This window comes from Psychromonas sp. SA13A, from assembly GCF_011378715.1.
Classification (GTDB): domain Bacteria; phylum Pseudomonadota; class Gammaproteobacteria; order Enterobacterales; family Psychromonadaceae; genus Psychromonas.
On the sequence record NZ_WTKU01000001.1, the window covers coordinates 461,372 to 576,714 of the forward strand.

Annotated in this window: 96 protein-coding genes, 3 tRNA genes, 1 pseudogene and 1 CRISPR repeat array (2 of these 101 running past the window's edge); of the genes and pseudogenes, 38 read left to right on the forward strand and 62 right to left on the reverse strand. The window is 37.0% G+C overall.

The genetic code is table 11. The annotated features are described in order from the left end of the window. The 4 genes in view from GQR44_RS01990 to GQR44_RS02005 are tightly spaced (each overlapping or abutting the next) and all read right to left on the reverse strand, a layout consistent with a single transcriptional unit that may run on beyond the window. A protein-coding gene (locus GQR44_RS01990) for a Na+/H+ antiporter subunit E (protein WP_166368691.1) crosses the window boundary here: on the reverse strand, positions 1-159 show its start. It extends 342 nt beyond the left edge of the window; the window shows 159 of its 501 coding nt (coding positions 1-159); it begins with the start codon at positions 157-159; its stop codon lies beyond the left edge, outside the window. Further along, positions 159-1,670, reverse strand: coding sequence for a monovalent cation/H+ antiporter subunit D (locus GQR44_RS01995; RefSeq protein ID WP_166368693.1), 1,512 nt, complete (start codon positions 1,668-1,670; stop codon positions 159-161). Before GQR44_RS01995 ends, GQR44_RS01990 begins: the two co-directional genes overlap by 1 nt. Beyond that, a complete protein-coding gene (locus tag GQR44_RS02000) occupies positions 1,670-2,020 on the reverse strand; it encodes a Na+/H+ antiporter subunit C (protein WP_166368695.1) in 351 nt (116 codons plus the stop codon). The genes GQR44_RS01995 and GQR44_RS02000 overlap by 1 nt, the downstream gene beginning before the upstream one ends. Continuing rightward, the gene (locus GQR44_RS02005) at positions 2,020-4,815 is read right to left on the reverse strand and encodes a monovalent cation/H+ antiporter subunit A (RefSeq protein WP_166368697.1); all 2,796 of its coding nucleotides are present in this window, start codon (positions 4,813-4,815) and stop codon (positions 2,020-2,022) included. The genes GQR44_RS02000 and GQR44_RS02005 overlap by 1 nt, the downstream gene beginning before the upstream one ends. A 1,022-nt stretch (positions 4,816-5,837) precedes the next feature. Here GQR44_RS02005 and GQR44_RS02010 point away from each other — a divergent pair. Together GQR44_RS02010 and GQR44_RS02015 are read left to right on the forward strand one after the other, a co-directional pair. After that, a complete protein-coding gene (locus GQR44_RS02010; RefSeq protein ID WP_166368699.1) occupies positions 5,838-6,251 on the forward strand; it encodes a YkvA family protein in 414 nt (137 codons plus the stop codon). Positions 6,252-6,261: 10 nt separating this feature from the next. Continuing rightward, positions 6,262-6,627 (forward strand): hypothetical protein, encoded by a 366-nt coding sequence (locus GQR44_RS02015; RefSeq protein ID WP_166368701.1) that lies wholly within the window; start codon positions 6,262-6,264, stop codon positions 6,625-6,627. A 32-nt stretch (positions 6,628-6,659) separates the two neighbouring features. On the opposite strand, the gene csm6 is transcribed toward GQR44_RS02015, so the two are convergent. The 8 genes from csm6 to GQR44_RS02055 all read right to left on the reverse strand — a co-directional run bounded on the left by csm6 (position 6,660) and on the right by GQR44_RS02055 (position 16,737). Beyond that, positions 6,660-7,862, reverse strand: coding sequence for a CRISPR-associated ring nuclease Csm6 (csm6, locus tag GQR44_RS02020; protein WP_166368703.1), 1,203 nt, complete (start codon positions 7,860-7,862; stop codon positions 6,660-6,662). 105 nt (positions 7,863-7,967) lie between these two features. Then, positions 7,968-8,852, reverse strand: a complete 885-nt coding sequence (gene cas6, locus GQR44_RS20015) for a CRISPR system precrRNA processing endoribonuclease RAMP protein Cas6 (RefSeq protein ID WP_166368705.1) — start codon at positions 8,850-8,852, stop codon at positions 7,968-7,970. Next, positions 8,852-11,020 carry a TIGR03986 family CRISPR-associated RAMP protein gene (locus tag GQR44_RS02030; protein WP_166368707.1) on the reverse strand — a complete coding sequence of 723 codons (2,169 nt, stop codon included), beginning with the start codon at positions 11,018-11,020 and terminating at the stop codon, positions 8,852-8,854. Before GQR44_RS02030 ends, cas6 begins: the two co-directional genes overlap by 1 nt. Then, complete coding sequence (locus tag GQR44_RS02035) at positions 11,020-11,523, reverse strand: hypothetical protein (protein ID WP_166368709.1); 504 nt, start codon at positions 11,521-11,523, stop codon at positions 11,020-11,022. The genes GQR44_RS02030 and GQR44_RS02035 overlap by 1 nt, the downstream gene beginning before the upstream one ends. Continuing rightward, entirely contained in the window at positions 11,520-12,926 is a 1,407-nt protein-coding gene (locus tag GQR44_RS02040) for an RAMP superfamily CRISPR-associated protein (protein ID WP_166368711.1), read from the reverse strand. The genes GQR44_RS02035 and GQR44_RS02040 overlap by 4 nt, the downstream gene beginning before the upstream one ends. Continuing rightward, a complete protein-coding gene (locus GQR44_RS02045) occupies positions 12,919-14,478 on the reverse strand; it encodes a hypothetical protein (RefSeq protein ID WP_166368713.1) in 1,560 nt (519 codons plus the stop codon). The genes GQR44_RS02040 and GQR44_RS02045 overlap by 8 nt, the downstream gene beginning before the upstream one ends. After that, positions 14,478-15,050 (reverse strand): RAMP superfamily CRISPR-associated protein, encoded by a 573-nt coding sequence (locus tag GQR44_RS02050; RefSeq protein ID WP_166368715.1) that lies wholly within the window; start codon positions 15,048-15,050, stop codon positions 14,478-14,480. Before GQR44_RS02050 ends, GQR44_RS02045 begins: the two co-directional genes overlap by 1 nt. After that, positions 15,043-16,737 (reverse strand): hypothetical protein, encoded by a 1,695-nt coding sequence (locus tag GQR44_RS02055; protein WP_166368717.1) that lies wholly within the window; start codon positions 16,735-16,737, stop codon positions 15,043-15,045. Before GQR44_RS02055 ends, GQR44_RS02050 begins: the two co-directional genes overlap by 8 nt. Before the next feature lie 186 nt (positions 16,738-16,923). On the opposite strand from GQR44_RS02055, the gene cas1 reads away from it, so the two are divergent. Next, the gene (cas1, locus tag GQR44_RS02060) at positions 16,924-17,829 is read left to right on the forward strand and encodes a CRISPR-associated endonuclease Cas1 (protein ID WP_166368719.1); all 906 of its coding nucleotides are present in this window, start codon (positions 16,924-16,926) and stop codon (positions 17,827-17,829) included. Continuing rightward, a complete protein-coding gene (locus GQR44_RS02065; protein WP_166368721.1) occupies positions 17,819-18,121 on the forward strand; it encodes a CRISPR-associated endonuclease Cas2 in 303 nt (100 codons plus the stop codon). Before cas1 ends, GQR44_RS02065 begins: the two co-directional genes overlap by 11 nt. A 175-nt stretch (positions 18,122-18,296) precedes the next feature. Next, positions 18,297-19,342: direct repeats of the CRISPR family, unit length 38 nt; unit sequence ATCAACCTAAAGAACGCCCTGAACTAAGGGATTAAGAC. A 153-nt stretch (positions 19,343-19,495) separates the two neighbouring features. Here the strand turns inward: GQR44_RS02065 and GQR44_RS02070 are convergent. The 5 genes from GQR44_RS02070 to GQR44_RS02090 all read right to left on the reverse strand — a co-directional run bounded on the left by GQR44_RS02070 (position 19,496) and on the right by GQR44_RS02090 (position 26,601). Next, positions 19,496-21,211 (reverse strand): radical SAM protein, encoded by a 1,716-nt coding sequence (locus GQR44_RS02070; protein ID WP_166368723.1) that lies wholly within the window; start codon positions 21,209-21,211, stop codon positions 19,496-19,498. Between the two features lie 275 nt (positions 21,212-21,486). After that, the gene (locus tag GQR44_RS02075) at positions 21,487-22,494 is read right to left on the reverse strand and encodes a GTPase (protein ID WP_166368725.1); all 1,008 of its coding nucleotides are present in this window, start codon (positions 22,492-22,494) and stop codon (positions 21,487-21,489) included. 52 nt (positions 22,495-22,546) lie between these two features. After that, positions 22,547-23,518: a GTPase gene (locus GQR44_RS02080; RefSeq protein ID WP_166368727.1), complete on the reverse strand. Its 972-nt coding sequence runs from the start codon at positions 23,516-23,518 to the stop codon at positions 22,547-22,549. 37 nt (positions 23,519-23,555) lie between these two features. Beyond that, entirely contained in the window at positions 23,556-24,266 is a 711-nt protein-coding gene (locus GQR44_RS02085) for a GTPase (RefSeq protein WP_166368729.1), read from the reverse strand. A gap of 1,174 nt (positions 24,267-25,440) precedes the next feature. Beyond that, positions 25,441-26,601 (reverse strand): DUF1887 family CARF protein, encoded by a 1,161-nt coding sequence (locus GQR44_RS02090; protein ID WP_166368731.1) that lies wholly within the window; start codon positions 26,599-26,601, stop codon positions 25,441-25,443. An 857-nt stretch (positions 26,602-27,458) separates the two neighbouring features. Between GQR44_RS02090 and GQR44_RS02095 the strand changes: the two genes are divergently transcribed. Next, entirely contained in the window at positions 27,459-28,673 is a 1,215-nt protein-coding gene (locus GQR44_RS02095; protein WP_166368733.1) for an anaerobic sulfatase maturase, read from the forward strand. Positions 28,674-28,806: 133 nt separating this feature from the next. Continuing rightward, on the forward strand, positions 28,807-29,718 hold the full coding sequence (locus GQR44_RS02100; protein ID WP_166368734.1) for a LysR family transcriptional regulator: 912 nt from the start codon (positions 28,807-28,809) through the stop codon (positions 29,716-29,718). Positions 29,719-30,008: 290 nt separating this feature from the next. Here the strand turns inward: GQR44_RS02100 and GQR44_RS02105 are convergent, their stop codons facing one another. The 11 genes from GQR44_RS02105 to GQR44_RS19600 all read right to left on the reverse strand — a co-directional run bounded on the left by GQR44_RS02105 (position 30,009) and on the right by GQR44_RS19600 (position 44,082). Then, positions 30,009-31,304, reverse strand: a complete 1,296-nt coding sequence (locus tag GQR44_RS02105) for a hypothetical protein (protein ID WP_166368736.1) — start codon at positions 31,302-31,304, stop codon at positions 30,009-30,011. A gap of 99 nt (positions 31,305-31,403) precedes the next feature. Continuing rightward, the gene (locus tag GQR44_RS02110; protein ID WP_166368738.1) at positions 31,404-32,483 is read right to left on the reverse strand and encodes a carbohydrate porin; all 1,080 of its coding nucleotides are present in this window, start codon (positions 32,481-32,483) and stop codon (positions 31,404-31,406) included. Positions 32,484-33,387: 904 nt separating this feature from the next. Next, positions 33,388-35,169: a right-handed parallel beta-helix repeat-containing protein gene (locus GQR44_RS02115; protein WP_166368740.1), complete on the reverse strand. Its 1,782-nt coding sequence runs from the start codon at positions 35,167-35,169 to the stop codon at positions 33,388-33,390. Between the two features lie 246 nt (positions 35,170-35,415). Beyond that, positions 35,416-37,149, reverse strand: coding sequence for a solute:sodium symporter family transporter (locus tag GQR44_RS02120; protein WP_166368742.1), 1,734 nt, complete (start codon positions 37,147-37,149; stop codon positions 35,416-35,418). A gap of 14 nt (positions 37,150-37,163) precedes the next feature. After that, complete coding sequence (locus GQR44_RS02125; protein WP_166368744.1) at positions 37,164-38,627, reverse strand: sulfatase-like hydrolase/transferase; 1,464 nt, start codon at positions 38,625-38,627, stop codon at positions 37,164-37,166. A gap of 881 nt (positions 38,628-39,508) precedes the next feature. Next, positions 39,509-40,216: a M15 family metallopeptidase gene (locus GQR44_RS02130; RefSeq protein ID WP_166368746.1), complete on the reverse strand. Its 708-nt coding sequence runs from the start codon at positions 40,214-40,216 to the stop codon at positions 39,509-39,511. Beyond that, complete coding sequence (locus tag GQR44_RS02135; RefSeq protein WP_166368748.1) at positions 40,216-41,493, reverse strand: TRAP transporter large permease; 1,278 nt, start codon at positions 41,491-41,493, stop codon at positions 40,216-40,218. The genes GQR44_RS02130 and GQR44_RS02135 overlap by 1 nt, the downstream gene beginning before the upstream one ends. Positions 41,494-41,499: 6 nt before the next feature. Then, positions 41,500-41,955 carry a TRAP transporter small permease subunit gene (locus GQR44_RS02140; protein ID WP_166368750.1) on the reverse strand — a complete coding sequence of 152 codons (456 nt, stop codon included), beginning with the start codon at positions 41,953-41,955 and terminating at the stop codon, positions 41,500-41,502. A 63-nt stretch (positions 41,956-42,018) separates the two neighbouring features. Continuing rightward, positions 42,019-43,029: a TRAP transporter substrate-binding protein DctP gene (gene dctP / locus GQR44_RS02145; RefSeq protein WP_166368752.1), complete on the reverse strand. Its 1,011-nt coding sequence runs from the start codon at positions 43,027-43,029 to the stop codon at positions 42,019-42,021. Between the two features lie 85 nt (positions 43,030-43,114). Beyond that, positions 43,115-43,831, reverse strand: a complete 717-nt coding sequence (locus GQR44_RS02150; protein WP_346774313.1) for a LysR substrate-binding domain-containing protein — start codon at positions 43,829-43,831, stop codon at positions 43,115-43,117. Then, on the reverse strand, positions 43,804-44,082 hold the full coding sequence (locus GQR44_RS19600; RefSeq protein ID WP_205962931.1) for a LysR family transcriptional regulator: 279 nt from the start codon (positions 44,080-44,082) through the stop codon (positions 43,804-43,806). The genes GQR44_RS02150 and GQR44_RS19600 overlap by 28 nt, the downstream gene beginning before the upstream one ends. A 239-nt stretch (positions 44,083-44,321) precedes the next feature. Here GQR44_RS19600 and GQR44_RS02155 point away from each other — a divergent pair, with 239 nt between their 5' ends. After that, complete coding sequence (locus tag GQR44_RS02155; RefSeq protein ID WP_166368754.1) at positions 44,322-44,465, forward strand: hypothetical protein; 144 nt, start codon at positions 44,322-44,324, stop codon at positions 44,463-44,465. Positions 44,466-44,615: 150 nt separating this feature from the next. Here GQR44_RS02155 and GQR44_RS02160 read toward each other — a convergent pair. The 5 genes from GQR44_RS02160 to murB all read right to left on the reverse strand — a co-directional run bounded on the left by GQR44_RS02160 (position 44,616) and on the right by murB (position 47,093). Next, positions 44,616-44,690 (reverse strand) — tRNA-Gly (locus GQR44_RS02160). Positions 44,691-44,780: 90 nt separating this feature from the next. Further along, positions 44,781-44,864: transfer RNA gene (locus GQR44_RS02165), tRNA-Tyr, on the reverse strand. A gap of 10 nt (positions 44,865-44,874) precedes the next feature. Further along, positions 44,875-44,950: transfer RNA gene (locus GQR44_RS02170), tRNA-Thr, on the reverse strand. Positions 44,951-45,067: 117 nt separating this feature from the next. Continuing rightward, on the reverse strand, positions 45,068-46,039 hold the full coding sequence (gene birA, locus GQR44_RS02175) for a bifunctional biotin--[acetyl-CoA-carboxylase] ligase/biotin operon repressor BirA (protein WP_166368756.1): 972 nt from the start codon (positions 46,037-46,039) through the stop codon (positions 45,068-45,070). Further along, positions 46,032-47,093: a UDP-N-acetylmuramate dehydrogenase gene (murB, locus tag GQR44_RS02180; protein ID WP_166368758.1), complete on the reverse strand. Its 1,062-nt coding sequence runs from the start codon at positions 47,091-47,093 to the stop codon at positions 46,032-46,034. The genes birA and murB overlap by 8 nt, the downstream gene beginning before the upstream one ends. A 145-nt stretch (positions 47,094-47,238) precedes the next feature. Here murB and GQR44_RS02185 point away from each other — a divergent pair, with 145 nt between their 5' ends. Beyond that, positions 47,239-47,682: a GNAT family N-acetyltransferase gene (locus GQR44_RS02185; protein ID WP_166368760.1), complete on the forward strand. Its 444-nt coding sequence runs from the start codon at positions 47,239-47,241 to the stop codon at positions 47,680-47,682. Here GQR44_RS02185 and msrB read toward each other — a convergent pair. Beyond that, positions 47,649-48,062: pseudogene (msrB, locus tag GQR44_RS02190) on the reverse strand (peptide-methionine (R)-S-oxide reductase MsrB); the annotation flags it as partial. The gene GQR44_RS02185 and the pseudogene msrB sit on opposite strands and share 34 nt — an antisense overlap. A gap of 435 nt (positions 48,063-48,497) precedes the next feature. On the opposite strand from msrB, the gene leuA reads away from it, so the two are divergent. Together leuA and GQR44_RS02200 are read left to right on the forward strand one after the other, a co-directional pair. Next, the gene (gene leuA, locus GQR44_RS02195; protein WP_166368764.1) at positions 48,498-50,048 is read left to right on the forward strand and encodes a 2-isopropylmalate synthase; all 1,551 of its coding nucleotides are present in this window, start codon (positions 48,498-48,500) and stop codon (positions 50,046-50,048) included. Between the two features lie 66 nt (positions 50,049-50,114). Next, a complete protein-coding gene (locus tag GQR44_RS02200) occupies positions 50,115-50,744 on the forward strand; it encodes an MBL fold metallo-hydrolase (protein ID WP_166368766.1) in 630 nt (209 codons plus the stop codon). 85 nt (positions 50,745-50,829) lie between these two features. Here GQR44_RS02200 and GQR44_RS02205 read toward each other — a convergent pair whose 3' ends face one another. Next, entirely contained in the window at positions 50,830-52,038 is a 1,209-nt protein-coding gene (locus tag GQR44_RS02205; RefSeq protein WP_166368768.1) for a DUF945 family protein, read from the reverse strand. A gap of 306 nt (positions 52,039-52,344) precedes the next feature. Here GQR44_RS02205 and cobO point away from each other — a divergent pair, with 306 nt between their 5' ends. Next, positions 52,345-52,953 (forward strand): cob(I)yrinic acid a,c-diamide adenosyltransferase, encoded by a 609-nt coding sequence (gene cobO, locus GQR44_RS02210; RefSeq protein ID WP_166368770.1) that lies wholly within the window; start codon positions 52,345-52,347, stop codon positions 52,951-52,953. Positions 52,954-53,051: 98 nt separating this feature from the next. Here the strand turns inward: cobO and prlC are convergent, their stop codons facing one another. Next, positions 53,052-55,103, reverse strand: a complete 2,052-nt coding sequence (gene prlC / locus GQR44_RS02215) for an oligopeptidase A (RefSeq protein ID WP_166368772.1) — start codon at positions 55,101-55,103, stop codon at positions 53,052-53,054. Between the two features lie 205 nt (positions 55,104-55,308). On the opposite strand from prlC, the gene GQR44_RS02220 reads away from it, so the two are divergent. Further along, complete coding sequence (locus GQR44_RS02220) at positions 55,309-57,297, forward strand: ATP-binding protein (protein ID WP_166368774.1); 1,989 nt, start codon at positions 55,309-55,311, stop codon at positions 57,295-57,297. Between the two features lie 132 nt (positions 57,298-57,429). Here GQR44_RS02220 and yihA read toward each other — a convergent pair whose 3' ends face one another. Next, positions 57,430-58,128, reverse strand: a complete 699-nt coding sequence (gene yihA, locus GQR44_RS02225; protein WP_346774308.1) for a ribosome biogenesis GTP-binding protein YihA/YsxC — start codon at positions 58,126-58,128, stop codon at positions 57,430-57,432. Positions 58,129-58,257: 129 nt separating this feature from the next. Between yihA and GQR44_RS02230 the strand changes: the two genes are divergently transcribed. The 5 genes from GQR44_RS02230 to GQR44_RS02250 all read left to right on the forward strand — a co-directional run bounded on the left by GQR44_RS02230 (position 58,258) and on the right by GQR44_RS02250 (position 62,814). Beyond that, positions 58,258-58,860 (forward strand): c-type cytochrome, encoded by a 603-nt coding sequence (locus GQR44_RS02230; RefSeq protein WP_166368776.1) that lies wholly within the window; start codon positions 58,258-58,260, stop codon positions 58,858-58,860. Positions 58,861-59,058: 198 nt separating this feature from the next. Further along, positions 59,059-59,631, forward strand: coding sequence for a Der GTPase-activating protein YihI (gene yihI, locus GQR44_RS02235; RefSeq protein WP_166368778.1), 573 nt, complete (start codon positions 59,059-59,061; stop codon positions 59,629-59,631). 12 nt (positions 59,632-59,643) lie between these two features. Then, positions 59,644-60,126, forward strand: a complete 483-nt coding sequence (locus GQR44_RS02240) for a DUF2489 domain-containing protein (RefSeq protein ID WP_166368780.1) — start codon at positions 59,644-59,646, stop codon at positions 60,124-60,126. Between the two features lie 200 nt (positions 60,127-60,326). Beyond that, a complete protein-coding gene (gene hemN, locus GQR44_RS02245; protein ID WP_205962932.1) occupies positions 60,327-61,694 on the forward strand; it encodes an oxygen-independent coproporphyrinogen III oxidase in 1,368 nt (455 codons plus the stop codon). Further along, positions 61,684-62,814, forward strand: a complete 1,131-nt coding sequence (locus GQR44_RS02250) for an anhydro-N-acetylmuramic acid kinase (RefSeq protein WP_346774309.1) — start codon at positions 61,684-61,686, stop codon at positions 62,812-62,814. Before hemN ends, GQR44_RS02250 begins: the two co-directional genes overlap by 11 nt. A 223-nt stretch (positions 62,815-63,037) precedes the next feature. Here the strand turns inward: GQR44_RS02250 and GQR44_RS02255 are convergent, their stop codons facing one another. Next, the gene (locus GQR44_RS02255) at positions 63,038-63,283 is read right to left on the reverse strand and encodes a DUF3624 family protein (protein WP_166368784.1); all 246 of its coding nucleotides are present in this window, start codon (positions 63,281-63,283) and stop codon (positions 63,038-63,040) included. Positions 63,284-63,464: 181 nt separating this feature from the next. On the opposite strand from GQR44_RS02255, the gene nfo reads away from it, so the two are divergent. From nfo to GQR44_RS02270, 3 genes are all read left to right on the forward strand, one after another. Further along, positions 63,465-64,313, forward strand: coding sequence for a deoxyribonuclease IV (gene nfo / locus GQR44_RS02260; protein WP_166368786.1), 849 nt, complete (start codon positions 63,465-63,467; stop codon positions 64,311-64,313). 90 nt (positions 64,314-64,403) lie between these two features. Next, complete coding sequence (locus GQR44_RS02265) at positions 64,404-66,527, forward strand: RelA/SpoT family protein (RefSeq protein ID WP_166369013.1); 2,124 nt, start codon at positions 64,404-64,406, stop codon at positions 66,525-66,527. Positions 66,528-66,639: 112 nt separating this feature from the next. Next, positions 66,640-67,074 carry an META domain-containing protein gene (locus GQR44_RS02270; RefSeq protein WP_166368788.1) on the forward strand — a complete coding sequence of 145 codons (435 nt, stop codon included), beginning with the start codon at positions 66,640-66,642 and terminating at the stop codon, positions 67,072-67,074. Positions 67,075-67,155: 81 nt separating this feature from the next. Here GQR44_RS02270 and GQR44_RS02275 read toward each other — a convergent pair whose 3' ends face one another. Further along, positions 67,156-68,829: a DUF2813 domain-containing protein gene (locus GQR44_RS02275; RefSeq protein ID WP_166368790.1), complete on the reverse strand. Its 1,674-nt coding sequence runs from the start codon at positions 68,827-68,829 to the stop codon at positions 67,156-67,158. 402 nt (positions 68,830-69,231) lie between these two features. Between GQR44_RS02275 and GQR44_RS02280 the strand changes: the two genes are divergently transcribed. Beyond that, complete coding sequence (locus GQR44_RS02280) at positions 69,232-69,585, forward strand: hypothetical protein (protein ID WP_166368792.1); 354 nt, start codon at positions 69,232-69,234, stop codon at positions 69,583-69,585. 400 nt (positions 69,586-69,985) lie between these two features. Beyond that, on the forward strand, positions 69,986-70,951 hold the full coding sequence (locus GQR44_RS02285; RefSeq protein WP_166368794.1) for a metal-dependent hydrolase: 966 nt from the start codon (positions 69,986-69,988) through the stop codon (positions 70,949-70,951). 67 nt (positions 70,952-71,018) lie between these two features. Here GQR44_RS02285 and recQ read toward each other — a convergent pair whose 3' ends face one another. From recQ to plsB, 5 genes are all read right to left on the reverse strand, one after another. Next, the gene (gene recQ / locus GQR44_RS02290) at positions 71,019-72,833 is read right to left on the reverse strand and encodes a DNA helicase RecQ (protein WP_205962935.1); all 1,815 of its coding nucleotides are present in this window, start codon (positions 72,831-72,833) and stop codon (positions 71,019-71,021) included. A 96-nt stretch (positions 72,834-72,929) separates the two neighbouring features. Further along, positions 72,930-73,505, reverse strand: a complete 576-nt coding sequence (gene hemG / locus GQR44_RS02295) for a menaquinone-dependent protoporphyrinogen IX dehydrogenase (protein WP_166368796.1) — start codon at positions 73,503-73,505, stop codon at positions 72,930-72,932. Between the two features lie 3 nt (positions 73,506-73,508). Beyond that, complete coding sequence (locus tag GQR44_RS02300; protein ID WP_166368798.1) at positions 73,509-74,966, reverse strand: TrkH family potassium uptake protein; 1,458 nt, start codon at positions 74,964-74,966, stop codon at positions 73,509-73,511. A 12-nt stretch (positions 74,967-74,978) separates the two neighbouring features. Next, positions 74,979-75,611 (reverse strand): YigZ family protein, encoded by a 633-nt coding sequence (locus GQR44_RS02305; RefSeq protein WP_166368800.1) that lies wholly within the window; start codon positions 75,609-75,611, stop codon positions 74,979-74,981. Positions 75,612-75,787: 176 nt separating this feature from the next. Continuing rightward, entirely contained in the window at positions 75,788-78,097 is a 2,310-nt protein-coding gene (plsB, locus tag GQR44_RS02310) for a glycerol-3-phosphate 1-O-acyltransferase PlsB (RefSeq protein WP_166368802.1), read from the reverse strand. Between the two features lie 188 nt (positions 78,098-78,285). On the opposite strand from plsB, the gene GQR44_RS02315 reads away from it, so the two are divergent. The 4 genes from GQR44_RS02315 to GQR44_RS02330 all read left to right on the forward strand — a co-directional run bounded on the left by GQR44_RS02315 (position 78,286) and on the right by GQR44_RS02330 (position 82,739). Further along, a complete protein-coding gene (locus GQR44_RS02315) occupies positions 78,286-78,642 on the forward strand; it encodes a diacylglycerol kinase (RefSeq protein ID WP_166368804.1) in 357 nt (118 codons plus the stop codon). Positions 78,643-78,668: 26 nt separating this feature from the next. Then, positions 78,669-80,069, forward strand: coding sequence for a replicative DNA helicase (dnaB, locus tag GQR44_RS02320; protein WP_166368806.1), 1,401 nt, complete (start codon positions 78,669-78,671; stop codon positions 80,067-80,069). Positions 80,070-80,181: 112 nt separating this feature from the next. Continuing rightward, entirely contained in the window at positions 80,182-81,246 is a 1,065-nt protein-coding gene (gene menC / locus GQR44_RS02325) for an o-succinylbenzoate synthase (protein ID WP_166368808.1), read from the forward strand. Next, on the forward strand, positions 81,234-82,739 hold the full coding sequence (locus GQR44_RS02330) for an AMP-binding protein (RefSeq protein WP_166368810.1): 1,506 nt from the start codon (positions 81,234-81,236) through the stop codon (positions 82,737-82,739). Before menC ends, GQR44_RS02330 begins: the two co-directional genes overlap by 13 nt. Here GQR44_RS02330 and GQR44_RS02335 read toward each other — a convergent pair. Next, entirely contained in the window at positions 82,731-85,001 is a 2,271-nt protein-coding gene (locus tag GQR44_RS02335; RefSeq protein ID WP_166368812.1) for a sensor domain-containing diguanylate cyclase, read from the reverse strand. The genes GQR44_RS02330 and GQR44_RS02335 overlap by 9 nt on opposite strands. 322 nt (positions 85,002-85,323) lie before the next feature. Between GQR44_RS02335 and lpxL the strand changes: the two genes are divergently transcribed. Then, the gene (gene lpxL, locus GQR44_RS02340) at positions 85,324-86,247 is read left to right on the forward strand and encodes an LpxL/LpxP family Kdo(2)-lipid IV(A) lauroyl/palmitoleoyl acyltransferase (protein ID WP_166368814.1); all 924 of its coding nucleotides are present in this window, start codon (positions 85,324-85,326) and stop codon (positions 86,245-86,247) included. A gap of 163 nt (positions 86,248-86,410) precedes the next feature. Here the strand turns inward: lpxL and glnE are convergent, their stop codons facing one another. Then, positions 86,411-89,260 carry a bifunctional [glutamate--ammonia ligase]-adenylyl-L-tyrosine phosphorylase/[glutamate--ammonia-ligase] adenylyltransferase gene (gene glnE / locus GQR44_RS02345; protein ID WP_166368816.1) on the reverse strand — a complete coding sequence of 950 codons (2,850 nt, stop codon included), beginning with the start codon at positions 89,258-89,260 and terminating at the stop codon, positions 86,411-86,413. 453 nt (positions 89,261-89,713) lie between these two features. Between glnE and GQR44_RS02350 the strand changes: the two genes are divergently transcribed. The 4 genes from GQR44_RS02350 (at position 89,714) to GQR44_RS02365 (ending at position 91,937) form a co-directional block, all read left to right on the forward strand. Continuing rightward, positions 89,714-90,127, forward strand: a complete 414-nt coding sequence (locus GQR44_RS02350) for a YjfI family protein (RefSeq protein WP_166368818.1) — start codon at positions 89,714-89,716, stop codon at positions 90,125-90,127. Positions 90,128-90,141: 14 nt separating this feature from the next. Next, the gene (locus GQR44_RS02355; RefSeq protein WP_166368820.1) at positions 90,142-90,825 is read left to right on the forward strand and encodes a PspA/IM30 family protein; all 684 of its coding nucleotides are present in this window, start codon (positions 90,142-90,144) and stop codon (positions 90,823-90,825) included. Between the two features lie 120 nt (positions 90,826-90,945). Further along, positions 90,946-91,593: a hypothetical protein gene (locus GQR44_RS02360; RefSeq protein ID WP_166368822.1), complete on the forward strand. Its 648-nt coding sequence runs from the start codon at positions 90,946-90,948 to the stop codon at positions 91,591-91,593. A gap of 2 nt (positions 91,594-91,595) precedes the next feature. Further along, positions 91,596-91,937, forward strand: coding sequence for a hypothetical protein (locus tag GQR44_RS02365; RefSeq protein ID WP_166368824.1), 342 nt, complete (start codon positions 91,596-91,598; stop codon positions 91,935-91,937). A 171-nt stretch (positions 91,938-92,108) separates the two neighbouring features. Here the strand turns inward: GQR44_RS02365 and GQR44_RS02370 are convergent, their stop codons facing one another. Then, positions 92,109-93,254: a methyl-accepting chemotaxis protein gene (locus tag GQR44_RS02370; protein WP_166368826.1), complete on the reverse strand. Its 1,146-nt coding sequence runs from the start codon at positions 93,252-93,254 to the stop codon at positions 92,109-92,111. 317 nt (positions 93,255-93,571) lie between these two features. Then, a complete protein-coding gene (locus GQR44_RS02375) occupies positions 93,572-95,083 on the reverse strand; it encodes a CYTH and CHAD domain-containing protein (protein WP_166368828.1) in 1,512 nt (503 codons plus the stop codon). A gap of 179 nt (positions 95,084-95,262) precedes the next feature. Here GQR44_RS02375 and GQR44_RS02380 point away from each other — a divergent pair, with 179 nt between their 5' ends. The 3 genes from GQR44_RS02380 (at position 95,263) to GQR44_RS02390 (ending at position 97,946) form a co-directional block, all read left to right on the forward strand. Then, positions 95,263-95,943 (forward strand): TIGR00153 family protein, encoded by a 681-nt coding sequence (locus tag GQR44_RS02380; protein WP_166368830.1) that lies wholly within the window; start codon positions 95,263-95,265, stop codon positions 95,941-95,943. Positions 95,944-95,958: 15 nt separating this feature from the next. Then, the gene (locus GQR44_RS02385; RefSeq protein WP_166368832.1) at positions 95,959-97,224 is read left to right on the forward strand and encodes an inorganic phosphate transporter; all 1,266 of its coding nucleotides are present in this window, start codon (positions 95,959-95,961) and stop codon (positions 97,222-97,224) included. Between the two features lie 122 nt (positions 97,225-97,346). Continuing rightward, entirely contained in the window at positions 97,347-97,946 is a 600-nt protein-coding gene (locus GQR44_RS02390; RefSeq protein WP_166368834.1) for a TIGR04211 family SH3 domain-containing protein, read from the forward strand. Between the two features lie 201 nt (positions 97,947-98,147). Here GQR44_RS02390 and GQR44_RS02395 read toward each other — a convergent pair whose 3' ends face one another. Both GQR44_RS02395 and GQR44_RS19945 read right to left on the reverse strand, forming a co-directional pair. Beyond that, positions 98,148-98,942 carry a general secretion pathway protein GspB gene (locus GQR44_RS02395; RefSeq protein ID WP_166368836.1) on the reverse strand — a complete coding sequence of 265 codons (795 nt, stop codon included), beginning with the start codon at positions 98,940-98,942 and terminating at the stop codon, positions 98,148-98,150. A 7-nt stretch (positions 98,943-98,949) separates the two neighbouring features. Next, on the reverse strand, positions 98,950-100,662 hold the full coding sequence (locus GQR44_RS19945; RefSeq protein WP_166368838.1) for an ExeA family protein: 1,713 nt from the start codon (positions 100,660-100,662) through the stop codon (positions 98,950-98,952). 258 nt (positions 100,663-100,920) lie between these two features. Here GQR44_RS19945 and GQR44_RS02405 point away from each other — a divergent pair, with 258 nt between their 5' ends. Next, entirely contained in the window at positions 100,921-102,150 is a 1,230-nt protein-coding gene (locus GQR44_RS02405; RefSeq protein ID WP_166368840.1) for a multifunctional CCA addition/repair protein, read from the forward strand. An 88-nt stretch (positions 102,151-102,238) separates the two neighbouring features. Here the strand turns inward: GQR44_RS02405 and GQR44_RS02410 are convergent, their stop codons facing one another. Genes GQR44_RS02410 through folB form a run of 3 tightly spaced genes read right to left on the reverse strand, consistent with a single transcriptional unit; the run spans position 102,239 to position 103,912 of the window. Beyond that, entirely contained in the window at positions 102,239-103,036 is a 798-nt protein-coding gene (locus tag GQR44_RS02410) for an undecaprenyl-diphosphate phosphatase (protein ID WP_166368842.1), read from the reverse strand. Between the two features lie 34 nt (positions 103,037-103,070). Beyond that, entirely contained in the window at positions 103,071-103,559 is a 489-nt protein-coding gene (gene folK / locus GQR44_RS02415) for a 2-amino-4-hydroxy-6-hydroxymethyldihydropteridine diphosphokinase (RefSeq protein WP_166368844.1), read from the reverse strand. Then, positions 103,559-103,912, reverse strand: coding sequence for a dihydroneopterin aldolase (gene folB, locus GQR44_RS02420; protein ID WP_166368846.1), 354 nt, complete (start codon positions 103,910-103,912; stop codon positions 103,559-103,561). Before folB ends, folK begins: the two co-directional genes overlap by 1 nt. Before the next feature lie 169 nt (positions 103,913-104,081). Between folB and plsY the strand changes: the two genes are divergently transcribed. The 3 genes from plsY (at position 104,082) to gloA (ending at position 105,712) form a co-directional block, all read left to right on the forward strand. Beyond that, positions 104,082-104,678 carry a glycerol-3-phosphate 1-O-acyltransferase PlsY gene (plsY, locus tag GQR44_RS02425; RefSeq protein ID WP_166368848.1) on the forward strand — a complete coding sequence of 199 codons (597 nt, stop codon included), beginning with the start codon at positions 104,082-104,084 and terminating at the stop codon, positions 104,676-104,678. A 104-nt stretch (positions 104,679-104,782) separates the two neighbouring features. Further along, positions 104,783-105,211 (forward strand): cytochrome c5 family protein, encoded by a 429-nt coding sequence (locus tag GQR44_RS02430; RefSeq protein ID WP_166368850.1) that lies wholly within the window; start codon positions 104,783-104,785, stop codon positions 105,209-105,211. Positions 105,212-105,295: 84 nt separating this feature from the next. Continuing rightward, positions 105,296-105,712: a lactoylglutathione lyase gene (gloA, locus tag GQR44_RS02435; protein ID WP_166368852.1), complete on the forward strand. Its 417-nt coding sequence runs from the start codon at positions 105,296-105,298 to the stop codon at positions 105,710-105,712. Between the two features lie 91 nt (positions 105,713-105,803). On the opposite strand, the gene trpS is transcribed toward gloA, so the two are convergent. The 9 genes from trpS to GQR44_RS02480 form a co-directional block, all read right to left on the reverse strand. Continuing rightward, positions 105,804-106,805: a tryptophan--tRNA ligase gene (gene trpS, locus GQR44_RS02440; RefSeq protein WP_166368854.1), complete on the reverse strand. Its 1,002-nt coding sequence runs from the start codon at positions 106,803-106,805 to the stop codon at positions 105,804-105,806. Between the two features lie 21 nt (positions 106,806-106,826). After that, positions 106,827-107,498, reverse strand: a complete 672-nt coding sequence (locus tag GQR44_RS02445) for a phosphoglycolate phosphatase (protein ID WP_166368856.1) — start codon at positions 107,496-107,498, stop codon at positions 106,827-106,829. 12 nt (positions 107,499-107,510) lie between these two features. Further along, positions 107,511-108,182 carry a ribulose-phosphate 3-epimerase gene (rpe, locus tag GQR44_RS02450; protein WP_166368858.1) on the reverse strand — a complete coding sequence of 224 codons (672 nt, stop codon included), beginning with the start codon at positions 108,180-108,182 and terminating at the stop codon, positions 107,511-107,513. 124 nt (positions 108,183-108,306) lie between these two features. Beyond that, on the reverse strand, positions 108,307-109,125 hold the full coding sequence (locus tag GQR44_RS02455) for a Dam family site-specific DNA-(adenine-N6)-methyltransferase (protein ID WP_166368860.1): 819 nt from the start codon (positions 109,123-109,125) through the stop codon (positions 108,307-108,309). Next, complete coding sequence (locus GQR44_RS02460; protein ID WP_166368862.1) at positions 109,118-111,049, reverse strand: AAA family ATPase; 1,932 nt, start codon at positions 111,047-111,049, stop codon at positions 109,118-109,120. The genes GQR44_RS02455 and GQR44_RS02460 overlap by 8 nt, the downstream gene beginning before the upstream one ends. 6 nt (positions 111,050-111,055) lie before the next feature. After that, positions 111,056-112,126, reverse strand: coding sequence for a 3-dehydroquinate synthase (gene aroB, locus GQR44_RS02465; protein ID WP_166368864.1), 1,071 nt, complete (start codon positions 112,124-112,126; stop codon positions 111,056-111,058). Beyond that, on the reverse strand, positions 112,126-112,641 hold the full coding sequence (gene aroK / locus GQR44_RS02470; protein ID WP_166368866.1) for a shikimate kinase AroK: 516 nt from the start codon (positions 112,639-112,641) through the stop codon (positions 112,126-112,128). Before aroK ends, aroB begins: the two co-directional genes overlap by 1 nt. A gap of 153 nt (positions 112,642-112,794) precedes the next feature. Then, on the reverse strand, positions 112,795-114,933 hold the full coding sequence (gene pilQ, locus GQR44_RS02475) for a type IV pilus secretin PilQ (RefSeq protein WP_166368868.1): 2,139 nt from the start codon (positions 114,931-114,933) through the stop codon (positions 112,795-112,797). A 26-nt stretch (positions 114,934-114,959) separates the two neighbouring features. Continuing rightward, positions 114,960-115,343 carry the 3' portion of a pilus assembly protein PilP gene (locus GQR44_RS02480; protein ID WP_166368870.1) on the reverse strand. Its footprint extends 135 nt past the window's final position, so only the last 384 of its 519 coding nucleotides appear in the window; its start codon lies beyond the right edge, outside the window — the gene reads right to left on this strand; it ends in the stop codon at positions 114,960-114,962.

Below are 115,343 nucleotides of genomic sequence, written 5' to 3' on the forward strand. Positions count from 1 at the left end.
CTCATTGAGAGGTGCGACAATCCAAGGAATAACAATCGCAAATACCGCACCTAACACCATATGACCACGACTAAAGTCATGTAAAATTTGCCACACCAACCATAATAATACGCTGTGGTAAGGCGTAGGAAACCAAACAAATTTACGTAATTTATCCATTATTTAGCGACCTCATTAAGTTGTTGTAAACTTAAACCTGCTTTAAGTTGCTCTGCAGCCAATTGTGTATAGTCGCTTACTGGTCCTCCAAAAATAACCATCAAAGGCAGTAACGCAACCAATATACCAATGGCCAAATACTGAATAGGATGCCCTTTTAGTGCACTGGTGTTTTCACCACTGGTTCGCCAAAATAGTGAAGTACCAGCCCGTGATAAGGCGATCAAAGCGATTAGCCCTCCCCCTAGTATGAGAGGGAAAACCCACATTGCTTCACTTGCTTTGGTAACTGATTGCAAAATCAATGCTTTACCAACAAAACCAGATAATGGTGGCATACCAATTAAACCGATTGCCAATAACACAAAGATAAAGCCTAAAACACCTGCCTGTGGCATTGCTCTAGCAGCAACAAAACGGTCTTCCGCTTGGCCACGTTGTTGTTGAATTAAACCTGTGAGCAAGAACATAGCAGCACAAGCAACAGTACTATGTAGCAAGTAATAAATCCCTGCTGAAGTAGCCTGTACCGTATTCAAACTGATGGTCACCAATAAAGTGCCAACGGATACAATGACCAAGTTACTACAAAGTACCCGCAAACTTTGACTAGCTAGTACCGCAATCGTACCAACAGCAATGGTTAATAATGCAATCGGCCATAACCAGGGTAAGGCGATATTCGCGAGTTCACCGGCTTGGTCACCAAACATCACACCATGTACCCGCCAAATACTGTAAATACCAACTTTAGTCATAATGGCAAATAGCGCAGCGACTGGCGTACTTGTCGTCGAGTAAGCTTTTGGTAGCCAAAAATGCAAGGGAAGCATCGCTGCTTTCAAACCAAAAACAGCCAATAACAATAAGGCACCAGACTTAGCGATCAGTAATTCGTTGTTTGAGAGTAATGGAATTCTATCAGCCATATCAGCAAAGTTAAGGGTACCTAAAGTGCCGTATAAAGTGCCTAATGCAAACAAAAATAGTGATGATCCAATTAAATTAAGGAATACATAATGGATGTTCGCCTGTATCCGTTGCTTTCCTCCTCCGTGGATCATCAGAGAGTATGAGGCTATTAACAACACTTCGAAAAATACAAATAAGTTAAATGCATCACCGGTTAAAAATGCACCATTAATACCCATTAATTGGAACATAATAAGAGGGTGAAAAAAGGCACCTGTTTTATCTTCTCCGGCACTTGCATATAGCGTTATTGATAAGCCTAAAATAGCACTTAAACACACCATTAATACCGAGAATAGATCAGCAACTAATACAATACCAAAAGGCGCGGACCAATCACCAAGTGCATATACTTGAATACCTTGCTGCTCAACCTTGAATAGTAATGAGAAGGCAACCACGACCAGAAAAACATTGGCGGTGATGCTCAGTACACGTTGTCGGCTTAAGGAGTTGCTTAAGCTTGGAAAAAGCAGAGTAACAGCCACAAAAAAAGGTATTAACACTGGGAATATAACTAAATGGTCAAACAAACTCATTAGGATTTTTCCTCAGATAGGGGATCAAAAGGCTCTATTCCATCTACGTGATCACTACCTAAGTCAGCGCGTCCTCGCATCGCTAAAATCACCGCAAAAGCGGTCATAGCAAATCCAATAACGATCGCCGTCAGTACTAACGCCTGCGGTAACGGATCGGCGTAATTTTCACTGCTGTTAAGTACCGCGGGTGCGCCTATGGTTAATCCACCACTGGCAAATAGAAATAAGTTAACAGCGTAAGACAATAAAGTAAGCCCAATAACTAAAGTAAAAGTGTGTCCACGTAGCATTAAAAATATGCCACATGCACTCATGAAGCCGACACAAACTGCGTAGACTAATTCCATTATCTTTCTCCTACTGTGAGTCGTTCTTTAGTCGTTAACTTGCCTAAGCTCGCTAATATAAGCAATGTCGCACCGATAACAGTGAAATAAACCCCGAGGTCAAACATCAATGCACTCGCAAGCTCAAATTTACCTATCCAAGGTAAGGAAACATATTCAAACCAAGAGGTTAAGAATGGTCGTTCAACAAACCAACTACCTAAACCAGTGAATCCAGCGATCGCTAATCCAATAGCGATCATATAGTGATAACTGATACTCACCCTTTTAGCCATCCAATCAACACCGTGTGCAAGGTATTGTTGAATTAACGCAATGGAAGTAATCAAACCGGCAATAAAACCACCACCAGGCAAGTTGTGCCCGCGCATAAATATATAAGCAGATATGAGCAAAAATAGGGGTAACAAGCTTTGTGAAACGACCAATAATAATACTGGATATTTCTCTTTAGCCCATAGTCGGCCATCGTAATCTTTAGTGCGCATTGATAAACGCATGCGAGCAATCACCTTATGAATACCCAATGCTGCAATCCCCAATACCGTTATTTCACCAAAGGTATCAAAGCCACGGAAATCAACCAGAATAACGTTCACTACATTGGTTCCACCGCCGCCTGCTTTTGCATTAGCCAAGAAGAACGCAGAAATACTATCCAAAGGATGGGTCATTAAAGCAAAACAAATACTACCAATAATACAACCTATTAATGATGCGATGGTCAAGTCACGCACAAAATGGCTAGGTCGACTTTTACTAGTTGGCGTTTGCTGAGGGAAAAAGTACAGCGCTAGTAATAACAAAATCACCGTTACAATTTCTACCGATAGCTGAGTAAGGGCTAAGTCGGGAGCAGAGAAATAAGCGAAGGTTATCGATACCACCAAACCAACTAGCGACAACATGAGTAAAGCGATGAGACGATAATGACTCCAAATTAAGGTTGCAAGTGAACCTGCAATGATCAATATGGCAGCAACCATCACGGCACCATTTATTGGCGTGCCAGGCATACTTCCTCTCGTTGTGTCGAGGTCAAACAAAGGCGGTGCGATCAGTAATAAAGCAAAGAAGCAGAGACAAAAAGCATAGCGTTGTAAAGAACCGTTCTCCAATTTAATGGTTATTTTTTGCGCCCACGTTACACAGGCTTGAATACACCCTTCAAATACCAATTTTGCATCAATATCTGGGAACATACCTGCAAATTTGAATAAATGTTTACGATTCAAATAAATCGCCACGCCACCAACAATAGCCAACGCACTCATTAGCAATGGAAGATTAAATCCATGCCAAATAGCAAGACTATATTCAGGTAGCGCATGGTTAAGCACCGCCAAAGAAGTACTTTCTAGTAACGGGCCAATAGTATAGTTAGGAAAAATACCGACCAACAAACAAATAGTCACTAAAATTTCCACGGGAACACGCATATAACGCGGTGGCTCGTGAGGGGTTTTAGTTAAACCTTTCGGCTCACCGTTAAAGAACACATCATGAATAAAACGCAGTGAATAAGCGACAGAGAAAGCACCAGCAATTGTCGCTAATACAGGGATTAACCAAGACATAGCACCTAAAATGCTTTGCTCTAAGGTTTCAGTAAAGAACATTTCTTTAGACAAAAAACCATTGAGCAGCGGCACACCCGCCATCGAGGCAGATGCAACCATCGCTAACGTCGCGGTAATAGGCATGTATTTCCATAATCCATTAAGTTTACGCATATCTCGTGAGCCAGATTCATGGTCAATAATACCTGCAGCCATAAATAATGATGCTTTAAAAACAGCATGATTCATGATGTGAAATATCGCAGCAATCGCAGCTAATTCAGTATTCAAACCGAGTAGCAATACGATTAAACCAAGGTGACTAATGGTCGAATAAGCTAACAGCCCTTTTAAATCATGTTTAAATAATGCGGTATAAGCCCCTAATAACAAAGTTAATAGACCAGTTAAAGAAACCACAACAAACCACATCTCCGTACCAGCTAATACTGGATAGAAACGTGCTAATAAGAAAATACCTGCTTTTACCATGGTCGCCGAGTGTAAGTAAGCACTTACAGGTGTAGGTGCAGCCATGGCATGAGGTAACCAAAAATGAAACGGAAATTGCGCAGATTTAGTAAAAGCACCAATTAAAAATAAACTTAGAATTGCAATATAATAAGGGCTTTGTTTTACCAATTCAGCACTGTTGAGGACGACGTCTAATTCGTAACTGCCAACGACTTGACCTAATAGGATAATCCCCGCCAACAACGCTAAACCACCAGCACCAGTGATCGTAAGAGCCATTCTAGCCCCTTTACGCGCATCGCTATTGTGTGACCAAAAACCAATCAACAAGAACGAGCTGATACTGGTCAATTCCCAATAAAGCCAGAGTTGCAGCATGTTATTTGACATAACAATGCCGAGCATGGCAGTCATAAACATGATCAAATAGCAGTAAAAACGCCCCATATGATCTTTTTCAGACAAATAGTAACGCGCATATAAAATGACCAGTAAACCAATACCTAAAATCAATATACTGAACAATGCAGCTAAACCATCGAGCCGAAACGATAACGATAAACCTAATTGGGGGATCCAATCAACACTCTTGCTAAAAGACTCTCCAGCAAATATCGCTGGCAAATCAAGAAGAATCAAACCAAGGGCAAGCGCTGGTAACAACGCAGTTGCCAGCGTACATGCGCTGCGACTCAGTTTATTGGTTAGTAAGGGGACGATAATCCCTAACATGGGTAAAAATGGCACCCAGAAATAATGCATTTAAGCGAAGCTCCGTTAACTAAGTAGTTGGTATTTTCGAACCACGATAGTGATTATTTGGATAAAAATCAATGTCTTATTATGTCTATATTTATTAAACCATTGATTTTAATATACTTATAATTTCACACTCAAGTTGCAATTCAAATAGTGTTTTTTTCTACGCTGATTATTTAGGTTTAGCTGAGACTTACTTTGTGTCTATAAAATTGTAATAAAGCCTATTTATTACCTAGGCAATTAAAGTAAAACAGTACTATTTGAATTACCACTAAAGTTAAAACTCATCATATTGAATATTTATTCAATATGAATATTCTTATCTAGCTTAGCTTACCATTCAATTAAATATACCAATAATAGTATTGGTTTTGAAATACTAGCGTTGTTAGGTAGTTGCAATAATATAGTTTTACGTAGTTGATATGTAATGACACTTAATTTTTGGGATTGTACTTCATGGCAGTTTCTTGAGGTTGGTAACGAATAGGCTCCATCGACATCTTATCTAAAGGTCATAAGTGACGGTATTGTTAGATTACTATTGACGATTAAAGCTATAACCTCAATCTAAACTCTAGTCACAATCAACCCGCATCCATTATTTTTGGCTGCAGAGCAATTTACCAGCATCCCATCAAACCTTAAGTGAGTTTTCACCTTCTTCTTTCAATAAGCATTTAAAGAAGCACATTGCTATTTCTTTAATTGTTTCGTTTCTGAACCAGAAAATATATTTCACCATCATCTAATCAACGCTAACCAAAAATAGTGTAGTCACCGATTTATATTGATGAAAACACCTAAATAATAACCCTGCGATATTACTAACTGACAGTTCCGCAGCACATAAAAATAAGTAACTACCTCTTAACTACTTAACAAATTTGTCATAAGAGAGAAAATACTATTAAAGCCTTACACTGTAATCATCGTCAGGCACCACCATACAACAGTAAAGCGGCATGACATTAAAATAAAAATGCGAAAAAATACAATAATATTTAAAAAGGAAGTATGCGATGACATTTTCAAATAAAAAAAGACAATCTACACAAAATAAATTTGAGCAAACTGCCCGAGATATCAATAGTGAAGACATTGAAAAAGCTGCACGTAATGGTGATAAAAAGCTGCAAGAATTGTACGAAAAATCCCCCGGTGCACTTATAAAACTATGGAATGATCTAAAACTCATGGTCCGCTTACTCAAAGACTATAGCGCAGGAACTTACACTGATGTCCCTTGGAAAGTAATGGCGTCAATCACTGCAGCCATCATTTATTTTGTATCACCTATTGATGTGATCCCTGATTTTATTCCCTTTGCAGGCTACATAGATGATGCTTATGTTATTAAATTGGCACTTGATTTTGCTCGTGATGATGTCTCTCGCTATAGAGCCTGGAGATCAATTAATCAACAATCTATTTAGGAGAAATTAAATGAAGAACACAAAAAGTGTACATACTATCATCCATGCTGCAGCGTCATCGGCAGCATGTGTTGGTGCTGGACTAGCACAGTTACCAGGGGCGGACATGCCGGTGATTGCAGGTATTCAAACGACCATGATTATTACAATAGCAAATAAATTTGGGGCTGAGTTATCTGAAGCAGCGGCCATGGATATGCTATTGACTGCAACAGCAAGCTATGGCGGTCGAGCATTATCACAGTACTTAGTTGGTTGGATCCCCGGTTGGGGAAACTCTATTAATGCGAGTACAGCTTTCGCATTAACAGAGGCTGTCGGGTGGGCAGCTGAACATCACTTTTCAAGCAATGATAAGCAATATAGCTCAACATAAAATTGGGGTTGAGCAACCGTCAAATGTATAAATTATTCGCTAAAAATAATTTGATCAGGATTCAGTTGAAGACCTAAATGCCCATTTTTGGTACGAGTACGAAACCCTTCTTCTGACATTTCTTTTTTAACGATACTAATTTCACAAAAAGTAATGCTTTTTCCTACCGCTATTTTCTTCAATTCACCTGAAATATCAAGTAACATACGGCTAACAATCGTATTAGATAAGCCTTTCTTTTCTATCGAATCAAAGCACTTTTTATTTACTTTATAACCCGCATTATCTTCTAACTCTTCTTTAATATCATCAAACCTATCAAAAGGTTTATCACCATTTAAATTTGTGCCAGAAATCTTTGAAAGCTCAAGAAACAAAGGATCATCCATTTTAAAATCAGTAATATCCTGACGGCTATAAATAGGCTCATCTTTACACGTCCTAGCGATGATTCGGTAAAAAGCGATCGTTTCAATAGGTAGGTTTAACTCAGTGCCATTTAGCAATACTCGGTAATCACGAGTAAATTCTAATACGTTTTCATTCGGTGTAAAAGACAATTGGTAAGCTTTAAGAATATCGCGGTAAGTTGCTTCTTGCGTTAGCATACCACCATCATTTTTAAGCGAATTATTTAATCTTAAAAAAGGAATTTTAGCGAGTTCAACAATGGCATCTTTTGCATCAAGAGAGATCTCTTCGCCAGTATTCCAGTTTTTAGAAGCAACAAAAGGGCTGGGCGTTTTAGTCGGAAACCAAAAATTAGCAGATTCAAATTCCGGCGCTACTAAAACGTGGCTCAATGTATCGCATGGTCGAGCAAATATAGAAAAGATATACCCCATATAAAAAGACATACTCTTACGCCCACCGGCAATGGAAGCATGAATAGCAGTATCATCATCTTTCACTAAAGTACGAACTGTTTGCGTTATTTGATCCGCCATTGATTCTTGATCATGTTTATTACGAATATCATTTAATTCATTCCCCTGTAAGTCTTTAACAATTTGAATATCTGTTGTTAATAGTGTCGGGATCGGTAAAGCATAATGCTCACAAAGCTCAGTTATTTTTTCATGCACCTTTAGTCTTTTAATTTCATTCGCGCCATGTAATGTTGTGAACACAATTATCCTTGAAGGAAAATTTTTATCCTTCAAGGCAAATAAGGTTTCAGTCACCACTTGAGGTGAGGAGCCTAGTACGGTCATTAATGTTGTTTTAACTGTCATATTGTTCTCATTATATTTTTAACAAATTTGTTAAAAGGTCAGATGGTCTCATTTGCAATATAATCCGCACCACAATGAGACGGTCACGGATGACTGCTCGCCAAATCACTGAATTAACTTATATTTCCCTAAACCAAAAGTCGTTTTTCCACCAATATGTAATTGTTCACCGATAAGTAACAAAGGTAATGACTCCGTGATTTCTCCACAAAAGCTGAATTGCCCTTTTAACCCACCAAAAGGAAGGTTTTTTTGTTCTTTTAATGAATAACGTTGCCAGTCTTCAAAATAACAATGAGCTGTACTTTTAAACCCACCTAATAGAGGTAGTTGTTGATTAACTTGCTCAAGCAAAGGTGAATCATCAACGACCCAAAAGCGACTTAATAAAATTAATCGTCGTTGAATTTGACGAAGGAAGAACTCAAGGGGTGGCGCATTACTTTTAACGATTCTACCTTGATGTTTCATACGTAAAGGCGTTATTAACTGTAATGCTATTTCATGGTTAATAGAGAGCTCGCGCGAACTATCAAGCTGCATCGAAATAGCATCGAATAACGTGTAGGTATGAATGCCTGTTTGCTGATTGGTTGGTAGCACAGAGCTCATACTTAATACTGAGAATGGTGTTCTATTTTTACCGAACCCCATCCTTTCACCCATTTTTAACGCAATAAATAAAGAATCAACAAGCTCAATAGCACTACCAAAAAGCGTTATCTCAAAATCAAACACTTCGTGCTGATGCCAATCCGTTTTATGATCAGCGTTTGGTGTAATAATATAAGGTTTGGGTTGTTGATTATCGTGCTCACCATAACAAATAAAAAATGCCTGCTCATCAGCCTGTTTAAGTGCATGACCAAACCAACCATGCAACATAGACCCTTTAAATGCAGGTAACACAGTATCTTTGTGAAATTGAATATAAACACGCAATTTCAGTAAAGAAAACTGTTGGGAGAGTTGTTGTAAAGGTGAATGCACTAGCATTGTCCCTCAAGATACTTAATTGCTTTTTCAACATCCTTGTCTGATAAGTTAATATTTTTATAAACTGATAATAAATATTTAGCTTCTTCATTTGTTAATGTTAACGCCTTAATATCTTTTAGAATATTGCGTAATTCTTTAATCTTATTTTTCTTTTCCGTGCCATTTAATTTATCTTGATCACTTTCGATAAACTCCAAAAATAATTTAGATTTTTCATAAAGACTCATATCGGAATTAGAAACATTAGCCTTTTCTTTTGCAAGCTTATCTTTAAGTGCTCTTTTTTCAAAGATCTCAAGATAAGTTTCTTGCAACGCTTTTTCATTGTTATGCCAAGTACTTTCTGAATCAAATAACTGTTTTAAACGACCCTTTCCAAAAGAAGGTGAACCGATAGGCTCATACTTACTTTCAACATCATTCAATGATTCATCATTATGGTCATTAATGGTAAGTGAATCTTTCGAATTTTTAACTACCTGAAAATCTTTTAATTTCATATATTCGAAATGATTTACATCACTAATACTCGTATCCGATAACTCTAATAAGTGATTAATTTGAACAGAAGTCTTCCAGCCATTTACTTTGTAATATACTTTTTCCATATGAGATTCAAAAGTATCAATATAAGTGTTTACCTTAGCCGTTGAAATGCCTTTTATTTTAATATTATTATCAGTAATTGAAAATTGAACAGCACCTGCACCAAGCGGTTTACCGTGACCTAACGAATGGCAATTGAATGAAGACCCACCTAACGTCAACGCCCATAATAGAGCTGAAAGTTCTTCTTGTTTTAAATTATGAAAGAATATTTTCCCAGAGAACTCACTACCCGCTTCAAGTAGTTCAAGTTTACTTTTAACTTTATTGGACTTGATCTCACTACTATCATTTTCTTTAAAATCCCTTTTTATCGGGTAGCGCTTCCAACCTGATAAAACAGAATTATCATTATTATAATCATTATAAGATTCAGGATCATTTTGTTGGATATAACCACCTAAGAAGGTTGCTTTAGGAGAAGATAAAATAACAGGAGCAGACGTTAAGTTATGCTCACAAGAATCTAAAGTTGCGTCTGAAAAAATAACACGACTTTTAAGACTCAATGCTTTTTCACGTAACGTACCGAACATTAATTCAGCCATATCAAAATAAGCATCCGCTGAATGGGCTTTATTTTGGTTATCCGCTAAATCCTTTGTACCATTTTTATAACTTACCCTTGGCATTCTTGCAAAACCTAACGAATGAACCTCAGAGCCTTTTTTCAATGCAAAAACCGGAATACCATGCTCTCGGTGTTCATTGTCTTGTAAATATTGAACCTGATCGGTTTCTTTACCTCTGATTTCGCAAGTCATGCTTCGGTGATTATTAAATAAATGCTGAACTTGGGCATCAACGTTAGAAGATTTAACACTGCGTTTATTATAAAAAAAGTAACTGAATTCATAATCAGATGCTTTTCCTTGCCCTTTTATACGTTCATTTGTGAACACACAGTGTCCACTCGTTGTACCTTGGTTAAAATCATCAGCCCAGCAATTTTTCTGCACACCTTTTGGGGCAGAGATATTTGCTTTAAATTCATTAGAAAGTTTGATCTTTTCATATTTTTCAATGGCCGTATCACTATTTCTAATATCTTTTTCCAAGACTTGATTCAACGTTTTATGCGATAACTTACAAAAATCAGATTCAGTAAACTCCCAGACTTTCTTGATTTTATTATATTTAATCCAGCCAGCCTGTACTTTGTTCTTTCCTATGACTTCTGTGAGGTAATGGCTTCGTGAAGAGATATCCCGAAACGAAAAGTGGCTATCATCAATTGCATTAAATTTACCGAAGCTAGCAATCTCTAACACACTACGTACCATGCCTTTTAAACTAGAGCCTGGAATAATAGGTTTGCCAGATGGGTCTCTCGCCCACTTGACCACTGAAATACCTTGTGCATCTTTTTCTTGCTCTGCACCAACACATAAAGGCGTTTTATTATTAAGGGTATATTCGATGGCACCTGACAACCCTTCTTCAAAAGGATGATCATGGCTCACTAAATGCGCCCAATCTGGCATATAAACCCACTTTGAAAGTGGGACAAAATGATAAGGTGCGTGTACTTGATCCTGTGTATCGTATGACATTATGCTCGCTCCTTCTCATTTGAAAATCCCACAAACTGTTGTGTTAATGGTAGCCAACGGCCTTTTTGGTCGCCTTCTTGTGATTGTCTCCACCAACAACGATATACAGCACAGGTAAATTCATTTTTTAAACTTTGACGTAACATCACTTTCTGTTCCGAAAAAGCAGTGATATCATCTGTGTCAGCATGACTCATCAACGTGACTTGAAAAAGATCTGCGCCAATCAACTTAACTTTTAAACTATTGTTGTTGTGTGCCCATTCACCTTCAATCAGGTCTTTTCGCGTAGGCTCCTCAGTACTCATCTCAACTTGGTCACGGTACATTACCCAACCTTCGGCAGGTGTGAACCCCTTAATTTTTTGAAGCATGTGTTCAGTGTTTAACTGCTCAGATAAAATATTAATACTCGCATTTGTTAACTTAGGTAACGCATTGCCTAACAACCTTGGATCATCTTGGCTGTGTACTTGTAATCTATTATAATTTTCTAAACTCATGCTTTAACCTCTTTTGTTAAATCACCTAAACCATCGATCCAAATGCCTTTTTCATTTTGCATCACCAAACTTGTGCCACGACCACTACCGGCCCCCATCGGCAATAAACCCAACTTAAGGTCATCTAACGTTTCTGCTAGTGCTTGTATTAAGGTTTCTGAAATACCTGCTCGGTTATCTAACCATAATTTCAGCGTAAACTCGGGTTGATATAATAGCTCTTCACTGTAAAGCGCACCGCTACGAACACCACCAGTAAAACGGTCAATACTATTATGTGTACGGATAATGGTATCTTTATAAATCAGTTCGCAATCATCAACTACTAACTTACCAGCAACGCTCTTATCATGATCATCATCAGCAAAACCAAACAGTTCGCTTAATTGTTCAGGGCGAGATTCCCATGTTTCATGATCTTCATCAGCAATCGTTTCAGCCCATTGTTGAGTCAGTTTTCGAAAATGGAAAGCAACACGATGCGCTAATATACCTTTCACGCTACTGCCACAAAGCACAGCTTGCTTTTCTTTAACAGATGCCTTTGAAGCAGCCCAAGTAATAACGGGCTCGCTATAACTCATAATATTGACATTATGCTCTGTTACTTTATTTCCCAATAACTCACTCCCCGCACCACAACGCCAATTGTCTAATGCTTTCAACGGTAAACTCATTGCGATTAAATGTTGTTTATTTGAAGGCAGTTTTATATTTTCGGTCGGTGCCGATATATTATTTAGCGCTTTTTGTAATGCATAGCCTTCTGCAGGGCCTTTAGCCAAATCAAAACATAACAGCTCACTTGCAACGATCTTAATTGCCCCTAATCCATTACGAGTACTTGCACCAAAGGCAAAGGCACGACTTTGCCAACAGGCTAATAACGCATCAAATTCACTTTCATCAACAAACTGATCATCAAACTGAACATTGATACTAAAACGACAGCCTTTAGGTAATAATAACAGATCAAATTTTGCCGTATCTTTAGCAACACCCCGGTCATTTAATGCAACTCGTTCACGGTGGTGTGGTCTCGCTTGTAATAAAAAAGAAAGCAAAGGATCTTTTTGTAAATCCTGTTGTGTTTTAATACCAACGACTGGCTTGTTTTGACTATCATGAAGTAAACCATTTGAAATTTTTAATGCAGATCGTTGTTGCATCGTTCCAAACCAAGCAGCACGAGCGTGATCACTTCCAAAAATATCTAATGCTTCTGCAACACTCGCCCAAACACCAGCAATACTAGTAGCAGGGATAGTTGGTAAACCATTATTATCACGCGCAAGTTGGGCGTCAAAAGCCGTTTCTCTATCGCCAGTATTAATCGCCATCGGGCTCTGAGTTTCAACCACAAGACGTACAAGATAACGTTTATTAATTGATGTTTTACTCATGGTTATCTCCTGGTGTTAATCCCAACTCGTCAACCATTTTATATAACCCTTTGTACGTTGATAAATCATAACGATTTAACTTTTCGAGTAACTCACGCATTTCAGTAACATTTAAGCCACTTAACAGATCTTTGGTGAATGCAGAAAAATCAGTATTGGTCTGTGCGCCACTCCAACTAATACCCCAGCCTAATTGATCATTGTCTGGCTTACAGATTGCATTTTTACCTTCAAAGACAGCTGCAGCCCATTTATTTTCTTTAGTGCGAATAAGTGTGCTTATTCTACGCCACTGGCTACTTGACGGACCCGCTTCATGACTATTCAAAATATTGTTATAACGACGCGCATCTTGGTAAGCTTGGACTATTTGCTTGAGCAATGAATTAACGCACTGTTTACGAACAATCGATTTTTTATCTTCACTCACTTTTTCTTTAACCCATGAAAGCAAAGCAGATGTTGTCGCAACCTCGCCTTTTTTGTCTACACCAGCTTTAATAATCACAGGGTTAAATAGCAGCTCACCATTAGATAATGAAGATTTAAACGCCCAAGCCGGATTAACACTGACCCAACCTAAACCTTGTTGCTTATTAAGCCCAATACCAGCTTCATTCAATGTATTTATTACAGCTTGGTCGACTTTTTGGTCCAAGTCATAAACTAAAACGGACCCTTTGCTAATTAAAACCTGCTCACTGTCCAAGCCACCTCGTTTTTGATTAAAACGACTACAACTTGTACTGCGAATATAGCTTTTCTGTTTATTCAAGTTGCCACTTAACAACGGATTAATACTTTGTAGCGTCGGTGTAAAAGTAGGGTTACCAAGATCATCCAAACATTCGCAATCACTCAAGCACCATATTACTAGCGTATTTTCATTATTGGTTGGTTCAGCAATCGTTGGTGAGTTAATCACATCAACGTGCACGCGTCCAAACTCACTATGACGAGAACGGCCAATATTTATGCCATTATTTAACGTTGTTTTTAACGTATCAAGTAACACATCATCTTCACAATCAATCCACCCTAAAAAGGTTTGTGCAGGTTGAATATATGAATAACTAAATAATTGGCTTTCTTTAGCGCCACCAGTTTGATTATTAATCGCCGTTTTAGTCGTTAACCCTTGTTTAACGACGGCCGATTGCGCATCACTATTAATATAACCATCGCGACATTGTTTATATTGCACACCCTCTTGGCGCTCAAAAGACACACTGGCATGGTTGCTTATTTCATTGGCGTTATATTTTCCCGTTGAATCTAGCGCATTTTTACCTTTTAAAAAATGCCAACTAGCCGGCACCGGTAAAGCAAGCTGATTATTCACCAATGGGTAACAATGACTAAATACACATTCACCCGTATGGAATAACGTCCAACTATCTTGTTCACTTAACGCGACATAATGCTTACTGGCCAATGCACCTAATATCGCGCTACCTGGTATATAATCTAAACACGCATCATTATTTTCAGAACTATTGTTTTCACTGACGATAATGGGGTCAATCGTTTTTAACGTATAATATAAACGCATTAAGAATCTCCCTTAACCTGACAAGAAACAGAAACAGCACCTAAACCGCGATGACGCTTTGCACCGCATTCAGTCACTAACGTCAATGCACCTTCTAACCACTGTTGAAACTCAGGAAAGTCACCATTTACGGTTAATTCTGCGCGTAATTTCATTGGCACAACCACTTCAATACTTCTTAACGCACCTTTTTTAGCCACTCCACTTTTTTTATCGATCGCAGTGGACTGCAAAATACGGAAAAGATGCTTAATAGCCCCTTTATTTTCCAAAAAATAATCCGTTTCTGATTCACTTAATTGAGCACTACTTATTTGAATACAGCCTTGCGAGTATTCGCCTTCATTTTCATAACCAAAAAGATCGCTAAGCACATTGCTATCAGCAAACCAAGCATTGTTAATTGCAGTATCAAACGCTTGACGTAATAACCCTTTAATACTTTTACCCGGTAAATAAGGTAGCTGTAGATGATTTTTTAATGCCAGTGCATCCGCATAAGCACCGCCTTCTTCGCCGCTCCCGATATGCCAATCGCTTTTAATATCAAAGATTAAAATATACTTATTCATTATTATCACCTTCATCTGCAATCACCGGCTGGAAATGGTCAACAATTAATAGGTCGTTAATAATACAATTCAACACACCATTTTCTTCGCTATACCACCCTTCAATAGCATCAGCCTTTAATAATGCTTGTATAGCATCACTCAAATGACTCATCGCGTTATGGTCAGAAGCCAAAGACTTAACACGATTAAACATCGCTTGCGCTTCATCTAAATCACCTTGAGAAAGTAACGTCGCCATTTGTCGCCATTTAGCCGGAGTCATTGCCTTATGTTTACTGATGTCATCTAAACGCTTCAGGTTATTGGCATAAACCTCTTCAACAAAATAAGCACTTTTACCCATAGTAATATGTTTATTATTATCTAAAGCAAATACTTGAGATTGCTCAAAAGCCTGATCAAACGAAGAGGAAATCGCATTTGATATACGATAAAAAGCGAGTGCAGCTGGCCCAACTTCTGTCTCCGATTTCGTTATACTTTTAGTGAGCTTTTTAGCATGTGCACATAAATCTTCAACCAAGCTCAAGCTATTTATAAACGGGTGCCCGGCTTTGTTATACAAAATGCCACCGCTTGCCGTTAAATAAGGTTTCATGCCACTTGCTTTTAAATGTTGATCGTAAATAGGCGCTAACGCTTTTTCAGAAGCGACTTTAAACTCTTTGCAAAATATTTGGCTAAACGTTAAGGCTAAATCGGCACGACATAACAAAGTAACATCATCCCCTCCTAATACAATGGGACGCATCGGTAAGTATTTTTTATTACCTTCACTTTTAATGGTATAAGTTGCATTATCGACAATCCACTGCGTCGCTGTTTGTGCAGCTTCAATGGTTGCTTTATTTAAAGCATCAGAAAACTGTCTGAAAGCATGTTGATAAATATTGTCATCTACCCCTTTTAATGCATCTTTAAGTCCCATTAACAAAATGCCTAACCCGTTGCCATCAATATGAATTAATGCAATATCACGTGTTGCTACCAAGTTTGTGGCTTTAGCATCAGCATGTGTTTGAAACTCTTTTTCAATATCAACCGGGTAATGGATTTCGCCTCTTAATTCAGGAGGAGTAAACCTATCTTGTAATGCCGCATTATCTTTCATCTCCAACGCTTTATAAGCTTGGCGATGATGCTCAGTATCAAGGTCTACACTATCTTCATTCATGGATGCTTGAAAGGCGAGTTTAGAAAGAGGGACAGCGACCTTGCCTGAACGTTGATAACGCGCGCTAATAGCACTTGCAAAAGGAAATTTAATAGTAGGGTTATTTCGGTCAGTCGCCAGCTGTTGGTGAGCTAAATCTAATGCAACTGGTAACTTATCTGCATGTGTTAACGCATCAGTAAATTCAAGGGAAGGGAAAAGCTGTTGTAAGGTTAATGTCCATAATGAACGTAACTTAAGGAGCGGTGTTTCGCTTTGACAATAACAATAAAAAGCCCCCCCTTTACAACGTAAAAAATGAATACTATTTTCATCATTTTTAGTTTTATCGAGCGCCAACAAATCAGAATCAAGACCAGCATTTAACAACACTTGGTTTAATACACTCTCTTTTTCAGAGTCGATCAAATTATCTAATCGCTCACTTGCAGCAATCACATCCTTTAATTTACCAGATCGAAAAAGGTATTGTTGAATAGACTTCGCTTCAAACAAATAACAGTAAATCATTGTTTCCCCTATTGTTGTTAAAAAACATGAGATAAATCATAATAAAGTAAATATTTATAAATATCATTTAATTAACTAATTATAGATACATTTATTTTGATTTTTTTGAAACAAATTTGTCAAAGTTCAAGCAACTACAAAATATTTTATGATGGTTCCAGTCAAAAACGTCAACTGGAGATAAATATGAGTGCATTAGTCATCATGGAAAAAGAAACAAGGTTATTTTTACGGGAAGGTCAAATATGTTACAAGGCAATCTCAGATACTAGCCGGTTATTGCCTTGGAAAGGTATTACACACTTAGTGATCGGCAAAGGTGTAGACATATCAACTCAACTTATATTACGCCTGGCAGAAAAAGGTATTTCTTTACTTATTCATGGCACAAAAAATAATGAGCTAGCTTCACTTGTCCCTTTAAGAACACCGACATCCCCAATAAAATTACAACAATACCAAGTATTTTCAGACCAACATTGCTGCCATCGATTATCGATTATGTTATTAAAAGTGAGAGCTAATATGCAATTTAATAATTTACGAAAACTACAACTGCCAGTTAGTGGGGATAGGGTCAAAGAGCGAGAGCAACTACAGACAACCCCAAATCTAATGCTACAAGAAGCCAAAATAAGCAAACAATATTGGCAACAACTAACCACTATTTTGCAACCATGGGGCTTTACAGGGCGTATACGCAGACCACCAACAGATCCAATTAATGCTTTACTTTCATTAACTTCAGTAATGGTTGATGGCTTGTATAATCATTCACTACTTATACAAGGTTTAGATTTAGGCTTAGGATTTCATCACCAAACGGGTTACCGAAGACAGAGTTTGATTTGCGATTTAAAAGAGCTTTCGCGTGCAGATTTAGAATATTGGGTTATATCGATATTCTTAAATAAGCAACTCACTCAGGCACATTTTGAAAACAACAACGAAGGGTGCCGACTCAATAAAGAAGGGCAAGTACTTTTTTATAAAGCTTGGTATGCTTTTGCTGAACAACATAAAAAACATGTCGATTATGTCTGTAAATTGGCTAAAAAAGTCATATTAAGGGAGGTTAAGCATGCTAAATAACAAACCAATATGGCTTATTAGTTATGATATAAGTTGTGCTAAGCGGCTAAAAAAAGTACATAGAATATGCAGTAGTGAGGGCTGGGCACTGCAAAAATCACTTTTTCTATTTTGCATTAACAAAGCAGAACGTTTATTAATATGTGCAAAACTTAACGAAATTATCGACCTCTCCGAGGATCGCCTTTTGTGTATTCCATTTTCACCGACTGATGGTAGTTTTCACCAAGGTAAGCAAGAAAAATGGTTATTAATCCATTCAGATCCTCGTTTGGAAGGCTATATTCTTTAAACAAAGCATAATCTAGGCCAAATAAAAAAAGAGTAATATAAGCAACTGATGTTAAAGTAAAGCATAATTATTGGCTGCTATATTGCTTAATTGATAGAAAAACATAAGTGACTAGGTCTACTTTTTAACGTATTATTTAATTTATATAAATCAATATGTTGTAGTTTCATGCTCTATCAACCTAAAGAACGCCCTGAACTAAGGGATTAAGACCCTATGAATAAAAGTCGACCTATGGGCTCTATTTCAATCAACCTAAAGAACGCCCTGAACTAAGGGATTAAGACCTCCGTCTCTGTTGGCTATAGTACTATGGTTAGATCAACCTAAAGAACGCCCTGAACTAAGGGATTAAGACTTGGAAAGGTGGTTGCCAGATTGAGATGCTACGATCAACCTAAAGAACGCCCTGAACTAAGGGATTAAGACCTTGACAGGTGGCGCGTTAAACTCTATTGCATTCATCAACCTAAAGAACGCCCTGAACTAAGGGATTAAGACGCTTCCTCGGCACTGGATGTGAGGGGGCTGTAGAATCAACCTAAAGAACGCCCTGAACTAAGGGATTAAGACGGCATTGTGTATTGCGCATCTCCCTCGTAATTGTATCAACCTAAAGAACGCCCTGAACTAAGGGATTAAGACGAAGCCACTTGGTACGAGGTAACTTCAGCCTTATATCAACCTAAAGAACGCCCTGAACTAAGGGATTAAGACGAACTCGGCACCTGGGAAAGCCTCTTTAAGTGCACATCAACCTAAAGAACGCCCTGAACTAAGGGATTAAGACTTAGGAGACTTCGCTTGTAACTTACGGTATTCTTATCAACCTAAAGAACGCCCTGAACTAAGGGATTAAGACAACAATTGAAAAGACGCTTCACCGACAATATCAATCAACCTAAAGAACGCCCTGAACTAAGGGATTAAGACCTCATCAAAAAACTCACTATCACGGCTACACCAATCAACCTAAAGAACGCCCTGAACTAAGGGATTAAGACCCAAGTATTGCGTTCATTAAATCCTTGTTCACCTATCAACCTAAAGAACGCCCTGAACTAAGGGATTAAGACATAGAACTGAAGTGTCTATATGGTGTATATTCATAGATCAACCTAAAGAACGCCCTGAACTAAGGGATTAAGACATTACCTGTATTTCGAACGTGCGCACCAAATACATCAACCTAAAGAACGCGCTGCTCTAAGGCGGTTAAGGCTTATGTTTTTCAATGAATGATTCTGATAGTCGAGGGCAAAAACTGAACAATGCCCTAAGTAAAGGGCATAAATAAGGGGGCAAATAAAATATACAACAAAAATATACAACAAAACTATACAACAATAGGTTGTAGCTATTTCTGCAATATAATCATTTATTGGTGTGCGACGATAATAAGTTATAAATGGAGGTTGTAAGTGGCTTTACACTAAGTGATAGCTCTTGAAGTGGTGATTCTGTTCTTAATAAACATAACCCTGTATCTTCATTATGACTAATAGCATAGGCGATATCTTTACTCTTATAATATTCAATATCCCAGGTATATATTGCTTGTTGCGTAAAACCTTGGTTTTGCATAGAGGTAAGGTAATGCGGAATATCTTTTATCACACGTCCTTCATCTAAAAACTCAGTTTGATGTGCACCGTTAGCTAAAATGGTCATTTTTTGTGAGATAGCTAAAGCGGACTCATCGTAGCTGTTTTTAGCAAGTTTTCGATATTCATTTTCAGGTTGCTGAGGATGGAAAAAGTAAGTTTCAGTGAATTTTCTGACTCTTTCAAGCTGCCCATTCAACAATCTCTTTCCACGTTCCACTTGTTCTTTGTTAAGTAGATAATAATAGGCCGTTTCGTGTTTTTTACTATTATGCTCTTGGATAAGGATTGGACTATTATCTTGAAAGTACTCAGCCATTTTATCGATATATTTATCACCTTCCATGATATTGGTTGCCAGGTTATCAGCTGATAATGTTTCAAAGTGTTCTGGGTGAAGAAAGCAAGGAAACTGTTTCATTTCAGCAGTGAAGGTAACACCTCTGTTTAATAAACAAACATTGCAACCTCGCGCACAAGGACAATGTTGCAACTCAACCTCTAAATGACTGTTTTTATATTGATACACATCCTTTTTTTGGTTTTGCCATAATAATGTTAATTCATTATGTAAACTGCTTTTAACAGCTCCTAATGTGTAAAAATAGGGGTAAAAATCTTTTAAAGCTTCTGTAATTAATAACTCTAAAAATTTTACTGATGTGGCTCCACTTTGTTCTGCATAATGTAAAATAGCATCAAGTGAGTTTTTGGAGGTATTAATGTCTTTCAAAAGTACAATATTAAGTTTAAAGGGTATGCTTGCCTTTTCAATCATGGTTATTTTCGATTTTATTTTATCTAATAAATCGTCGCTTCCAAATTGTTGTTTTTTCTTGCGATGTACTATTTCAAGGTATTCATCATCTAACAAACTATGTAGCGATAAGTTAAAGCGCACTAAACTTGGAAAATTTGATAACCTATCAATAATATGTTGATTGATTCTTTCGCCATTAGTGACAATTGTGATCTCAGGAAGGTAATTGATTTTCTCCATATAGTCTAAGCACGCGCTAATCCCCTTCCAATTTAAAAGAGGCTCCCCCCCTGTAAAGGTAAAATCATCGTATCCGAGATCTGCAAGCTGCTTTATAACGTCGAAAAACTGTTGATGCTGCCCTTTTTCTCGACGAACCTCCATTTCCATACCTTCTTCATGACAAAAAAAACAATGGTAGTTACATTTTTCAGTGATCGAAAATCGAACGGCTTTACGATAAGTTATCTTTTTATGATAATGATCTGATGCATGATAGTAGTTTAATTTTAATAGGCGTTTTATCGTTGAATCACAAGCTGACGCTAAAAAGTATAGCTTTATGTTTGTGATATTTTGTTCTGCAAGTGCAAGTTCTAATTTAACTAAAGCAGGCAAAATATCAGCGGTCGATTTCTGTATCTGTAGTATCGCGGTGTTTGATTCAATCTTTAATTGATAATAAACCCCCATAAACGGTGAGTCGTAGAATGCATCTTTTAACATGGGTAAGGCCTTTGAATTAAATGAAGTGCAGGAGATTATCATTGTGATGACATCGAAAAAGCAATTAAAGCACCTATTAAGGAGTAATTCAGGCTAAAGTTAACATTTATTTTTATATCATCATCTTTTAGGGTGTTATTATCCAATGAGCCTATTGTCAAAATGTATTGCTTCAAAAGGATGAAGCATTACCGAAGGCTCTTATCTACTCGTTTTTATATAAAATAAGCAAAATATATTGCGCCACTTAGCCTTCAATTAAATAAAGCTCTTATTTAAAGACCAAAAAGATTAGCAATGCCACTTACCAAACTTCGCCCTGTAGAAGCAATAGATTTGCCAATATTGACAACTGCATTAAAGGTACTCACAACAGTATTGCTAACAATATCAACCGCTGCACTTGAAATGTCACTAACTACTGCCATTAATGATTCTGCCATCGATTTTTTAGTTTCGTTAGTGTAGTCCTTTAAATCGTCATTGGTAGCGTAAAGACTGTCATCTGTTGTCATATTGTCTGCTATTTTATAACGCTTGTTTGCCGGTATGTTTTGCACAATAAAGTGAAGCAATTTGGCAAGGTTGTAAGGGTTTTGCTTTTCTAATTCATCTTGGTAGCCAGCGCAATAATAAATAGGTTCAATATCTACGCCAGTATTTTCTTTAATACGAACTTGTGTTGATTTTACTTTTGCTTCTAGCTGCTCAATTAATGCCTTTGTCGGGCGATTTAATTGGTGATCCCATCCTTTTCCGTTCATTGCCATGTCTGCTTGGTTAATAGCAATTAAAATACGACAATCATTATTCCCTATATTAGGAATAATAATTTTCTCCAATAATCGGTAAGTTGTTCCATAGTCTCTACTGCCACCATCAAGCAATACAAGCACTAAATCTATTTTACAGTGTCCTTCCTCATCGGTTTCATTAAGTAGTTTACTTATGCCCTGAGCGTGGCGAATATCCTCATTGATACCATCCCCAAAACCAGGACTATCCAATATTACTAAGTTATCTAGTGTATATTGCTGAATGTCCATTGTTTCTGGCATGCTACTCATTCCAACGGTCGCAACATCGGTTTCAAATAAAGCGTTGATAGTAGAGCTTTTACCTGACCCTGTTGCACCAGTGATTAACAAATTAACTTCTTTTTTTTCCATTTTTATAATGTTGTTTAAAATGGTTTTTTTATCTAATTCATTAATAGCATCTAACGACATTAACTTTTCTTTTAACGTCTTTAATAAATTCTCTTTTTTCGATGACTTTTTCATTCACACACTCCAAATAACGATTAATAAAATAATATTTTTTGTTGTATTAACATTAAGAAAACAATCCGAAAAAACCACCTATCACGCCACCAATCACACTACCGGCAACCTCGCCTGCAAAGCCAAAACGTCTACCTATACGCCCTCCCAACTGCGAACCTTGTTGAACGCCATTAAGTACTTGCCCGAACATATTCTTACTGATTTTTTCTTGATATTTCTTATCTTCTTCACGCTCTCCCCACATTTCTTGCTCTGGGTTACTTTCAAGTATGACAGTGGCTGCTTTGTTTTTAGGCGTATGTTTAATAATAAAATAAAGCAATTTTGATAGGTTGTAAGGTTGCAGTCTATCGCTCTCTTCTTGGTAACCGGCACTGTAATAAATAGGCTCAATATCAACACCCGTTGACTGGTTAATACGGGACTGTGTTGAGATCACTTTTTGATCCAAAAAGTCAATTAATGCTGGAGTTGGTTGGTTCATTTCACTGTCCCAACCACGCCCTTTTTTCGCTTGATCAGCTTGATTAATAGCCACTAGAATACGATCTTTTCGTTGCTTACCAAGGTACGGTATAAGCACTTTGGTTAATAACTCATAGCTAGTGCCGTAGTCTTTTTGACTACCATCTAAAATAAGCAAAACCATGTCGATTAAGGCTTCACCATTTTCATCGGTTTGTTGTAAAAGATCGATTATCTTCTGACTATGGCGTTTGTCATTTTCGATACCATCTCCAAGGCCAGGGCTATCCCAAATAGTTAAACCACCAAGAATATATTTATCAATATCCATGGTTTCAGGATCAACGCCCATCCCTACCCGAGTGACTTGTTTTCCAAACAATGCATTAATAGTGGAGCTTTTACCTGAACCTGTTACACCTGTGATCAACATATTCACTTTTTGGTTACGCATTTTTTGGATGTTTTTTAACATTTGAATTTTATCTGCTTCATGCAATGATGCATTTTCACGGATCTGTTTTTCAATCTCATTTAATTTATTAACATCATTCATATTTAAACTCTCTTAATTTATTATTTTTAATCGCTATTTATGCAATATGAAGCATTAAGTTCCGACGTACTTCTGGCATGGCATTGATGATGGCATCCATAAAAACATCAAGGTTAAAACCTTTATCAGCCGAGTAAAAAATAGGACGCTTTACCTCGATACCACAGGCCGATTTAATACGAGATTGGATAGAACAAGCCTGCTCTTCTAAAAATTCATGGAGAGATGAAGTGGGCTCCCCTTTAGTGTCATCCCAGCCTCGGCCTTTTTTAGCAACATCTGCTTTATTAATCGCAATCACTACTCTTTCCGGTTCGATATTTGCTAAAATAACGTCATTAATAAGCTGATAAGTGCTTCCCATATCACGATTGCTACCTTCTATTACGATCACAACCATGTCGATGAAGCCATATGTATTACCTTGCATTGGATATGTTTTATGCAATAATTCTATTAATTTTTTACTATGCTTTTTATCTGACTCAATACCATCTCCGAGACCAGGAGTGTCCCAAAACCGTAATTCACCATGAAGTTTGTAGTGATCTAAAGTCATGGTCATAGGGTCACAACCGTATCCAACTTTAGCGATTTTTTTGTGGAATAAAGCGTTTAATGAGGTTGATTTACCTGCTCCCGTTACACCTGTAAACATTACATCTAATGGACGAAACCCTGCTTTATTAAGGTTTAATCTCATCTCTTCGATACGATAATCAATGCTATTAAAATGTTGTTTATTCATAATTTAATTCCTTAATAAAACACAATAGTTACCAGTAAAAAGATTGCCTCACCTGTATACTTCTAAGTTTTTGATAGGTAAAACGAGTTAAATGACGATTAATCGTCGAGTAACCATTTAACAATTAATAATGCAAACATGTTCATATCCTTGTTGATTCGATGCTTTATAAAATTGGCGGTTAAAGTAATATTTAACGCTCTCTGCTTTGTTGTTATTTAATATACTGATTTTTTGTATTTATGATGCCGACACAAATTTGTCTAACACCAGTTAACTGCTGACGATTCATCATCGAGTAGCTATTTAGTAATTAATAACGTGATCATGTTCCTCCCCTTGTTTATTAGATAATTTGTTAAATAATTATTTTATGTGTTCTGCTTTATTGGTATCTAAAAGGCTGTTTTTTATATCCTGATACGAATAAAAATTTACTTGAAAAAACTTACAAATCGTTAATGCACAAAAATAGTGTTTTATTTTATTGTTGTTCTTTGTAGCTTATTTAATTTTTTTAATGAGGATAGATAAGAGCTAAAACTTGCTGGATAAGATAAAAAAGAGGAGCTTGGATCAATATTAAGCGGCACTGAAATTAGAATAAGATCATTATTTTGGTTCACTCCTTTAGAATATAAATATCAAAGACATTCAATGTTTTCCAGCTAACTTTCTGACTTTTAAATCAACATGGCTTTATAATATTTGATATCTATATTTAGTAATAAAAAAGTGATATTTAACTTTAAATAAATACGCCTAATGTAACTATAATCATCCTAAAGCGAATAGAGGCATTACAGCTAAAGCGCATGTTTTTAACCTTTTAGGTTGGCTAATAAACCAAGACAGCAGCAGCTTTATTGGTTATCAATACTGAGAATGGGATAGACTTTTAGGTCTATAGACAGAAGAGTAATAATCTAAAGTGCAGTACGACTTTAACGCCTTTCTATTATTCACTTGAATAATAATTATCACTATATTAAACAAAATAAACTGACTTCAAAAAATATTGAAATCAGTAAAGTTTAAACGAGAAAAATAAGTTCAAAAAAGCTAAATAGTAGCTAGATATAAGATAGCGATGGTTGTATAGGCCGCATTCTCAAATTTACTTAGCGGCATAATTTAACTTTTACACAAAGATAAATAATATTGTTTTACAAGGTTAATCGCCCTGAATAATTTTACGTACTCGGTCTTCCATTGCCTTAATATCATTATGATGATCAACTATATCTATATTAAGTAATCTAGCCCGATCTTTATCTCGAATATCAATATCACGGTAGCTCATGATAATTCCTTTAGCTCTAATACCACCTAACGAGTTTAATAGGGTGCCTAATTTATAGACAGCTTCATCGGCTCGACCATTTTTACCTGATATGTTTGCTGTTTTGCACTCGAATAAATACAATCGATTATTCAGTAAGAAAGCCACATCAATTTCATTTTTTATCTCTTTTTGTGTTTTTTCAGTCGGTTTAACAATTAAGCTGGTAATAATTTTACCTTTACCGTCAAAATACTGCTTATTAATCCCCTGTAATAGAGTGCAAACATACAACTCATACCAACCACCATTAGCAAAAAAGCGTGCTTCTTCAGATTTGAAACGAACCTTTTCTGCTAAGAGCTCTATCAATCCAACGCGATCTAGGTCATCAAGCAAACTACCGACGGGATGATTCTCATCTTTTTCTTTCCCCTCTAAAGGCACGGTTAATTTATTTTTATCACCACGTGAAGCTATATAATTAAGCATACCAATAGCAATTTTTTCCGATTTGTTTTTATCGGTTGCCCAGTCCTTTACCAACGCTTTATAATCTGATGAACTAAACAAAGGAGAGTCAGAAATAATGTCATAACCATGAGCAACCAAATAGCTAGAAATTGCTAAACTTGCCTCAATTTCGACGCTGACTAGACTTTGTATACCTGCTTTAAATAACCAATTCAATTTATTATCATCGACATAAAATACGGGTATATCTTCGTTATAACAATACTCGTATGCTGCTAATGTCATTGGTTTAGTACCGCCATTACTATTGAAAACGATTTGTTTATCTGGGTAACCTTTCACCGCATTTTCAACTGTCTTCTGTATTTCACCCCAATCATTCGAAAGCAGATCAACTGAGCTTACTTTTATTCCATTAGGTTTTAATGCTTTGGCAATATTTTCATCTATCTTTTTATTTTTACTCCAATCACTTACTAATAAAATAAGGTGTTTACACTCTATCTGTGGAGATAAAAAGGGTAATATAATTGGATCTGGCTGACCAGAAGCAATGGCAATAATAGCGTCAAATTTCATTCGAATTCTCTTTATATTAAGTTAGATATGTTAACTTTTTATGTGACTGCCAGCGCCCCTTTAGGGGCGCATTCATAATAAAAACTTGTTTATTTAATATGAATATTTTTACCTAGCTTACCATTCAATTAAATATACCAATAATAGTATTAGTTTTGAAATACTAGCGTTGTTATGTAGTTGCAACACAGTTCTATGTAGTTGATATGTAGCTTCTATGCAATCGTAAAGTAATTATTTGGATCGTACTTCAGAGAAATATCTTTAAGTTTGTAACGAACAATAAAAAATTCACTTACAAGGGTAAAACCAGCTAGACCTGAGAGCAACCCTGTCCTACAACCTGTAAATTGCCTATCATTAACTTAATCACATTAAAGATAGATCATTATGAATAAAGAAGAGCTAGAAGCATTCGCCCTTAAAGCATCAAAGGGCTTAAAGTCCCACCGATTAACATAAGTTTTTGTTTGGCTGAGAGGCACCTTATAATTTAAGCATTTCCTTTCTAGATCACATAATTTCTAATAATAATCGACGCGCTCTTAGTATGTTCGTTTTTTACATCATCTTTATTATTTAATCCATTCATATACTGGTTATACCTGTGGAATATAGCCAAACGTTAAACAAATAATCTCATCATTGTCGTTTAGGTATTTATTAATAACTTCCTCAACAGCACTATTGTTCATTTACAAAAAAACATCAGAATAATATTTAATATCACGTTTAATCAATGTGGGTATAAGTACAATATTATTAATAAATACCTAATGAACTTTTATCAATGAGATTTAGTGACTTTATTTTCTAAAGGTAGTGTTAGCAACTTTTTAATATAGTGAGTATAAAATATGGAAAAATTAAATAGTGGCTGTCATGTCATGACAAAACCAACGGGGTCTACCTGTAATATTGACTGTACTTATTGTTTTTATTTAGAAAAATATAAATTATATCCAGAATCCAAGCAAAAATTTATGGATGATGAAACACTAGAAATTTTCATTCGCCAACAAATAGAAGCGCAATCAAGCGATACTGTGGATTTTGCTTGGCAAGGTGGTGAACCGACTTTAGCTGGTATTGAGTTTTATGAGAAAGCGATTCAATTACAAAAAAAATATGCTAAAAACAAAAAGATCGTCAATGTCATGCAGACGAACGGTTTGCTTTTAAATAAAGCATGGTGCCAGTTATTTAAAAGAAATGACTGGTTAATAGGTATATCTATAGATGGCCCAGAAGAATTACATAACGCCTACCGTGTAACAAGAAGTGGTAAAGGCACGCACCATAAAGTCATTAAGGCAATTGAACTGCTAAAGCGCCATAAAATAGAGTTTAATATCTTAGCCGTAGTTAATAGCCTTAATGTTAAACAACCAGAGAAAGTGTATAAATATCTAAAATCATTAGGCACACCTCATATTCAATTTATCCCACTCGTTGAACGAGAAAATACTAATGCAGAATCTAATGAAATCCGCTTAATTGGACCAGATTTTGTTCGCCAAGCACAAGTAACAAAATGGTCAGTTCCATCACTTCAATATGGTGAGTTTTTATCGCGTATTTTTGATATCTGGGTAAAAAATGATATCGGTAAGGTGTTTGTACAAATATTTGAAACGACCCTAGCAACGACCTGTGGTTACCCTGCTCAGGTATGTATTTTTAGTGAAAAATGTGGCCATGCTTTTGCTCTGGAAGCTAATGGAGATCTTTATAACTGTGACCATTATGTATACCCCGAACATAAGCTAGGCAATATTCATGAACAATCAATAACCACCATGAATAACAGCGATCACGCAAATCAGTTTGGTGAAGACAAAAAAGATAAAATAGCAGAAGACTGTAAAACATGTGCATTTTTAGAACAATGTCATGGTGATTGTCCAAAACATCGATTCATTGCTTCATCTACAGGTGAACATAATCTGAGCTATTTCTGTGAAGGGCTGTTTTACTTTTTTAAACATAGTGCACCTTATATGAAAACCATGAAAGGTTTACTAGAAACGCAACAATCTCCGGCCCTATTAATGAATATTTTAAGAAACTAAAATTTAATAAATCGTCAAAGTAAATATCAGAACGACTGCTTAGAATGATCAAAATCATGTTTGTTTAGGTGCTCTAAATACAACTATAAATGATTATTGTAATAAATAAGGCAAATACAGGAATAGAATAAAGATGGAAAAATTATTCACTCATTTTATGCAAGTTGTTTTACATGGTTCTATTTCGCAAGCAGCCATATTTCTTAACATTACGCAGCCAGCAATAAGTCGAAGCATAAAAACCCTTGAGGAGCGTTATAAAGTTCAACTATTTGAGCGTAAAGCGCGTGGTGTTGAATTAACACCGGCTGGCCAAATAATGATGGAGCGATGCATTCTGATAGAAAATGAGATGAAAGGTATGGAATCTGAAATCAATTCTTTATTTTCTGAAAAAGAATCTTTGCGAATTGGCTCAGGCCCTGCTTGGGAAACCCCCATAAAAGAAATGATTTCTAATTTTTTATTTATGTATCCAAATGTACATATAGAAATTATGCCAAATACTATTGAAAATCTAATTCCAAAGTTAATTTCAGGTGAATTGGATATCGTATTAGGGGGAGAGAATGGTAAGTCATTTGTAGAAAATAATGATGTCTCTTTTATTCCGCTGATGGATACTCGCCTATGCATTATTGCCCACGAAAACCATAAGCTCGTTCAATCATCGGAATACTCATTAAAACAGCTTTCAGATTATCCTTGGGTTGGTTTTCAAAGTTCGAACTCGATGCTTGATAGCATCAATAAATTATTATCACGCGAGCGTACTCCCCCAATTAACTTTATTCTCAAGACAGGGTTTATTGAAGTTGCATTAGCTTTGGTAAAGAAAAATGATGCATTATTATGTGCAACAAACTCTCTGCTACATAAAATCAAAAATAGAGGATTCGTTGAGCTGCCTTTAAATGAGCCCATTTGGCATTATCATATAGGTGTTTGGACTAAACCTAATGCACAGCGTCGCCATTTAATTAATGAGTTTATAAAACAAATTAAGCAGCAGGTAGCCAATAATAAACATCATAAGCACTTTTAATTCGCTAATATTCAAAAAGTGCCTTATTTTCAACATCATCAAATAATCGACGTAATATTTGCTTTAACCTCAATTCTGGTTAATCAAAGTGGAATTATATTTAAAATCATAAGATTATCTTTTTTGGCTATACAGTGCCGTTAGTTTTTTGTAGTTCAAGGCGAATTATTGAAGGAATAACGGGTTATTGAGAGATAATTTAACGCAGAAATCTGCGGAAATAACGGTGTTATATCGTTTTGCTTATCCAGAACAGAGGTTACTTAGCATCAAGGCCTATCAAAACTGGCTTATTCTTCTGTTGTATAAACCTTGCCTCTGTCAGCGGGAGTGATGATTTCTTTTGTATCTGCTTTAAATCCATACATTTTAATATTGGTTAACGATGCCTCATAATTTATTGGCTGACCTGGGCCACCAACATAACCAACCGCAGAGATAGACGGACCTTCCAATGCTTCCAACGCGTTATCTGTTCTGAATATATATCGTTGTAAGTCTTTAGATAATAAAGAAAAGTCTTTATGTAAAATTTGAGAGTGGTAGCCAAAGGTTGCATCGATCCCATCTATACTTACATTTTTAAATACTCCAAGTTTTAGTCCTTCCATTGTATTTTTCTTTGAAATAAAACCAGTGGCGATTCTGACTGCAAAATTACAACCATCTGCACTTATATTATGTGCTTCTATATTCTCATTAGTTTGAATCGTATGAGGAGATAATGTTAATGCAGCACTACCATTGATACACCTTATATCTTTGGCTTTAATATTAGTGACACCACCTAACTGCATATTATTCATAGGAGCATAACCCGTTTCCAACCTTAATGCAGCGCCACCTTCAGACTCTATATTTTCAAAATAGACCTTATTTGCAGCTTGGGCTTGCACTGCTCCATAACCATATGCAGCGTTATAAATAGTGATGTTTTTAACATCGCCGCTTGTTGGCAACTTACCTCTATTCGCTTTATTTTTATCGGTTAATATTACATTCAAACTCATCGCTGAATATTTTGTATTGTTATCATAAATATTCATATTTGATGTCAAAAAGTTTTCAATATTGAAAAAATGAAACACTTTTATGCCGTAAACATTATTAAATGGTTTAGCAGGATTCGCGCCGGAAACTTTAGTGATAGCAGGCAGCTGCACGATAAAGCGTTTGTCTTTTTGTAAACTTGTCACAGCAACATTTTTGACAACTTCATCATTATGCTTCCCCACGTTGAATATCGCATCACCGCCATTATCATACATCGCCTGTAGATAAGGCCTTATGCTGGCACTTTCATCAATTAATAACTTAATATTTGATTTTAACTCCACATTCATAAAGTAATATACGCCTGCAGGGATAATAATCTCTGCTCCGCCCATTTGTGATAGTTCATTAATTGCAGATTGAAGTTTTTGTGTATCATCTTTTTGATCAGAATTATCAACGTCGTAATCAGTCACTAAGTTTTTTACGATAGACGTTTCAAAACCTTTGTAATATCCGTTATCTGCAAAAACTTGGAGAGATGTTGCTGAAATCAGTAAAGCAAGTGATACGTTTTTTAATCTATTGTTCATATATATACTTAAAGAGTGTTATTAATAACTTAAAAGCGATGACCACCGCCATCGCTTTTAGATTTAGTTAAATATCAGATATTCTAAATTTCAGTCCTGTTAAAAATGGTATTTGAGACGAACACGTCCACCAATGGCACTTTCTTTACTATTGTCGCCAATTTTAGTTTGCGTATAACCAGCCCCAAGATATATATCAAAGTTTTCTAGATCCAAAACACTTGGAAATTTATAGGAAGTATAAATTCTTAATTCTTCTGTATCGTTAGCATTTTTGTCCGCATTTCTTGCCCCATATAATGTAGCTATATAAAAATTTTGATACTGAGCACCAACACCCATCGAGAAAGATGTGGCTTCATTATCATTAATACGTTTATCAGATAAATACCCCATACGAGCATTTAGTGCTAGATCATTTGTCACCTTATAAATACCGGTAACCGCTGAACCAAACCATGCATTTCCATCATCTACAACCTTCGAGCTATCATTAAAATCATCTTTAACATTGTCATTAGCCGTAATAAAAGAAGCGACGTCTTTTCCTGCTATATCAGAGCTATCGGTTGCTACAGGGATTTCAAAACCAAATGCCATTGATACTGTGTCTGTATCATAAGTAACGAGTGGTCGGGCAACCATAGTACTACCATCGTCACGAGATTGAGCGGTCAATTCAAATCCAAAATTATCATTTAGTGTTTTAGTAAAAGTAATTTGTGGGTACCCAGTACGACCACGAAATTGTTTTGCACGATAAACCGTTGAGTTCGCGGTTACAAAATAAGTATCTTGCCCCTGATAAGAAAGCGTCGTTGCTTCAAAATGACCTGCTTTAATAGACCAATCATTTACTACACCAAATTGAAGAGTAATCTCATGTGCATTACCATTATTATCATTACCATTTTGTCTCCATATTGGGTGAAGGTTAAACCCAACAAAGTGACCATTTTCTAACGTTCTCTGCCCATCAAAAAGAAACTTTAAACGACCGCCAGAATTGAAAACTTTAGCGTCATTATCCGTTCTTTGCTCTATTTTGTTCACATTCGATTCGTTCGAAAAATCAAACTCGGCATCTACCCCTAAATTTATAGTACCGATAGGCGTTTCATACACAGCCCCTGCATGCGCTGTTGATGCAAAAAGTAAGGCGAGAATACTTGGTGTCAAAAAACTTTTTTTCATACGTTTATGTCCCTATTAATTATCAGAAATCACTAATAAATTTATTTCTGATAATTAATAAAAAAAACATCTGTTTTTTTCATTTACCCAATATTTTTTATAAAATAAAAGGATTCATCTATCGATAAAATTTATCTGTGAGCAATTTCGACTAACCTTATAGGTACAAAAATTCTAATTAATGATGTGTCTCACGTTTTTATTTGGGTCAAATTTTACTTTGATAAAAGTCTGAGATAGGCCATCTTAGGGATAAAGAATAAATGAGGAAGGTATCAATATAATTAATAGGTCTGCATTGTTTTTAATTTCAAAACATAAATATAACGAGGGAAATACCTCTTTAAAATAGCCTAACTCACTCTATTTTTAATAATTTTTTGATCTCGATAACAAAGACGATTAAATAGCATTTTAAAATTGGCTCAGATATAACACACCTAGATTCCGCATAGTAAGTGCTGCATTCAGAGTCATATCGACGTTCATAAAGAATATTTAGTTGTAATGGTAGTGGAACAGCTATACCTATGAAGATAAAAGAATCAGCCTGCTGTAAAAAAATCTAGGTATAAACGATAGGCTCTAACAAGTAGATCTCCTTCGACTTTGAGTGATGGATAATTTACAGAGTCAGAATTACAGTGAATATTATGCTTATAAAGACCTGTAGATAAACTTAACCTGAACAGGTTTAAACAATGTAATAGAAATGGAAGATGCAGAAGGTACTCAGTCGAGAAATGGGTTAAAATTATACATTCATATAAAAAACAACAGATCTGCTTTGAATCATACTTAATGATGTCATTGAAAGATCATGTTATAAATTAGTTTAAAGCTGCAAATTCATTTAATCATTTACAGCTTATTGTTATATTTAAGCAGGTTAATTCGTCGAGTAGAAACCCAAGTTTTTATCCACAACAGCTTCGCTCACCTTACTCTGTTTGACTAACAGCTCACTGTTAAAGCCCTCGCTACGATTATTTTTAATTACCGCTTTATTTACAGAGTTAAGATTTATAGAGGGATACTGACTTAGATAGTCACGGGTATTTGTAGATGAAACGATACTATTATTGCTAACTAATAAGCTATCAATCGAACTACCGTGTACGAACAGTCCATTAAGACTATTAATTTGATTCTCTATAAAACTCACCTTTCCATGATAGGGTTTTTCACCATATTTTTGGTCTTTGGTTAATTTAACTAATACATATAATGGATAGGCATCTGGATCTGAAAAGCCCACTTTATCAAAAATATTATTATGAATTGTCACATCTTTTGTACCACTCGATTCATACCAGAAGTCATTGTCACCCACCAAAAGTACATTATGCATTTGGTTATAAAAACAATTTCCAGTAATTTCAACCTTACCTTTTGTGGTCAATAAAGCTCCGCGAGCCCTATTTTTTTCTATAATATTATTTTTAAAAACAACATTCGGCTGCCATGTTAAGTTTTCAAGCGTCATTTCAAAAGGAGGGATTGGATCCGGTACTTCAGCAAAGCGAATTAAAAATACTTTACTGTTAATAATGTTAACTTCTTCCACCGTTGTTTCAAAAAAAGAAGAGATAGTTTCTTTATTAGTAAAAGCAACCTTATCTCCAGGATCAGCAAAAATAATACCTTCCTGTTGAAAATGGCTAATCGAAGCGACGAATGTATTATCTCCGACATAGGAGTCAACATTGACATAAGCACCGTGAACATTAATGCCATCATCAAGCATGTGATCTAATTTACAATCTTCAACAACAATGTCGCCTTTACAATTCATAAAGTGCGTAGCATCGGCCCTCGTCGAAACCATACGATCATTTGATGGTGTAACAAAATATTGTGATAAGTTAATATTCTCAGTTCGCTCAATAATCAGAGACATGCCCCCCGCAGTATGCACAGTCATATTTTCTAAAATAATATTTTTAGAATCAATGACATGAATCGCTGGGATATGACGATTTAAGGTTCTTTCTCCATAAGTGATCCAAACAGCGCCTTCGGGAATGGGTTGTATATTTTCACCTAGTTTTGAGAATTCTACACAATCATTTCCAAGATCAATTGCATGAGGATAATCAACTGTTTCATATAAAGGAGGATTATAAATTGGTGCGGTTGTATTTTTATCAAAAGCTATGTTTTGGCCAACATGAACCCATTGCTCAAAACGTTTAAACAAAATTTTGTTATTTTCAATTTTATAAGGGTAACGCTGTGCATTTATTTTAGCGATAAAACTCTTTTTTTCAGGATCAGAGGTGACAATCTCTAACTCTGAGTGGAATGGCATAATAAAATCTATTTTCACATTTTTAATAGTGAAATTTTTTGATTTATCAACAGCAAAAGGAATGACTTCATCATAAAAAAGAAATAATGAATCATCGCCATCGATAGATAAACTATTCATATTATTAATTAAAAATGCGATACGTTTTAGACCATCATCATGATTCGCAATGTTTTTATATGCTTCCATCGCGTGTTTTTTATAGAATTGATAGACCCCTTTAGGAAAAAACAACTTAATGTCGTCCATCCCCTTTATTTTAAATAATAATTGACTCAATTTTAATGTGATGTCGGTGTTCGGTACAATTCCATGGTTAGATACATCTATTATTTTTTGTTTCATTTCTTTAGCGCACATAAACCTGTCCTATTTTATAGCAAAGAAAATAATGAAGTATTCGATGGTTGCTACGTAAAAATTTCACTAACAAGACGTGGCTTTAATAGATAGTTGTTATCACTTCAAGACTCAACGTAGGTAGGTTAAATTTCAACAAGCAGAACGAAACGTTTTTTACTTCCTTTGCTCTTATTCTTTGTTCATAAAAAAACACTCTATGCCTTCGTTTTAATAACAAATACATAGAGTGTTAATAAATCTAACCTAGCTTAAGACCTCTACCTCAGCTTGCTTCTTTGCATGGTGTTTAGCTAAAAGGGCTTTAACTAATATGTTCAATACAAAAACAGAGATGATTGATCCAACTAAAATAGTGATAAGGTTTCGAGCAATATTTTCAGGCTCAGTAACAATACCCGCAGAAGAAGCCATGACATAAGTAGCGACCATTAACACAAAGGTCATAACGCAAGCGATACGTATATGTTTCCAGTGAGTTAAATCGACAACATCTACTATAGGTAATAATACTTTGTTTGATGTATCAGGATTTCTTATGGTCATGAACCATGTAATGGCAAGACTCAATCCGAATAAGATAGCTGCTTTATGAAGGAAATGTAGATGCCAACCAGTATAAATGTAATTTAAGAATAATGAGAAAACAACATAGGCAATGGCACCTGTAATCGTTGATTTAGCAGTCGCACGTTTGGAAACCATACCTACAACAACAATCAATAGTATTGGTAAATGAAGCGAAGCATTAAATTTTTGCACAAACATGTACATTCCAGCATCTGCATATTGAATCAATGGTGCAAGACAAGCAGCCATGACGGCAATAACAGCGCCAAACTTTTTACCAACTGAAATACATTTCATATCAGAGTTAGATTTACTAAATGGTTTATAAATATTCAGAGCAAAAATAGTAGAACATGTATTTATAATTGAATTAAACGTAGAAACAACTGCACCAAATAATACCGCACCAAAAATACCAACCAAATAATCAGGCATGAGACGATTAATCAATAGTGGATAAGCTTCATCGGCTTTAATACCTTCTGTGCCATAAAGATGAAAAGCAATAATACCTGGTATTAACAAAATGCCGATACTCAGAATTTTTACCACTCCCGCCATCAGGATGCCTTTCTGCCCTTCAGCTAAATTCTTAGCACCTAGAGCACGCTGTATAATCAACTGATTGGCACAAGCAAAATAAAGATTGATCAAAATCATACCAGTAAATATGGCAGAAAAAGGCACTGTTACTTTCGGAGCAGAAACTGCATTTAACATTTGAGGATTATCGACAACTAATCGATGAACGCCTTCAGATATACTACCGCCACCTAAAGCGTTTAATCCCAAAACTAGCACTAAAATACTACCGAAGAAGAACCCAATACCATTAATTGTATCCGAGATAACGACCGCTTTCAGACCACCAAAAATCGCATAAATACTGCCAATAATAGTAATAAAAGCAATCGTTCCTATTAGTGCTGCATTATCTGAAAGGTTAAGTAGACCAGAAATATCAAAGACTTTACTTAAACCAATTGCCCCCGCGTAGAGAACAGCAGGAAGTAGAATAAAAACTAATCCCACCAGAATACAATACGACATAAAATTACGAGCGCCGCTACCAAACCTTTGTTCGACCAGTTCGGGTAGAGTAGTAATTCCCCGGCTTAAAAAATAAGGTAAGAAAACAACAGCCATTATTATCAAGCCAAGAGCGGCTGTTACAGCCCACCCCATATTAGAAAGGCCAACTGCGAATCCTTGTCCATTAAGTCCAATTAATTGCTCTGCTGACCAATTAGTTAGCAGTATTGAAGTACCAATTTGTAAACCAGTTAGGCCTCTCCCTCCCAAAAAGTAACCTGTAGATGTTGTTAAATCTTCTTGTTTTGTTGCTCGCCAAGATATGTAAGCCACAAGTGCGGTAAATGCTACAAATGAAATTATTGTCCAACTGTTCATATTAATATCCTCTGTTATTCATACGCATATGCAGGACCAAACTCGGCAAGTCCAACCATTATGTAGGGGTTTAAACATTTATCATTTACCGACTCGGCAAAAGACCACAATTCGCGATATAAAGATTTTTTTATGTCTTTATATTTATCATCAGTCGCTAAATTAACTAACTCATCAGGATCAATTTCTAAATTGTAAAGTTCATCATAATCAAAAGAGTTATAAACCAGTTTCCATTTATCATTGAATACCGCGCGTTGTATGCCATAAATCTCATTGCCATTAGTCTGGGTAAATGAATATTCACGCCATGTTTCAGGCTTATTATCGTAAATAAAAGGTAATAAACTTTGCCCCGTTAATGTCGATATATCTTCATTAACAAGTGCTAAAAATGTAGGTGCAAAATCAGCTAATGAAACAGGCGCATCAATGGTGCGATTAGGATTTTTTAATCCATTTTTCCAACTAATCACTGCTGGAATATGATACGCACCTTTAAAGGCAGGCAAACCCTTACACCATAGGCCATGCTCACCGTTGTAATCCCCGTGATCACTTGTAAATAAAATAAGAGTATCGTCGAAATCACTACGTTTTTTAAGCTGGTCGAGTACTAATCCAAAAAGATAATCCTCATAGGTGCAAAACGCCATATAGTGGATAATGGCATCCTTTTTTTCTTCTATTGATAATTGATTAAATGCTTTCTGAGTTCGCTGATACAGGTGAGGTTTATCATGAAGATCATCAAAATGAATATCCGTCAGTTCAATATCAACATCTTTATACATATCTAAAAATTTTTGAGGTACAAAATATGGGTCATGAGGCCCGAGAGTGCCTAAATAATATAACCAAGGATTACCATCTTCTGGTATTTCATTAAGTTTTTCTATTGCTGCATTGACGACATCAAAATCATTAAATGGGTTATCTTTCGAACCATAGTGATTGTAATTAGGATAGCCTGCGCGTTTTATTTGCCCCACTTTTCTCGGAGTGTCTACGTCTTCATCTCGTGTTTTAGCGAGTTTTTTATAAACTTCCCAACCCGAGCTCATATGTTTAGTCGCTTCGTCGGGTTTTGTTCTTTTATTTGAAGTAACGTAAACTTCTTCAAACCCATGATCTTCAGGGCCTGTTTCATAACTAACATGCCATTTACCTGAATACCCCATTCGATAACCTTGTTCTTTAAGGTTTTCTGAAAACAATGCTATCCCAGGGGTTAATCTATCTGATAATGCATTTTGTACACATACATTGTTCCATACGCCGTGTTCAGTTGGATATTTTCCCGTAAAAAAGGTCGCACGCGATGGGCAACAGTGTGGTGATGGGCAATGCGTATTTTTAAAATTCACACCACTTTTCATCAGAGATCGTACATTTGGCATTTCAATTAACGGATTAGTTAATGAATCACCTCTTTGCTGATCTGTCATGAAAATAAATATGTTAGGTTTCTTTGTCATTGGTATAACCTTTTTAATAAAATGAAAGGGTTTAATGATCGAATAACTGTTTATCGAATACTTATTTCGACTCACCATATAGCAACAAACATCATAATTAGTGACGGAAATCGCATTTTATTTGAGCAATATTCTGGAGTTATTAAAATAGGATGTAGTACCGCTTAGGGATAAAGAATAACTGAGGAAGGTATAACTAAAATTAATGGGTTACTATTTTATAAATCTATAATCTAGGCTAAGGGTTGAACTCCCATACCTTTCTAAATCACTATGATTAACTCTTTTTAACAAATAATTTGTCACACCGTGACCACTTAAAGACCGCTGAGCTTGACTCTATAATTTGGCCGAACTTACTGCCGAGTGGCCTGATGTGAGAGCTTACATTCGTTATTAAGTGAAATGTTCGATACTTGGCATTAATGCTTGTTAGCGGCTGAATAACTTGCCAATTTATCTGTCACAATCTTTAGTAGCCCCTCTCTTTTCAACAAACGTTTAAAAGAGCACATAGCAACTTTTTTAACTCTTCAGTTATTATACAAGGTAAAAATTTAGCAGATATAAGTGTTATGTTGGATGTGACAAATGATCTTGATAAAAAATAACAAGTAGATGATGAAGACAGGGTAACCATTAAAGTAGAAAACAGCACCTCAATGTCATTGGAGTAGAAATTACAATGTTGCTGACTGAAAGAAGCAGTAAAGGGATAGAGATAAAATATTTCTCCACTGTTTCATTTTTTGTAGCCCTAGCAATATTAAAAGTATTCACTGTAGTGTTACATTAATCGAAGACCACTTTTTTGCATCATAAAATGGCATCATGGCTTACCTTTTCATCTATTAGAAAGAAATAAGCCACTGATTAAAACGTTAAAGCTTATCAAACGTAATAGATTCTATCCCACCATAAATAGCCGTGCTTTGCTTTTTGTAATACCCCCAAATTTGATTACCATAATCATAGTGCCACCATTCACTTGGTAAGTTAGTGAACCCAGCATAGATCATGGCATTATATAAAATTCGACGATGTTTACGTGCTGGCGAATCTGTTTCGCTTTCATAAGCACTTGAAGATGACAAAGGTGAATTTTCATCAAAGTCACTACCCATTTCAATCATACACCCGTTATCATCACACAATGTAACATCAACAGAACCACCAGTATTATGAGGACTAGGATTTAAAGGGTCCTCACTCGGCGGTGCAACTAGGGCTCTTGCGGCAGTATAGATCTCACCATCTGTAATATTTTCATCACTCTTTGATTTAATATCAATTAAGATATTTTTAAACAAATATTTTTGTACCTGAGTAGATCGCCACCCATCTAACATCACTAGATTAAAACCTTTGGGTAATCGCTTATTAACCTCTAGTAACTTTAAAAATACAGATTCTCTAACATAACATTCATTTATCGCACCTGGCAGGCCAATTTTTGAATATATTGGAAATGTGAAAATCTGTTTATTTAAAGAAGTAGGTATTAACCTTTCCGAATTATCACTAATTATAATTGAAGGTAATTCACTCCACTTAGGCAGTGAAATAGTAGGAATAGCTTGAATATACATTAATTAAATATCTCAGGTAAAAATAAAACAATACTAGGGAATAAAATCACAATAGTAAGCACAATCAACGCAAAAAATATAAAAGGTAAAATCTCTCTAAACATTGTCATAAGAGGAATCTTACTCACTGCACTAGCAACGTATAAACATGCCCCCATTGGAGGCGTTATTAATGCAATTGTAATATTCATAGTGATGATAATGCCTAAATGAATAGGATCAACTCCCGCAACTAATGCGATAGGAGCGAATATTGGCGTTAATAAAACTAAAGCAGACACTTCTTCCATTAGCATTCCCACAAAAAACGTAATGCCACTAAGGATGAAAAGAACTAACGTAATATTATCGATAAATGGCGTTAACAACTTAGCAAAATCTTTTGGTACTTCTGCATAACCTAGTACCCAAGTTAAAATTGAAGACGCAGCAATAATGATGAATATAGCACTCGTCAGTTTCATTGACTCGATAATCGCTTTTTTCAATAAAATCCAATTTAAAGTACCAATAGTTAAACCAACTATAATTGAATAAATAACGATCAATGCACCTGATTCAGTAGGTGTTACAATGCCAAATACAATGCTAAAAACAATTAATAAAGGCGCAAATAATGCAGGAAGCGCTTGGTATCCAGTCACTAATACATTGCGTATAGAAAAACCTTCTTCATTTACTTTTAAATCATGTTTGTGTGCATATACCCAGTTCATTAACATGAAGATCACACTCAAAATAAGCCCAGGTATGATCCCTGCAAGAAAAAGATCGCCAACCGACACATTAGTGAGCGATGAGTAAATAATCATAAATATACTAGGTGGGATGATAGGCCCAATCAAAGAACTCCCAGCGGTGAGACCTGCCGCAAAACCTTTTGAGTAACCTTCTTTTTCCATCGCAGGTACTAAAATTGTCCCGAGTGCCGTTGTATCTGCAACGGCGGAACCATTCACCCCTGCAAAAAAGACACTTGAAGTTACATTCACATAACCCAACCCACCTTTATAATGGCCAACAAGGGATTTTGAAAAAGCCATCAATTTAGGCGTTAGCCCACTGGCATTGAGTAAATTACCGCCAAGTACAAATAATGGAATAGCTAACAAAGCAAAGCTATCAATACCGCTAAAAAACTGTTGTGGCATAATTCTGACCGCTAATCCCATATCAATAAATAAGAAGCCAACAAATGACGACAAAAGCAAAGAGATAAATAAAGGAACACCCAGAAATAAATGAACGAGGAAAACAAATAAAATAGCTAAGACCATAATGTTTTACCTTTTTAGCAGAGACTTAACAATCTGTATTGATGTGTAAATCGACAATAAGAAAAAGCCAATGGGTAGAGAAAGCATAGGAATCGTTTTACTTACGCCAAGCCCTATCGTTGGAAAAATAGTAATGGACATTGCATATTTATAACTAAAATAAGTAAATACACTTGCCACTAATAACGTAATTAGCTTCGTATACATAAATATTAAAAAGGCTATTTTTTTATTTTTAATACGGTCAATGACATCTAACCTCATATGTTCATTAGTATTAGCTAAAAATGATGCAGCAATCAATACCATATAAATAAGTAAATAACGGGAGGCTTCTTCTGTCCATATTAAAGAGAAATCAAATACATACCTTCCAATAACTGAGAAGAGTAAATTAATGAGGTTTAATATGAGTAGTGCAGATGCAATGAAAATAAAAAAACTGTTAATTTTTTTTAGCATATCTAATCCATGCCTAGATAGGAAAGTAAATTGCTACTCGAACAGTAGCAATTTACTTTATGATTAAAGGTCGTCAGTGGCTAATTTAATCCAAGATTCATCAACACCTTGTTCTAGTAACCAAGCAATGTATGAATCTTTTGAAAGTTTACTAAATTCAATAAGTTCATCATTTGTCGGTCTATAAACTTTCATTCCTTTTTCTTCTAGGTAAGAGATACGTTGATTTACTGTTTTTTCAACTTCAACTCGATTAATGTCATTTGCTCTTTTAACAGCTGATAACAAAATCTCTTTCTCTTTTTCAGTTAAGCTTTTAAGTAAGGCATCATTTGCAACTAAGAATTGATCTGAATATTGTACATTTGCGAGAGTCATATATTTTTGAACTTCATATAAACTACCCATTATAATATACATGGGAGGGTTCATTTGCCCATCAGCAACCCCCGTTTTTAAAGCCATATAAACTTCTGTCCATGGGATTGGTGTGCCAGAAGCACCAAATCCTTTGTATAGAGCCACTTGGCTTTTATCCATTGCTCTAAACTTCAGCCCTTCAAAATCTTTAGGAGATTTTATTTCTTTCTTGTTATTGGTGAAAGCGAGAAACCCCCCTTCTTCAACTACAGCTAAAATATGAGCATTGGTCTTTTTATAAAACTCAGATCTTGCTTTCTCCCAATATTTACCATGGTCAAAGAAATTACGAGCTTGTTCAAAACTATCAAATTGAAAAGGAATTGAACTGACAAATATTTCAGGGAAAAGAGGTGATATACCACCAAATGAAGCAACATTCAGACTTGGAGAATTAATAACTTGCTCCATTCTTTCTTGCTCACCACCTAAGATACTATTAGGAAATAGTTTAATTTCTAAACTCCCCTCAGTTTCTTTTTCAACAATAGATTTAACATTTGAAACAAATAGATGCACCGCATTTTTTTCAGTATCGGCAGCACCGTTGTAGCTTAAATTGATGGTTGCAGCATAAATTGGATAAGAACTAAGGACAGACAGTGTTACAATTGCACTAAGTTTTAATGCATATTTTTTTGCAGTTAAGATCATAAATTACCTCGTAAGCTTCCGTGTTAGAGTGAATTATTAATATAGGTTATCCCTGTTGAAGATTCTACGCTCTAAGTGTTGATATTTAATCAACACTTATTTTATTAGAGTCAAACTTAAGAAATAAGGTATTTTCTGATAAAAAGCGCATAAACGTAACGGCCTCCAAAGATAGCTCAACATCCAATAGAGATTGAACTCTTACCCTTGCTTGTAAAAACATATCGATATTTGTTTTTACAATTTCTATCTTCCCTTGTTTTATTTCCTCCATGACAGTGAGTTTAGGCATGAAAGTAACGCCTAAGCCTGAGCAGACAAAGCTCACAAGCGCATTCACAGAGTTTGTTTGTAATTTAGGCTCTAATTCCAAACCATAAACTTCACAGGCATGATCAACGAGCTTTCCCATACCTGTCGATGTATTGATGATTGCAACAGGAATATTTTTAAGTTCATGCGCAGAAATCTCCTTTGACTGCAACGCTAAAGGGTGACCCATCGGCACGATAAGTTCAAGAGGGTGTATTCTTTCTATATGTGTTTCTAGTTTGTGATCAAATGAAGAAGCGTAAGTTATTATAAAATCAACCTCTCTCGCATTTAACATTTTAATGGCGTCAGCCGCTCCCGCGACTTCAATGGATAAACTAATATCAGGGTATCTCCACATAAATTCTTTTAAAGATGATTGAATTAAATCGGTAATAAACCCCTCACCAATGGCTATTTTGATATTCCCTTTTTTAAGACCTTTTAACCTATTTAATTTTGCTAAAACAGAAGCCTCACTTTTGATAATGCTCTGAAAACAGAAGCCTCACTTTTGATAATGCTCTGGTGGTACCGTAATAACTCTTCACCTGCATCAGTAATAACGGATGCATTACCCCCTCTTTCCCATACTTTAATTTGGTTTTCTTCTTCTAATTGCGATAGCTTTCGGCTCATTGCCGCTGGATCTACCCCTATCATTTTTGATGCTTTCCTTAAAGAACCATACTTTGATAAAGCGGTTAAATATTCCAAAGCTCTAAAATCAATATGCTGCATATCACTTCCCTGTATTAAACCTGCGAGAACTACTACCTGCTTGTTTATCCTACAATACTTTCAATCTAACCGTTATCAAAGAAATTTATACCAAGCTTAAAGAATGTTGTGTAGGGAGTTACTTAACATAAGGTCCCACTGGCATTATCAACTTATCCACTCTGGATAATTAAAGGGAGTTGAATCTAAACTTGGGATCCAACTAACCAGCATCCATTCAGAAAATGAGCACTTACGAAATGATCGATAGTGTTTTACTTCCATTAAATGACAACCAAAACGAAGCAGATCATTTGCCACACCATGGCAACTTAAAAAGCGTTGAGGTTGGAGAACTTTATGAGCTTCAAAGCAAAAAATTAGAAGTAAAGCCAGAGGAATAGAAACGAGAAAATGGATTACTATCAACACCATTAAAAAATAGGCTTTGGTATCGAATAGTCACCGTTTGGTCACCAATTTTTTTCAGAAAGCAGAAACAAAAAAACCAAGCATAAGAGCTTGGTTTTAAAGTTACTTTCTATAACGAAAGTTGGAGCGGGCAGCGGGAATCGAACCCGCATTATCAGCTTGGAAGGCTGGAGTAATAGCCATTATACGATGCCCGCAAACTGCATCTAGTAGCAAAAGCTACCAAGCAAAAAACAATGCTGTGCATTGTTATCTACTTACTCACTGTGACAAGTGAGATAAAAATATGGTGGAGGGAGGTGGATTCGAACCACCGAAGCTTTCGCGACAGATTTACAATCTGTTCCCTTTGGCCACTCGGGAACCCCTCCAGTACTTAGATGGTGCCGACTACCGGAGTCGAACTGGTGACCTACTGATTACAAGTCAGTTGCTCTACCTACTGAGCTAAGTCGGCGCTGTCTAAGTGCCGCGAATATTAAAGAACTTGAGCACACCTTGCAAGTGTTTCTTAGTAAAAAATTGGAGTTTTTTGATTGTTTGCTTAAAAACAAATCAATTTCTAACATTTAGCCTAATTATTCGCCAAACGTAACGAAATTTCTCCACCAATATACGCTTTCACTTGTTCATCTATTTCCAATAACAAAGCACCTTGATCATTAATTCCTCTGCAAACGCCTTTTTGCACCTTATCAGCCACCAGCAAATTCACTTGTTGGTTAATAAAGCAGTCCAATTCAAACCAACGTGCTAAAAATGGAGCTAGTCCTGTTTCTTCATAGGCATGCAATAGCGTATGCAACTCTTTAATTAATAACCCTGACAGTTTATTACGGTCAACCGGTTGCGTGCTGATGTTATTTAAATCAATCCAAGGCTGATCAATCAATTTACCTTGCTCAGCTGGCATTCTCACATTAATACCAATACCAATCACGGTATGGCAAACATCAGAAGCCTGCGCATTGAGTTCGATTAAGATACCCGCAAGCTTTTTACCTTGATAATAAAGATCGTTAGGCCACTTTAACCCTACGCCTTGAATTCCTAGCTTTTCCAATGCATTAACGGTGGCAATGCCGACCAGCAAACTTAAACCGGAGGCTTTGTCTATTCCTGCATCTAATCGCCAATACATTGAGAAGTAGAGGTGAGAAGCAAAGGGTGAGATCCACTCTCGTCCTCGACGCCCACGCCCAGCTGTTTGATATTCTGCGATACAGGTTTGGCCGTTATTAAGCGAGGGAATTTTATCTAATAAGTATTGGTTGGTTGACTCCAGAATTTGCTCTACATGTACATGCTCTGAGCCACTCACAAGTTTAATGGCTTGTTCGTCCAATAATGCTAAGCGGGTGGCACTGCAATAACCTTTTCCAGTGACCTTATAAATATCTAACCCAATCTCTTGCAAGGCTTTGATATAGTTATTAACCGAGGTTCTTGATACCCCTAATAGCTCACCGATTTTTTCACCGGAATGAAATTCACCATCAGCTAATAGCGTTAATAACTTGTTACCTTGCTCATTTAATTCAGACATTTTGGATCACCTGTTGTAGCGATGTTTCACCCACGGCATCAATGAAGCGCACTTCATGTTCTAATAGCACCGCAAATTTTTGTAATACTTGCTCTCTCACAAACCACGCTAACTCAATCACATCCTCTGCCGTTGCTTTTCCATTGTCATTAATAAGCACTAGAGCTTGCTGTAGATGTACTGCTGCGCCACCTACTTTTTTACCTTTTAAACCACATTGGTCTATTAACCAACCTGCCGCTAATTTAACGCTGCCATCGGGTTGTGGATAATGTGGCATATCTGAATGATGGGATAAAAGCTGTTGGCTTAAATGTTCACTGACAATTGGGTTTTTAAAGAAGCTACCGGCATTACCTAATATTTTAGGATCAGGTAATTTTTCGCTTCGGATATGGCAGACACTATCAAATATCTGTTTTGCGCTAACTGACTCTTCAGTTTCATTGAGGCCTTGCAACAAACCATAACGACAATGTGCTTGCCATTGCTTAGGTAATTTTAAAGATACTGACGTAATTAAAGCGCGATCTTTTAACTCCCCCTTGAAAATACTATCGCGATAGGTGAATAAGCACTGTTCATTGGAGAGTGTGTTGAGGCTGCCGTCAATGAGGTCAATATAATCAACACTGACACAGAAATCTTTAAGCTCAACACCGTAAGCGCCAATGTTTTGTACTGGCGCTGCGCCCACGACTCCCGGTATTAATGCCAGATTTTCTAAGCCATAAATACCTTGTTCGATGGTACTTTCAACTAGTTGATGCCAATCTTCACCTGCACTCACGTTGAGCAGATGATGAGTTTGATCTGCACTATGAGCCACGCCCATTAATTCTACTTTTATCACTAATCCGCTGAAATCGTCACAGAATAAAGTATTACTCCCTCCACCTAATACTAAGATAGGCTTCTCATTAGCACGCATCTCTTTGATCAATGCTAATAATTCGGGTAATTGCGAAAGCTGTTGAAAACGAAAAAGAAGATGCGCATGAGCATCAATTGAAAAGCTGTTAAAAGCCTTGAGTGAGCTGTTTTTTTCAATCATGATAATCCCTTATGGCATTAATATAGTCGCCCCTATTTATGATCTCTTTTTATCGTCACTTTTTATCGTTATTATAAAAATTAAATAGGCCACGGTGAGATAGTTTACCTTATCAATCACTTGAAACAAGTCACTCGGGATTTAGATGGACCTTAACTCACTGCAATTTTGTCAATTACAGAAAGACCAAATACCTTTGGTCAATCAATTTTATAAGCAAGTCTATAAAAAAGGGCTTGCGAATAAAAGTGAACAAGTATTTGTTATAAAAAATCAACAAATACTGTGTGCAGCACGGCTAAAAACGGTACAAGGTGCAACACTCTTAACCGGTGTGGCTTGTTTACCTGCACTAAGAGGACAAGGTTTGGCAAGTAACTTACTAACCCAATTGCTTAGCGCTCAAATTCAGACTATTTACTGTTTTCCCTATCCACATTTGCAGATATTTTATCAACGACTTGGGTTTCAAACGTTGGAAGCGGCAACACTACCCGAAAAACTCGGCATTCAGTACCAACGTTATAACAGCCGAAAACCTTTACTTTGTATGATTTACGCTGGAAATAACGTTAATAAATCAGCGTAACCTTCCTCTGCCATTTTTTCTTTTTCAATAAAGCGTAGTGAAGCAGAATTAATACAATAACGTAAACCTGTTGGAGCAGGTCCATCGTCAAACACATGCCCTAGGTGTGAATCAGCTGCCACACTTCTAATTTCAGTGCGTTGTGAAAATAATTTGTTATCTACTTTTTCAGCTAGCTCTGTATCAGCAATCGGTTGTGTAAAACTTGGCCATCCACAGTGTGCATCGAATTTATCTAGTGAACTGAATAAAGGTTCGCCCGATACAATATCCACATAAATACCTTGTGCGGTATTGTCCCAATATAAATTATTAAAAGGAGGCTCTGTGCCCTCTTGTTGTGTCACTTGGTATTGCAGATCGCTTAATTGTTGTTTCAATTCATCTTGTGATGGTTTTTTAAATTCACTCATTATTTTTCCTCTTTGTTCAATGTATTCGATAATACGACTTTATTGACCAGAATAAAATGTTATACCTGTTATCATTCAAGATACAAAAATCAGCAGGTATTGAGATGTTCAAGCTGTGAATATCAAGATGAAGATCTAAAGGCGATAAACACTGCGTGCATTATCTCGGTTATGGTAATAAGCACTTGACGCACAATTTAAAAACCGTAATTATTCATGCCACTATCATATTTCGGGTGAATTGATGACCTTTCTAACTGCACTCCTGCCAAGTTTACTGCTGACGTATAATGCGTACGGGTTGTGAGTGTCTGAATCAATATCAGTTAAACTCTAAAAACCCGTGCACTGCGCGGGTTTTTTTATAGCCACGATAAACCACTATCTATAAGAGGGATTTCTATGTCTGAGCAAGTAATTATTTTCGATACCACTTTACGCGATGGTGAACAGGCACTAAGTGCAAGCCTTACAGTAAAAGAAAAACTTCAGATTGCCTTTGCGCTTGAGCGTTTAGGGGTGGATATTATGGAGGTAGGCTTCCCTATTTCATCACCTGGTGATTTCGAATCTGTTCAAACCATCGCTAAAGAGATTAAAAATAGTCGCATCTGCGCCCTTTCTCGTGCCTTGCCTAAAGATATTGATGCAGCAGCACAGGCATTAAAAGTTGCTGATGCTTTCCGTATCCACACCTTTATTTCAACCTCTACTATCCATGTAGAAAGTAAATTAAAACGTTCATTTGATGATGTATTAGAGATGGCTGTGAAAGCTGTTAAGTACGCACGTAACTTTACCGATGACGTTGAGTTCTCCTGTGAAGATGCAGGCCGTACACCGATTGATAATTTATGCCGTATGGTTGAGCAAGCCATCAAAGCGGGTGCTAATACTATTAATATTCCAGATACTGTTGGTTACACTTATCCAAGTGAATTTGGCGGTATTATTAAAACCTTATTTGAGCGCGTACCAAATATCGACCAAGCTGTTATTTCTGTACATTGTCACGATGATTTAGGCATGTCGGTGGCGAACTCTATTACCGCCGTTGAAAATGGTGCGCGTCAGATTGAATGTACCATGAATGGTATCGGTGAACGTGCTGGTAACTGTTCATTGGAAGAAGTGGCGATGATTTTACATACACGTAAAGCTAAAATGGGCTACTCAACTAAGATTAATCCCGTTGAAATTGCACGCACTAGCCAATTAGTGAGCCAAATCTGTAATATGCCTATTCAATCTAATAAAGCGATTGTAGGGGCTAATGCCTTTTCTCATTCATCGGGCATTCATCAAGATGGTGTGTTAAAAGCACAGAATACCTATGAAATTATCACCCCTGAAAGCGTAGGTATTTTAACGAATAAATTAAACTTAACTTCTCGCTCTGGCCGCCACGTTATTCAACACCGTATGCAAGAGTTAGGTTACCGCGATACAGATTATGATTTAGAGGAGTTATACACTAGCTTTTTAGCGTTAGCGGATAAAAAAGGCCAAGTATTTGACTACGATTTAGAAGCGTTAATGTTCTTTAACCAAATCGATAATGAACCTGAACACTACAAACTATCAAGCATCAACGTTCAATCTGGCTCTGGCTTAGTGGCGACTGCAACGGTTGTAATGCAAATTGGTGAAGATAAACGAGTTGTAGAAGCTGCAACGGGTAACGGCCCAATCGATGCAACTTATCAATGTTTGATGCGCATCTCGGGTCTAGACATTAATATGGACTCTTATAAAATTAGCAGTAAAGGTAAAGGCAAAGATGCCTTAGGACAAGTGGATATTGTTGCTTCTTACAAGGAACAAAAATTCCATGGTATTGGTTTATCAACGGATATTATTGAATCTTCTGCCAAGGCATTAGTGCATGTAATGAACCATATTCACCTTGCTAAAGCCGTTGAAGTTAAGAAAAAGCATTTAGCACAAGTATAACCTGATAAAATGAGTTTGATAAAAAGGCAACCAAGTGTTGCCTTTTGCATTATTAAGGACTGAAAAATGAAAATAGTTGTTATTCCGGTTACACCTTATCAACAGAATTGTAGCTTGGTCATTTGTGAAACAACAAAAAAAGCAGCGGTCGTGGATCCCGGTGGTGAAGTAGAACGCATTATCAGCGCGATTAAAAACCATCAAGTGACCGTTGATAAAATTATCTTAACCCATGGGCATTTAGATCACGTGGGCGGCACTGAACCATTAATGCAACGCTTAAATGTACCCGTTATAGGCCCAGAAAAAGAGGATGCGTTTTGGTTAGAAACACTCGAACAGCAAAGCCAAATGTTTTCTTTTCCTAAAACAAGCAGTTTTTTACCAACGCAATGGTTACAAGAAGGCGATGTAATTGAAGTAGGCGATATAAAACTCGACGTTTTACATGTACCAGGGCATACACCAGGTCATGTTGCTTTATTTGATGCAAACAGCAAGCAAATTATCGTGGGTGATATTTTATTTAATGGCTCGATTGGCCGTACTGATTTTCCACGTGGTGATCATGGGCAATTAATCTCAGGCATTAAACAAAAAATACTCACTTTACCTGAAGAGACAGTGGTTTTTCCTGGCCATGGCCCAACCACTACCATTGGCAGAGAAAAAGTCAGCAACCCATACTTACGTTAGTTTTTACTAAAAAGCGTGAATAAGTATAAAGCGAGTGACATATTTTTTATTACAGTCTCTTCACTCGCTTTATAAACCTTAGCTTTTACATAGGAACAACTTGCCCGTTTACCTTGAGCTCACCTCTATCTAAACTCGAGGTTAGCGTTAACTGCTGATCCTGTTGTTTTAAGATACCACTAGCCATTCCCATTTGTATGAATCCGCCAACATTTGGTTGTTGTGCTAGCTTTTCCGGTAAACTCACATTTAATTCACCGTTGCTATAATCGATTAAAGCCAGTGGGTTATCCATTACTTCGGTGAGACCTGTACCACGTTGAATATTGAGTTCAAGGTCAGCATTGACCTCTCCCCAAGGCGTATTTGAACGGAGTGTTTGTAAAGTAACTTTACCTCCTAAGCTCAAAACATGTCCCAATTGCTGCTTAATTAAATGCGGCCTTTCTAAACTCGATTTTAGGTCTTGTAGCGCTGCCACATTAAGCCCTGATAACAATAGTTTAATATGATTATCAGTGAAGATTTCCTTCCCGTTTTTAAGCTCTTTTATGCGCCAGTCACTTACTGTATTAACTGTTTGTTGCTGTTGACCTATTTCACTTTTCCCTTCTAAACGTACCGATTTAAGATGTAACTGTTGCTCTGCACGCTGGAAATTAAATTGAGCAAGATGCATCTGATATTGGTAGTTAAATAAATCAGTATCTTTTACCTGTGAAAAAGTCGCTGATATCGCGATATTATCCGTAGCAAATTTTTCATCATAAATAGCGCCGCTAAAACCAGCCCAATCAATATCAAAAGAACCAGAATCATCTTTTAAATCATATTGATAGTTAAAGAATAACGGTGCGCTATTCAAACTTTCAACTTGATTATTAAATGCCCCTGCAACCAATGTTACTTTTCCTGTGACATTACCTAATAAATTGAGTTCTTCTGTCGAGAATAACCACTGATCAGTTTTGAAGTATTGTGTCAATTTTTGAGCTTGATGCGAATCTAATAACTTAATTTTACTATTTGCTATCGCTTTATACGGGTAATGGCGAATATCAGAATCAATCACGATATATTGCACACCTTGCCCTTCTACTGGGATCCTGATTTTAATTCTCGCATGTGCTGTTAATAATGATTTTTCATAACTAATCAACTGTACTTGTGTTTGTTTGTTTTGTGACTGTATCACCTGCTTCTCAAATTCAGTTTGTACCATTTCACCAACAAAATAGGTACTCACTAATGAGATAAAAAACAGTGCAAGTATTGAGATAAATAATTTTTTCATTATGCCCTTATTAAAAAATGGCTTCTAGTGAGATCCAAAATCGACCTGCCTGAGGAGTGTATTTACTTCATTATTTATTGAAAACATTGTAGATTACAATAGTTGAATCAAGTTTTTAGTCGATTCGACCAAAATAAATTCAAATTAAAACCACAACGGTGTTTTAACCTTTATGCCTTGTACCTGTTCACCTCACATCTTGCTGATTTTTGCATCTTGACTGGTAACGGGTATATTGATCCATCTATAGACCTGAACCATTCAAGTTTATATTCATCACCTATTTAGTAACAATAAGGAAAAAACATGGCTGCTGATAAAATTTCAGAAGAAAAGCATTTAAAAAAAATGAAAGCGGTAAAAGAAAAACAAGATCAAAAAATTGCAGCAGCACAGGAAGAGCGTGGTGTGAGTATCCTCTTAGCAGGCCCAGGTAAAGGTAAAAGTAGTTCTGCTTTTGGTATGTTAGCGCGTTCACTTGGCCATGGTCATAAAGTTGCGGTTGTACAGTTTTTAAAAGGTGCGATGTCTACCGGTGAGGAGAAATTTTTCACCAGCCACGACAATGTGGATTGGTTCACTATGGGTGACGGTTTCACGTGGGAAACTCAAAACAGACAAAAAGATATCGATAGTGCTAAAAAAGCCTGGGACAAAGCGGCTGAATTAATGGCTGATGAACAATATAATTTAGTTATATTAGATGAAATTACTTATATGTTTAAGTATGAATATCTTGAGATTCAACCAACTTTAGATGCGCTAAAAAATCGCCCTAAAAATATGAATGTGGTATTAACAGGCCGTGGTCCAAAGCAAGAGTTAATCGATGCAGTTGATACTTATAGTCTTATTCTAGCTGAAAAGCATGCCTTTAAAGATGGTGTTAAAGCACAAGCTGGTATTGAGTGGTAAACACTAAGTGATATAAGAGTAATATAACACCTAGAAAAAGGGCTTGTAAGTGATTCACTTCAAGCCCTTTTTTATTACTCGTTTAAAGCGATTTAACGTTATTTAATACCAGAATGACGTAATAACGCATCAATTGATGGCTCGCGTCCCATAAAGGCTTTAAACAATTCCATTGGTGCTTCGCTACCGCCTTTTTCAAGGATATTAGTTAAAAACGAACGTCCCGTCTCTGCATTAAAAATACCCGTTTCTTCAAAGCGAGAGAAGGCATCTGCCGATAATACCTCAGCCCATTTATAGCTGTAATAACCTGCTGCATAACCCCCAGCAAAGATATGACTAAAACTATGTTGGAATCTATTAAAGTCAGGCGCATCAATGACTGCTACTTTAGAACGTACTTCTGCTAACACTCTTTCAACTTGACCTTTTTCACCCACTTGGTATTGATTATGTAGAATAAAATCAAATAATGAGAACTCAAGCTGACGCACCATTTGTAATGCACTGTTGTAGTTTTTGGCTTCTAGCATTTTTTGCAATAGATCTGCAGGCAATGTATCACCGGTATCAACATGGCCAGAAATCAAGGCTAACGCTTCAGGCTCCCAACACCAATTTTCTAAGAACTGGCTTGGTAACTCGACTGCATCCCAAGGCACACCACTAATACCCGAAACACCTGATGATTCAACTTTAGTTAACATATGGTGAATACCGTGACCAAATTCATGGAATAACGTGACCACTTCATTGTGTGTAAACAATGCTTCTTGATCACCAACTGGCTTATTAAAGTTACAGGTCAAATAAGCGACAGGCAGTTGCAAGCTACCATCCACTTTACGACGACGCCCACGGCAATCTTGCATCCAAGCACCGCCACGTTTGTGTGCACGCGCGTATAAATCTAAATAGAAACTACCAATATGCTCTTTTTGACGGTTAAATATTTTAAAGAAACGCGCATCTTTATGCCAAGTATCAACATCTTTAAACTCTTTAATATTTAAATCAAAGAGACGATGTACAACATCAAATAACCCAGAGACAACTTTACTCTCGGGGAAGTAAGGGCGTAATTGTTCGTCGGATATGTTGTAACGTTGCTGTTTTAATAACTCAGCGTAATAACTTAAATCCCACGCTTGTAAATTATCTAGTCCGTCTTTTTGTTGTGCAAAAGCAAATACTTGGTCACGCTCTTGTTTCGCCTGCAGTATTGATTTATCCGCCAGCTCTGTTAAAAAATCAATAACTTGAGATGGTTTTTCAGCCATTTTTGTTGCTAAGCTATATTCACCAAAGTCATTAAAATCTAATAATTGAGCAAGTTCATGTCGTAACGATAATATCTGTTCAATATTTTCACTATTATCAAATTCGTTGGCGTTAGGGCCTTGATCAGAGGCACGTGTAGCAAAGGCGGTGTAAACCTCTTTACGTAATTCACGATTTTCTGCATATGACATCACAGCTAAGTAACTTGGAAAATCTAATGTAAATAAATAGCCTTCTAGCTCTTTTTCTTGTGCGGCTTGTTTAGCTGCTGCTATCGCTGTTTTTGGTAGGCCTGCTAGAGTGTCTAGATCAGTAACCAATTTACTCCAAGCGATGGTGGCATCCATTACATTGTTGCTAAAAGAAGATTGTAACTGTGAAAGTTGTTGTTTAATTTCACCGTAACGTTGTTTCTTATCATCACTTAATGCAATACCTGCTAATTTAAAATCACGCAGTTCATTTTCAACTACTTTTTTCTGTTCATCTTTTAATTCAGCAAATTCTGCACTATTGGCTATGCTTAAATAAGCTTCATACAGACCTTGGTGTTGACCGACAAAAGTACCATACTCTGAAAATAGGCCGATACATGCATCATGTGCAGCACGTAACTCATCATTACTAACCACTGCATTCATATGTGACACTGGTGACCATAGTTTTCCAAGATGATCATCTGCTTCATCTAATACGGCTACAAAATTGTCCCAGGTATAAGTATCTAATTCTGCTAACTTTTGTTCGATTAATGCTTTATTATCTGCAATCGTTTGTTTGACAATGGGTTCGATTTCATCAATCTTCAACTGACTGAAAAAAGGAAGGCCATCGGTTTTTGTTAAGCTCGAGTCTTTTGTTATAGTCATAGCATTCATCTTATCTGAGAAGGAACTGATAATATGCGGTCACAAATGATAAAATTCAAGGTATTGAATTCAGGCTAACTGATATTTTTTACCCTCAACAGTAAAATTGCACCGCTTACTGTACGTAGACACTGTCAGATGACGATATAGATGTAACAAATATCGTAGAGTTCTCGACATACATTTAAGCAATGGATTGATATTAATGCCTATAAATAAAATAACTTCTTTAGCAGAGCAGCCTCCTCTTCAAATAAAAAGCAGCTTATCCATTCGTTTACTTTCTTATATTTTAATTTGTAGTACCGCCCTAGCCATTATAATCACCTTGTTACAATTATTATTAGATTATCAACAAGATAGAGCAAAAATAGAAGATAGTATTGAACAGGTCAGATCCAGCTTTATACAGCCGCTCGCGGTTAGCTTATGGAATTTTGATAAAGAACAAATAGATATTCAGAGTAAAGGCATTATGAACTTGCCTTATATACAATACATAAAAGTACAGGAAGTCGTTGGTAATACCGAAGTAGCGATTTCACATCAAGGTACTAGCCAAGAGCACTACGATATTAGTAAAAAGTTTGACCTAATACATCAAGGTCAAGTCGTTGGTACCTTGTTTGTAGCGGCTTCTTTAGACCAAGTTTACGATAATTTAATCGAGAAATCGTTATTGATCCTAGTTGGGCAAACCATTAAAACTATGGTCGTATCCATTTGTATATTAATGATTATTTATTACATGGTTATCCGCCATATTAATAAAATTGCCGTTTATACCCGCAATATTAAACTCAGTGCAAGTAATAGAGATTTAAGATTAGATGGACGCGACCGTTATATTTCATCGAAAAGTGATGAACTAGATGAACTTGTTTATTTACTAAATAAAATGAAAAAACGTATTGTGGCAGAACTCACCGACAAAGAAACAGCCATCAAAGAACTGCAACAAGAGCGAGACTTCTCAGCCACCATAATCAACTCATCAAGTACCATTATTTGCTGTCTAGATGCTAACTTTAAAATATCCACTATAAACCCTGCGGCGGTTATTCTGACGGGATATTCACAGGAAGAGTTAAACCAAAAGAATTGGTTAGATATTTTTGTATCAGAAAGCCGTAAACAAGAGCTACTAGACAAACTTGCAGAGAACGAACCCTTACAGGGTATTGAAATCGAGATGCACGATCAAATGGGTGAAGTTAATACGCTATTATGGACCTTTTCCGCTTTTTATGAAGGCATGGATATTAAGTATTTGATTGGATTTGGTCACGATATCACACCACAAAAACAAGTAGAGCAAGAGATGCTGCTGCTTAATGACCAACTTGAAGAAAAAGTCACTAAACGAACAGCGGCTTTAACCGCCAGTAATAGCCAAATGATCCAAACCGTTGAACAGCTAAAACGCACCCAACAGACATTAGTAGAATCTGAAAAAATGGCTTCTTTAGGTAGTTTGGTTGCCGGTGTCACTCATGAAATTAATACCCCAATTGGTATTAGCGTTACCACTGCAACTGCGCTACAGGAAGAGATTGCTGGTCTAAAAGGCAAACTTGCAGATGGTCAACTTTCAGACTTTTACTTACAAGGTTTGATTGAACGTTTTTCAGAATCGGGTCGGTTATTACACAGCAACTTAAAACGCGCGGCTGATTTGATTAATAGTTTTAAACAAGTGGCTGTGGATCAATCTTCAGAGGCTTGTTATACCTTTAAATTAAAAGAAAATATCGAACAGGTCGTTACTTCGTTAAAGTATAAAATCAAACAAAGCCAAACCACGATTACCATAACTTGTCCTGAAGACCTTGTTATTTATAGTTTCCCCGGAAGTTTTGTACAGATTTATTCTAATTTAATCATTAACTCTCTGATCCATGGTTTTCAACAATGGGATGATCAACGTCAGATTTTTATTGATATTGAATTGCAGAAAACAACGCTTGTGATCGATTATCGAGATACTGGTAGAGGCATTCCAGAAGACATGACAGAGCGTATCTTTGACCCATTTGTAACAACTAAAAAAGGATCTGGAGGAAGTGGTTTAGGCACGCATATTGTTTATAATATTGTGACTCAATTGTTTAAAGGAGAAATTGAATATATGCCCTCGTCGCCCGGCGCGCACTTTGTGATGAGAATACCTTATCGAGCTTGTATGAATTCTTAGTCAGTTTGGGTTATATAAAAACGACGATAAAGCACATGAAAACTGCCGAAGATAATCTAACGGCAGTGTTCGGATTTACTTCACTGTATCGAGCTTACTAAGTTATACCGGTTTTACCCAGTGATATCTGATTTACTCAACTATACCTGTTGTCTGCTCTGAATCCAGATCGGTATTTACTTCAATTTCTTCTTCTGTTGCCGTTAGTAAGTCATGCTCGCCATACCATTGCGCTATTTTACGCTCTAATACATCAACACCTAACCCTTTCAAAGATGAGAATAATTCAACTTGCACATCACCTTCAAAATTTTCAGCTTCTTCACGCATTTTTAACAATGTTGCTTTACGTGCGCCCTGTTTTAATTTATCTGCTTTAGTGAGTAACGCTAACACCGGAATATTCGCATCAATAGCCCAAAATATTAACTGTTGATCTAAATCTTTAAAAGGATGGCGAATATCCATCAATACCACTAAGCCTTTTAAAGATTCTCTTTCTTGCAAGTACTCACCCAGCGATTTTTGCCATTTTAGCTTCATTGCTAATGGTACTTTTGCAAAACCATAACCAGGTAAATCGATCAGCCTTTTACCTTCTTCGATTTCAAATACGTTAATTAATTGCGTACGACCAGGAGTTTTACTGGTTCTTGCTAAACTTTTTTGACGAGTAAGGCGATTTAATGCACTAGATTTACCTGCATTAGAACGACCAGCAAACGCGACCTCGATACCACTTTCCACCGGTAAATGCTTATCTAAATGGCGAATATCAGGCGCACTAATTAAAAAATGTGCTTTTTGAAAATGTATTTTTGGAAATTCCACGATATGCCTCATATGTTTGTGTAGCAAAATTGTTACTTTACTGAAAACTTGTGTAAACTACACAAGCTTTATTTGCGCACATTGTAGCACGCCTAAATTAACAAACTTTAAGAATTAGATTGGATAGTTATGAATAAATTATTAGTAGCAGTCATCGCAGTATTGGGTTTTATTAACGTAGCTCAAGCACAAGGCGATATAGAAGCAGGGAAAACTAAATCAACGACGTGTGTAGCTTGTCACGGCGCTGACGGTAATAGTCCATCAAATCTATATCCAAAAATAGCAGGACAACATGCCTCTTATCTTGTAAAACAATTACAAGAGTTTAAAAGTGGTGATCGTGAAGATCCTATCATGGCAGGTATGGTAGCTGGGCTTTCAGAGCAGGATATGGAAGATTTAGCCGCTTATTTTTCTTCTCAAACAATGACGCCTGAAACCGTTTCTCCAGAAGTGGCAGAAGCAGCGAAGAAGTTTTACATGGGTGGTGATTTAGATCGCGGTATCCCAGGATGTACAGCTTGTCACGGTCCTAGAGGTAATGGTTTAGAGCTTGCTAAATTCCCTAAAATTTCAGGGCAACATCCAGCTTACTTAAAATCTCAACTTGAAAAATTCCGTAGCAACCTTCGCCACAATGCACCCAATGGTATGATGAAAGATATCTCAGTTAAGTTAAGCGACGCTGATATCGAATTATTATCTCAATATATTTCAGCGTTACATTAATCATTTCTGATTAAATCGCTTAAAAAGGCATATTTTTCGAGATATGCCTTTTTTTATATGCTTTTTTAAGTTTTATAAACCTGCTATTCTGCGCAACACTAACATCCCCCATTTTGGTGCTAATAGCACCGCTATCATTGATGTTGAAAAATGCTATCCGTAGCCATACATTATGATCGATATAAAAGGTAACTAAACATGTCTCGTACTAAAAAAAGCCGTAGCGCAGGTAACTCTGAGCCTAAATTTGATGGCAGCAGAAAAGAAACGTCTTCACAATCTCAGGCTTCACGCGATAAAAAACGTAAAGATAAATTAAAAGGTAATAAAGCTGGTAACCGTAATGCCGTTGAATCAAAGCAAAGCGCGCAAAAAAATCAGCGACAAGCCAATAACGATAAACGTATTGGCAGTAAAAAACCAATTGCCTTAACAAGTAATGATCAACCTCAAGAAGCTGTTAAGCCAAAGGTTCAATTACAACCCAAAGCGAAAGTCATTAAAAGCACAGTACAACAAGCTCCAGAAGCTCCTAAGTTATCACCGGAAAAAGAACTTTCAGAGCTTGAAAATAATGAACGCTTAAATGATTTATTAGAGCAAATGGAAACGGATCAAGCTTTATCAAAAGAAGACCAAACTTGGGTTGATAAACAGATGAAGCGCCACCAAGAGTTAATGAAGAAATTAGGTTGGATTGATGACCAAGGCGAAGAAGACTTGTTACAGCAATTTGAAGATGCAAGCTCAGCTTTAGATGAATTTAGATAGGCGAAACCCTACATGGACATGATGATGATATTAGCAACCTTAGCGGTTGTGATAGTACTTGCTCTGGCTTTTTATGCTGGCATGTTGCTCAATAAATTAAAAATGCAAAAAGTACAGGCTTTGAAACTTGAGCAACAACAAGAGTTAACAAAAAAGCAGAAGATTGAAGATAGAAACAATAACATTGTTGAAAGTATTCGCTTTATCGCTAAAGCGACTACACAAAAGCAATGCAATGTATCGGAAGCTGCTATTCGTTTAACGGTATTATTAGAAACATTACAACTGTCAAAACCCATTGATATCGCGGCTACTTACCCAGCTTTGACGGCTATGTATGAAAAAGTAAAAGACATGCCAACCCATGATGAGCGGAAGAGTTATCCAGTAAAAGAAATTAAAATAATGGATATTAAACGCGAATTATTTGAAGTAGAAGTTGAAGAAGATATCATTAAAGAAAGTGCAAAATTAGCAGAGTTTACTATTCTATAGCCTTTACCATTCAAGGTGAGAAGTCACCTAGCCGAGAAATGAATAGACTCTTGGTATAAAGGTGTATCGCTAATGAGCATAGTATAAACAATAACTTAAATATACTTTTTGTCAGATGGACTGATATAACGCAATATAACTCGCTTCAAGCGATGCTACTATTGCGTTTCTAACCTACAAAATAATAAAGAGAGTTGAAAATGCAGCAGCTTGTATGGGATCAGGCCCTAATTGAAAAGTATAATTATAGCGGTCCTCGTTATACTTCCTACCCAACAGCGTTGGAATTTGCTGAAAGCTTTGAACATGCAGATTTAATTCAAGCAACGGATACCTATCCCGACCGCCCTTTATCTTTATATATCCATATCCCTTTTTGCCATAAGCTTTGCTATTTTTGTGGTTGTAATAAAGTAATCACTCGTCACCAAGAAAAAGCAGACAAATACTTAGATTATTTAGAAAAAGAGATAGCAAACCAAGCAGTTCACTTCAAAAATCGCACAGTGAGCCAACTTCACTGGGGCGGTGGCACTCCCACTTTCTTATTACCACCGCAAATTACACGATTAATGACCTTATTACGCACTCATTTTACTTTCTCAGAACAAGCAGAGTTAAGTATTGAGGTTGATCCACGTGAAATAGAATTGAGTACTATCGACCACTTAGCAAAAGAGGGTTTTAATCGTCTTAGTTTAGGGGTTCAAGATTTTAATAAAGACGTTCAAAAAGTAATTAATCGTGAGCAAGATGAAGATTTCATTGAGCAACTTTTAACTCGCGCCAAAGAACAAGGGTTTCAATCTACTAATCTCGATATGATTTATGGACTGCCGCTACAAACAAAAGAAACCTTTGCTTTCACGCTAGAGAAAGTCTTAGCCCTAGATCCTGCACGTTTATCCATTTTTAACTATGCACATATGCCAAGTCTTTTTGCGGCACAGCGCAAGATCAATGAAGATGATATGCCAAAACCTGCAGAGAAATTGGCCATGCTACAACATACTATCGAGTTTTTGACCGCATCAGGTTATCAATTTATTGGTATGGACCACTTTGCTAAACCCGATGATGAATTAGCTATCGCGCAGCAAAAAGGTATTTTACATCGAAATTTTCAAGGATATACCACTCAAGAAGACGCCGATTTATTAGGGTTGGGTGTGTCCGCAATCAGTCAGATTGGCCACTGTTACTCGCAAAACCAGAAGAAGCTTAGTGATTATTATCAACAAGTTGAAGAATTAGGTCATGCACAATGGCGTGGTGTCGCACTGAATCAAGATGATTTAATTCGTCGTGAGGTGATCAAACAATTGATCTGTAATTTTAAATTAAATAAACGTGACATTGAAAAGCAATTTAATATCCAATTTGAAGACTATTTTGCAGAAGATATCATTTTATTACAGACCTTTATCGATGATCAGCTTGTGGTGATTGATACTGAAAAAATTCAAGTTTTATCAACCGGGCAATTATTGATACGTAACATCTGTATGTGTTTTGATGTTTACCTACGCAGTAAAGCACGTCAACAGCAGTTCTCGCGTGTCATCTAACCCGCTAAGATCTTTGCCAACACAGCCGATTTATTATATTGGTTTAATGTCTGGCACTAGCTTAGATGCCATCGATGTTGCTTTATGTCAGCGCCAAGGAACTCGCTTTGAACAAGTCGCCGGCACCGCGATAGCACTAGCGCCATCATTACGCGAAAAATTACTCACCATCTGTAATGAAAAAAAAGTGACCTTACAAACATTAGGGGAAGTCGACCATCAGTTTGCCTTAGCTTGTGCAGAAGCAGTGCTTGAACTGTTGAAAAGTAACAACATAGAAGCCACTAATATCGCTGCTATTGGCAGCCATGGCCAAACTATTTTCCACTCTCCCGATACTCAATATGCCTTCACACAACAAATTGGTGATGGCAATTTAATTGCAGCTAAAACACAGATCCCCTGTGTAGCTGATTTTAGAAGAATGGACATGGCTTACGGGGGTCAAGGTGCGCCGTTAGTGCCTGCTTTCCATCAAGCTTTATTTGCACAGGAAAAGCAACAACGTGTGATCCTCAACATTGGTGGCATTGCTAATATTAGTATTCTCAATGGGACTGAACATGCTTTTGGCTATGATACAGGCCCTGGCAATATGTTGATGGATGCGTGGGTTCATTTACATCACCAACAAGCCTTTGATAAAGAAGCTTGGTTTGCCGTCACAGGTAAAGTTAATCAAAACTTATTAAGTGCTTTATTAAACGACCCTTATTTTGTATTAAGCGCACCAAAAAGTACTGGCCGAGAAAAGTTTAACCTAAACTGGTTACAACAAAAATTAACCTCGCTCGTAGTAATTAAAGAAGATGTACAACGTACCCTATTAGAATTTACTGCGGTGACAATTTGTGACCAAATAAAGCAACAAAGTGATGCATGTAATGTTTACGTGTGTGGAGGTGGTGCACTTAACCCATTATTAATGCAACGTTTAAAAGACTTAATGTCAGGTCATAAAGTACAAACGACACAGGCTTTAGCAATTGATCCTATGTATGTAGAAGCAGTAGCATTTGCTTGGTTAGCTGAACAGCGGATAATAGAAAAGACGGTACCTTTAAAAGCAGTGACTGGTGCACTACGAGATGCCATTTTAGGCTGTGTCTACTTACCTTAAAACCGCCTATCTTAAATACAGCTTAACTTAACAACTTGCTTACCTCAAAAACAGTTCACTTTAACAACTTTTCACATTAACAACTTTCCACCTTAACAACCATGACGCTATAAACGAAGTGCAGGGCGAAGTTATATAGCTATGTAGTTATGTAAGTTATGTAGCTATGTAGTTATGTAAGTTATGTAAGTTATGTAGTTAAAGTTTTTTATCTCTTATGCTATTAAAGATCTTTACTGCCTTTCCAGCGATAGAAACTCCAAGCACTTAAATGCGCTAACATCAATAACACTAAGCTACCTAGAAACATGATTAAAGCAACACGTTGCACCGCTTGTAATGCACTAATATCAATCCAATAATAAATGCTTGCTGTCAGCGCCAACAATATAAAATTAATCCACATACATTGCTTACAACGACCTAGTTTTTGCTTAATCAGTGTTGTGGCACAAAATTCACAAGACATTTTTTACCTCTCTTTCAGTGACGTTATTAGTCGATACCCATTAACATCCATCAATGATAGCGAACTAAAATAAGCCCCCTGTTATAGTTTTTATTCTAACACGTACGCCTAACGGTGAATCTGTATCTTGGTGTAGTTTAAGTATATACTCGTTATCCATTCAAATTTTAGGCTATTATTAATGAAGTACATTGGTGCGCATGTAAGCGCTGCAGGAGGGGTTTTTAACGCCCCAAAAAATGCCCATGATATCGGCGCAACAGCTTTTGCACTATTCACCAAGAACCAACGTCGCTGGGAAGCAAAACCTCTCGATGAAAATACCATTCGCAAATTTAAAGCGGCTTGCAAGCGTTATAACATTAATAGCAATAATATATTACCCCATGACTCATACCTTATTAATCTAGGTCACCCGGAAGCGGAAGCTTTGCAAAAATCTAGAGCTGCTTTCTTAGACGAAATGCAACGCTGTGAACAATTAGGATTAACATTATTAAACTTCCATCCAGGCAGCCATCTTAAAAAAGCGACGCCGGAAGACTGTTTAAAACGTATTGCAGAGTCAATCAATATTGCTCTACAACAAACAACCTCTGTTTCAGCCGTGATTGAAAACACTGCAGGGCAAGGCACAAACTTAGGCTACCGTTTCGAGCAACTTGCAACGATTATTGAGCAAGTAGAAGATAAGCAACGTGTTGGAGTATGTATAGATACTTGCCATACTTTTGCTTCGGGCTATGATTTACGTGGCCACCAAGCAACTGAAGCTACATTTCAAGCTTACTCTGATATTGTCGGATTTGAATATTTACGCGCGATGCATATTAATGACAGTAAAGTCCCTTTTGCTAGCAGAGTTGACCGCCACGCGCCTTTAGGTGCTGGAGAAATTGGTTGGGAATGCTTTGAATTTATTATGAAAGATCGTCGTTTTAACCACATACCATTAGTTTTAGAAACAACTGATGAAAGTTTATGGCCGCAAGAGATAAAGCAGTTAAAACTTTGGGCTGGTTGTATTTAAAAGCTATTTGTTACTTTATAGCATTAAACACTTTGAAACTCATTAAACAGCGATTATGCTACTAAAGTAGCACTAAAATTAAGGAAAGTGATATTTATGTTTCAAACACTAAAAGCGTCTATTCAAACCTATATGACAGAAGAGCAATGTGCCTTTGTCGAACGTGCATATCATTATGCATATGCAGCACATGATGGTGTGAAAAGAGCAAGTGGCGAACCTTATATTACTCACCCCGTTGCAGTGGCTGAAATACTTGCAGCTATGAAATTAGACTATGAGGCTATTTCAGCAGCATTAATGCACGATGTATTAGAAGATACTGATACCACCCATCAAGAACTTTCCGACGCATTTAATCCAAATGTCGCGCAACTGGTTGAAGGTGTTACTAAGCTAGATAAATTTAATTTTGAGAATCGCGAACAAGCACAAGCTGAAAACATCAGAAAAATGTTAATTGCGATGTCTAAAGATTTCCGAGTAATGTTGATAAAACTAGCGGATCGCGTACACAATATGCGTACACTGGATTCACTTCGATTAGATAAGCGTCAACGTATTGCCCAAGAAACCTTTGAAATATTTACACCTATTGCTAACCGCCTTGGTTTACATCACTTAAAAAATGAATTAGAAGAGTTAGCCTTCAAAGCACAAAATTCAGCACGTTATCATGTATTAAAACAAGCAATCACCAAAGCACGTGGTAATCGTAAAGATTTTATCGCCAGTATTTGTGATGAAATTTCTGAGCAACTTGAGTCGATGTCAATTGATGCACAAGTGATTGGGCGAGAAAAACATCTTTATAGTTTGTATAAGAAAATGCGTAAGAAAGGCTGTCAATTCCATGATGTAATGGATGTTTATGCATTTCGTATCATAGTTAAAGATTTAGATACTTGTTATCGTGTTTTAGGGCAAATACACCATTTGTACCAACCTAAATTAGAATATTTTGAAGATTATATTGCGCTGCCTAAAACCAATAGTTATCAATCATTGCATACTACGCTTATTACCCATGAAGGTGTGAATATAGAAATCCAAATTCGTACTGAAGATATGGATGCCGTTGCTAAGCATGGTATTGCAGCTCATTGGAGTTATAAAGAAAGCGCACAAAGTTCTAATATAGCCGCTCAATTACAAACGCGTAATTGGTTCCAAGGTTTAACAGAGCAAGAAGACCAGAATACTAACTCCGTTGTTTTATTAGAAAATATTAAACAAGAGTTAGGTAAAAATGATATTCATGTATTAACGCCACAGGGTAAAATCATTGTTTTACCGGCATTAGCCACCGCGGTTGATTTCGCCTATGCCTTGCATACAAACATAGGTCATCACTGTATTGGTGCAAAAGTGGACAATGAGTACTCATCATTAAGCCAAAAATTAGAAAGCGGACAAACAATTGAAATTATTACCGCTAAAAAGCCTAATCCAAGCCCTGAATGGTTAAATTTCGCAGCTACCCACAGAGCGCGAAACAGTGTGCGTAATTATCTTAAGCAATTACCACAATCAACCACTATTCCAATGGGCAGACGCTTATTAAAACAAGCGCTGAATGCGACCAACTTGACGGATATTCCACAGGAGAATATTGATAAAGTCATTGCCGATCATCATTTAGATGGTTTCAACGATCTATTACATGCTATCGGCAGTGGAAAACTGTTAAGTATTATCATCGCAAGGCGTTTACGTGGTAATGCCGACGAGTTAACTGAGTCTCATCATAAACAGCAAATTAGACAAAGTGCCATTAAGGGCGCTGAAGATATTATGCTGTCCTATGCCAACTGTTGTAAGCCATTGCCAGGCGATCAAATTGTTGCTCATACGAGCTCGGGTAAAGGTTTAGTTGTACATATTAAAAGTTGTCATAATGTAATTGGGTTTGAAAATGAACTAGATAAGTATATCGCTGTCGAATGGGACATGAACTTTATGAATCAATATGAATACTCAAGTGATTTGAGCATTCAAATGGTAAATCATAAAGCAGGTTTAGCAAGAATGTTTAATGTAATTGCCAAGAGTAATGCCAATGTAGTGGACTTACAGACAACTGCAGTCACTAATCAAATTTATTCGATTAATGTGACATTAACAGTTATTAACCGAGTACATTTGTCACGTATTATGCGACAAATTAAGAAACTAACTGGTGTTAAAAGTGTCAAACGAAGCAATAAAAAGTAATAAAAATAGTTAATTTTCAATTATCACCTACTGCGAGTTATAGGCTGCGTTCATTCCAGTAGGTTAATTGATGTTATATCGTAAAAATTTATACCCACTGGATTACATAATTATGACAACCGTTAAAATGATGATACTAACTGCAAGTATCATGGCGCTTGGAGCTTGCTCTTCTGAGACTCAAATTGAACCACAAAAAGTAAACGTTGAACAACTACAGCATAATTGGAAGTTGACTCACGTTGATAACATTCAATTAGCCACCATTATTAACAGTTCATTACATATAGACAGTGCTAACAAAAGTTCTGGTAATTTAGGTTGTAATCAGTTTTTTGGAATGGCTGAATTTAGCAATAATCAATTACGTATTGATGATATGGGTAATACACGAAAAATGTGTGAACCATTAAAAAATGATGTAGAGATGGATGTTAGTGAAGTATTAACTCACTGGGCAAATGTTATGATTGATGATGAAACATTAATTATTAGCAATAAAAAGCATTCATTAACTTATCAGCTAGCGGATCCCATCACAGAATAATGAAACATTAAGTAACTTCAATTGCGTAGTCTGAGAATAATCACAACAGTGCAATTGTCGTCTGTTTTAAAGTGCTATTTTTTAACCCGATTGACTGCGCGCCATACCTACCAATCGGGAAAAAAGGCGTTTTAGTAACAGAGGGACCGATTCAACTCCTTGCAACTCTACCGCTTCAGCAATAGCAATCCCTAAACCCGGCTTAGAGTATTTGTGCACCGCTTTTTCAATCACCTTATTGGCATTTAGTCTCTCTAAGTCCTGTTTACTGTAATTTGCGGCTTTTAGGTAAACCTCTTCAAAACCATTTTCAAAAAATAGATGTTCAATATCATGTGCTGGCAATAGGGTTAAACGAGTATGGATAGAATCCGATTCGCCTAACATGTCCTTGACTCGACTTGCATATTTTTGTCCTGCACTATCGCCATCGGTTAGCACATGCCATTCAATATTTAAATCCTGTGCTAATTTAATCAATGGTTTTAAACCACATTGTGCGAATTCAATAACTTGTATCCCTTCAACTAATAAATGATGTCCGCATAACCTCGCTAAGTCAGTTAACAACCAAGTTTCAGTTTCCCCTTCAACTAATAACCAAGCACGTGCGAATAGACTTTGTGGGCGATTCATTCGCAAATGGAAGGCAATACGCCTTAGGTCATTATTAGAGTAATGTTTACGATTAACCGTATAGCTTTTTATCTTATCCGTTTTGCGCACTAAACGTTGAATGCGACTTAATGGGAAAAATGATAATAACTGTGCAGAATTAGTACTGACTAACTTCTGCATTGGTAACAAGGAAAAGAAACGCCATGTGATAGCTAAATTAACTGGGTGTAAGTTATTTTCAGGCTCTTCTAATAACAAAATAGGCGTCGCCCCACGACGAAATAAATGCTCTCCTCGCTCCTCTAAGAATTGTCCTAATACCAGCAGCAGCATGGCGCGATCTGTTTTATGCCCATCCTTTAATAGATCATTAAAACGCGTTAATGCGTTAAAGGAAAAGCTGTGATCCACATATCTTAGTTTTTCATCATTAGGGTAATTGGGTAAATCACCATAGCGCTTGCATAGATAATGATCAAAAAGATACACAATTGAATCACACCCTTTCTTTAATTCTACTTCGGATAATTGCTGTGACGAACTTGTAATACGCTGAAAAATTCGTTTAATACGCGCTTCAGAACGTGCTCTATGGCTATTTAATAAATGTTTAACTGGACGGTAAGCTTGACCACTATCATTTTGCTCACTGCCTAATCTTAATACAGGCACAAAAGATATAAATTCATTCACCAAATTATTCAAATCACTTTGTGAGAAGTGTTTACGATGCCCCTCTTGGTCTAAAAAGTGTCTGTCCGTAAAGACTTCCCCGCTACTGTCCACACTGCCGTCTACTTGATAAATAATGTATTTATTTCGATCGGGTAATGTTACCCAGGCATCGCTGATACTAGCAAAGTGACGTTGTAAAGACTCTTCAGGGTATTGCTCTTTAAAAGTAAAGATAAGATAAATATGGTTAATGATCGGTAGGTCGGAAATAGGGGGTCGATGAAAATCGTCTAAGGTGAAGTGATAACTTTTTTTGGCACCCGATAAAAATAGAGAGAGTGCTTCGAATAAACTCGATTTACCCCAGCTATTTTCACCTAATAACGCACTCAACTCATGCATATTAATGGATAAGCGATTAATTCCACGAAACCCCACTACTTCAATGTGTTTCAATAGCATATCGACTCCTAATACCAACCAGAGTAATTAAGTGCTTTATTTTGTTTGTTAAATTTTGAGCACCTACTTAAGACAATCGGTATAAATCAAAAATTTTATGATTCAAAGTATCAGAAACTTACTATAAAACAATTAGTAATAGATCACACAAAAAACACAAAATAATAATCAAATTATTAGTATATCGTCATGAATCTATAAAAAATATCCTTTATACTTACTTCATAACCACTAAAAAATAGTGGATATAAGTTACCGTTATTAGCCTCGTATTGCTTATTAGTTTCTATTATATAGCGTTTTATTTTTTACATATTAAGCGAACGGCAAGTGTAGTGGCTCTGTAATAGGTGATTTCAGTAATAAAAATAATTGAATGTCCAATGAATAGAGGAGTCTACTATGAGCAATCTACATCAACTTAATATTTTACCTGAGCAAAGGACTATCAATTTAATTGCTTCTTACAGCAACGACTTTGAACGTGATAATTTTGATTATCACCAACTTTTGGAGAAACTACATAGCACTATGTCACGCAGCCATTTTATGGATCAGCAAGACAATGCAGCTTGGATGAACCATAGAGGTAATGATTACTTAGCGAATCCAAAGCTATTTTCGCATGCCCCTTTAACTTATTTATGTGCATTTTTAAGTGAAATATTTAAAAATAATCAGTTAGATGACATTGAAAAAAACATAGAACCCAATATATTTGAAGCTATTTTAAAGCGTTTAAATGATTTTAAATAACACTTTTCACTTGAATTCAAACTTCAAAGAAGAGTAAAAAAACTGAAAAAGAATAGTGTAATTAAAGGTTCAAAGGTTCAAAGGTTCAAAGGTAAATTAATTTATAATAAACAGCGCCGTTACTATTATGTTGATCAAAAAAGAATCGAAGCCATCGTTAGTGATTGGCAGATGGTTAAGTAGAAATACACGATAATAGCGGCGCTATTCTGATTTAGTGGTCAGGTTTAAAGTTAATACTTACAGAGTTTACTTAATAAAAGTTACTGGCTTAAAAACTAAACTTGGATTCAAATAATAAACCCATCTCATTTTTTCAAAAATTAAACACTACCCAATTTGATTTGTTATTAGCCTCAGTTGCATTACACTGACTCTACGATGAACATGTAGAGTAATTATGGATTCCTTAACTCAAATAGCCCTAGGGGCAAGTGTTGCAGCTGCAGTTGGTTTCAAACCTTTTGGACGTAAGGTGCTGCTTGCTGGCGCTATCTTAGGTACACTGCCAGATTTAGATGTGTTAATCAGCTATCAAACGGCTATTGATAACTTTACTTTTCACCGTGGTTTCAGTCACTCCTTGATCGTATTAAGTGCTCTCAGCGTGTTTTTATATAGGCTTGCTTTATACTTTAGACCACAATGGAAAGCCTATAAAAAATCATTATTTCTGACCATATTATTACCTTTAATCACACACCCGTTATTAGATGCATTTACCAGTTATGGCACTCAATTGTGGTGGCCTATCCCGGTACAACCCACCTCTTGGTCAAGTATTTTTATTATTGATCCTCTTTATACTTTGCCATTATTAATCGCAGTTTTAGGGCTTTGGTTGCAAAAAAACACATTAAAGTGGTACAAAATAAATAGCATTGTTTTGTGTATTAGTTGCGCTTACTTAATACTAGGCCAGGCACAATTTTGGTATTTAAAACAAAAGCTAACTATTGATCCAATAGTTAAAAATAGTCAGGTATTTATCTCACCAACCCCCTTTAATATCTTTGTATGGCGGATTATTAGCTATCAAGATGATACATATTATGAAACCTTCAGCAGTGTTTTAAATATTCAAAACACTGAATGGCAAGCCTTTGCAACGGGCCGTTCACTGACCAAGCAGTTTAAATCAACAGAGTTACAACGCTTAGAATGGTTTAGTGATGGATTATTGAGCTTTAGTGAGCGCCAAGGTCGGCTGATTGTGACGGACTTACGCATTGGTTTATCACTTTATTACCCATTTTCCTTTAGCATTGCAAAGCGAGAACAGGATCAGAACTGGTTAGTGATTCCATCGCAAAAAATGCCGGAACCTGAGGTGAGTTGGGAAGTATTAATGGAAACACTGCAATAAAAAGCTTATTCAGGTGACACAATTAAAGATCTATTTCATGACTATAAAGTCATGATGTTACTGCAGATTATAGCTGATCAACATATTGTTTAATTTCAGCTAAAAAATCTTCTCCATACTTATCCAACTTGATATGGCCAACGCCTGTGATTGATAAAAATTGCGAGTCATTAGTGGGCATTAACTCACTCATTTCAGACAAAGAAACGTCACTAAAAATAACATAGGGTGGTAAATTTGCTTGATCAGCGATCTGCTTGCGTAAATGACGTAATTTAGCAAATAACTTATTATCTGCATTAACAGACACGCTACGTCGCTTTTGTTTGGCAGTGGTTTTCACTAGCTGTAATCTTGGAACAGCAAGCATCAAACTATTCTCTGATTTAAGCACTGAACGAGCAGCTTCTGTTAATTGTAAAGCAGAGCCACGAGTTAAGTTTTGCATCAATAATCCACAATGGATCAATTGCCTAGCAATACTAAACCAATGTTCGGTTGACTTATCCTTACCAATACCAAAAGTCGATAATTGATCGTGCCCAAGGCTTTTAACACGTGCAGTTTGCGCACCACGTAAGACTTCAACCACATGCGTGATCCCAAAATATTGCCCAGTGCGATAAACACAGGATAGTATTTTTTGTGCATCCACCGTTGCATCGTAACTTTGCGGAGGATCTAAACAAATATCACAGTTACCACAAGCTTTAGGGCTGTACTCGCCAAAATAATTTAATACAACTCGACGACGACAGGTTTGTGCTTCCGCAAATGCAACCATTGTATTCAGTTTATGTAACTCAATACGCAGTTGCTCTTGATTTGGATTCTTTTCTAATAGGCTACGAATACGCGCAGGATCTGCTGGGTCATAAAATAACATCGCTTGAGCAGGCAAACCATCTCGGCCTGCTCGCCCTGTTTCTTGATAGTATGACTCAATATTCTTAGGTATTTCATAATGCACAACAAAACGCACATTGGGTTTATCAATACCCATACCAAAAGCAACCGTCGCAACTACGATTTCCACTTCATCTTTAATAAATAAATCTTGTACCGTTTGGCGTTCTTCTAAGGGTAATCCAGCATGATAACAACGTGAATTTAATCCCTTTGCAGCTAATTTTTGTGCAATCTCTTCAGTACGCTTACGACTAGTGCAATAAATAATTCCACTTTCGTCTTTATGCTGATCTAAATAATTAAATAATTGTGCTAATGGGCGATACTTTTCAATCAATAAATATTCAATATTAGGGCGGTCAAAACTGCGAATTTCTATTAAAGGTTGATTGAGCTGTAGGCGCTGTAAAATATCTTGCTGTGTTGCATGATCAGCCGTTGCAGTTAAAGCCACTAAAGGAATATTAGGAAAATGTTCTTTAAGATTGCCTAATTGTGCATATTCAGGACGGAAGTCATGCCCCCAAGAAGAGATACAATGGGCTTCATCAATGGCAAATAAATTAATAGGCAAGTGTTGTAGTCGAGCAATAAAATCAGGGCGTAAAAGGCGCTCAGGTGCAACGTATAATAGTTTTAACTGACCACGATGTAGGGAATTAATAATATCATTTTGTTGTTGATAGGAAAGGCTGGAATTTAAATAGGCCGCTGCAACACCACAAGCTTGTAGGGTATCCACTTGATCTTTCATGAGTGAGATCAAAGGTGATATAACGATGCATATCCCCTCTCTTACTAACGCAGGAATTTGAAAACATAAACTTTTACCGCCACCCGTAGGCATCACTACCAACGCATCACGCCCTGCGATCAACTCGTTAATAACGGTTTCTTGGCCATCTCGAAATTGCTTGTAACCAAACACATCAAATAAGACGTCATGTGCAGTACTAGTGATACTCTGGCTCAAAATATAGCAACCTATTGATAATCTAAGCGGTGAAACGGGCTCGTATTGTAAATCAGCGCCGACATTATTTCAGCCTAAATTTTCTTATGAGACAAACTAACGTGCTGCAAAGTCCTGAGCAAAAGAATCAACTTTTTCCCAATCGGTTAATTCTATGTCCTGTGTTTTATCGGTACTGCCGCCCGTCATTTTCATAATCAACTGAATTAACAGGGTTTGCCACCAATTATAACGTGAATACAATAGAGCTCCGGCAAACACCCCTTTGAACTGTGGTTGCCATTGTGAAAGCTGATCAAATTTTTTCATATAGGCATTATTTTCTGGCACTGCTTTTTCTGGCTTACGTGCAGTTAAACAAACCACAAAAAAAGCATTACATACTGCATCTAATTGCGTTTTATGCTGATTAACAAACTTAATTATATTGGGACGAAAGTTACCATAACGAATAGATGCACCGATTAAGACTTTTTGGTACAAAGAAAAATCAATGGTCGGATTATCATCAACATTCAATACAATCACTTCGCCAGTAAGCGTTTGCTTAATACGATTAATTATTTTTAATGTTTGTCCATCGACAGAGGAATAAAGTACTAAAGTTTTGCTTACTACACTACTTTCAGTTTGCTTGGTTTCAGCTTGCTTAGCTTGAGTTTCATTAGACATAAGTTAATTTTTCCAGAATACAGGTGTAAATAACACCAACAATGTAAAGACTTCTAATCGACCAAATAGCATGGCAATAATCATCACCCATTTTGAAGCATCACTAACATCATTAAAATGAGTCGCGACTTCACCTAAACCAGGCCCTAGATTATTAAGCATGGCGACCACAGAAGAGAACGCACTCAATTCGTCCATACCTGTCATTAATAATGCCAGCATACAAACAATAAAGACCAATGCATAGGTAGAGAAGAATCCCCACACAGCTTCAACAACACGGTCCGGTAAAGCTTTATCACCTAACTTAATTTTATACACGGCTTTAGGATGCACTAAACGCTTTAATTCACGTTGCCCTTGCAAGTTAAGTAATAATACACGAATCACTTTCAAACCGCCGCCAGTGGAACCTGCACATCCTCCAATAAAACTTGAGAAAATAAGTAAAACAGGCAACAACAAAGGCCAATCAGAGAAAGAAGTAGTAGTAAAACCTGCCGTGGTTGAAATTGAAACGGATTGAAATAACGCATGGGAAAAGGTGGTTTCTATACTGTTATAAACATCGTGCCCCATTAACATCCAAAAGCAGATAATAGTTAGAATCACCTGAATAAAGATAAACGCGCGCACTTCAGGGTCGCGTCGATAGACGTCAAAACTGAGTTTTTTTGCAGAGAATACCGTGAAATGTAGTGCGTAGTTAATGCCTGAGATAATTAAGAAAACCACGGTGATGATATTGATCACTTCACTATCGAAGTGTCCCATACTGGCATCGTAAGTAGAAAACCCACCAATAGATACGGTTGAGAAACTATGGCCAAGCGCATCAAACAAGCTCATACCGGCAATCCAAAATGCCAACATACAAGCAACCGTTAAGCATAAATAAACATACCATAGCGCTTTTGCTGTTTCTGCTATACGGGGGGTCATTTTTGAATCTTTCACTGGCCCCGGTGTTTCTGCTCGGTACAACTGCATGCCACCGATACCTAACATAGGCAGTACCGCAACGGCTAATACAATGATCCCCATGCCACCAAACCATTGCAGCATTTGTCGATAGAATAAAATTGATTTTGGCAAATCATCTAACTGAGCAATAGTGGTTGCGCCGGTGGTGGTTAACCCAGAAAAAGATTCAAAAAAGGCAGTCGCAAGATTCATGTCTACGCTGGAGCTCATTAGAAATGGAATTGCACCGACGCTGCCCAGTGTTGCCCAAAACAACACCACAATTAAAAAACCTTCACGCGCCTTTAATTCACCTTTGTGACGTCGATTTGGAAGCCAAAAAACAAAGCCGATAAATAAAGTGACAAAAAATGCAGCTAAAAAGTCATTACCGCCACCATCTTGATAGATGAAAGCAACAAAAACAGGTGGCAACATGGTCAGGCTAAATAGGCCGATCAACATCGCTACAATCCTGATAATTGAACGAATGGCCACTAGCTAGACCAACTAGTTAGCATTAGTTGAAGTATTAATTTGTTTCGCAATGATCTGTCCCTGCATCGATGATTGTAATTTTTGCTTAAACTGTATTATTTGTTCACTATCGACTTCAATTAATGCCACTACTTCTTGTTGATAATCGACATTAATGATTCTTCCTGAATGCGAAGCTAATATATGCTCTACCGTTGCCATTTGGGCATAGTTACATTGTAACTTAAATTGTTGGAAAAAACGCTTCTCCATTGTAGGCATGGTTGGGCATAATTGCTGCAAACCATTACTGTAAGCACGTACTAAACCGCCCGTTCCTAATTTAATACCGCCTGAATACCTCACTACGACAGCAACTATTTCCCCAACATTAGTGCCTTGTAAAACAGCAAGCATAGGCTTTCCAGCTGTCCCTTTGGGTTCACCATCATCACTACACCCCATATTAACGCTATCTTTAGGGCTGCCACCAATATAAGCCCAGCAATGATGACGTGCATCTTTATGCAAGGCTTTTATGTCAGCAAGGTATTGCATCGCAGCAGTCTTACCTTGAGCTGGACTGATGAAAGTTAAAAATCGACTTTTTTTAATTTCTTCTTGAAAAAAGACCGTTTTCTGTAAAATTAAATAGGGTTTATTCACTGTTAACTAAAAGACCTTGTGTTTGCATGTCATAGAACCATCAACAACGGAATAGACATTTTGATAAAGTATTTGTTGTCATAATATTGCAACTAATATACTAGTGCGCCAGATAATAACTAAGCAGTGCTGTTCACTTGTGAGCGAAATCAGCCAACTCTATAGCATATTCACTTCTACTTCATTGATAAACAAGCTAACAACTCTTCAACTTGCTTAGGTTGTAATGTCTTTCTATCAAGTTGTTGAATAAAAACATTAATCACCTTGGCATCAAACGGTTCAATGCTACTGCCCAATAATCGTTTTTTACTGGCCGCTAATAATGTCTCATCGCTTTGATCAAAATCTGCAAATAACAAACTCAATACACAATGGTAGCGCAATCGAGTTTCGCTTAAATGCCTACTTAATGTCTGGATAAATGACAGATCGCTAAGCGTGATCACGTCATCGTCAACACGAACAAAGCTATTCTGTTGTAATTGTAGTAAAACACGAGTGACTCGCTGTTTAAGTGTTTCTGTTGAAGGCGCTAGGAAATATTCTGCATCGATAAAGCCTAATAAACTACCTACCAACTCGGTTAATGTGGCACAACTAATTTTATTGTTTTGATTGTTTAATTTAATTAAGCCATAACTCACCAATGAAGGCAGCGCAAATACGTGCACAATGGTATTACGGTAATAAGTTAAATGTGCGCTTTGTTTTTGATCACAACTCACCACATAATTAGACTCTGAAAACTTATTCATGGCTAACGCTTGTTGATAAATGAGTTCAACAGATTGTGTTGGATAAGTAATTCTAGAGTCTTGGCTGGTATTCGCTAATAACTGTTGATGTAATTGCAATAAAGCCAACATACGATGTTTACCTAGCTGATGATTAGTGCTTGCCAATAATATAGCTGCGCACAAAGGTAAAGCATTCACTGCCGTTGCTTGATTTATTCCCTGCATAACATTATTGGCCAAGTGGTTAACTTGTGTAGCAAATTGCTGCTCAGTAAGGGCTTGATGTCGCCAATTAGGTTGCTGTTGATCGAGATATTGCTTGAGATTAATAGGCTTCCCAAAGTTAACAAAAGCACGCCCAAAATTACGTAATTTTTTAACAACACCTAGGACTTGCCACGCACTTTCTTGTTGTTTTTTCTGCCCGGACAACTCTTTCATGTAAGTGCTTACTTCCATGATATGGTCATAACCAATATACACAGGCACAATCATTACATTACGTTCAGGTTGGTCTAAAAAGGTTTGTACACTCATTGCGAGTAAACCCGTTTTAGCGGGTAGTAAACGTCCGGTTCGACTGCGTCCTCCTTCGGTAAAGAACTCAATTGGATAACCTTGTTTAAATAGCATCGCAAAATAAGCTTTGAATGCTTTGCCATAGAGAGGATCATCTTTAAAACTACGACGTAAAAAGAACGCACCTGAGCGTCTAAAAATACCACCAGCAGGAAAAAAGTTAAGATTCACTCCGGCTGCTACATGTGGCGGTACTAAACCTTCTCCAAATAATAAATAAGATAATAAAAGATAATCCATATGACTGCGGTGACAAGGCATATAAATAATTTCAGCCCCACTTTGTGTTGCATCACGCACCGCTTGTGCATGATTAACTTCGATCCCTTGGTAAATACCATTCCAGACTTTAGACAAAATAGATCGGAAAAAACGTAAAAATCGATATGAAAAATTACTACTAATCTCTTCTAAATAAGCATGGCATTGCTGAGTAACCTGCAACTCACTTCGACCACTTTGCAGGCTTTCTTGTTGAATAGTTTGTTGCATCATAGGGCTGGCGATAACACGTTTGATCATCGCTTTGCGATTAGGAATTTGAGGCCCACGACTAGAACGATTTTGGGTACTAAAATAATGCAAGGCTACTCGCGCAAGTTTATGCGCTAAATGTTTTGAGTGTTTGTTTTTTTCTACTAATGATTGAACAGAGATGGGTACATTAAAACGTATTAAATGATCACTACCCGCAGTGAGAATAGACCATGCTTTTTGTAAGCTACTTACATTATGATGCCCCAGAAAAGCTTTTCGTGGATTGCTTTTACCTGGATTTCTACCCCAGAAAAATGTCACTGGTACTAATTGCACATCAAGCTCTGTATCCTGTTGATGCAACGATAATAAGTGTTGGTATTGCGCTAAATAAGCAGACTGCTGTTGCTTTAGCGGTTTCTTTTTAAAGAAATACCAATCATGCAGGTAAATAACAGCGGGCAGGGTAATACCATGCAATTGCAAAGGCTGATAAGGGTCAGGTAAAGCTTGCTTAATACAGGCTTTTTGTAGTGCTAATAAATCGCTAGCACTATTTTGTTCCAACACATAAATAATAGGACGAGAGAGGTCTAACTTTAACTCAGTAACAGGATTTTGTGGCACCACCACACTCTTCACCCAAAAACGACTGATCAGCTTAGACCAAAAAGAGCCTTTAACTAGCACATACTTTCCTTGTTATTGTCCATTATATTGGCTTTAGTTTAACATACAAAGCTAGTGCGTATAGGCGTTGACAAGCATTCTGAGACCGCTAGCAAATGATTACTCTCAATCAACAGCTAAATGATGACCAAGTGATGTCTATTTGTTAAAGTGTGCGCTTCAATTAATACACATGAGATTGCTTATTAATGCAAAAAAATACTGGAATAAAGCGAATATTTCTTGCTTTTGGTTATTCACTAAAAGGCATCAAAAGTGCTTTTAAACATGAAGCTGCTTTTCGTCAAGAGGTGTTACTAGCAATTATTTTAATCCCTATTGCCTTATTAGTAGATGTCACTAAAGTAGAGCGTATCCTTTTAATTTCGCCAGTGATCTTGGTATTAATATTTGAAATAATTAATTCAGCCATTGAAGCCGTTGTAGATAGAATTGGCAGTGAATTCCATGAACTTTCTGGGCGCGCTAAAGATATGGGCTCATCAGCTGTCTTAATTGGTTTGTTATTAACCGCGTATATTTGGATTGAAATCCTGTTTATTTAACTTACTTCACTCATTAGGATTCTAATATGGCGGATAGACCTGCTTTTACTAAACAAAAAAATAAAACGCATTCACCAATAAAAACGGTTCCCCACTCTTTTGAAGCCGAACAAGCGGTCATTGGCGGTTTATTATTAGACAATGATACTTGGTCAGATGTTTCTGAGCGAGTGGTTGACCGTGACTTTTATACACGTGCACATCGCCTTATTTTTTCAACTATTGAAAAACTAAGCAGCAATGATATTCCCGTAGATATCGTTACACTGTCAGAAAAGCTTGAAGATACACAGGAATTAGAAGGCATTGGTGGCATTGCTTATTTAGCGGAGCTATTACAAAACACGCCAAGTGCAGCTAACATCAATAACTATGCAGATATTGTTCGTGAACGCGCCATTGTTAGGGAGTTAATTGGTGTAGCCAATGATATTGCAGAGGCAGGCTATGATACCGAAGGTCGTGATAGTGCAGAGCTGCTAGATTTTGCAGAAACTAAAGTGTTCCAAATTGCAGAGGCTCGAAATAATCAAAATGAAGGCCCGCAAGCGATTAAAGATATCCTCAAAGAAACAGTCGCAAAAATTGATGATTTATGCAAAAACCCTCGCGATGGTATTACCGGATTGTCCTCTGGTTACAATGATTTAGACCAAATGACTACGGGCTTCCAACCCGGTGATTTAATTATTGTAGCGGCGCGTCCATCAATGGGGAAAACTACCTTTGCCATGAACTTAGCGGAACATGCAGCCCTTAATGCAGACAAGCCAACCATTATTTTCTCATTAGAGATGCCTTCAGATCAGATCATGAATCGTATGTTGGCTTCTTTAGGGCGTATAGACCAAGGTAAAATTCGTACCGGCCAATTAGATGAAAACGATTGGGCTTCATTATCTTCTACTATGTCTATTTTATTAGACCGCGGTAAAATGTTTATTGATGATAGCTCTGGTTTAACACCAACGGAATTACGTTCGCGCGCTCGTCGTATTGCACGTGACCACGGCGGTGTTAGCATGATCATGGTCGATTATTTACAATTAATGCGTGTCCCTTCTTTGAGTGAAAACCGTACCTTAGAGATTTCAGAAATCTCACGTTCTTTAAAAGCATTAGCCAAAGAGTTACGTTGTCCTGTTATTGCCTTATCTCAGTTAAACCGTGGTCTTGAGCAACGTGCTGATAAGCGCCCTATTAACTCAGACTTACGTGAATCGGGTGCGATTGAGCAAGATGCTGATTTAATTATGTTTATTTATCGAGATGAAGTTTATCACGAAGATAGTGAGCACAAAGGCATTGCAGAAATCATCATTGGTAAGCAACGTAACGGACCAATTGGTAAGGTACGTTTAACGTTCCAAGGGCGTTACTCTCGTTTTGATGATTACACCGGTACTGCTTATCATGGTGATGAATAATAAAAGTTGATAGCGCCCATGACTACTCACTTGAGAAGCTACGGATACTCAAGTGGGATATGACTTACGCTACAATTAACGGCTAACTTAAATAATTTAGAAAAGGACAATGATGGACAAGTTTGATCAACTATTTGACTGTTCAAATAAAAAGTTAAGCTTGTACCGCTTCTCATTACCTTTAAAAAAAACCATCAATTTTAAAGGCCATCATTTAAGCACCCGCGAAGGACTATGGTTAATTGAGCACAGCCCGCATGGGCAAGATTATATTGGTGAAGTATCGCCTCTGCCCGGTTTTAGCCAAGAAACACTTGCTGCATGTCAAACGCAACTAATCGATGCCTTACAAGCCGGAACGTTGACCAATCAATGCATAAGCAAGCAACAAGCAAACCATCAACAAGTAGATTTTACAGCGCCTTTTTTACCGAGTGTAAGCTTTGCTTTATTTTGCCTACAGCAACGTATTCCCTGGGCATTACAAACAAGTAATGTAGCGCAAGATATTGCTTTAATGACCATACCTTTATTGCAAGGTAGCCTGAACGAAATTATTAAGCGCTATAGAGAGTTAAATTATCCAGCAACAGTAAAATTGAAAGTAGCGCGTTTATCGGTGGCAGAGGATATTAAAGTCATACAAAGCCTTATTGAACTTAATCCCGCTGTTCAGCTACGCTTAGACGCCAATCAGCAGTGGACTGCAATTCAATATATCGACTTCCTAGATGCGATTGACAGAAAATGTATTGATTATATTGAAGAGCCAACGCTTTCTACTATGGATAATATATCCATTTCAACACAATTTAAGGTCTCCATCGCATTAGATGAGAGCTTATTAATATCCAATCTATTGCCTATCAGCAAATGTATTAAAGCGTTAATCATCAAACCTACATTGATTGGCTATTCTGCTCGTATTCAGGCTTTATTAACGCATGCACAACAGCAACAATTAAGTCTTAGCATGAGCGCGAGTTTTGAATCCCCAATCGCTCTACAGCAACTGGCTTATCTAGCAAAGCAATGGCAACAAAAAACTCAATTAAAGGTAAGCTTAGGCTTAGATACCTTACACGCTTTCCAACCTGAAATAAGTCATGCTATTAAGGATAATTCAGACTTACAAAGATTCATTACATCTCAGGCAACTTGTATATGGCACTCTTAATTAACCACTGCCCCGTTCGCTGGCATGCTATTTATCATAGTCACTGGACTGCGTTGCAATATGATCAGCAATCGATCTCCTATCAGCAGTTAGATCAACTATTAAGCGCACTGCAAAGACAATTACTGACACAAATTAACCTAACTACTCCAATTTCAACTTCAACTCCACCGTCAATGGTCAGGCTGGCTTGTATCGCCAGTAATGGTATTGAATTGCTATTAATGCAATTATTATGCGTACGAGCAGGCTGGCTATTTTGTCCGCTAAACCCACGCTTTACCGCTACTGAGTTGTCGCAAAGATTGGCAGTATTAAATACGCCGTACTGTTGGATTGAGAATGAGCAAGATGCAGACTCCCTACCGACCTCGTCACCTCAATTACAAATAGATTTTGAATTGCTGTTATCAAACCTTCATGAGCAGGCTTCATCTTCTATTGCAGCAACTGCAAATATCTCCACTTCCGCAATAACGCTCACGCCTTTATTGATTGAACCAGAACAAGCTTGCAATATTATTTTCACTTCTGGTAGCAGCGGTTTTCCTAAAGCGATTGTACATAATTATCGTAATCACTTTTTTAGTGCGCTGGGCTCACAAAGACTGATCCCTCTTGCTTCACAGGATCATAACTTATTGTCCCTACCACTATTTCATATTGGTGGATATGCAACGGTATTACGAACCATTATTGCAGGAGCATGCATACACTTAACCACTTATCCATTGACTGTTGCCTTATTACAACAACACAGGATCACGCACTTATCCTTAGTTTCAACGCAATTGATCCGCTTATTAGCAGATCCTTTATTTAATGCGAAACAATCTGCCATTAAACATGTTTTATTGGGTGGAAGCGCTTTTTCAGAAGAGCACCTAACAGCGTTAGCTGCACGTGGATTTCACTATCACTTAAGTTACGGCAGTACTGAAATGGCCTCGCAAATTGCCACCTCAGATAACAGTAGTCAGCTACAGGTTTTACCGTATAGAGAAATAAAAATACACCGAGGTGAAATTTATATAACTGGCGAAACACGATTTATTGGGTATTTCCGAGATAATGCAATACATAAAATTGCAGCAGAAGAATGGGTTGCAAGTGGTGACTTGGGCACACTGAAACAACATCAATTATCTATTATAGGACGTAAAGACAGACAATTTATTAGTGGTGGCGAAAATATTCAGCCGGAGGAAATAGAGCGAGTATGTTTACAATATGGTCGTGTTAAACAAGCTTATATTTGTCCCACCAAGGATCAACAATATGGTCAGCGCATTGCGCTCTTTGTTTTATTTTCAGACTCAACTCAATTTGATCTAGATTGTCAGCAACTTAAACATTACCTTGGCCAACAACTGATCGGCTTTAAACAACCCGATCATTATCTTGCTTGGCCTTTGAAATTAGCAAATAACCAAGTATTAAAAGTGCCCAAACAAGTTTTCATAGACAGTTTAAGTAAGCAAGGACTAACCTAAGGTGCGTTTGATACTATGCTCATATACCAATTGTTCTGCATTATTAATCAAAGACAGTAAATCGGGATGACTTTCTTTTTTATACTCAACGATTCCGGTATCAATCACTAAACGACTTTTTCTAATGGAGCTTGAATTAAACTTTCGAACATTATTGTCTAAGCGAGGAAACAGCCCTGTATCGGTAATATGATATTCACTATCTGTCATTAAAATAACAAACTCATCCCCACCAATACGCGCCACTAAATCGGTTTCTCTAAAGGTGTCAGTCAATATATTTGCAAAAGACATTAATAATTGATCTCCCTCTGCTTCACCATGATCTAAATTAATCTTGGTTATACCAACAACATCAATATATAAGGCAAAGAAAGGTTTGTTAGCACGTTGGCTTAAACGGAAATAATTATCTCCGGCACTGACAATACCGCGATGGTTTAATAACCCAGTAAGCTCGTCGCTTAGCATCAATTCATTATTTTTATCTAATAATGATTTATCAACGGTAATATCGCGGGTGATTTCAATAATCCCCTGAATTTGTTTTTCTGTTGAATAATAGGGATGCTGAACAATCTCATAGGTTCGAGCCTCGCCTTTGGCACTATATTTAATAGTTTCTATACGATGCACTTGCTCTGTATTCTTGGTTTTTAGTAAAGGACACACACTTTTATTACATTGTAGGCACGTAAACAGAGCATCACAGTCTGTATCTAGTAAATCATCTACCTTATGGCCGCTTAGTTGTGCCAGTATTTTATTGACAAAAGTAGTGCGTCCTTGGAGATTAAAAATACGCACACCTAATGGTAATAAATCCATAAATTGAGTTTGATCGAATATTGATGATTTTAAAGATTGATTGAGTGATTTACGGTCACTAATATCCTTAATGTAACCAATATAGCCAATCATTTCTCTACTCAATTGCGAATTTGCATAATAGAAAATTTTATAGCTTGAAGGATCATTTTCTTTTAATTTCTCGGGCTCTACTTCAATGCATCCACCAGCTTGATTAATATCCGCAATAGATATAGTTAATGCTTCAGGTTCAATGGCTGCACTGTGTTTTTTATCTAATAACTGCGCTCTAGTAACATTAAAGAAACGGTAAAACGCCTTATTAGCAACAATATATTCATTATTAAAACCTTTAACAAAAATAGGGAAAGGTAAACCATCTAAAAAACACTGATAACGCAATTGTAAACGACTCAACGCCATGTACTTTCTAAAGGTATACAGTAATGTTAATAGCACCATCAATAATAGAATAAGTGTGATCGCATATTTGTCAGATTGTGAAAGATACAACTTCATCATTGGAGAAAAAGTGAGTACACCACCTACCGCATAACCACGCGTATCATGAACGGGCATGAAAACAGCGATGCCATCTTCTCCTGCAATACGAGTATTGACTGAAAAGCGTTTCAATTGCATTAATTTTGTTTCTTCAGCTAGGCCTAGGCTTTGTTTTAATTGCGCCAAATTAGCCGCACTTAGCTCTCCTAATCGAGGGTTTAATTTGTTTTCGTTGATGCCAATATAAAAAGCATCGGAAAAAGCCGTTTCTTGATATAACTTGGCTTTTTGTTGGGTCGATAAGAGTGGTCTTTTTGCTAATAAATATTGCGATTTTACTGCGCTAGTTGACGTTAATATTTTTTTCATTGCAGTTAATGGCATAGCGACTTCTACCACGGCGATAAAATTATTATTGTGATTAAAAACAGGAAAAAAATAACTATACAGGTAACGACCATTTTTCAATGACAAACCAAACGAGGTTTCTTTATTTTGTAGTACCTTTCTCAAGGCAGTATTGTCGACGTTATTTTTATTGGTTGGTTCTGTAATTTGTTGCAATGTTAACAATGATTCACCATTACTTAGATACACCTGTTGATGTTCAAAATTTTGGCTACTACTACGAAATGAAGGCTGCAATTTTTCATACAAACTTTGTTTAATCGAGGCTAAAACTTGCGGAGCATTTATATTGTTATTTGCCTTTTCTAGTAAAGGTAAAATAGCTTCATTATGATATTGTAAAGCATACAATAAGCCAGCATTAGACTTCACTTGAGCTAGTGCAGAGACAAAACTATTGTATACTGCGCGCTCAACTAATTGACGTTGTTGTTTTTGGCTTTGATCATTGGACATGAACATAAAAATAAAAGTGATCAAGATGACAGTGAGTACAACAAAAATAAAGTCGGAAGAGTGAAAACGCTTTGCTCTCAACATTTTAAACCCAAATAAATATACAAAAAATATTAATGAGTATATATCAATTAGACTAGACACTGTTGATATTTTAAGGTTGTTTTTGAAGCGATTAAGCCACTGTGAGGTAATCACTCTTTATCGATAAGCGATAACGGCATCATTACAAAAAAGTAGAAATGCCTAAAAGTATTTCAACATTTTTAGCTAACAGCCTATTAAGTTTAGCCTTAAACAAAAGTAATAATAAAAGAGCAATCAACACAATAAGATTCAAAGACATAATAGGTATTTCTAATATTATTCGTTAGAATCATACCTCCCCGATAGCAGAGAGCAGTTTATGGATATATACAAATTAAAATCTAGCTTTATTCACCCAAGATATTGGTTAGCTTGGCTAGGGATCTTAATTCTCTTTTTATCGTCATTATTACCTTATTCAACAATATTAAATATTGGTAAATACTTAGGGCGACTAGCGATCCCTTTTGCTAAAAAACGTTTTCATACTGCACGTCGTAATATTGAATTATGCTTTCCTGAACTGACACCGGAACAAGTTGATCAGAAAGTAAAAGCGAACTTCGAAAATACGGGGATTGCTTTATTAGAAATGGGCATGGCTTGGTTTTGGCCAAGTTGGCGTGTACGTGGTTTACTAAGTGTGCGAGGCATTCAACATCTACAACAAGCCACCCGACAAGGCAACGGTATTATCTTTTTAGGTGCACACTTTTTAACTTTAGAGATGGGCGCGCGTGCATTAGGCTTGATTCACCCAAGTTATGCGGTGTATAGAAAAAATAGTAACGAAGTCTTAGATTATTGGTTCTACTGGGGACGTATGCGCGAGCATAAAGCCATGCTAGATCGCAAAGATTTTAAAGCGATGTTACGTGTATTAAAAACCGGACAAGCATTATGGTACGCACCCGACCATGATTATGGGCGACACAAAAGCAGCATATTTGCACCATTTTTCGATGTAGAGAGCGCTAACACAGTATCTGGCACAAGTACTTTAGCGCGTGTTAAAGATAGTGTTGTTATTCCTGTGTTTTTAAAGCGCCTGCCTGGTTCTGAGGGCTATGAATTAATTTTTTATGAAGCGTTAAGTGATTTTCCAAGCCAGAATTTAAAGGCTGACACCACTTATACTAACCAACAGATAGAGCGCATGGTTAGCGAGTGTGATGATCAATATATGTGGCTACACCGTCGCTTTAAGACCCGCCCAGAGGGAGAACCTTCGGTGTACCAATAGCACTAATAAAGTTTGATTTAATGTGCATTAAAAACACGAATAAAGGCGAGTTGCGTTACAAAGCAGTCTCGCCTTTATTTTTCTCCCTCTTAGTTTGCCGACTCCGCTGCATCTTGATTTATTTAAAAACATTAGTGGAGCCTAAGCTAGGAACTGACTCAGTCTAAAAAAGCTGCTCCCATACTGCAATTACAGCATTACGGTCTTCAACTAACTGATCTGCCTGTGTAATGCGTTTCTTTTTACCCAGGCTTAAACGATGGGCCGCATCTCGAATATGACAGTAGGCATCAATCAATTGTTTTGCTTGCAGCTCAGTTAATAACCCAAGCTGCTCGCAAGCAGCAAAAATACGCAAATTATCCGACCACTCTGTTAAGCGCTCAGGGAATTCGTTGGCATGAGCTAGCACCAGGTACTGTGCAATAAACTCAATATCGACCATTCCCCCTGGAGACTGCTTAAGATCAAACTCCTGACTTTCAGCACGATTCAAATGATCCCGCATTTTAGTGCGCATCTCCGATACGTCTTTTTTTAATAGCTGTTGATCTCGCATTTGACTTAATATTTCTGCCCGTATTTGCGTAAACTCTTGTTGCATAATGCTATCAATAAATACTGGACGGGAGCGAACTAAAGCTTGATGTTCCCATGTCCATGCGTTTTCTTTTAAGTAGCGATGAAACCCAGCCATACCTGCGACAAGTGGTCCAGAATCACCCGATGGGCGTAAACGCATATCTATTTCATACAGAATTCCAGAGTTAGTACGCGAGCTAAATAGGTGAATAATACGTTGTGCTAAACGGAAATAAAATAACTGATTATCGATGCTACGAGTACCATTGGTTACACCTGATATATTAGTATCATGTAGAAATACCACATCGAGATCAGACTCATAACCAAGCTCTAAACCGCCCATTTTACCATAGCCGATCACTGCAAAACCTTTACGGTCAGTGCCCGCAACATTACTCGGTATACCAAATTTTTCAGTAATTTGAGCCCAAGCTATTTGTACCACATACTCAAGAATAGCCTCGCTTAAACAAGTTAAATGATCACTTACCTGAGGTAATTTAATACCCTTTGCAATATCGGCGGTGGCAATATGTAAAAATTGCATCTGTTTAAATTGACGCAACGCTTCCATTTGCTGCTCCATATCCTCTTCAGGAATACGTAGCATAAACTGCTGTAACTCGCTTCTATAATTACTTAACTCCGTTGGATGGTAGAGTTTTTGAGGGTCTAACAGCTCATCGAGTAAAATAGGGTGACGAGCTAACTGCGCGGAGACTCGAGGACTAGCTGAACATAATTTTAATAGCTGATTTAGTGCCCCCTCATTTTCATTCAATAACTCCAAATAAGCGGTACGGCGCATAATATTTAAAATCAGATGATGAATACGCTCAAAAAGACTGTCCGGATGAGAAAAGGCACAAGTTAAAGCAATAATTCTTGGTAATAATTTATCAATTGTTGCTTGTCCTCGTGGGCCAATCGGACGGCGACTAATATCTTCTTTTAAAGAAACAATCATTTTTGAAAATGCAACAACCTGCTTATCGGCTTTGCTGCTTGGTTTAATATGTTTACTTAAAATAGGTTCAATTTCTTCACTAGAAAGCTGCAACTCCCACAATTCAACAAACTCTTCCTGCGGTTCATTTTGTTGCTCCTCAGATTCCCCAATAACCCAGTTGAATTCCTTGTGTACGTTTTCCATTACTTGATTTAAGCGCGTATAAAAACTTTCCCAGTCTTCAAATTTCATTACTTTAATTAAGCGTAGCTTATCTAATTCGTTATTCGGTAATGTCTGCGTTTGCTGGTCGCCAATTTGCTGCAATACATTTTCTACTGCCCGTAAAAAATGATATGAATCCAATAAACAAGTAACTCTATCCGCCGGCAAGACCTCAGTTTTTGCAATTACTTTTAAGGTTTCTTGTAACCCTTTGCATTGCAGTTGCAAATCCCTTCCACCATGAATAAGTTGAAAAGCTTGTGCAACAAATTCAATTTCACGGATCCCGCCCATACCCAATTTAATATTATCTTTTAAACCTTTACGGCGAACTTCAGCACTGATCATTGCTTTCATTTTCCGTAATGACTCAATGGCACTAAAATCAATATAACGTCTAAACACAAAGGGCCTAAGCATTCCTTCGAGCTCTTGCTTGTAAATCCCTTCCTTACCTAAAACACGCGCCTTAACCATCGCATAACGCTCCCATTCTCGACCATGAGTTTGGTAATAATCTTCAATAGAGTTAAAGGTTGTCACTAATGGCCCAGACTCACCAAAAGGACGTAAACGCATATCTACACGGTATACAAAACCATCAACGGTTATTTGGTGTAGTGCAGCAATTAAACGCTGCCCTAATTTAGTGAAAAATGCAGAGTTTTCAATAACGCGTCGCCCGCCTTCGGTTTGGCCGCGTTCAGGATAAGAAAAGATAAGATCAATATCAGAAGAGAAGTTGAGTTCTTTACCACCTAACTTACCCATGGCAAAGACATACATTGTTTGTTGCTCACCGGACTCTCCGATTGGCGTACCTTGCTCTTGGCATTGCAACTGATATAACCAATTTAAGCTTTGCAAAATTAACTGATCTGCTAATAACGAAATGTGGACAAAGCTTTCCTGTAAAGTACTTAGGTTTAAGAGCTCTCGCCAAGCAATCACCACCATATGCTTACGTCTAAAAAAACGTAATGTTTGGTGTAATTGTGCTTCATTCTCAGTCTCTGACAGAGCGGTTTTTAGCTCTATTATCAATTGCTCAGTGCGATCGGCTGTGGTTAATAAGTTACTTTCGAATAAGCAGGGAATAAGAGCTGGCTGCTTTATTAAAGACTCTGCAACAAAATCACTCAATGCAAAAACGTCATATAATTGCTGAGAGTGATCATCACTTAAGCTGGATAAATCAAAACGTTCACCAAGTTGTTGCATATATTTTTGTGCTACTTCATTTAATAAAGACATACATTGCTCACAATAAGATTCGATAGTTGAGGAAGGCGCTACTCTTATAGAGTTTACCTTCCTTAAAATAAAAAGTGAGGTAAAAAAAGCATCATAAGCTGATCCCTAGTATGAAATGCATGATCCTACGCACAGAATAAAATATTACTAATGACGTACTAAGCACCACTAAAGTCAGTCATGACAGACAAGAATAACAAACCTGCTCTACATTTTTACAATGATAGTCATTGAAAAGTAATTTTGAAGCACCATTATTATGAGACTAGCAACAATTTAAAACCGATAAGTAGCTGACTAACATAATGACAACGAGTAGACTTTAATAACAGCATTCACACCGAGTTAAGTAAAACGACGAAAATAAACGCAGAAATCCATTGACATATAATGGCTTGGCTACTAAATTAATACTCACATGACATTTAATGTCAAACACGGTTAAGGAACACGATGAATATTCATACTATTGCTACCCATTTAAATAAATTAGCAGACGATACCGAAACGGGCTTCAATTTTGACTGTACGCCAATCAATGGTGAAATAGATGTACTACAAGTAGAAATTATTGACCGCGAAGAGATCCCAATTTTTGTTTCTATCAGTGATAACCAAATTTTATGTATTGCCTACTTATGGGGTGAAGATGAAATTAAATCAGAACTTAAAGCAAATATGATGGAAGCAATGTTAGAGATGAACATTCCTATGCCGCTTTCCTCTTTTGCTAAAGTCGAAGACAAATATGTTGTCTTTGGCGCGCTATCAATCAACTCAAGCTTAGAAGATATAGAGCTTGAATTAGTCACTCTCAGCGATAACAGCCTTGAAGTGATCAGTGAAATGGATAGCTACTTAAATTAATTCGGAGTTTAAAAATGAACATATTTAGAAAAATAATCACTGCAGTACGCGGTGGTGCAACAGAAGCTGGTGAAGCAATTGTAGATGCTAACTCAACTAGAATTTTTGCTCAAGAAATTCGTGACTCAGAAAAACATATCACAATTGCCAAGCGTGATTTGACTTCAGTGATGGCTAAACAAATGCAAACAGCTCGTGAATTAGCGCAATTACAAGCCAGCATCAAAGAGCATGAAGGTTATGCAATGCAAGCGCTAAACCAAGGCAATGAAGCATTAGCTATTGAAGTTGCTGAAAAAATAGCAGAACTTGAAAGTAATGCAGCAGATCAACAACAAGCAAATGAAAGCTTCTTAAATAGCATTGATCGCTTAAAAGAATTGATTAAAAAGAGTGAACGTAAGTTAACTGAATACAAACGCCAGTTAACCATGGTAAAAACCACTGAGAGTGTACAAAAAGCAACTTCTGCAATCTCAGATAACTTTACTGCAAGCAACTCTAAATTATTAAATGCCAAAGATTCACTAGAACGAATCAAACAAAAACAAGCAATGTTTGATGATAAACTGCAGGCAGCAGAGCAATTAGCCTCTGAGAACTCAGACCAATCATTAAAAAATAAACTGCAAGATGCAGGCATTGGGGCTCAACAAAATAGTGCACAATCGGTATTAGATCGTTTAAAAAATAAATAAATTTTATTTTGAAACATCACTAATACGGTTATTATAACAATAAAGCACGACTTGCTTAGGCAGTCGTGTTTTTTTGCATCTAGCTAACGCTTACCATCACATATTTGCTAAAGGATATTTATGCGTTTTTTAAAATCGTTATTTAGTAAACAAGCAACAACACCAACACGTGCTTTGAATCAACCAGATCAGCTATTAATCGGTGATATTTTTTGTTTCGATGATAGTTTTGCATTACCTGAAGTAATGCGTAAGCAACAGCTACAAGTTAACGATGTCATTACCATTGAATTTAAACATCAGCATTATGTACAATTGGTTGCGCAAGGTAGTAATCAAAAATTGGTTTATCTGAGTTTTCCTAAAAACCCTAAAAATCTTATACAGTGCAGCCTATTATTAACTCGTGCTGAAGTAGAAGCTTTATTTGATATGGATGCCTTTTCTGATATTTTTAATGCTCCTGGCAACGCACGTTTAACACCGACAGCAAAACAACACACTTATGCAGATATGTTAGCCACGGAATATATCCAGCAAGACTTTTCAACATCTGGCTACATTCATCAAGCCGATTATCGGGACAGTAAACCACCACAATATTCTGATCAGGAACATGGTCAAGAATTTGAATATTATTCACTTGAAGGAAATGAAGGTTTACGTAAGATAGAAATCTTTATTTTTGAGAATGGTGATACCGATGTATATTTATCAAGCTTGCGCCCTGCAAGTGATATTGCAGAATTATGGATCAAAGGAGAATAAACATGCCAATTGGTGAATTACCTAAAAAATGGCAGCAATCAGCAAAAGTTGTCAAAGCAGTGCAAATCGCTTTCGATATGGATAGCAAGCTGCAATATAGCATTCGCCGTAGCGCATTAGATGAAGGGATCAGCCCTTCAGAAAAGATCAGAGACTTATTAGAATTAACCACACACAAAAAGCCTAAACGCCCGCGTTTAACAGTGAGTTTAAGTGCAGAAGATTATATGCAACTAGGCCAACGCTATAATATTTCATCTGAAAACCAATTAGATATTAAAAAGTGTGTAATCGAGGAGTTAACTAAATTTGCTTCTAATAGTGAATATTTTAAAGAAAAATAAATACAATACTCTTTACCAATCAAAAGGCTTTAGCTACTTGAATGGTAAAGGGTACATCACTACAGAGCAACAATACTTGTTGGCAACGCCACCGATTATAGATTTATAACGAGTGACTTTACGCTAAAAATAGATCCGCCTACAAACAGGCCTATAAAGTATCTAGCAATATTAAACTTTGGTTAAAAATACCGTATAACCATAAATTTCATCAGTCATATCAGTTACTTCTTTCAATACAACCACAGAACCTTCTACTGTTTCTTTCACTTGTACCAAACTATTATTGATTTCTTCAGCAACTGTTGCCTGCTCCTTAGCAGCAGAGGCTATTTGATAATTTAACTCAGAAATATGACTTACTTTACCAACGATGTCTGAAAGTTTAATACCCGCTTTGGTCACTTCTTTCACGCCAATTTCTGCTTCTTTAACACTACTATCCATTAAACCAACGGCTTGTTGCGCACTCTTTTGTAACTGTTCAATCATTGCTTGGATTTCAACTGTCGCATCTTGTGTGCGTTTAGCAAGGCTACGCACTTCATCAGCCACCACTGCAAAACCGCGTCCATATTCACCGGCGCGTGCAGCTTCAATAGCTGCATTTAAGGCTAATAAGTTGGTTTGGTCAGAAATACTGCGAATAGTATCAACTACACTGCCAATGCTCTCAACCTTACTTTCTACGTTATTAACGGCAATCGCTGAATCATCAATATTTTTAGACAATGAATTGATGGAAGTGATCGTCGCATCAACAGCACTGCGGCCTTCTTCAGCGACATTTGTCGCTTCCAAAGTAGAAGTTGAGGCACTTTCTGCATTATCTTCTACTTCTTTTACGGCAGTCGTCATTTGATTCATCGCCGTCGCTAGTAACTCTATTTGCTCAAACTCTTCGGCTACAGATTCATTAATAACTTCCATGCAGGCACCAAATTGCTCAGTCACTTCATGTAATTGAGTCAAAGTACTAGCTGTACTTTCACTATACTTTGTAGCTTCGGCGATCTGATCATTAGCAACGAGATAAAGCTGAGAGAATGCACCTTCTAATTGCTCTGGTTTTGAGGTGGTAGGGTCTTGAAGGTATTGTTGCAAAACGGCGAGTTGTTTATGATTACAGTGATGTTGCCATACCACGACTAAAACTAATAAAAATACAACAATAAAGGTAGCCACTAAATTAACCACAAAAAACTGATTAATCACTAATATAAACAGTGCACCAAGGAAAAATAGAATAATACCTTTGGTCAGAGGAGATGTATTAACTAATTGTTTTTCTAAGCTATTTAACTGTACTTGTGGCATATATTAACTCGATTCAATAAAAGGGAAATAAAGAGGAATAGTAATCTATCGATTGTCATCGAGAAATATTAGTTGAAATATTCTTAAAATCTACTCAATTATAGTTAAAACCAACACATTTGTGATTATTTACCTACTCTTGACTTCTTATTGCGCATAATTGAAATATAAACAGAAAGTTTGTATCTATTTCATACAAAAAGACATGGTTTTGAAAAGCACTGATTGAAGCAATAACTATTTATAGCTTCAATCAACTAACCTAAAAAATTAAAGAAGGTAATAATGGGAGTCGTTCAAGTTGCCTTGAATTTGGGTTAATTATCAGGATCAATCCAATACATCTCATTTAATAGTGCGCGATGTTTAGATTGTTCAATCGCACTTAATAAAGAATATTGTTTACGCTTAACCCATTTAAGATATTCATTTTTCGCTTCGCTTTTTTCTTCATCAAGAGCTAACTCATATATAGTATCAAGCATCGATAACTCATGAATCCCCTGATAAATATCTAACCATGGGTAACAATACTCAGCAATTCGTTCCGTGCTAAATAAATTACCAAAGCTAAACCCTGTCATTAAGTTTGCCGCTAGCAACCCTTGATGTGCGAGTAGTTTGTCAATACTTAGCAAGGGTTCAGAAGATAATGCTATTTTTAATTTAGACCATCCATCGGTTAATGCGGTATCAGAAAATGAAAGTAATGATACTGGCGGAGCATCAGTTTGTGGTGTTTTTTCAAGCTGAATTAACCATTCCGTTAGCCCTAAAACAAAGTGGCAATAGCGAGAACTGTGCAACATATTAAAAATATCTTCTTCACTCGGAAGCGCCTGATCAGCTAAGTGTAGTTTTTTCTGTAATTGCTTTAATCTCGGTAATTTTCGAATATAGTAAGCTTTATTCTCTAATAAATTTCTAAAAACTAAACGTTCATCTACCCATGAAAAGCTTCTAGCAAGCCATTGTAGGTCTTCAATCCAAGCACAACCGACAAAAGAAACGCCTGCTTCTTTAAAAAGATGAATATTTTGATGTAAAAACATAATACTTTTTTGCAACTCAACTAAGGCGCTAAAATCACCTCCTTCAAGGTAGCAATTTTCATGATACTGCAAATGTTTTAAACCATGTTGAAAATTTACTGACATCGCTTCTTGTAAATTCATATCATGATTTAAAGTAGAAAAGTCGATTGGTTTAACGACAAAATCAACCCCTTCTGTGAGCATATATCCACGCTGAGCTTTACTTACATTACCTAGACGTACTTGCGGTAATGAAGCAATATCTTGTGCTAAAACAAATAATTTAGATTCATCACCTTTCACTAATTCTAATTCAATTTCACAAATATCAGCTTCGCCTTGCGTCGCAATAATTTTTCCACAATCATAAGCGACTTCAATTAACGTCCCATCTGGCATTTCCAACAACCAATGTAAACGGTTGAAATCAGTACTAAATAAAGGAGATAACTGTGCTTGCAATTGATTTATATTACAATCTTCTGGCCAAATTTTACTATTAAATCGGGACAGTTCTGGTTGCAACCCCTCTATTGGTTCATTGTACTCAGGTCGTTGATGCAACCCCCCTATCACTCGACCAGAGGTTTTAATCGTTTGCGTACATTGATCATCAATTCGACGTACTCTTAATCCCATATCCATGGTTCTTAGTGCACGCAGAGGCGTCTCAAAATAAACGTTGTATAGCATTTGGTTTTTATGAGAAATAACCGTGTATTGACTTATTTTAGCCAATAGTTCATCGGCAAAATGCGCATTAAAAAAGAACTTAATTTCTATCTCTGTTTCCATAATTTATACCTAAAATAGCCCTTCATTTAATAACCAAGATCATTTTTAATCGTAAAATTTTCTCAATTATACTAAATTGATGTTCTATTGTGTGCAAAAGAAAGTTAACATGCGCCGCATATTAGATGTTCTATTTGATCATTATGTGGTTACCAAACCATCAAAAATTAAGGTGAATCATGCCAGTTAATTCGATATTTGGAGTGTTTGCAAAATCTCCAATCAAACCGATCCAATTACACATGGACAAAGTTGCGACTTGTAGCGAATTGCTACTTCCATTTTTTGAAGCATGTTCAAAAAATGATTGGGTAGAAGCAGGAGTTGTGAGAAAGCAAATATCTCAATATGAGAAACAAGCCGATGAGCTGAAACGTGAATTACGTTTGACGCTGCCAAAGGGTTTGTTTATGCCTATTGACCGCGCTGATTTATTAGAGCTAGTTAATCGCCAAGATAAAATTGCCAATACAGCAAAAGACATTGCTGGGCGTACTTTTGGGCGCCAATTACAGATCCCTAGTGAAATCTTCGTTGATTTTATGGCCTATGTACAACGCAGCCTAGATGCGATACAGCAAGCAAAAAATGCGATTAATGGGCTAGATGAATTACTTGAAGCGGGCTTTAAAGGTCGTGAAGTGGATATCGTCACTAAAATGATAGAAGTACTTGAAACGATTGAAGATGATACAGATTCATTGCAAATTAAACTTCGTCGTAACTTATTAGCCATTGAAGATAATTACAAACCTGTAGATGTCATGTTTTTATATAAAATTCTCGAATGGGTAGGTAGTCTTGCCGATCACTCAGAATTAATCGGCACCCAGTTAGAACTTATTCTAGCTAGATCGTAGCTCTAAGGACTTTTTATGGAAATTTTAAACACATACGGCAGCATGTTAGTTATATTTGCTGGTGCGGTAGGCTTTTTAATGGCTTGGGGCATCGGCGCAAATGATGTTGCTAATGCAATGGGTACCTCTGTTGGTTCAAAAGCGCTAACCATTAAACAAGCAATAATCATTGCAATGATTTTTGAATTTGCTGGTGCTTACCTAGCAGGCGGAGAAGTAACCTCGACAATCCGTAAAGGGATCATTGATGTCGCTTACTTTATTGACCAACCCGAGTTGCTCGTATTTGGCATGACAGCTGCGCTATTAGCCGCAGGTTTATGGCTAATTATAGCTTCTTACTTCGGCTGGCCAGTATCAACAACGCACTCTATCGTTGGTGCTATTGTTGGCTTTTCTGCTGTTGGTGTCGGTGTTGATAGTGTAACTTGGAGTAAAGTGGTTGGTATTATCGGTAGTTGGATAATCACTCCGCTGATTTCAGGGATTATTGCTTATTTCATTTTTATGAGTTCGCAAAAGCTAATATTTAATACCAAAGATCCTATTGCTAATGCAAAACGTTTTGTTCCTTTTTATATGTTTTTGGCTGGTTTTATCCTTTCATTAGTGACGATTACCAAAGGCCTTAAACATGTTGGGTTACATGTTAGTATTATCGAAGCAATAGTTTCTGCAGTGGTCATTGGTTTGCTTGTGGCAATAACAGGTAAATTCTTTGTTAATCGCGTTAAAATTGATCCACAAGCTGATAAACGTATGCACTTTGCTAATGTTGAAAAAATATTTGCGGTATTGATGATCGTAACGGCATGTGCAATGGCATTTGCACATGGTTCAAATGATGTTGCAAATGCTATTGGACCTCTTGCAGCGGTAGTAAGTATCGTTGAACATAATGGTCAAATTGCAGCAAAAGCAGAGCTTGCATGGTGGATTTTACCACTTGGTGGTGTTGGTATTGTATTGGGCCTTGCTATCTTTGGTAAGCGCGTGATGGCGACCATCGGCAATGGTATTACACATTTAACACCTAGCCGAGGTTTTGCCGCAGAATTAGCTGCTGCCTCAACGGTTGTAATTGCATCGGGTACCGGTTTACCTATTTCTACTACGCAAACTTTAGTTGGTGCAGTATTGGGTGTAGGTATGGCACGTGGTATCGCGGCATTAAACTTAGGCGTTGTTCGTAATATTGTAATCTCTTGGATAGTGACATTGCCGATCGGCGCTGGTTTATCAATTATATTTTTCTACATATTAAAGAGTATTTTTTCTTAATCGCCGCTCATTAAGTCATGTATTGATCGAAAAAAGAGAGCTTAGGCTCTCTTTTTACTTTTACTGAGCTTTAATAACTTTTAGAATGACCATTCAATTTATTTGCTAAAAAGGTATTTCTTTTGAAATCAATTAAGTTTTTCTTATGTTTGCTGTTCTCTTCAAGCAGTTTTGCAGCCACACAATATGTCAGCGATAATCTTTCAATTTATATGCATTCAGGTCCTAGTCTTGAGTACCGTATTATTGGTACGATCGAAGTAGGCACAGCTGTCAGCACTTTAAAATACAATAGCAAAACAAAATTCATGCAAGTCAGATCTCCGACTGGCAGAGTGGGGTGGGTAAAATCAAGTGAGATTCAAGAGCAACCTCCAGCAAAATCCTTATTACCTGAGCTACAAAAGAAATATCAAGAAAGCCAAGACAAGTTAAAAACCATTAATGATGATAATAAACAAGCATTAACAGAAAGTGAGCAAGCTATTATCGATAAAGATAGTTTAATCGCTCAGCTTGATAGCGAAAAAAGAGCATTACGCGATACCATTGCTGATTTAGAAGAACGTAATATGGAATTAGATTTATTACAATCGACTAAAGATGAGCGCATTAAGATGGAATGGTTAATGTACGGCGGTAGTGTTTTATTCTTTGGTTTATTAATTGGCTTAATTATTCCGTTTTTACCACGCCGTAAAAAACGTACTGATAATTGGTAATTCATAACTAGAATCGATAGCAGCTAATCATCACGCTTACTCTTAAAGGCATAAAGAGTAAGCGTTTTGCAACTAACAAGTCATATCATAAAAACTAAAAGGTGTTTAAAAGTCACTAAATTGCTTATTAAACTCTTTTTATTTTTTTATACCTAGTTTATTTATTATGTGGCCAATAGTACGCATGAGAAACCAACCTATTTAACCTTTCCAATCCTTTAATGACTCTAGAGTAAAACGCTGTTTTCCTAAACGAAAGACACTCTGTTGAGGCATTATTTCTACCAGTTCAACCGCTCCAACATAATCACCCACTCGCATATCCACACCATTTATACGGATCCAACGATCATTGGCTTTAGTGGAATAAACATGGGAGTCATAACTCATCACAGGGACTTGATATTGGAACTGTGCGGACATTTGTGAAATATCTGACTCAACAACAGGTTGGTCATTGGCAACTTGGTTCGGTATTGATTGCTGTCCTTGCTCAAGTTCAACAGCTAACGCAAAACGTTGCTGTAAATCACTTGGTACATCGGCTAGTGCAAGGCTATTTGTAACCTCATCACTTGTTGCAGCAAGCTCTAATTTCTCATTCTGTGTGTTTTTTTCTGCAGATATAAAAGTTTCCGTACTCGTCACTGGTACTTTTTTCTGTAACTTTGGTAAAGGTTTAGTTTTGAAATCGATTTCACTAACCGTATTAATAGGCTCTTTTACCTGCTTTGTCTGTGGCTGTTGTAATATTACAGGTGCAACTTGAACGCTAGCTGCTTGTGTAGAAGTTGCGGTCATGGTTACATTATTAGCATTTTCTATCACACGCTCTAGCGGTTTAAATAATAAGTATAAAACCAGCCCTAATAACAAGGCGATCACTAATAAAGCAGCAGCCACGACTAATTTCCAATTCTTATCCGTTGATTTATCTATCAGTAGCGTCTGGGGATGGTGCTTATTTTTTTCTAAAGCTTTTAATATCGTAGACATAATGATCCTATAACAACGATGGAATATTAGGTTCTGATTGTTGCACTAAGAACATCAAGGTGCGTCGCCCTACAATGCCGTCAGCAACTAACCCATTATCTTTTTGAAATTCAATTACTTGCTCCTTAAGCTTCCAATCAAAGCGCTGTTTATTAGCCACTGTCAGACCAGATAAATTATTTAATTGCGTGCTTAACCAAACAACTCGTTGACTTTTTTCACCAAACTTTAATGGCTTACTAATATCAAAGGGCGTTCTCCATAATAAAGTCAGGCCTCCATTCCAATACTCTTCTAACCATGCTTCGGATACGGATATTTTTTGCTTACCAATTAATACTTCATATTGCGATTGATCTTGTTGCTGGGTTTTATAAAGCACCGCATATACAATATCTTGATCGCTAGCTAACTTAATCACAGCAGGATAATTTAACTGCTGTAGTTTTTGTAACGAAGTATTATCAGAAAAGCATAACAATGAAGCAACTTCTCCCTGTTCACAGCTTGCATCGGCTAAATCAACTTGATAACCCCAAACCGCATATAGGGTTTGCAGCGCATTTGCAAAATAACCTTGGCTTAAGTCTAATTCAGGATAACTATCGAACCAAGTGAAAGTATCAGTTTCTGAGTTGAGGTTATCTGTGGTTGAAGATTGCAAGGGACTAACTTCTGAGTCTGTTTGCAACGACTCTACTTTAACTTCTGCTACTTGCATTGATGTTGATGGCGATGTAGGTGTAGATGAGTCAGAAAAACCGAGCTCACTAAGGGTTTCGATAGCTTGTTGAGGTTGATTAAAATGATGATATATTTTAGGTGCTTGCCAGATCGTGAACCCCGTTAATACTAATAATAAAACAAAGCGCCAGAACAGCTTCACGGATTCAGTTGCATGACCATCATCTAGACTTAAATCAATTTCTTTTACCGCTAAATCGATCATTTTAGCCGTTACTTTAGGCGAACTTTGGCTATATGCACAGAGCATACTGCGATCACAAATAAGATTAATTAATCGTGGAATACCTCGGCTATATTTAAATATACGCTTTAGTAATGGTGTTTCAAAAATAGGATAGCTTGCCCCCGCTACATTGAGGCGATGCTGTATATAATATTCACTTTCTTGCAAAGTCAGTGGCAACAAATGATAACGTGCAGTAATGCGTTGTGCTAATTGGCGTAATTGATTTTCTTTCAGTTTTTGTTGTAACTCCGTCTGTCCAATCAAAATAACTTGTAATGGTTTTTTATTGTTTGACTCAATATTAGTTAACAACCTTAATTGCTCTAGCACTGAGAAGCTCAAATGTTGTGCTTCATCAATCAACACAATTGCACTGCGTCCTTTCTCTAAATTGTGCAACATCCAACCACTGATCGCATCAAATAACGTTTTTAAGCTCGCTCTATTCTGCTCATATTCAATATTAAGTTGATCACAAATAGTAGCTAATAACTCAACTTCTGTTTGTGCAGGGTTCAGTATGAAAGCGATATCCGTTTGTGCAGGCATATCCTCTAATAGTGCTCGGCATACCGTGGTTTTACCTGTACCGACTTCTCCTGTTAATAAAACAAAACCACCATTGCCCTGTAAGCCATACATTAAGTGTGCAAGCGCTTCTTTATGGCGATCACTTAAAAATAAAAAGTCGGGATCCGGAGAAATTGAAAATGGTTGTTCTTTTAACGAAAAAAATTCTTGATACATTTTAAACCTTAAACAATGTGTTGAGCCCTATTGACGCAAGATCAGAGAGCTAGCTTGTCTTAATGAATATCATAAACGTTTTATAAAGCCATTACTGCTTCGACATTACTCAAGCTTAACAAGAGTTATATACCCGTTACCACTCGAGATGCTTTATTCAGCGAGATACCTGCTATTATTTTAGAAAGATGATGACAAGCTTCTGCATCTTCAGATAGTTTCAGTATAATAACCAAATAATTCATTAAGGGGGAAACTATGCGTGTATTTTTAGTTGGCGGCGCAGTTAGAGATCAACTATTAGGGCTCGAAGTTAAAGACCGTGACTTCGTGGTAATTAATAGTACCCCAGAGCACATGCTAGCACAGGGTTTCAATCAAGTAGGTAAAGACTTCCCTGTATTTTTACACCCTAAAACAGGAGAAGAATATGCACTGGCAAGAACAGAGCGCAAGCAAGGGATTGGTTATACAGGTTTTAGTTGCTACGCAGGTCAAGATGTCAGTTTAGAAGATGATCTCGCACGACGCGATCTCACCATCAATGCAATAGCTCAATCTGCGGATCAACAATTAATTGATCCCTATGGTGGACAACAAGATTTAGAGAAAAAAATATTACGCCATATCAGTCCTGCATTTAGTGAAGATCCCTTAAGAGTATTACGGGTGGCTCGCTTCGCAGCACGTTTCGCTAAACTCGGTTTTAGTATCGCAGAAGAAACACAACAATTAATGGCGAATATTGCTGAAGGTGATGAGCTACAGAGCTTAAGCCCAGAGCGAATTTGGACCGAAACAGAAAAAGCCTTACAAACCGATAGCCCACAAACATATTTTCAAGTGTTACGAGACTGTGGTGGTTTAGCGGCACTATTTCCTGAAGTTGATAACTTATATGGCGTCCCCGCTCCTAAACGCTGGCACCCAGAGATAGATACCGGAATTCATACCTTAATGGTGGTCGAGCAAGCGGCTTTACTTTCTGATTCTGTCGCATTTCGGTTTGCTTGTTTAGTGCATGATTTAGGTAAAGCGTTAACTCCTGAGAGTGAATGGCCAAGTCATAAAGGTCATGGTATGAAAGGCTTATCAGTGATCAAAAAATTCTGTAAGCGCTTAAAGGTACCTAATGATTGTCGAGATTTGGCACTGTTAGTTAGCGAACACCACACCAATATCCACAGTGCTTTTGAATTAAGAGCAAGCACTATGGTTGGGATCATGGATAAATGTGATGCATGGCGTAAACCAGAACGATTCCAACAAATGTTACAATGTTGTGTTGCAGACTCAAAAGGACGCACCGGTTTTGAGCTATTACCTTATCCGACAGCCGATTATATGTGGCAAGCATTTCAACAAGCTCTAAAGGTTGATATCCAAGAGATTATCAAAGAAGGGTTTCAAGGCGTTGAAATCAGACACAAACTAAATGAACAGCGTATTCAGCAAGTACAAGCGTTCAAAGAGCAGCACTCACGTTAATTAAACCCGACTAAAGAACAGATAACGCAGTCTTTAGTCGGGGTTTAGTAAAAGTAAAAAGTTACCAAAAGTCGGCCTTTATTAAAAATCACGCTAATACATAAAATAAAGCAGCGCCTAATAATAAACGATAGATAACAAAAGGTAGCATACCGACCTTGTTCAGTAGTATTAAGAAAACATGAATGCATAAAATAGCACTAATAAATGAGACACCTGCACCTAATAGTAGTGATGGCCAATCTACGTATTCATCGGATAAAATAAATTTTAATAAATCATAACCCGATGCCATAGAAATGATTGGAATTGACATTAAAAATGAAAAACGAGCCGCTGCATTACGTGTTAAACCTAACATCAAGCCAGCCGTAATAGTAATGCCTGAACGAGATGTACCAGGGATAAGTGCTAATGCTTGCGCAAAACCTAGAAAAATAGCCCCTTTTAATCCCGTTTGATATTCAGTTTTAACTTGTTTCGCTTTACTATCTGCCCACCACAGTAATAAACCGAATAAAATAGTGGTGACCGCTATCACGTAACCGCTACGCAAATACATTTCCACATAATCTTTGCCTAAAAAACCTATTACAGCAGCAGGAATGGTGGCAAGAATAATCCACCATGCTAACTTACTGTCTTGGCTATGATTTTTATTTTTAACTGAATCAACCCAAGCCACGGACATATTAGTCACTTCACGATAAAAATAGATAAGAACTGCCGCTAATGTGCCGATGTTTAATACTAAATCAAAGGCTAAGCCTTGATCTTGCCAGCCAAATAATACCGAAGGTAAAATTAAATGTGCTGAGCTAGAAATAGGTAAAAACTCAGTTAAACCTTGTATTAAGGCTAAGACTACAACTTCTAAAATACTCATTATGTTCTCATTTATTAAAATAGTGATGGTGCTATTAATCGAAAATAGGCGTGGTTACTTCCCATAATTTTTGTTTGTTTTTAGGGTACTGTGACCACAGCTGCTGATAGCTGATAGTCAATATAGGATGCTTTAAAGTAGGTGCTAGTTCAGCTAATGGCTGTAATACAAAGGCATTTTTAGTGATTTCAGCACGTGGGAGATCATTATTTGAGTCAACTTTTTGATCATATAATAATAAATCCAGATCTAAAGTTCTCGGTGCATATTTAATGGCTTTTTCTGGGCGTCCTAATTGCACTTCTATCCGTTTAAGAATTGTTATCACTTCTTTGACGGATAAATCGCTATTAAATTCAGCCACTAAATTATAAAAATTGCCACCGTCAAAGCCCACAGCTTCACTTTCATAAACAGTAGATAATTGCAGGTCTGAAAAATAGGTTTTTAATATTAAAACACCTTCACGAATATTTTCACCACGGTTGATGCTTGAACCAATGCCAATAAAAATATGTGCCACTACTTACTGCCGCGTTCTATTTGCACACCTAAGCTTTGAGCATTAGCTAACGCACCAGGTTTATGCAACGTTAACTTAATCCATGGCACTGGAAATGATTGCATAATTAATGCCGCAACACGTTCAGCCATTGTTTCAATTAATTCAAACTGATTTTGCTGAGCAAACTGGGACACACATTCAGAGACACTGAAATAGTTCAGAGCAAGGTTGATATCGTCACTATCTGCAGCAGGACGGTTGTCAAAAGCCATTTCTAAATCAAAATACAGCTTTTGTTGTACTGACTTTTCCCAGCCATATACCCCAATCGTACTAATTACTTGTAGCTGTTTAATAAAAACAATATCCATTTTAAACCCCGTGATGTGTCTGTTTTTTAATCGCTGATGCTTTTTTTTATATCCCTTAACGCGTAAACTCGACACGTTAAATTAAATATTATAATAAGATACTCAAATTTTTATCTTGGTGTCTATTATAATGCGCCACATTTTACCTGATTGGGATTAAATAAGTACCATGATTATACTGGCTACACTTATTTTTAGCATATCTTCTTATTTTATTGGCGGGTTAAATGGCGCAATTTTATTATGTAAAATAAAAGGTTGGCCAGATCCTCGCTCACAGGGCTCGAAAAACCCTGGAGCAACTAATATCCTTCGCCTTCACAGTGCGCAAGCTGCCAGTTTAGTGTTCATTTTCGATCTTTTGAAAGGTGCTTTTCCTGTTTATTTTGCTTATTATCTGGGTATCCCACCTTTTGCTATCGGTTTTATTGGTATTGCGACTTGTTTAGGACATATTTTTCCACCTTGTTTTGATTTTAAAGGGGGAAAAGGTGTAGCAACAGGATTAGGCATATTATTACCCTTAGGCATGGACATGACCGGATTAACACTAATTACTTGGCTAATAGTCGTTGCTCTCAGTGGCTACGCATCATTAGCGGCAATCATCACTGCTATTGCTGCTCCTGTCTTTGTCAATTATATTAAACCGGAGTTCACATTACCTGTTCTAATGTTGTCGTGTTTAATTATTGTTAGTCATATCAGTAATATTCGACGGCTACTGACCGGTAATGAAAAGAAAATAGTGAACTGGAAACAATAATATCCATAAAGAGATTGGTAGTTAATGGCAATCTCGTTATAATTAATACTTTAACAACAAGCTAACTTGAATATTAGTTTTTATTAACATTTACAGGAGTTCACGTGATCCTTATTAAACGTCTTAGCCTATTTATTGCTCTTTCATTGAGCCTATTTAGTGCACCAAGCTTTACACAAGATCTATCTGAAGAAGCGATTGCAAATCGTGTCGCCCCGATTGGTGACGTTTATATTGATGGTGAAATTGAAACTGCAAGTGCAGGGAACGATTCAAGTGAACCAGCAGGCCCTCGATCAGGTGAGAAAATTTACAATACATACTGTGTAGCATGTCATGCTACTGGTGCCGCTGGCGCACCTATCAAAGGTAACGCTGATGCATGGCAGCCTCGTGTTGCACAGGGTGAAGAAACTTTAATTACCCATGCAATACAAGGGTTTAATGCGATGCCTGCTCGAGGCACTTGTAGCGACTGTAGCGATGATGAAATCGCTTCAACAGTTAAGTTTTTAATTAAAGATTTATATTAATCAACTAATTAAACTGCTCCTTCAATAAAAAAGCGAATTGATATTCGCTTTTTTTGTTTTTATTTTATGAAAAGGAAATAGATTATGCGTTTATTGCACACTATGTTGCGTGTAGGTGATTTACAAAAGTCATTGGATTTCTATCAACAAGTATTGGATATGAAATTATTACGCCAATCCGAAAATGCTGAGTATAAATACACTCTTGCTTTCTTAGGTTACGGTGATGAGCTTAATACAACGGTTATCGAACTAACTTATAACTGGGGAACAGAGAGCTATGACTTAGGCAATGCTTACGGTCATATTGCTATCGAAACGGATGATATTTACCAAACTTGTGAAAAAATAAAAAGTTTAGGTGGTGTGATAACTCGTGAGCCTGGCCCAGTGAAAGGTGGTACAACAGTGATTGCATTCGTGAAAGACCCGGACGGTTATATGATTGAATTGATCAATAAAAAAGATGCAGGTAAAGGTTTGGGTGAATCCTCACTTTAAATTGCCATTTTTGACTAATTGAAAGCAAAAAGGCTGATTTTTAAATCAGCCTTTTATAACTATTAGCATTCAAGATATAAGCATTAGTCACTTATTTTGGTAAGAAACCCACTTTGTCATAAACTTTTGCAAGTGTTTCTGCGGCACGTTGACGTGCTTTTTCAGCGCCTACTCTTGCCATTGCTTGTAATGCCTGTTCATCTGCACGTAATGCTTTAAAACGAGATTGAATTGGCTCAAGTAATGTCACAACAGCATCCGCGGTATCAGATTTTAAATGCCCATACATTTTATCTTCATACTCCGGGATCAAGCTTTCTATACTTTTACCCGTAGAACATGACAGTAAGGTCAGTAGGTTAGACACGCCAGGTTTTTCAACTGTATCGAAATAGATACGTGCTTTTTCATCTGAGTCTGTTGCTGCACTTTTTATTTTTTTCATGATCTTTTTAGGATCTTCTAATAATGCAATAAAGTTCTTTTCATTATCATCGGACTTAGACATTTTTTTAGTCGGTTCTTGTAAACTCATAATGCGCGCTCCATGCTCTGGAATCGCAGGTTCAGGCACAACAAACGTATCGCCATAGGCATTATTAAAGCGGGAAGCAATATCTCGCGCTAGCTCAAGGTGTTGTTTTTGATCACTGCCTACAGGTACACTTTGTGGACCATATAAAAGAATATCCGCAGCCATTAATACAGGATAAGAGAATAATCCGGCAGTAATATTACTAACATTTCGCTGTGATTTTTCTTTGAATTGCGTCATGCGATTCAATTCACCCATTTGCGTATAGCAATTCAAAATCCATGCAAGCTCTGCATGCTCAGGGACTTGTGACTGAATAAACATAGTGCTTCTTTGTGGATCAATGCCCACTGCTTGGTACATTGCTAATCCATCATAGATAGCACTACGCAATGCTTTAGGGTCTTGACGTACAGTGATAGCATGCAAATCAACAAGGCAAAATAAGCAATCATGAGTTTCTTGCATAGCAACCCATTGACGTAGAGCGCCCATATAGTTGCCAATAGTTAAGCCACCTGAAGGCTGACAGCCACTTAATACAACTGGTTTAGTCATCTTTAATTTCCTTCATTACGTTTATAGTAATGTTAATAATTCATCGAAATGATTAATAATATAATCAGGGTTAATATCTGCGATGGGTTCACCATAGTTATAACCGTATGTTAGTGCGATTGTTTTTATCTTTGCATTTTGCCCAGCTAAAATATCATTACGTGAATCACCCACCATCACCGCTTGAGATAATGGTACATTAAAATATTCACAGGCATGGAATATTTGCATTGGGTCAGGTTTGTTTTTACTTAAGGTATCACCACCCAGTAGTAAATCAAAGCAACGATTAATCCCAAAGTAAGCCAGTAATTTAGGTAAAAATTGCTCCGCTTTGTTAGTGATTAACGCAATTTTGTAGCCTTTATCTTGGAGTGAAAATAAAGTGCTTCGAACCGCAGGATATAACCCAGATTCGGTATTTAAAAATTGCTGGTAATACTCTTCAAAAATAGACACTGCTTGGGTTAATTCAGCTTCAGAGCTTGCTTTACCTTGTACATGCAGCAAGCTACGCTCAACCATTTTAGGAATGCCATCACCAACCCACGTTTTAACCAATAGATCATTAACGTGAGGTAAAGCTAAGTCATCTAACATTGCATTTAATGCTAAACGTAAATCTGGCACACTGTTCACGAGAGTGCCATCAAGATCAAAGCAAATTATTTTAATATCAGTTAATTGAGACATAATAAAATTTCACTATTTTGCTTGTGCTAATTGCTCACGCATTTCGTCAATCACAGCTTTATAATCAGGTTGGTTAAAAATAGCTGAACCGGCAACAAACATATCAGCACCCGCTTCTGCGATCTCTTTAATATTGTCAGTTTTAACACCACCATCCACTTGTAAGCGAATATTGCGTCCACTTTGATCGATCAATTTTCGTACTTGACGTAATTTTTCAAGTGTATGGGGAATAAATGATTGTCCGCCAAAACCAGGGTTTACAGACATTAATAACACTACGTCTAATTTATCCATAACATGTGTTAATTCTTCTAAAGAGGTTGCAGGGTTTAATACTAACCCAGCTTTACAACCGTAAGATTTGATAAGTTGTAATGAGCGATCCACATGTTTTGATGCTTCAGGATGGAAAGTGATAATAGAGGCACCCGCTTCAGCAAACTGAACAATCATACTGTCTACTGGTTCAACCATTAGATGAACATCGATAGGTGCTGTGATCCCAAAATCACGTAATGCTTTACATACCATTGGACCGATCGTTAAGTTGGGTACGTAATGGTTGTCCATTACGTCAAAATGCACAACATCTGCACCATCATCAAGTACTTTTTGAACGTCATCACCTAAACGCGCAAAGTCTGCAGATAAAATTGAAGGTGCAATTAAATAATCAGTCATGGTAGTGCTTCCCTAAATAGAAATGAGCTAAATAATGAGTGCATTATTCTACCTAAGGCGGCTCTAACACACTAATTTTTATTTGCTATGTGGCGACTAAATAAGTTATTTTTGAAGTTTGTCTCTAGGATCCATTTTTAGCGGGGAAAAAGGCAAATAACTCTGCAACAGGTTTACGATCTGTAGACTTACTACTGATCGTTCGCGATACAAAAATTTTGTCACAATCAGCCTCTCTGTATAACTCTTGCGTTAACGTCGTATCATGATTACTCAATAATACTGCCGCTTTACTTTCCCGCGCCAATTTTGCTAGTTGAGCTTGATCATCTAAGCTAAAACCTTGCGTTGCATAACTAGTAAAAGAGGCACTTTTACTTAAAGGTACATAGGGAGGATCACAGTACAGCACGTCGCTATCACGTAAATACAAAAAGAGTTTTTGGTAGGGTTTACAGGTAAACGTAGCTTTTTTTGCTTTTTCAGAAAAAAATAATAACTCAGCCTCTGGAAAATAAGGTTGTTTATAACGTCCAAAAGGTACATTAAAACCACCACTTTTATTATAACGACATAAGCCATTGTAACCATGACGATTCATGTATAAGAATAATAATGAACGTAGATATACATCCTGACTGCAATTAAATTTATTTCGTAATTCATAATACACAGCCTCTTGATTATATTCAGGCTGAAAATAGACTTTTGCATCACGAATAAACTGCTTAGGTTTACGCTTAATAATCTTATACATTTCAATGAGATCAGGATTTATATCATTGAGTATATACTCATCATAATCACTGTTTAAAAACACAGAACCTGCACCAACAAAAGGCTCAATTAGGCGCTTTGCTGCAGGTAAGCGAGCATTAATTTGCTCCGTTAATGTGTATTTGCCACCAGCCCACTTTAAAAAAGCTCTATTTTTTTTATTCATTATTTAACCGCAAATCATTGTGTACTACTTGCCATTTTTTAACCCAAGAAGGCATGTTTCTAAATGCATTGGGTAAGTTTTTAGCCGCTAATTGGGCAGACTTTACTGAGTCATAATCACCATAAATAATGACATACCAAGGTTTCGCCTGACGAACTGTCTGATAGATATATATATTTTCCAACGATGAACGATATTGGTTTTGAAATTCAATTAAATATTCACGAGAAGCCATACCTGATAGTTGTAACGTGTAATGACTAGCATCCTTTGCAAACAGAGTCTCTAAGTCGGTAAACGAGCTCTCTTGCTTAAAACCTGTGCTGATATTATTGACTGGTTGTACCTCGGTTTCTGCTGCAGCGGTATTTATATTCACTGGTAATTGCTCTGCGATACTTAACGGAAGTGCTTTATTCTCAAGCTCATTGTCGTTGACTAAACCTTCGCTGCTAGCGTCTGTAACTGTTTCAATAGTATCTTGTTTATCTAATACTGTTTCTTGTGCCGTAGTTGCAGTTTGCTCACTGTTTAACAGAGCCTTGGAGTCATTTAGATTATCTGTAATTGTTTCATTTTCAACTAGATTATTTTCGTTATCAACCGGAAGCCTTAACAATAAGGGAACTTGTTGTTCATTCTCTGTTTGATTAACTTTACCGGTAGATGCTTCAACGCTAGTTTCAGTGGTAATTGAGGGAGCAGTTAAAGGAGTAGATGAATCATCCTCAAGCAATACTTGTTCATTTACATCGGCATCTTTTGCTTCAATCGCAACGGACAATTCTAATAGTTGTTGTCCAGAAATCACCACTCGCTTCTCTGTTGCATCAGATAAACCCACCTGGCTTTGGTTGTCGATAACATCAAGATCGAGATCTGCCCATGAAGCCGCTAGTTTTTCTGGTCCTTCATTTAGCGGTGCTTGAGTATCTGCAGCAGCAGTTTTTGAGTCTTCATTGTCTTCCTCGCTATCTTCTACAGCATTTACTTCAGAGCTATTGTGCTCTTCGGGCATTCCTTCTACTTCCTTAATTTCTTCTAAGGCAATATAAGTGCTATCAATTGGCGCCTGTGCATTTTCAGCTTCCGAGAGTGATTTGTTGGGAATAAATTTTGGGTATAAGTAAACTGCAATAGCACTCACAATAGCGACTAAAAAAAGCATCAAGGCAATAGCAGGTAATCGTGTTTGAACCCATGAAGTAGTAATAGGCTTTAACAACCCTTGGCTTAAATCATCAGCTAGTTTAATTATTTTTTGTGGATTGCCATTACATAACCTAAGTTGTTGATTTAGTGCGTCTTGATGTTGAAGTTTTGCATGGTAGTCGACTTGTTGAAAGTTATGTTGTAATAATGCATTCGCCTCCTGTGTGTTAAGCACTGGCAGCGTTAATTCAACGTGGTTTAAAAAGTCTTTGGTTCGACTGGCTAGATGTGTATCTATATAGTCTAAATACTGCTCTGTAGCTGCTTGTTCAGTAAGTAACAGGACATTAAGTGTATTGTCTTGGGCAAGGCTGTTATCTGAAAATAGCTCGCATAATTCGGCGATAAAGTCAGTAGGTAAATGATCTGCATTATCAATAATAATGAGTCTATTAAGGGACCGGTTTTCAGCCTGTTGTAAACGTAAAATACTATCCAACAACTTATCTTCTGCATTGAATAATGCTTTATCAAATAATTGAGAAATTATTTGCTGACGCAATTTAGCAGCTGTTGGCTCATTAACCAATGAAACATAAACCTGTTTTAAATCAGTAGGTAATGTATTGGATAAGTTTTCTGTCAGTGTGCTTTTCCCGGCGCCAGCTTCGCCAGACACAAAGATAAGAGAAGAAGATAAGTAAATCAGATGTTGCAGCCTTTCTATCAGCTGCAACTGAGAAGGGAGCGAAATTAATGTCCTTTCGACCATGATTGATTATGATTCTATAACGTCACGAAGAACAACATCACTCACATTATCAAATAATGCACTAGTACCGATTGATGTCGGCAGCACTAAACGTAATTGCCCGTTAAGGACTTTTTTATCCAGTTGCATATGCTCTGCAAAATGTTGGTATTGCATTTCAGGTGGTGCGGCTAATGGTAAATCAAAGGCTTCAATAAGATCAATGATTTGCTCTACTTCTGTATGTTCGATTAAGCCTAAAACATAAGAAGTTTCCGCAGCTAACACCATTCCCACAGCAACAGCTTCACCATGTAACCAGTTGCCATAACCTTGCTCAGCTTCAATGGCATGACCAAAAGTATGGCCAAGATTTAATAGCGCTCGTATACCGTGTTCTTTTTCATCTAAGGCCACTACTTCTGCTTTAATCGCACAACAACGTTTAATCATATAAGTGATGGCTGTTGCATCAAGTGACTTAATCGCTTCAATATTGTTTTCTAACCAAATAAAGAAGTCTTGATCGTAAATAATGCCATATTTAATCACTTCGGCCATGCCCGCCGCAAACTCACGTGCAGGTAGTGTTTTTAAACATTCAATATCAATGACAACAGCTTGTGGTTGATAGAAAGCCCCAATCATGTTTTTACCTAGAGGATGATTAACAGCTGTTTTACCGCCCACAGATGAATCAACTTGTGATAACAAAGTGGTTGGAATTTGTATAAAAGCAATACCACGCTGATAACATGCAGCAGCAAAACCTGCCATATCTCCAATAACACCGCCACCTAATGCAACAATAGTAGTATCTCGAGCATGTTTTTTTGCTAACAGCTCACTTAATATCGTCTCAAATGTGCTCAGATTTTTATATTGCTCGCCATCAGGTAAAATGACTTCATCTATTTGATAATCTTTTAATGTGTTTTTACACGCTTCTAAATAAAGCGGAGCAACCACATCATTAGTCACAATCATGACCTTTTTACCGCTAATAGCACTACTAAACAATGAAGTATCAGCTAATAAGTCTGGTCCAATAGAGATAGGGTAACTACGATCACCTAGATCAACGAGTAATTTTTCCATTAAAAATCCAATAAAGCGATGATTTGACTTGCAACAACTTTTGCACTTTGCTCGTCAGTTTCGATAACATAATCTGCAGCTTCTTCATACAGTGTGTTGCGATTTTCTGCCAATGTTTCCAGTACTGATTGAGGATCATCTGTTTGTAAAAGAGGTCTACGTTTATCTTTTAACGTTCTTGCTAACTGTTTTTGCACGCTTGTTTTTAAATAAACGACAATGCCACGAGCAGATAGGTGAGTTCTGTTTTCTTGACGAATAACCGCTCCACCGCCTGTCGCTAAAACAATGCCATGCTTTTTAGTTAGTTCATCTAACATTTCTTGCTCGCGGTTTCTAAAACCTTCTTCACCTTCCACGTCAAATACCCAGGCAATATCTGCGCCGGTTTTACGTTCAATTTCACTATCTGAATCAAGAAAGTCTAAGTGCAGCATTTGTGCTAGTTGACGGCCAATTGTGCTTTTACCAGCCCCCATTGGGCCAATTAGAAATATATTACGCTGTTCTGCCATGTTGAATGTTTACTCAAGTGGTTGATTACTGGGAAGCCCCTTAAAAATTAAAGAGAAGTGCCTTATTATCGCAATTGTTAATAAGGTATTGCAAGCCATAAAAAAATAAGCCTGAAGATAAACCTTAGGCTGATAGTAAATATCGGTATCTAATTAATATTTTGTTTGCATGACAATACGCGGTGTAACAAAAATTAATAACTCAGCTTTCTTATTATCCTGGCTAGTGCTTCTAAAGAAATAACCTAAGTAAGGAATATCTCCTAAAAAAGGTACTTTCTTAGTCGAAGATGTAACTTCTTGCTGGTAAATACCGCCCAATACTAAGGTTTCCCCATTATCAACTAATACCTGAGTTGCAATTTCTTGTGTGTTGATTGAAACGACTTCACCTGTACCCGTAGAGATAGTGTCCCCAACAGAGTCTTGAGTGATCACCAAATCCAAGATGAGTTTATTATCGGGTGTAATTTGTGGCGTCACTTCTAAGCTGAGTACCGCTTTTTTGAAGCTCACCGAGGTAGCGCCTGACGACGATGATTCCACATAAGGCACTTCGGTACCCTGTTCAATATAAGCCGTTTGTTGATTTAACGTGGTAATACGTGGACTAGCAATGATTTCCGCTTTATTTTCTTGCTCTAATGCTGATAGCTCTAAATCCAAAATATCGCCATTTGCAAACCTAGCGACTTGAAACGCAATAGAACCGGCAACCGATGCTGAAGGCAGATTAACGTTTAAACGATCATTAACATCACCCGTTGTGCCTCCTTCAATACCAGCAATAGTTCCTGAAGTAGATAGCGTAGTACTAGATGAAGGATCCGTTGCATTGCCTGAAACTCCCCATTGAATACCTAAATCTTCACCTACGGAATCACTCACGGTGACCATGCGCGCTTCGATAACAACTTGGCGCACAGCAATATCCAATACTTCAACCATTTCTTTGACTGAATCAATCACGGATGCAGTATCTTTAATTAATAACGTATTGGTACGTGCATCAATACTGACATTACCACGTTCAGAAAGCAGGCTTGCACTATTACCTGATAACATAGCTGCGATATCTGCTGCTTTTGCATAATTAATTTGAATAAATTCTGAATATAAAGGAGCTAAATCTTCTACTTGTTTATTAGTTTCTAGTTGTTCACGCTCTTTAGCGGCTAATTCAGTGGCAGGTGCGATCATCAGCACGTTACCGTCCATGCGTTTACCTAAACCTCTTACTTTTAAGATGATGTCTAAAGCTTGCTCCCAAGGAACGTCATCAAGACGTAATGTGATATTGCCGCTTACAGAGTCCGTGATCACTAAGTTAAGACCATTAAAGTCAGCAATCAACTGTAATACTGTACGTACAGGAATATCTTGGAAGTTAAGCGAAATAGCTTTTCCTTCGTAAACGGTTTCTTTTTTATCTTTTGGTTTTTCAGATACTTCAATCATAAATAATGTATCTAACTGATCGTAGCGGTAGTTGTACTCGTCTTTGATATTAAAAACAAACCGTGTTTTACCGTCTTCTCTGAAGGTTTCGACCTTCTCTACGATTGTAGAGAAATCAACCACATCCATTATGTATAATAATTCGTTAGGAATATAAGTACTTTGAAACTCTGCAATTAACTGTTGATCACGGCGTCTAATATCCACAGCAACACTTGAGTTATCTAAATAAACAAACAGTTTACCTTGACCTTCTGAACCACGTTTAAAATCGATATCTGAAATAGTGTTAACATAACCCTTAGGTTTCTCAACTGCTACTGTGGCTGACTTTTCTTTAGCAGATTTAGTGACAGTATTTTGCGAGGTTTGAACACCTGTATTTTGTAAAATCGCAGCAGCAATACTTGCTTCTGATTGCGTTGTGATCGATTTTTGTACCGCATCACCAAAACGAACCGTCAAATAATTCCCCTGTTGAAAAATACGATATGGTAATAATCCTTCAAGGTTAATCACTAAACGTAGGCCGCCTGAGGTTCGACTAGTTTCAACATCATTGATACCGTTTTTATTGATAGCGACAGGATTCTTCTCAAGCACTGAACTCGCATTTTTAATATCAATAACCAATTTATTTGGGCGATAATGAAGCTTATCTACGTAGTTATTAATCAACGCATTAAACCCAAATTTTAGTTCTAACCTGCCATCAGTCATCGGGTTGACATCAAGCTTATTAAGTTGTGGCTCGGCAGCCGCAATGGAAGACAACAAAAACAATGTAAGTCCAATACATGACAGCATTGTTTGTTTAATATTTCTAAATTTCATGATTTAAATTTCATCCCTGATTAAATTCATTCTGACTGTAAAGTAAGCTGAGTAATACGTTCTTGCCAACAACCGCTGCTATCTGATGCTAGCTCTAATAAATCAATTTGTGAGGAGGTCACTTTTAATACTTTCCCATGATTTAATCCTAAATAATATCCAGGTTTAACTCTATGTATTTCATTGCCTGAAACTTGTACCAATGCCCACAGTTGATCATTAATCTCTAAGGTCCCTCGCATTCTCATATTGCTAAGAGAGAACATTTCTAATGCCTCTTTCTTGCGCTCAAAGTTAGGTTGAGGACAACTTTTAGGTGTATTTCTGACTTCTGTAGCAACTTCAGCTTGAGGCTGAGAAAAAGGGCTTCTGGCTTCTTCCTGAGTGTAAGTCAGCGTATCAATTTTTTT

Bases quoted from the DNA above. Each gene is read 5' to 3' on its own strand.
- GQR44_RS01995 (WP_166368693.1), bottom strand. From the start codon at position 1,670: ATGAGTTTGTTTGACCATTTAGTTATATTCCCAGTGTTAATACCTTTT.
- GQR44_RS02000 (WP_166368695.1), bottom strand. From the start codon at position 2,020: ATGGAATTAGTCTACGCAGTTTGTGTCGGCTTCATGAGTGCATGTGGC.
- GQR44_RS02005 (WP_166368697.1), bottom strand. From the start codon at position 4,815: ATGCATTATTTCTGGGTGCCATTTTTACCCATGTTAGGGATTATCGTC.
- GQR44_RS02010 (WP_166368699.1), top strand. From the start codon at position 5,838: ATGACATTTTCAAATAAAAAAAGACAATCTACACAAAATAAATTTGAG.
- GQR44_RS02015 (WP_166368701.1), top strand. From the start codon at position 6,262: ATGAAGAACACAAAAAGTGTACATACTATCATCCATGCTGCAGCGTCA.
- csm6 (WP_166368703.1), bottom strand. From the start codon at position 7,862: ATGACAGTTAAAACAACATTAATGACCGTACTAGGCTCCTCACCTCAA.
- GQR44_RS02030 (WP_166368707.1), bottom strand. From the start codon at position 11,020: ATGTCATACGATACACAGGATCAAGTACACGCACCTTATCATTTTGTC.
- GQR44_RS02035 (WP_166368709.1), bottom strand. From the start codon at position 11,523: ATGAGTTTAGAAAATTATAATAGATTACAAGTACACAGCCAAGATGAT.
- GQR44_RS02040 (WP_166368711.1), bottom strand. From the start codon at position 12,926: ATGAGTAAAACATCAATTAATAAACGTTATCTTGTACGTCTTGTGGTT.
- GQR44_RS02045 (WP_166368713.1), bottom strand. From the start codon at position 14,478: ATGCGTTTATATTATACGTTAAAAACGATTGACCCCATTATCGTCAGT.
- GQR44_RS02050 (WP_166368715.1), bottom strand. From the start codon at position 15,050: ATGAATAAGTATATTTTAATCTTTGATATTAAAAGCGATTGGCATATC.
- GQR44_RS02055 (WP_166368717.1), bottom strand. From the start codon at position 16,737: ATGATTTACTGTTATTTGTTTGAAGCGAAGTCTATTCAACAATACCTT.
- cas1 (WP_166368719.1), top strand. From the start codon at position 16,924: ATGAGTGCATTAGTCATCATGGAAAAAGAAACAAGGTTATTTTTACGG.
- GQR44_RS02065 (WP_166368721.1), top strand. From the start codon at position 17,819: ATGCTAAATAACAAACCAATATGGCTTATTAGTTATGATATAAGTTGT.
- GQR44_RS02070 (WP_166368723.1), bottom strand. From the start codon at position 21,211: ATGTTAAAAGATGCATTCTACGACTCACCGTTTATGGGGGTTTATTAT.
- GQR44_RS02075 (WP_166368725.1), bottom strand. From the start codon at position 22,494: ATGAAAAAGTCATCGAAAAAAGAGAATTTATTAAAGACGTTAAAAGAA.
- GQR44_RS02080 (WP_166368727.1), bottom strand. From the start codon at position 23,518: ATGAATGATGTTAATAAATTAAATGAGATTGAAAAACAGATCCGTGAA.
- GQR44_RS02085 (WP_166368729.1), bottom strand. From the start codon at position 24,266: ATGAATAAACAACATTTTAATAGCATTGATTATCGTATCGAAGAGATG.
- GQR44_RS02090 (WP_166368731.1), bottom strand. From the start codon at position 26,601: ATGAAATTTGACGCTATTATTGCCATTGCTTCTGGTCAGCCAGATCCA.
- GQR44_RS02095 (WP_166368733.1), top strand. From the start codon at position 27,459: ATGGAAAAATTAAATAGTGGCTGTCATGTCATGACAAAACCAACGGGG.
- GQR44_RS02100 (WP_166368734.1), top strand. From the start codon at position 28,807: ATGGAAAAATTATTCACTCATTTTATGCAAGTTGTTTTACATGGTTCT.
- GQR44_RS02105 (WP_166368736.1), bottom strand. From the start codon at position 31,304: ATGAACAATAGATTAAAAAACGTATCACTTGCTTTACTGATTTCAGCA.
- GQR44_RS02115 (WP_166368740.1), bottom strand. From the start codon at position 35,169: ATGTGCGCTAAAGAAATGAAACAAAAAATAATAGATGTATCTAACCAT.
- GQR44_RS02120 (WP_166368742.1), bottom strand. From the start codon at position 37,149: ATGAACAGTTGGACAATAATTTCATTTGTAGCATTTACCGCACTTGTG.
- GQR44_RS02125 (WP_166368744.1), bottom strand. From the start codon at position 38,627: ATGACAAAGAAACCTAACATATTTATTTTCATGACAGATCAGCAAAGA.
- GQR44_RS02130 (WP_166368746.1), bottom strand. From the start codon at position 40,216: ATGTATATTCAAGCTATTCCTACTATTTCACTGCCTAAGTGGAGTGAA.
- GQR44_RS02135 (WP_166368748.1), bottom strand. From the start codon at position 41,493: ATGGTCTTAGCTATTTTATTTGTTTTCCTCGTTCATTTATTTCTGGGT.
- GQR44_RS02140 (WP_166368750.1), bottom strand. From the start codon at position 41,955: ATGCTAAAAAAAATTAACAGTTTTTTTATTTTCATTGCATCTGCACTA.
- dctP (WP_166368752.1), bottom strand. From the start codon at position 43,029: ATGATCTTAACTGCAAAAAAATATGCATTAAAACTTAGTGCAATTGTA.
- GQR44_RS19600 (WP_205962931.1), bottom strand. From the start codon at position 44,082: ATGCAGCATATTGATTTTAGAGCTTTGGAATATTTAACCGCTTTATCA.
- GQR44_RS02155 (WP_166368754.1), top strand. From the start codon at position 44,322: ATGATCGATAGTGTTTTACTTCCATTAAATGACAACCAAAACGAAGCA.
- birA (WP_166368756.1), bottom strand. From the start codon at position 46,039: ATGTCTGAATTAAATGAGCAAGGTAACAAGTTATTAACGCTATTAGCT.
- murB (WP_166368758.1), bottom strand. From the start codon at position 47,093: ATGATTGAAAAAAACAGCTCACTCAAGGCTTTTAACAGCTTTTCAATT.
- GQR44_RS02185 (WP_166368760.1), top strand. From the start codon at position 47,239: ATGGACCTTAACTCACTGCAATTTTGTCAATTACAGAAAGACCAAATA.
- leuA (WP_166368764.1), top strand. From the start codon at position 48,498: ATGTCTGAGCAAGTAATTATTTTCGATACCACTTTACGCGATGGTGAA.
- GQR44_RS02200 (WP_166368766.1), top strand. From the start codon at position 50,115: ATGAAAATAGTTGTTATTCCGGTTACACCTTATCAACAGAATTGTAGC.
- GQR44_RS02205 (WP_166368768.1), bottom strand. From the start codon at position 52,038: ATGAAAAAATTATTTATCTCAATACTTGCACTGTTTTTTATCTCATTA.
- cobO (WP_166368770.1), top strand. From the start codon at position 52,345: ATGGCTGCTGATAAAATTTCAGAAGAAAAGCATTTAAAAAAAATGAAA.
- prlC (WP_166368772.1), bottom strand. From the start codon at position 55,103: ATGACTATAACAAAAGACTCGAGCTTAACAAAAACCGATGGCCTTCCT.
- GQR44_RS02220 (WP_166368774.1), top strand. From the start codon at position 55,309: ATGCCTATAAATAAAATAACTTCTTTAGCAGAGCAGCCTCCTCTTCAA.
- GQR44_RS02230 (WP_166368776.1), top strand. From the start codon at position 58,258: ATGAATAAATTATTAGTAGCAGTCATCGCAGTATTGGGTTTTATTAAC.
- yihI (WP_166368778.1), top strand. From the start codon at position 59,059: ATGTCTCGTACTAAAAAAAGCCGTAGCGCAGGTAACTCTGAGCCTAAA.
- GQR44_RS02240 (WP_166368780.1), top strand. From the start codon at position 59,644: ATGGACATGATGATGATATTAGCAACCTTAGCGGTTGTGATAGTACTT.
- hemN (WP_205962932.1), top strand. From the start codon at position 60,327: ATGCAGCAGCTTGTATGGGATCAGGCCCTAATTGAAAAGTATAATTAT.
- GQR44_RS02255 (WP_166368784.1), bottom strand. From the start codon at position 63,283: ATGTCTTGTGAATTTTGTGCCACAACACTGATTAAGCAAAAACTAGGT.
- nfo (WP_166368786.1), top strand. From the start codon at position 63,465: ATGAAGTACATTGGTGCGCATGTAAGCGCTGCAGGAGGGGTTTTTAAC.
- GQR44_RS02270 (WP_166368788.1), top strand. From the start codon at position 66,640: ATGACAACCGTTAAAATGATGATACTAACTGCAAGTATCATGGCGCTT.
- GQR44_RS02275 (WP_166368790.1), bottom strand. From the start codon at position 68,829: ATGCTATTGAAACACATTGAAGTAGTGGGGTTTCGTGGAATTAATCGC.
- GQR44_RS02280 (WP_166368792.1), top strand. From the start codon at position 69,232: ATGAGCAATCTACATCAACTTAATATTTTACCTGAGCAAAGGACTATC.
- GQR44_RS02285 (WP_166368794.1), top strand. From the start codon at position 69,986: ATGGATTCCTTAACTCAAATAGCCCTAGGGGCAAGTGTTGCAGCTGCA.
- hemG (WP_166368796.1), bottom strand. From the start codon at position 73,505: ATGTCTAATGAAACTCAAGCTAAGCAAGCTGAAACCAAGCAAACTGAA.
- GQR44_RS02315 (WP_166368804.1), top strand. From the start codon at position 78,286: ATGCAAAAAAATACTGGAATAAAGCGAATATTTCTTGCTTTTGGTTAT.
- dnaB (WP_166368806.1), top strand. From the start codon at position 78,669: ATGGCGGATAGACCTGCTTTTACTAAACAAAAAAATAAAACGCATTCA.
- menC (WP_166368808.1), top strand. From the start codon at position 80,182: ATGGACAAGTTTGATCAACTATTTGACTGTTCAAATAAAAAGTTAAGC.
- GQR44_RS02330 (WP_166368810.1), top strand. From the start codon at position 81,234: ATGGCACTCTTAATTAACCACTGCCCCGTTCGCTGGCATGCTATTTAT.
- GQR44_RS02335 (WP_166368812.1), bottom strand. From the start codon at position 85,001: ATGTTGAGAGCAAAGCGTTTTCACTCTTCCGACTTTATTTTTGTTGTA.
- lpxL (WP_166368814.1), top strand. From the start codon at position 85,324: ATGGATATATACAAATTAAAATCTAGCTTTATTCACCCAAGATATTGG.
- glnE (WP_166368816.1), bottom strand. From the start codon at position 89,260: ATGTCTTTATTAAATGAAGTAGCACAAAAATATATGCAACAACTTGGT.
- GQR44_RS02350 (WP_166368818.1), top strand. From the start codon at position 89,714: ATGAATATTCATACTATTGCTACCCATTTAAATAAATTAGCAGACGAT.
- GQR44_RS02355 (WP_166368820.1), top strand. From the start codon at position 90,142: ATGAACATATTTAGAAAAATAATCACTGCAGTACGCGGTGGTGCAACA.
- GQR44_RS02360 (WP_166368822.1), top strand. From the start codon at position 90,946: ATGCGTTTTTTAAAATCGTTATTTAGTAAACAAGCAACAACACCAACA.
- GQR44_RS02365 (WP_166368824.1), top strand. From the start codon at position 91,596: ATGCCAATTGGTGAATTACCTAAAAAATGGCAGCAATCAGCAAAAGTT.
- GQR44_RS02370 (WP_166368826.1), bottom strand. From the start codon at position 93,254: ATGCCACAAGTACAGTTAAATAGCTTAGAAAAACAATTAGTTAATACA.
- GQR44_RS02375 (WP_166368828.1), bottom strand. From the start codon at position 95,083: ATGGAAACAGAGATAGAAATTAAGTTCTTTTTTAATGCGCATTTTGCC.
- GQR44_RS02380 (WP_166368830.1), top strand. From the start codon at position 95,263: ATGCCAGTTAATTCGATATTTGGAGTGTTTGCAAAATCTCCAATCAAA.
- GQR44_RS02385 (WP_166368832.1), top strand. From the start codon at position 95,959: ATGGAAATTTTAAACACATACGGCAGCATGTTAGTTATATTTGCTGGT.
- GQR44_RS02395 (WP_166368836.1), bottom strand. From the start codon at position 98,942: ATGTCTACGATATTAAAAGCTTTAGAAAAAAATAAGCACCATCCCCAG.
- GQR44_RS19945 (WP_166368838.1), bottom strand. From the start codon at position 100,662: ATGTATCAAGAATTTTTTTCGTTAAAAGAACAACCATTTTCAATTTCT.
- GQR44_RS02405 (WP_166368840.1), top strand. From the start codon at position 100,921: ATGCGTGTATTTTTAGTTGGCGGCGCAGTTAGAGATCAACTATTAGGG.
- GQR44_RS02410 (WP_166368842.1), bottom strand. From the start codon at position 103,036: ATGAGTATTTTAGAAGTTGTAGTCTTAGCCTTAATACAAGGTTTAACT.
- folB (WP_166368846.1), bottom strand. From the start codon at position 103,912: ATGGATATTGTTTTTATTAAACAGCTACAAGTAATTAGTACGATTGGG.
- plsY (WP_166368848.1), top strand. From the start codon at position 104,082: ATGATTATACTGGCTACACTTATTTTTAGCATATCTTCTTATTTTATT.
- gloA (WP_166368852.1), top strand. From the start codon at position 105,296: ATGCGTTTATTGCACACTATGTTGCGTGTAGGTGATTTACAAAAGTCA.
- trpS (WP_166368854.1), bottom strand. From the start codon at position 106,805: ATGACTAAACCAGTTGTATTAAGTGGCTGTCAGCCTTCAGGTGGCTTA.
- GQR44_RS02445 (WP_166368856.1), bottom strand. From the start codon at position 107,498: ATGTCTCAATTAACTGATATTAAAATAATTTGCTTTGATCTTGATGGC.
- rpe (WP_166368858.1), bottom strand. From the start codon at position 108,182: ATGACTGATTATTTAATTGCACCTTCAATTTTATCTGCAGACTTTGCG.
- GQR44_RS02455 (WP_166368860.1), bottom strand. From the start codon at position 109,125: ATGAATAAAAAAAATAGAGCTTTTTTAAAGTGGGCTGGTGGCAAATAC.
- GQR44_RS02460 (WP_166368862.1), bottom strand. From the start codon at position 111,049: ATGGTCGAAAGGACATTAATTTCGCTCCCTTCTCAGTTGCAGCTGATA.
- aroB (WP_166368864.1), bottom strand. From the start codon at position 112,126: ATGGAAAAATTACTCGTTGATCTAGGTGATCGTAGTTACCCTATCTCT.
- aroK (WP_166368866.1), bottom strand. From the start codon at position 112,641: ATGGCAGAACAGCGTAATATATTTCTAATTGGCCCAATGGGGGCTGGT.
- pilQ (WP_166368868.1), bottom strand. From the start codon at position 114,933: ATGAAATTTAGAAATATTAAACAAACAATGCTGTCATGTATTGGACTT.